This window comes from Spirosoma daeguense (genome assembly GCF_054776875.1).
Genome location: NZ_BAAHBF010000009.1, coordinates 1 through 115,343, shown reverse-complemented (window position 1 = coordinate 115,343; position 115,343 = coordinate 1). Strand labels below are relative to the sequence as shown.

At 46.4% G+C, this 115,343-nt stretch carries 93 protein-coding genes and 1 tRNA gene (1 of these 94 running past the window's edge); 47 read left to right on the top strand and 47 right to left on the bottom strand.

Translation table 11 applies throughout. The annotated features are described in order from the left end of the window. Window positions 1–1,019, top strand: the 3' portion of a protein-coding gene (locus ACYVD4_RS26570) for a glycosyltransferase family protein (RefSeq protein ID WP_460950855.1). 124 nt of this gene lie to the left of the window's left edge; the window shows 1,019 of its 1,143 coding nt (coding positions 125–1,143); its start codon lies off the left edge, out of view; it ends in the stop codon at window positions 1,017–1,019. A 106-nt stretch (window positions 1,020–1,125) separates the two neighbouring features. On the opposite strand, the gene ACYVD4_RS26565 is transcribed toward ACYVD4_RS26570, so the two are convergent. Continuing rightward, window positions 1,126–2,142 carry a GntR family transcriptional regulator gene (locus ACYVD4_RS26565; protein WP_460950853.1) on the bottom strand — a complete coding sequence of 339 codons (1,017 nt, stop codon included), beginning with the start codon at window positions 2,140–2,142 and terminating at the stop codon, window positions 1,126–1,128. Window positions 2,143–2,399: 257 nt separating this feature from the next. Here ACYVD4_RS26565 and ACYVD4_RS26560 point away from each other — a divergent pair, with 257 nt between their 5' ends. The 9 genes from ACYVD4_RS26560 to ACYVD4_RS26520 all read left to right on the top strand — a co-directional run bounded on the left by ACYVD4_RS26560 (window position 2,400) and on the right by ACYVD4_RS26520 (window position 22,327). Continuing rightward, window positions 2,400–5,594: a SusC/RagA family TonB-linked outer membrane protein gene (locus tag ACYVD4_RS26560; protein ID WP_460950852.1), complete on the top strand. Its 3,195-nt coding sequence runs from the start codon at window positions 2,400–2,402 to the stop codon at window positions 5,592–5,594. Between the two features lie 12 nt (window positions 5,595–5,606). Continuing rightward, window positions 5,607–7,103 (top strand): RagB/SusD family nutrient uptake outer membrane protein, encoded by a 1,497-nt coding sequence (locus ACYVD4_RS26555; RefSeq protein WP_460950851.1) that lies wholly within the window; start codon window positions 5,607–5,609, stop codon window positions 7,101–7,103. 122 nt (window positions 7,104–7,225) lie between these two features. Next, the gene (locus ACYVD4_RS26550; protein ID WP_460950850.1) at window positions 7,226–9,583 is read left to right on the top strand and encodes a DUF1549 domain-containing protein; all 2,358 of its coding nucleotides are present in this window, start codon (window positions 7,226–7,228) and stop codon (window positions 9,581–9,583) included. A gap of 110 nt (window positions 9,584–9,693) precedes the next feature. After that, on the top strand, window positions 9,694–11,121 hold the full coding sequence (locus ACYVD4_RS26545; RefSeq protein WP_460950849.1) for a DUF1501 domain-containing protein: 1,428 nt from the start codon (window positions 9,694–9,696) through the stop codon (window positions 11,119–11,121). Window positions 11,122–11,317: 196 nt separating this feature from the next. After that, the gene (locus tag ACYVD4_RS26540; RefSeq protein ID WP_460950848.1) at window positions 11,318–13,663 is read left to right on the top strand and encodes a PSD1 and planctomycete cytochrome C domain-containing protein; all 2,346 of its coding nucleotides are present in this window, start codon (window positions 11,318–11,320) and stop codon (window positions 13,661–13,663) included. Between the two features lie 5 nt (window positions 13,664–13,668). Then, window positions 13,669–15,120, top strand: a complete 1,452-nt coding sequence (locus ACYVD4_RS26535) for a DUF1501 domain-containing protein (RefSeq protein WP_460950847.1) — start codon at window positions 13,669–13,671, stop codon at window positions 15,118–15,120. A gap of 61 nt (window positions 15,121–15,181) precedes the next feature. Beyond that, window positions 15,182–17,359 carry a c-type cytochrome domain-containing protein gene (locus tag ACYVD4_RS26530; protein WP_460950846.1) on the top strand — a complete coding sequence of 726 codons (2,178 nt, stop codon included), beginning with the start codon at window positions 15,182–15,184 and terminating at the stop codon, window positions 17,357–17,359. 190 nt (window positions 17,360–17,549) lie between these two features. Continuing rightward, window positions 17,550–20,765, top strand: coding sequence for a SusC/RagA family TonB-linked outer membrane protein (locus ACYVD4_RS26525; RefSeq protein WP_460950845.1), 3,216 nt, complete (start codon window positions 17,550–17,552; stop codon window positions 20,763–20,765). A gap of 50 nt (window positions 20,766–20,815) precedes the next feature. Next, window positions 20,816–22,327 (top strand): RagB/SusD family nutrient uptake outer membrane protein, encoded by a 1,512-nt coding sequence (locus tag ACYVD4_RS26520; RefSeq protein ID WP_460950844.1) that lies wholly within the window; start codon window positions 20,816–20,818, stop codon window positions 22,325–22,327. A gap of 57 nt (window positions 22,328–22,384) precedes the next feature. Here the strand turns inward: ACYVD4_RS26520 and ACYVD4_RS26515 are convergent, their stop codons facing one another. Continuing rightward, a complete protein-coding gene (locus tag ACYVD4_RS26515; RefSeq protein WP_460950843.1) occupies window positions 22,385–22,528 on the bottom strand; it encodes a hypothetical protein in 144 nt (47 codons plus the stop codon). Between the two features lie 341 nt (window positions 22,529–22,869). Between ACYVD4_RS26515 and ACYVD4_RS26510 the strand changes: the two genes are divergently transcribed. From ACYVD4_RS26510 to ACYVD4_RS26475, 8 genes are all read left to right on the top strand, one after another. Next, window positions 22,870–25,545 carry a c-type cytochrome gene (locus ACYVD4_RS26510; RefSeq protein ID WP_460950842.1) on the top strand — a complete coding sequence of 892 codons (2,676 nt, stop codon included), beginning with the start codon at window positions 22,870–22,872 and terminating at the stop codon, window positions 25,543–25,545. Between the two features lie 90 nt (window positions 25,546–25,635). Continuing rightward, on the top strand, window positions 25,636–26,409 hold the full coding sequence (locus tag ACYVD4_RS26505; RefSeq protein ID WP_460950841.1) for a 3-keto-disaccharide hydrolase: 774 nt from the start codon (window positions 25,636–25,638) through the stop codon (window positions 26,407–26,409). Window positions 26,410–26,513: 104 nt separating this feature from the next. Further along, window positions 26,514–27,569 carry an aldose 1-epimerase family protein gene (locus tag ACYVD4_RS26500; protein ID WP_460950840.1) on the top strand — a complete coding sequence of 352 codons (1,056 nt, stop codon included), beginning with the start codon at window positions 26,514–26,516 and terminating at the stop codon, window positions 27,567–27,569. Between the two features lie 23 nt (window positions 27,570–27,592). Continuing rightward, on the top strand, window positions 27,593–28,819 hold the full coding sequence (locus tag ACYVD4_RS26495) for a hypothetical protein (RefSeq protein WP_460950838.1): 1,227 nt from the start codon (window positions 27,593–27,595) through the stop codon (window positions 28,817–28,819). 138 nt (window positions 28,820–28,957) lie between these two features. Continuing rightward, entirely contained in the window at window positions 28,958–29,995 is a 1,038-nt protein-coding gene (locus ACYVD4_RS26490) for a sugar phosphate isomerase/epimerase family protein (protein WP_460950837.1), read from the top strand. A gap of 62 nt (window positions 29,996–30,057) precedes the next feature. Then, window positions 30,058–31,218, top strand: a complete 1,161-nt coding sequence (locus ACYVD4_RS26485) for a Gfo/Idh/MocA family protein (protein ID WP_460950836.1) — start codon at window positions 30,058–30,060, stop codon at window positions 31,216–31,218. A gap of 282 nt (window positions 31,219–31,500) precedes the next feature. Next, the gene (locus tag ACYVD4_RS26480; protein ID WP_460950834.1) at window positions 31,501–32,967 is read left to right on the top strand and encodes an arabinose isomerase; all 1,467 of its coding nucleotides are present in this window, start codon (window positions 31,501–31,503) and stop codon (window positions 32,965–32,967) included. A 757-nt stretch (window positions 32,968–33,724) separates the two neighbouring features. After that, window positions 33,725–34,288, top strand: a complete 564-nt coding sequence (locus ACYVD4_RS26475) for a dihydrofolate reductase family protein (RefSeq protein WP_460950832.1) — start codon at window positions 33,725–33,727, stop codon at window positions 34,286–34,288. Between the two features lie 120 nt (window positions 34,289–34,408). On the opposite strand, the gene ACYVD4_RS26470 is transcribed toward ACYVD4_RS26475, so the two are convergent. After that, window positions 34,409–35,155 (bottom strand): SDR family NAD(P)-dependent oxidoreductase, encoded by a 747-nt coding sequence (locus ACYVD4_RS26470; protein WP_460950831.1) that lies wholly within the window; start codon window positions 35,153–35,155, stop codon window positions 34,409–34,411. 96 nt (window positions 35,156–35,251) lie between these two features. After that, window positions 35,252–36,181: a helix-turn-helix domain-containing protein gene (locus tag ACYVD4_RS26465; protein WP_460950829.1), complete on the bottom strand. Its 930-nt coding sequence runs from the start codon at window positions 36,179–36,181 to the stop codon at window positions 35,252–35,254. Window positions 36,182–36,307: 126 nt separating this feature from the next. Here ACYVD4_RS26465 and ACYVD4_RS26460 point away from each other — a divergent pair, with 126 nt between their 5' ends. After that, entirely contained in the window at window positions 36,308–36,586 is a 279-nt protein-coding gene (locus ACYVD4_RS26460) for a hypothetical protein (protein WP_460950828.1), read from the top strand. A gap of 130 nt (window positions 36,587–36,716) precedes the next feature. On the opposite strand, the gene ACYVD4_RS26455 is transcribed toward ACYVD4_RS26460, so the two are convergent. From ACYVD4_RS26455 to ACYVD4_RS26425, 7 genes are all read right to left on the bottom strand, one after another. Then, window positions 36,717–37,811 (bottom strand): hypothetical protein, encoded by a 1,095-nt coding sequence (locus ACYVD4_RS26455; RefSeq protein ID WP_460950826.1) that lies wholly within the window; start codon window positions 37,809–37,811, stop codon window positions 36,717–36,719. A gap of 266 nt (window positions 37,812–38,077) precedes the next feature. Further along, window positions 38,078–38,614, bottom strand: coding sequence for a DUF4269 domain-containing protein (locus tag ACYVD4_RS26450; RefSeq protein WP_460950824.1), 537 nt, complete (start codon window positions 38,612–38,614; stop codon window positions 38,078–38,080). An 895-nt stretch (window positions 38,615–39,509) separates the two neighbouring features. Then, complete coding sequence (locus tag ACYVD4_RS26445; RefSeq protein WP_460950822.1) at window positions 39,510–39,863, bottom strand: TerB family tellurite resistance protein; 354 nt, start codon at window positions 39,861–39,863, stop codon at window positions 39,510–39,512. Window positions 39,864–40,055: 192 nt separating this feature from the next. Then, window positions 40,056–40,448, bottom strand: a complete 393-nt coding sequence (locus ACYVD4_RS26440; RefSeq protein WP_460950820.1) for a hypothetical protein — start codon at window positions 40,446–40,448, stop codon at window positions 40,056–40,058. A 218-nt stretch (window positions 40,449–40,666) separates the two neighbouring features. After that, window positions 40,667–42,028 carry a HAMP domain-containing sensor histidine kinase gene (locus tag ACYVD4_RS26435; protein WP_460950819.1) on the bottom strand — a complete coding sequence of 454 codons (1,362 nt, stop codon included), beginning with the start codon at window positions 42,026–42,028 and terminating at the stop codon, window positions 40,667–40,669. Further along, complete coding sequence (locus ACYVD4_RS26430) at window positions 42,025–42,720, bottom strand: response regulator transcription factor (protein WP_460950817.1); 696 nt, start codon at window positions 42,718–42,720, stop codon at window positions 42,025–42,027. The genes ACYVD4_RS26435 and ACYVD4_RS26430 overlap by 4 nt, the downstream gene beginning before the upstream one ends. 201 nt (window positions 42,721–42,921) lie before the next feature. After that, window positions 42,922–43,368: a DUF3592 domain-containing protein gene (locus tag ACYVD4_RS26425; RefSeq protein ID WP_460950816.1), complete on the bottom strand. Its 447-nt coding sequence runs from the start codon at window positions 43,366–43,368 to the stop codon at window positions 42,922–42,924. 198 nt (window positions 43,369–43,566) lie between these two features. Here ACYVD4_RS26425 and ACYVD4_RS26420 point away from each other — a divergent pair, with 198 nt between their 5' ends. The 9 genes from ACYVD4_RS26420 to ACYVD4_RS26380 all read left to right on the top strand — a co-directional run bounded on the left by ACYVD4_RS26420 (window position 43,567) and on the right by ACYVD4_RS26380 (window position 59,089). Beyond that, window positions 43,567–44,787 (top strand): enolase C-terminal domain-like protein, encoded by a 1,221-nt coding sequence (locus ACYVD4_RS26420; protein ID WP_460950814.1) that lies wholly within the window; start codon window positions 43,567–43,569, stop codon window positions 44,785–44,787. A 398-nt stretch (window positions 44,788–45,185) separates the two neighbouring features. Next, window positions 45,186–45,929, top strand: a complete 744-nt coding sequence (locus ACYVD4_RS26415; protein ID WP_460950812.1) for an RNA polymerase sigma-70 factor — start codon at window positions 45,186–45,188, stop codon at window positions 45,927–45,929. A gap of 13 nt (window positions 45,930–45,942) precedes the next feature. Beyond that, window positions 45,943–47,013, top strand: a complete 1,071-nt coding sequence (locus ACYVD4_RS26410) for a FecR family protein (protein ID WP_460950811.1) — start codon at window positions 45,943–45,945, stop codon at window positions 47,011–47,013. Between the two features lie 12 nt (window positions 47,014–47,025). Continuing rightward, a complete protein-coding gene (locus tag ACYVD4_RS26405) occupies window positions 47,026–50,409 on the top strand; it encodes a SusC/RagA family TonB-linked outer membrane protein (protein WP_460950809.1) in 3,384 nt (1,127 codons plus the stop codon). 52 nt (window positions 50,410–50,461) lie between these two features. Next, window positions 50,462–52,075, top strand: a complete 1,614-nt coding sequence (locus ACYVD4_RS26400) for a RagB/SusD family nutrient uptake outer membrane protein (protein ID WP_460950808.1) — start codon at window positions 50,462–50,464, stop codon at window positions 52,073–52,075. 225 nt (window positions 52,076–52,300) lie between these two features. Further along, a complete protein-coding gene (locus tag ACYVD4_RS26395) occupies window positions 52,301–53,371 on the top strand; it encodes a glycoside hydrolase family protein (protein ID WP_460950806.1) in 1,071 nt (356 codons plus the stop codon). A gap of 38 nt (window positions 53,372–53,409) precedes the next feature. Further along, a complete protein-coding gene (locus ACYVD4_RS26390; RefSeq protein ID WP_460950805.1) occupies window positions 53,410–55,011 on the top strand; it encodes an MGH1-like glycoside hydrolase domain-containing protein in 1,602 nt (533 codons plus the stop codon). 37 nt (window positions 55,012–55,048) lie between these two features. After that, entirely contained in the window at window positions 55,049–57,064 is a 2,016-nt protein-coding gene (locus tag ACYVD4_RS26385; RefSeq protein WP_460950803.1) for a beta-L-arabinofuranosidase domain-containing protein, read from the top strand. A gap of 126 nt (window positions 57,065–57,190) precedes the next feature. Beyond that, window positions 57,191–59,089: a glycoside hydrolase family 127 protein gene (locus ACYVD4_RS26380; RefSeq protein WP_460951151.1), complete on the top strand. Its 1,899-nt coding sequence runs from the start codon at window positions 57,191–57,193 to the stop codon at window positions 59,087–59,089. 102 nt (window positions 59,090–59,191) lie between these two features. Here ACYVD4_RS26380 and ACYVD4_RS26375 read toward each other — a convergent pair whose 3' ends face one another. The 3 genes from ACYVD4_RS26375 to ACYVD4_RS26365 all read right to left on the bottom strand — a co-directional run bounded on the left by ACYVD4_RS26375 (window position 59,192) and on the right by ACYVD4_RS26365 (window position 61,311). Beyond that, complete coding sequence (locus tag ACYVD4_RS26375; protein ID WP_460950801.1) at window positions 59,192–59,635, bottom strand: hypothetical protein; 444 nt, start codon at window positions 59,633–59,635, stop codon at window positions 59,192–59,194. Window positions 59,636–59,830: 195 nt separating this feature from the next. Continuing rightward, window positions 59,831–60,940 (bottom strand): alkene reductase, encoded by a 1,110-nt coding sequence (locus ACYVD4_RS26370; RefSeq protein ID WP_460950800.1) that lies wholly within the window; start codon window positions 60,938–60,940, stop codon window positions 59,831–59,833. A 101-nt stretch (window positions 60,941–61,041) separates the two neighbouring features. Next, window positions 61,042–61,311 carry an ArsR/SmtB family transcription factor gene (locus ACYVD4_RS26365; RefSeq protein WP_460950798.1) on the bottom strand — a complete coding sequence of 90 codons (270 nt, stop codon included), beginning with the start codon at window positions 61,309–61,311 and terminating at the stop codon, window positions 61,042–61,044. 386 nt (window positions 61,312–61,697) lie between these two features. On the opposite strand from ACYVD4_RS26365, the gene ACYVD4_RS26360 reads away from it, so the two are divergent. Together ACYVD4_RS26360 and ACYVD4_RS26355 are read left to right on the top strand one after the other, a co-directional pair. Then, window positions 61,698–64,010, top strand: a complete 2,313-nt coding sequence (locus tag ACYVD4_RS26360; RefSeq protein WP_460950796.1) for an ATP-binding protein — start codon at window positions 61,698–61,700, stop codon at window positions 64,008–64,010. 85 nt (window positions 64,011–64,095) lie between these two features. Beyond that, a complete protein-coding gene (locus ACYVD4_RS26355) occupies window positions 64,096–64,521 on the top strand; it encodes a response regulator (RefSeq protein WP_460950794.1) in 426 nt (141 codons plus the stop codon). Between the two features lie 120 nt (window positions 64,522–64,641). Here the strand turns inward: ACYVD4_RS26355 and ACYVD4_RS26350 are convergent, their stop codons facing one another. From ACYVD4_RS26350 to ACYVD4_RS26325, 6 genes are all read right to left on the bottom strand, one after another. After that, on the bottom strand, window positions 64,642–65,958 hold the full coding sequence (locus ACYVD4_RS26350) for a Gfo/Idh/MocA family protein (RefSeq protein ID WP_460950793.1): 1,317 nt from the start codon (window positions 65,956–65,958) through the stop codon (window positions 64,642–64,644). Window positions 65,959–66,003: 45 nt separating this feature from the next. Beyond that, window positions 66,004–67,311: a Gfo/Idh/MocA family protein gene (locus ACYVD4_RS26345; RefSeq protein WP_460950791.1), complete on the bottom strand. Its 1,308-nt coding sequence runs from the start codon at window positions 67,309–67,311 to the stop codon at window positions 66,004–66,006. A gap of 87 nt (window positions 67,312–67,398) precedes the next feature. Beyond that, window positions 67,399–68,175, bottom strand: coding sequence for a hypothetical protein (locus ACYVD4_RS26340; RefSeq protein WP_460950789.1), 777 nt, complete (start codon window positions 68,173–68,175; stop codon window positions 67,399–67,401). Window positions 68,176–68,191: 16 nt separating this feature from the next. Then, the gene (locus tag ACYVD4_RS26335) at window positions 68,192–68,623 is read right to left on the bottom strand and encodes an ABA4-like family protein (RefSeq protein ID WP_460950787.1); all 432 of its coding nucleotides are present in this window, start codon (window positions 68,621–68,623) and stop codon (window positions 68,192–68,194) included. A gap of 133 nt (window positions 68,624–68,756) precedes the next feature. Continuing rightward, window positions 68,757–69,134, bottom strand: a complete 378-nt coding sequence (locus tag ACYVD4_RS26330; protein ID WP_460950785.1) for a hypothetical protein — start codon at window positions 69,132–69,134, stop codon at window positions 68,757–68,759. Between the two features lie 6 nt (window positions 69,135–69,140). After that, on the bottom strand, window positions 69,141–70,349 hold the full coding sequence (locus tag ACYVD4_RS26325; protein WP_460950784.1) for a dipeptidase: 1,209 nt from the start codon (window positions 70,347–70,349) through the stop codon (window positions 69,141–69,143). Between the two features lie 213 nt (window positions 70,350–70,562). Here ACYVD4_RS26325 and ubiE point away from each other — a divergent pair, with 213 nt between their 5' ends. From ubiE to ACYVD4_RS26305, 4 genes are all read left to right on the top strand, one after another. Continuing rightward, on the top strand, window positions 70,563–71,297 hold the full coding sequence (gene ubiE / locus ACYVD4_RS26320) for a bifunctional demethylmenaquinone methyltransferase/2-methoxy-6-polyprenyl-1,4-benzoquinol methylase UbiE (RefSeq protein WP_460950783.1): 735 nt from the start codon (window positions 70,563–70,565) through the stop codon (window positions 71,295–71,297). Continuing rightward, complete coding sequence (gene porT / locus ACYVD4_RS26315; RefSeq protein WP_460950782.1) at window positions 71,294–72,013, top strand: type IX secretion/gliding motility protein PorT/SprT; 720 nt, start codon at window positions 71,294–71,296, stop codon at window positions 72,011–72,013. The genes ubiE and porT overlap by 4 nt, the downstream gene beginning before the upstream one ends. Before the next feature lie 126 nt (window positions 72,014–72,139). After that, window positions 72,140–72,214 (top strand) — tRNA-Val (locus tag ACYVD4_RS26310). 221 nt (window positions 72,215–72,435) lie between these two features. Beyond that, window positions 72,436–73,185, top strand: a complete 750-nt coding sequence (locus ACYVD4_RS26305) for a DNA/RNA non-specific endonuclease (protein WP_460950781.1) — start codon at window positions 72,436–72,438, stop codon at window positions 73,183–73,185. 158 nt (window positions 73,186–73,343) lie between these two features. Here the strand turns inward: ACYVD4_RS26305 and ACYVD4_RS26300 are convergent, their stop codons facing one another. From ACYVD4_RS26300 to ACYVD4_RS26285, 4 genes are all read right to left on the bottom strand, one after another. After that, the gene (locus ACYVD4_RS26300; protein ID WP_460950779.1) at window positions 73,344–73,934 is read right to left on the bottom strand and encodes a hypothetical protein; all 591 of its coding nucleotides are present in this window, start codon (window positions 73,932–73,934) and stop codon (window positions 73,344–73,346) included. Window positions 73,935–74,043: 109 nt separating this feature from the next. After that, a complete protein-coding gene (locus ACYVD4_RS26295) occupies window positions 74,044–74,553 on the bottom strand; it encodes a hypothetical protein (RefSeq protein WP_460950778.1) in 510 nt (169 codons plus the stop codon). Between the two features lies 1 nt (window position 74,554). Continuing rightward, entirely contained in the window at window positions 74,555–75,265 is a 711-nt protein-coding gene (locus tag ACYVD4_RS26290) for a TIGR04255 family protein (RefSeq protein ID WP_460950776.1), read from the bottom strand. A 629-nt stretch (window positions 75,266–75,894) separates the two neighbouring features. Then, complete coding sequence (locus ACYVD4_RS26285; RefSeq protein WP_460950775.1) at window positions 75,895–76,239, bottom strand: DUF4113 domain-containing protein; 345 nt, start codon at window positions 76,237–76,239, stop codon at window positions 75,895–75,897. Between the two features lie 262 nt (window positions 76,240–76,501). Here ACYVD4_RS26285 and ACYVD4_RS26280 point away from each other — a divergent pair, with 262 nt between their 5' ends. From ACYVD4_RS26280 to ACYVD4_RS26270, 3 genes are all read left to right on the top strand, one after another. Next, window positions 76,502–76,852: an SHOCT domain-containing protein gene (locus tag ACYVD4_RS26280; protein WP_460950773.1), complete on the top strand. Its 351-nt coding sequence runs from the start codon at window positions 76,502–76,504 to the stop codon at window positions 76,850–76,852. Window positions 76,853–76,920: 68 nt separating this feature from the next. Further along, the gene (locus ACYVD4_RS26275; RefSeq protein ID WP_460950772.1) at window positions 76,921–77,505 is read left to right on the top strand and encodes a hypothetical protein; all 585 of its coding nucleotides are present in this window, start codon (window positions 76,921–76,923) and stop codon (window positions 77,503–77,505) included. 369 nt (window positions 77,506–77,874) lie between these two features. Beyond that, window positions 77,875–78,276: a hypothetical protein gene (locus tag ACYVD4_RS26270; protein ID WP_460950771.1), complete on the top strand. Its 402-nt coding sequence runs from the start codon at window positions 77,875–77,877 to the stop codon at window positions 78,274–78,276. Window positions 78,277–78,295: 19 nt separating this feature from the next. On the opposite strand, the gene ACYVD4_RS26265 is transcribed toward ACYVD4_RS26270, so the two are convergent. The 10 genes from ACYVD4_RS26265 to ACYVD4_RS26220 form a co-directional block, all read right to left on the bottom strand. Then, on the bottom strand, window positions 78,296–79,933 hold the full coding sequence (locus ACYVD4_RS26265; RefSeq protein ID WP_460950770.1) for a hypothetical protein: 1,638 nt from the start codon (window positions 79,931–79,933) through the stop codon (window positions 78,296–78,298). A gap of 791 nt (window positions 79,934–80,724) precedes the next feature. Next, entirely contained in the window at window positions 80,725–82,197 is a 1,473-nt protein-coding gene (locus tag ACYVD4_RS26260) for a capsule assembly Wzi family protein (RefSeq protein ID WP_460950768.1), read from the bottom strand. A gap of 211 nt (window positions 82,198–82,408) precedes the next feature. Continuing rightward, window positions 82,409–83,584 (bottom strand): alpha/beta fold hydrolase, encoded by a 1,176-nt coding sequence (locus ACYVD4_RS26255; RefSeq protein WP_460950767.1) that lies wholly within the window; start codon window positions 83,582–83,584, stop codon window positions 82,409–82,411. 264 nt (window positions 83,585–83,848) lie between these two features. Beyond that, window positions 83,849–84,616 carry a carboxypeptidase-like regulatory domain-containing protein gene (locus ACYVD4_RS26250; RefSeq protein ID WP_460950766.1) on the bottom strand — a complete coding sequence of 256 codons (768 nt, stop codon included), beginning with the start codon at window positions 84,614–84,616 and terminating at the stop codon, window positions 83,849–83,851. A 350-nt stretch (window positions 84,617–84,966) separates the two neighbouring features. Continuing rightward, a complete protein-coding gene (locus ACYVD4_RS26245) occupies window positions 84,967–86,295 on the bottom strand; it encodes a hypothetical protein (RefSeq protein WP_460950764.1) in 1,329 nt (442 codons plus the stop codon). 14 nt (window positions 86,296–86,309) lie between these two features. Beyond that, window positions 86,310–87,569 (bottom strand): phage integrase SAM-like domain-containing protein, encoded by a 1,260-nt coding sequence (locus ACYVD4_RS26240; RefSeq protein ID WP_460950761.1) that lies wholly within the window; start codon window positions 87,567–87,569, stop codon window positions 86,310–86,312. A 257-nt stretch (window positions 87,570–87,826) separates the two neighbouring features. Continuing rightward, window positions 87,827–88,822 carry a hypothetical protein gene (locus ACYVD4_RS26235; protein WP_460950759.1) on the bottom strand — a complete coding sequence of 332 codons (996 nt, stop codon included), beginning with the start codon at window positions 88,820–88,822 and terminating at the stop codon, window positions 87,827–87,829. A gap of 134 nt (window positions 88,823–88,956) precedes the next feature. Further along, the gene (locus ACYVD4_RS26230; RefSeq protein WP_460950758.1) at window positions 88,957–90,108 is read right to left on the bottom strand and encodes a hypothetical protein; all 1,152 of its coding nucleotides are present in this window, start codon (window positions 90,106–90,108) and stop codon (window positions 88,957–88,959) included. Window positions 90,109–90,395: 287 nt separating this feature from the next. Continuing rightward, the gene (locus ACYVD4_RS26225) at window positions 90,396–90,584 is read right to left on the bottom strand and encodes a hypothetical protein (RefSeq protein ID WP_460950757.1); all 189 of its coding nucleotides are present in this window, start codon (window positions 90,582–90,584) and stop codon (window positions 90,396–90,398) included. Window positions 90,585–90,749: 165 nt separating this feature from the next. Further along, on the bottom strand, window positions 90,750–91,616 hold the full coding sequence (locus ACYVD4_RS26220) for a M23 family metallopeptidase (protein WP_460950755.1): 867 nt from the start codon (window positions 91,614–91,616) through the stop codon (window positions 90,750–90,752). Window positions 91,617–91,762: 146 nt separating this feature from the next. Between ACYVD4_RS26220 and ACYVD4_RS26215 the strand changes: the two genes are divergently transcribed. From ACYVD4_RS26215 to ACYVD4_RS26170, 10 genes are all read left to right on the top strand, one after another. After that, a complete protein-coding gene (locus ACYVD4_RS26215; RefSeq protein ID WP_460950754.1) occupies window positions 91,763–92,746 on the top strand; it encodes an SAM-dependent methyltransferase in 984 nt (327 codons plus the stop codon). Window positions 92,747–93,018: 272 nt separating this feature from the next. After that, on the top strand, window positions 93,019–93,324 hold the full coding sequence (locus ACYVD4_RS26210) for a hypothetical protein (RefSeq protein WP_460950753.1): 306 nt from the start codon (window positions 93,019–93,021) through the stop codon (window positions 93,322–93,324). Between the two features lie 109 nt (window positions 93,325–93,433). After that, the gene (locus ACYVD4_RS26205; RefSeq protein WP_460950751.1) at window positions 93,434–93,772 is read left to right on the top strand and encodes a metalloregulator ArsR/SmtB family transcription factor; all 339 of its coding nucleotides are present in this window, start codon (window positions 93,434–93,436) and stop codon (window positions 93,770–93,772) included. Window positions 93,773–94,250: 478 nt separating this feature from the next. Next, entirely contained in the window at window positions 94,251–94,997 is a 747-nt protein-coding gene (locus tag ACYVD4_RS26200) for an outer membrane beta-barrel protein (RefSeq protein WP_460950749.1), read from the top strand. Between the two features lie 99 nt (window positions 94,998–95,096). Beyond that, on the top strand, window positions 95,097–95,288 hold the full coding sequence (locus tag ACYVD4_RS26195; RefSeq protein WP_460950747.1) for a hypothetical protein: 192 nt from the start codon (window positions 95,097–95,099) through the stop codon (window positions 95,286–95,288). 329 nt (window positions 95,289–95,617) lie between these two features. After that, the gene (locus ACYVD4_RS26190) at window positions 95,618–96,043 is read left to right on the top strand and encodes a LytTR family transcriptional regulator DNA-binding domain-containing protein (protein ID WP_460950745.1); all 426 of its coding nucleotides are present in this window, start codon (window positions 95,618–95,620) and stop codon (window positions 96,041–96,043) included. Between the two features lie 197 nt (window positions 96,044–96,240). Then, a complete protein-coding gene (locus ACYVD4_RS26185; RefSeq protein WP_460950744.1) occupies window positions 96,241–97,041 on the top strand; it encodes a DUF3050 domain-containing protein in 801 nt (266 codons plus the stop codon). Window positions 97,042–97,480: 439 nt separating this feature from the next. Further along, entirely contained in the window at window positions 97,481–97,774 is a 294-nt protein-coding gene (locus ACYVD4_RS26180) for a transposase (protein WP_460950742.1), read from the top strand. Continuing rightward, window positions 97,714–98,667 carry an IS3 family transposase gene (locus tag ACYVD4_RS26175; protein WP_460951150.1) on the top strand — a complete coding sequence of 318 codons (954 nt, stop codon included), beginning with the start codon at window positions 97,714–97,716 and terminating at the stop codon, window positions 98,665–98,667. Before ACYVD4_RS26180 ends, ACYVD4_RS26175 begins: the two co-directional genes overlap by 61 nt. Window positions 98,668–99,210: 543 nt before the next feature. Next, complete coding sequence (locus ACYVD4_RS26170) at window positions 99,211–100,176, top strand: hypothetical protein (RefSeq protein ID WP_460950741.1); 966 nt, start codon at window positions 99,211–99,213, stop codon at window positions 100,174–100,176. Between the two features lie 61 nt (window positions 100,177–100,237). Here ACYVD4_RS26170 and ACYVD4_RS26165 read toward each other — a convergent pair whose 3' ends face one another. From ACYVD4_RS26165 to ACYVD4_RS26105, 13 genes are all read right to left on the bottom strand, one after another. Beyond that, complete coding sequence (locus ACYVD4_RS26165) at window positions 100,238–101,479, bottom strand: FtsB/FtsL family cell division protein (protein WP_460950739.1); 1,242 nt, start codon at window positions 101,477–101,479, stop codon at window positions 100,238–100,240. Between the two features lie 364 nt (window positions 101,480–101,843). After that, window positions 101,844–102,110, bottom strand: coding sequence for a hypothetical protein (locus ACYVD4_RS26160; RefSeq protein WP_460950738.1), 267 nt, complete (start codon window positions 102,108–102,110; stop codon window positions 101,844–101,846). 297 nt (window positions 102,111–102,407) lie between these two features. Next, window positions 102,408–105,839, bottom strand: a complete 3,432-nt coding sequence (locus ACYVD4_RS26155; RefSeq protein ID WP_460950737.1) for a coiled-coil domain-containing protein — start codon at window positions 105,837–105,839, stop codon at window positions 102,408–102,410. A 29-nt stretch (window positions 105,840–105,868) separates the two neighbouring features. Further along, on the bottom strand, window positions 105,869–106,279 hold the full coding sequence (locus ACYVD4_RS26150; RefSeq protein WP_460950736.1) for a hypothetical protein: 411 nt from the start codon (window positions 106,277–106,279) through the stop codon (window positions 105,869–105,871). A gap of 94 nt (window positions 106,280–106,373) precedes the next feature. After that, complete coding sequence (locus ACYVD4_RS26145; RefSeq protein WP_460950734.1) at window positions 106,374–107,741, bottom strand: terminase large subunit domain-containing protein; 1,368 nt, start codon at window positions 107,739–107,741, stop codon at window positions 106,374–106,376. A gap of 3 nt (window positions 107,742–107,744) precedes the next feature. Continuing rightward, window positions 107,745–108,221 (bottom strand): DNA-packaging protein, encoded by a 477-nt coding sequence (locus ACYVD4_RS26140; protein ID WP_460950732.1) that lies wholly within the window; start codon window positions 108,219–108,221, stop codon window positions 107,745–107,747. A 10-nt stretch (window positions 108,222–108,231) separates the two neighbouring features. Further along, window positions 108,232–108,810, bottom strand: a complete 579-nt coding sequence (locus tag ACYVD4_RS26135) for a hypothetical protein (protein ID WP_460950731.1) — start codon at window positions 108,808–108,810, stop codon at window positions 108,232–108,234. 23 nt (window positions 108,811–108,833) lie between these two features. Further along, the gene (locus ACYVD4_RS26130; protein ID WP_460950730.1) at window positions 108,834–109,082 is read right to left on the bottom strand and encodes a hypothetical protein; all 249 of its coding nucleotides are present in this window, start codon (window positions 109,080–109,082) and stop codon (window positions 108,834–108,836) included. Next, complete coding sequence (locus tag ACYVD4_RS26125; protein WP_460950728.1) at window positions 109,079–110,323, bottom strand: BT4734/BF3469 family protein; 1,245 nt, start codon at window positions 110,321–110,323, stop codon at window positions 109,079–109,081. The genes ACYVD4_RS26130 and ACYVD4_RS26125 overlap by 4 nt, the downstream gene beginning before the upstream one ends. Window positions 110,324–110,412: 89 nt before the next feature. Beyond that, window positions 110,413–112,005, bottom strand: coding sequence for a YfjI family protein (locus ACYVD4_RS26120; protein WP_460950726.1), 1,593 nt, complete (start codon window positions 112,003–112,005; stop codon window positions 110,413–110,415). A 253-nt stretch (window positions 112,006–112,258) separates the two neighbouring features. Further along, window positions 112,259–112,606: a helix-turn-helix domain-containing protein gene (locus tag ACYVD4_RS26115; protein ID WP_460950724.1), complete on the bottom strand. Its 348-nt coding sequence runs from the start codon at window positions 112,604–112,606 to the stop codon at window positions 112,259–112,261. Between the two features lie 85 nt (window positions 112,607–112,691). Beyond that, window positions 112,692–113,657, bottom strand: coding sequence for a hypothetical protein (locus ACYVD4_RS26110; protein WP_460950722.1), 966 nt, complete (start codon window positions 113,655–113,657; stop codon window positions 112,692–112,694). Further along, entirely contained in the window at window positions 113,654–114,919 is a 1,266-nt protein-coding gene (locus ACYVD4_RS26105; RefSeq protein WP_460950721.1) for a phage integrase SAM-like domain-containing protein, read from the bottom strand. Before ACYVD4_RS26105 ends, ACYVD4_RS26110 begins: the two co-directional genes overlap by 4 nt. Between the last annotated feature and the right edge of the window lie 424 nt (window positions 114,920–115,343).

Below are 115,343 nucleotides of genomic sequence, written 5' to 3'. Positions count from 1 at the left end.
GGCGACCAGTTGCACCGTTTTTCGTTGAACAGTTTACGGCACCCATCACACCCGTAGAAGGACCTGGATTAGTCTATTGCAAGAAAACAAACGCGCTTGATGCGGTAAAAACCTGCCAACGCGCGTTGAAAAATATACGCCACTACCGTCGGAGCTTACGCTTGCTCCGCGACACCATTGAGGAACAACAGCCTGATTTGGTCGTAAATTTCTTTGAATTGCTTGGCGGTTTGACTTACGCACTTCACCGTCCATCAGTCCCGATGGTTTGTATTGCGCATCAGTGTTTAGGATTGCACCCTGACTTTCCGTTCCCAAAAGGCAAATGGTTCGAACGGTTCACCTTTAAGTGGCTGGTAAAAATGAACGCCTGGGGAGCGCAGGAATTGCTGGGGCTCTCGTTCGATAAACAAACTGACGTACCAGAGCAACGATTACGGGTTGTGCCACCGCTGCTACGTCAGGAAGTTACTACGTTGAAACCGACTACCGAACCCTATATTCTGGCTTATACCACTCAACCGGGTTTACAGACAGAAGTTGTAAAAGCCCATCAGGAGCGCCCTGACATAGCGCTACGTTATTTCCATTCGGGTGTCAACGTAGCAGAACAGCCTGTTGATGATACGTTAACGTATTATCGAATTGACGGCAAACGCTATCTAGATTCTATGCAGCACTGTCGGGCCGTGGTTACTACGGCAGGTTTCGAGTCGGTTTGTGAAGCGTTATACCTTGGAAAACCCGTGCTTATGATTCCTCAGCCCAACCATTATGAGCAAATGGGTAATGCGTTAGACGGCCAACGGGCCGGTGTTGGGGTTGCTTCGGATTCATTCAATTTGAATCAATTGCTCGATTACCTACCAACACATAATACACAGGTCAGCGAACAGTTTCGGCAATGGTATAATCAAGGTCATTTCTTGTTCCTGTCGGCCTTAAATAGGGCTGCCAATTCAAACAAAACAGCTACTACAACTGGCCAATTCGGAACAGGTGCCATGAAGCCGGCCTAAACATAACGCGGACGGACTGGTGCACCAGCATGCTTTTACCACCCCCAACCCCCTGTTTTAGGAGGGGGTTGGGGGCGGTAAGCCGCTAAAATAATCTCTCCCACCCCTAGAGCGACTTTCGGGCGATGAGTCGAAATGGATTTTCAATATGCTCGACACTGCCGTTAAGGATAAGTTGAGCCGCCGTTCGTCCCATTTGCGCAAAATCGGTCGACATTACGGTAATGCCATCCAGCAGAATTTCCTTAATCGACGTATCATTATACGACAGAATTCCGACCTCCTGCCCAACGGTGTAAGGGGTCTTTTTTATTTTCTTGATCAGCTCAACCAGATCCTCTTCCATCAGGTTGATATACGCCTGTTTCGGCTTAATTACCTCATCCTGAATATTTTGAATAACCCTTGTCTGAAAACCGTGTTCGTAGCAGAATTTATAATAGCCGTTCAGAATGGCCTTCGGATGGTAGGAGTAAGAAGGGAACAAAATACTTAATGTGGAATACTTTTTCAGCAACCCTAGTGCCGCTGTCAGTGCCTGATAAAGATCTCGTTCGAAATTCTGAAATACAGCCGCATAGCTTCCGGTTACACCTTCCAGAAACTTATCCAGAATCACCAGTTTATGTTTTGGAAGACTATTGATCAACTCGTCCGCCTTCTCGTCGCCATCGAAAAAATGGCCGATTACTACGTAGTGCGTGTGGTTATGCGCCTGCCGTAGAATCAAATCCCGAAACATCCGGAAATCGTTGTTGTAGATATATAGGTCGATGGCAACATCTGGCCCCAGCGTCTCTACAAACGAATCATAAATAATCTTTTTGTGTGTGCTTAATTTATTGAAGAGCAGGAAAATCTTCAGGTTTTTGCCGGTTGGCGTATAATTAATATAAAACCCCTTTCCTTTAACCGCGCCAATAATTTCCTTTTCTTTCAACAGCTCGTAAGCTCGCTCAACAGTCCCTTTCGATACGTCAAATTCGGCAACAATTTCATGGATGGAAGGAAGCTTATTGCCTGGTAAAATATCCCGACTTTCGATACCTGCCACTACCGAATTGAAAATCTGTTGGTACTTGGGCGTATTCGAAAAATCGTTGATTTTAATATGGGTAAGCATTACAAGTGACCGATTTAATACGTGACTTCTTCATACAACACCATGCCTTTTAACCCTTAAAAAAAGGTCTCCCCTCTGCTTCCTGCTTCTAAAAGCGTCTCGCAAGCCAGATATATTGATAATTCAAATAAAATCGACCAAATAATCATAAATATAGGAAAGTATAGGAAAGTTACGTAGTGCCTTCTGGTAATATTTGGTTATGAAGTTGTCTTTTTTACAGTCTTCATCTATTCCTAAATCTTATCAATACTCCTATGAACAAACTTTATCAGTTAGCCGCACTAGGCGTGTTAGCGAGCTGGATGCCAAGTTTTGCTCAACAACCCAGAGCAAATCTTCGAGCCAACAATAGTCAATTGCTGGCCCGCTACGTTCCCGGAATAGATAAATTCAGCACAACCGTTGCTCCGGCCGATATTACCGTATCAGGTAAGGTAACTGACGATAAAGGCGTTACGTTGCCGGGCGTAAGCGTTGTTATGAAAGGCTCAACGCAGGGAACGAATACCGATAGCAACGGCCAATTCAGAATAACTGTCCCAAATGGCAATACAGTACTGGTTTTCAGCTTTGTAGGCTACACAAGACAGGAAGTAACAGTTGGCAATCAAACTAACCTGACCATCAGCCTTACCCCCGACGATCAGACACTGAACGAAGTGGTTGTGGTAGGTTATGGCTCTCAGCGGAAACAGGATATTACGTCGGCGGTGTCGGTCATTAACATGCGCGACATTGGTGAGCAACCAGCCAACAACCCAAACCAGATTCTACAAGGCCGGGCACCGGGCGTGGTGGTAAAACAGAAAAATGGGGCACCCGGCGGCCAGTTTGAGGTACGGATTCGGGGTATTGGTTCAATAGGTGGGGGGAGTGATCCGCTCTACGTTATCGATGGTTTTCCGGTTGGTACGTCGGTTGGGCAGAACCTGAACCCCAATGATATTGAGAACGTAACGGTGCTGAAAGATGCGGCATCGACGGCTATTTACGGAGCTAGAGGTTCAAATGGCGTAGTGCTTATTACCACCCGAAGCGCCAAGGAAGGCAAAGTGAACGTCAATCTGTCGCTCGATCATGGTGTACAGAGCGTGCCGATGTCTCGTCGGGTGAAAATGCTGAACGGCGTCGAATTTGCGCAGTTCAAGAAAGACGTTTTCATGGATCAGATCCGGATTCTTCAGAATCGTGAACCATTGGAAAGTGAAGTGCCTATTGGCTATCGTTTCCCGGAACAGACGCAGTATTCAACTGATTGGTATGATCTTATCATGCGAAAAGCCGCACCCTATTCTGATCTGAACCTCGCTGTTTCATCAGGGACTGGACCTATCAAATCAGTACTATCTGTAGGGTATTATAAGGAAGATGGAGTAATTAAAGAAACAAATTACGATCGGATTTCGGCAAGAGCCAATCTGGGCGGTCAAGTCAACAAAATCATTAATGTAGGCCTGAACATTAATGGTACATATACGCGGCAAAAACTGGCGAATACCGATGGCAGAAGTGCATTGGTAGGTGGTGCCTTACTGATGGACCCTCGGGCTACACCGTACAATGCAGACGGCTCGCTGATTCCCTATATCAATGGCGTTGATGGCGTATTCGGCTTCCCGAACCCGTTGTTTGTTCTACAGAATGTGCAACGTCGTCGGAACATTTCGGATCTGCTTTCCAATGCATTTGTGGAGGTTTCGTTTCTACGGAATTTTAAATTCAGAACCTCGGCCAACATTAAGCTGAATAACAATACCTACAAAGAATACGTACCATCGACGATTGGTTTGTCGGTGGCTAATGGTACGGCGGGTGCTCCGCCCCGGATTGCTACCGAAACCGATAACACGGAAGAGCTAACCAACTATTCGCTTGATCAGCTTCTTACCTATCAAAAACAGATTAATACCAATCATAATATTGACGTACTAGCGGGCTACACGGCACAGCAGGAACAGGTACGAGGTTTTACAGGATCGGGAAATACGTTCCCCGATGATCTGGTACCCTTCCTGGGTTCGGCGTCAATACGTTCGGCAAACTCATACGAATATGGCTGGAGTATGCTGGCGTTCATTGGCCGGATCAACTATGCCTATAAAGATAAATACCTGCTGTCAGCGTCATATCGTCGGGAGGGTAGTTCCCGATTTGGGGCCAACAATAAATACGGCGACTTTCCTGCTTTTTCGGTTGGTTGGCGCATTACAGAAGAGTCGTTCTTACCTAAATCAGCGGTACTCAGCGATCTGAAACTGCGGGCAAGCTGGGGGGTTACTGGGAATAATAACTTTCTTACGATCGGTAATTACCCCAGTCTGGCCTTCGTGAGTGCGAATAACTACATTCTAGGCAATGCTTTCTCCGCCGGCAAAGTGGTCAGCGCCTTTGCTAACCCGAATCTGAAATGGGAAAAATCAAATCAGTTGGATATTGGTCTGGATGTCGGATTGTTCAACAACAAGCTGACCCTGAATCTGGAGTATTACAATAAGATTACCAATGATATGCTGCTGCCGGTTTCGATACCGTCGGTCTCAGGCTTTACAACGGCCCTGGATAATATCGGGAAAGTAGCGAACCACGGGTTTGAGATCGGGGGTGAATACCGGACTAATTTCGGGCAGCTTAACTTCCGTACCAACGCCAATATCAGCTTCAATCGTAGCAAAATTCTGGCGATCAAAGGTGCGAACGACATGCTCTGGTACGGCAGTTTCTACGGCGGCTACAATGTACAGAAAGTGGGACGCCCAATTGGGATGATCTACGGTTATCAGAAAGTGGGTATTTTCAATACGCAGGCCGAAATTGATGCCTGGGCCAAGCAGGATGGGGTAATTCCTGGGGGTATGAAGTTTGTGGATACCAACGGCGATGGCGTGGTTTCTTACGATACACAGGACATGGTAGAGATTGGGAACCCGAATCCAGCCTTTACCTGGGCCTGGACTGTAGCGGCTGACTATAAGAAATTCGACTTGAACATCATGTTCCTCGGTGTTAATGATTTTGATGTCTACAGAAATATCGAAGCTTCAACCATGAACATGGATGGCGTTTTCAATGTACTTGATAAGGCAAAGGATCGCTGGCGTTCGCCCCAGAATCCCGGATCGAACCCCAACGCGAAAAACTCACAGGGTGGTACGAGTTATTTCAAATGGTCGCGCGAGAGCAGCGAACGGTACATATACGATGGCAGTTATACCTGGCTGAAAACCGTTACTATCGGTTACAATTTGCCCAAGTTCAAATCGATTCTGAGCGGTGCCCGCGTTTTCGTGACGGGCAATAACCTGTTCATCTTTACCAAATACCCAGGCAATAATCCGGATGCGGGCGTAAGAGGTACGAGCACGAGTTCGAACAATGTTGAGCTGAACAATGACGACGAATCTTATCCGGTTCCAAGAACCGTAGCAGCAGGTATTAAGCTTAACTTCTAATTGGCACAGACAATGAAAAAAATAACCCTTTTATCAACCTTTTTTCTTTGCCTGACACAGTTTTCCTGCAAAGAAGATTATCTTGTTGCCACTGACCCTACACGGATTGGCACGGACCTTTTCTATAAAAATGAAACCCAGTTTCAGCAGGCACTTAGTGGCGTGTATGGTCAATTACAAACGATTACCAACTCGGCTTATATTTTTCAGGAGTTTCCTTCGGATAACACGACACTCGACTTCAACCCACTCGACCGTGGGGGAGCTGCTGGTTGGGAAGCCTTCGAGTTTTCGACCGTAAACCAGGGTAACGGCGAAATTTCCAATGTCTGGAACCAGTATTATCAGGCATTGTACAATGCTAATTATACGCTGGAGAAATTATCGGCAAGTACGCTCGATGCCGCGACAAAAGCCCCTATCGAAGGTCAGCTTAAATTCCTGCGTGCTTATTTCTATTTCAACATGGTGCAGTATTTTGGCGATGTTATCCTTGTTACGTCGACGCTGACCAACCCAAATCAGGCGTTTGATCTGGTTCGGTCGCCACAGGCCGATGTCTGGAAACAGATTGAGAAAGATCTGACCGAATCCGTAACGGCCTTACCTGCTACGTACCCGTCTACTCAACTGGGCCGCGTTACCAAAGGTGCTGCGCTAAGCTTATTGGGCAAGGTGTATCTGACACAGAAAAAGTATGCCGAAGCGGTTACTACGTTGAAACAGGTAACGGGCTATTCGCTGAATGCACTTTATGCCGACAATTTCAATCCGGCACGAAAAAACGGACCTGAATCTATTTTTGAGGTGCAGTATCAGGGTGGTAACGATCTGGGCGAGTGGAGCAACTTTGCATATCTATTTGCGCCACGGCTTTCGGCGGGCGCCATAACTGGATTTGCCAATACCGCTCCTTCGGGACGTAACATCCCGACAAACGATATGATTGCGGCTTATGAAGCGGGTGATTTACGCAAAGATGTATCGCTGAAGACCAGTTATACGCTCAATGGTACGGTGGTAAATATTCCTTACATAACTAAATTTACATATCCCCACACCATTACCGGACGTACGGATAATAACTGGCCTGTTTTGCGCTATGCCGATGTGTTACTGATGATGGCCGAAGCGATCAATGAGCAATCTGGCCCGACGGCTGAGGCACTTGGCTATGTAAATCAGGTACGTAAACGCGCTGGCCTGAAAGACTTGGCTATCACGGATAAAGCCGCTTTCAAAACGGCAGTTATTCAGGAAAGACGGGTGGAACTGGCTTTCGAAAACCACCGCTGGTTCGATCTTAAACGTACCATGACGCCAGCGGAGTTAGCAACCTTTATGAATGCCAAAGGAGCCAAGGAAAAAGCAAAACCAACCGTCGACAGAGGAGGAATTGCGTTTAATGCGCAGGACTACGTCTACAGCGATTTTGAGTACTTTTTCCCGATTCCGGCTCCGCAAATTCTGATCAACAATAAGTTAACGCAAAACCCCGGATACCAATAGAGAGAATTAAATATCTCTTAATCAGGCACCTTTCAGCACGAACCAACGTTATATAGACTTGGATTCGTGCTGAAAATTCCTGAGAAAACAATACGTTTATTGGTTAACTAAATCATTTCGTAGTGACAATTATTGCAGATTCTTTTTGGCTTTGGCAGTTTTTAGGCCGTTTACACCCGCTCTTTGTTCACTTCCCGGTTGGCTTACTTTGCATTGCTTTATTGCTGGAAGCTGTCGACTGGTACCGTAAATCAAATCAATTCCGAGCGGGCGTTACGGCTATGCTCTGGATTGGTACCATCAGTGCCGTAGTATCGGTTATTCTTGGCCTTGTTCTTAAAAGTCAGGAAGATTACGAAGGTAGCACGGTTACTATCCACCAATGGTCGGGCATTGCAACAATGGCGCTGGCTATCCTGACCATACTGGCACTACGTTCCGAACGCATCGCTCTCTATCGAAGCCTGCTTATTACTACGGTCTTGGGCGTTACGTTGGCTGGTCATTACGGTGCGCTGCTAACACATGGCGAAGATTATCTAACAAGCGTATTACCCGGCAATAAACCCGCGATTCCGGCTGGTGGCGAAACCAATTTTGCCTTTGCCAGCGTCAATGCGAATCAGCCGCTTACCGATAAGCAGGTTCAGGATTTGAACATCGAAGTACGTACCATTCTGGCGCACAATTGTTACAGTTGCCATAGTGCTACCAAAACCAAAGGCGAGCTTCGGCTCGACAGTAAAGACAACATTTTCAAGGGTGGTGAACATGGTGCAGTTCTGAAACCGGGCCACCCCGAAGATAGTGAGATGATACGCCGTATCATGCTTCCTGCCGATGATAAAGAAGCCATGCCAACTAAAGGCAAACGGCTCACCGAAAAGGAAGTTGCGCTGCTTTCGTTCTGGATAAAAGCGGGTGCTCCGTGGCCAGATGGTCCCGAAAAAAGCCTGTATCGCGTAGCAGAACTGGCCCCACGTTTACCCGTTTTACCAGCCGCTACAGCCGAACTTACCAATCCGGTCGACAGATTGGTGAACGATTATTTTCAGAAGCACAAAATAAACTGGAAAGCGATTATTGACGACCGAACGTACATACGCCGGGTTTATCTCGACGTAGTGGGTCTGATTCCTACGCCCAAACAGATTGATACGTTTGTGGCTGACCAAAGCCCAAACAAACGCGAAACGCTGGTCAAAAGCTTACTTGATAGAAATACCGATTACGCACAACACTGGCTCACGTTCTGGAACGATGCACTACGTAACGATTATTCGGGCACGGGCTACATCACCGGCGGACGATATGATATTACAAAGTGGTTGTATTCATCGCTGAAAAAGAATAAACCGTACAACTGGTTTGTCCGTGAACTGATTAGCCCAACAAAAGAATCGGAAGGATTTATTAAAGGCATTAAATGGCGGGGAACGATCAACTCCAGCCAACGTACTGAAATGCAGGCAGCCCAGAACGTAGCGCAGGTTATGCTGGGTCTGAACCTCAAATGTGCTTCGTGTCATGATAGCTTTGTCAGCGACTGGAAACTGGACGATGCTTATGCCTTTGCCAACGTATTTTCGGACACTACGTTAGAAATTAACCGCTGCGACAAGCCAACGGGCAAAATGGCTGGTCGCCGGATTCTGTATAAAGAACTAGGACAAATCAGCGTTGATGCGCCCACTGAAAAACGACTTCGCGAACTGGCCGATTTTCTGGTTCAGCCAAAAGATGGACGGCTTTATCGGACACTGGTTAACCGAATCTGGGCGCAACTGATGGGACGCGGCATTGTTGAACCCGTGGACGTAATGGACAATGAACCCTGGAGTCAGGATTTGCTGGACTGGCTTGCGTATGATTTCGTACAGAACGGCTACGATATCAAGAAGTTGATTTACACCATCACTACGTCCAAAACGTATCAGCTTCCGTCGGAGGGGATTAAAGACGCGGATTTAATTACGGCTCCAACCTACGTTTTCAAAGGAATGGTACGTCGTCGACTGACGGCCGAGCAGTTTGCCGATGCAGTAAGTCTGGCGTTTAATCCTATTTACCAAGATACGTCGCTGGTGAAAATGCTACCACCGACTATACAGAAAGAAGTGCCTTTTTCACGGGCCTCCCTGGTCAAAAACGATCCATTTTTAACGGCACTTGGTCGCCCAAATCGCGAAACGGTGAGCACCAGCCGAACCTCGCAAGCCAATCTTTTGCAGGCGCTTGAACTTACCAACGGCACTACGTTCAATCAGGCATTGAAATACGGAGCCGAAATCTGGAAAGCAAAATACCCATCGTCAGACGTACTGGTTAAAGAACTCTATCGCAAATCATTAGGACGCGATCCGCAACCGAAAGAGTTGGCAGTAGCCGAGAAAATAGTTGGCAAGACTCCGACTGTAGAAGGAATTCAGGATTTGGTCTGGGCCATGGCGCTCCACCCCGAATTTCAATTGATTTATTGATTTTAATGAACAATGGATAATGGACAGTGAATAATGGGCTGCTAGTCTTACCCTCGCTCTGTATCAGACATTATTAATTTTACATTATTCATTATTAATTTTTCGAGGCTATGAATTACAAATGGAATCGGCGGGAATTTCTTCAGAAAACCAGTGCTGCTACGTTAGCCGCTTTGGCCGCTGGAGCCCCTATGCCAAGTTTACTGTCAGGTTGCACCAGCAAACCGGGTCAACGCGGCACTGCCGATACAGTTATTTTGCTCTGGATGGCCGGTGGCATGGCCCACACCGAAACGTTTGACCCCAAACGATATACGCCCTTCGAGAAAGATATGGAGGGAAACCGGGTACTCAGTACGTTCAAATCAATACCAACGGTGCTCGATGGCATCCATTTTTCGGATGGTCTTCAATCCATCGGCAACGTAATGGATCGCGGTACATTGATACGTTCCTACGTAGCAGCCGATATGGGACATATTCTGCACTCACGGCACCAATATCACTGGCATACCTGCTACGAACCTCCCCAAACCGTAGCGGCTCCGCATATCGGTTCCTGGATTGCGAAGGAGTTAGGACCAAAAAATCCAGTTATTCCGGCCTTTGTCGATATTGGTCAGCGGTTTACCGTTGGTGAAGCTGAAGAGTTGAAAGCCTTTCATACAGCCGGTTTTCTGGGTAATGAGTTTGGTCCGTTTTTCATTCCTGATCCGAGTCAAGGGCTTGAAAGTGTTCGCCCGCCTATCGGTATGGATGCCCGTCGGTTCGAGCGACGGAACCAGCTATATAACGAACTGATTAGCAATAGTCCGGTTGGTGAGTTTGGCAGCGATTATCAGAAAGAATCACTACGTCGGTCGATGGAGCAGGCGTATCGGCTATTGAACTCCCCCGAAGCGAAAGCGTTTGACCTCAGCACCGAGCCAAAGCATATTTACGAACGCTACAACACTGGCCGTTTTGGATTGGGTTGTTTACTGGCGCGTCGACTGACTGAACAGGGGGCACGATTTATCAGCGTAACGACTGAGTACGAACCGTTTAAAGGCTGGGATACGCACGAAAACGGGCATACACGACTGGCCGATATGAAATGCCAGATTGACGGGCCAATTGCGCAACTGATTCTGGATCTGGAAAAGTCAGGCCATCTCGACCGTACATTGATTGTGCTTGCCAGTGAATTCAGTCGCGATATGATGGTTGAAGGTCGCCCCGATGTGAAAGTACAGGAACAGGTCAAGCAACCCGATATTTTGTCTGACATGAAGTTTTACGGTATGCACCGCCATTTTACGGATGGCTGTTCGATGCTGATGTTTGGCGGTGGGATAAAAAAAGGATTCGTTTACGGTAAAACCGCCGACGAACGCCCCTGCAAAACCATCGAGAATCCGGTACGTGTCGACGGTATTCACCAGACTATCTATCACGCGCTTGGCATCGCACCCGACACACAGTATGAAGTGGAGAAACGCCCCTTTTATACAACGCCCGATGGGAAAGGCAAAGCAGTAATGGACTTGCTGGCGTAAGGTAGTTAGCACCCCATTATTAACAATAATAAACCCCACGGCAGCGGCCGACCGTCCTAAATCCCTCCCCCGTAGGGAGGGACTTCAAAAAGTGACAAGTAAAAGTCCGGCAGCGGCCGACCATCTCCCTACGGGGGAGGGATTTAGGACGGTCGGCCGCTGCCGTGGGGTTTACACGTATAACTTAATTAACTCGATGAGACAGCTATCGTATTTTTTATTCGCTCTGGTAGCCGGTGCGGTCTGGTTTATACAGGCCTGTACAAATTCATCAGCGAATCAGGCTGATAACGAAGCGCTTCCCGACAAGATTAGCTATAACTTCGACATTCGTCCTATCTTGTCGGACAAATGTCTGGCCTGTCATGGCCCTGATGCCAACAAACGGGAAGCTGGTCTTCGGCTCGATGATCCTGAGAGTGCGTTCAAAGCGTTGCAGGAACATCCCGGCGCACATGCTATTGTGGCTGGTAAACCTGAATTATCAGAAGTTTTTCTGCGAATTTCTTCGCAGGATACGTCGACGCTGATGCCTCCGGTTAATTCGGGGTTGAAATTATCAGCTCGGGAAATCAAGCTGATTGAGAAATGGATAAAGCAGGGCGCTACGTATGAAAAGCATTGGGCATTCGTCGCTCCTAAAAAACCCGAACTACCTGAAATCGATAACACCGATTGGCCAAAGAACGAGATCGATCATTTTATTCTTGCGAAGCAGGAGCAGAAAGGGCTGTCTCCGAATGAGGAAGCCGATAAGGAGCGGCTTCTGAAACGGGCAAGTCTGGACCTGACCGGTTTGCCGCCCAGTATGGAATTGATGGAACAATTCATGGCCGACAAAAGCGATAAGGCTTACGAAAAAGCTGTCGACCAGTTATTCAAAAATCCGGCTTATGGCGAGAAGATGGCCATTCACTGGCTCGATATTGCTCGCTACGCCGATTCGCATGGGTATCAGGACGATGGCTACCGCACACAATGGCCCTGGCGCGACTGGGTCATTCATGCCTTCAACACAAATATGCATTACAACGATTTCGTGACCTGGCAACTAGCTGGCGATTTTCTGAAAAGCCCCAAAGGCTGGAGCGGACCGGGCACGGCATCTAAAGAGCAACTGCTGGCTACGGGCTTCAACCGAAATCATAAAATCACGGAAGAGGGCGGGGTAATTCCAGAAGAATACCGGATTGGCTACGTAACAGACCGTACCGATTTGTTCGGAAAAGGATTGCTCGGCGTTACGATGGAGTGCGCGCATTGCCACGATCACAAATACGATCCATTTCCGCAGAAAGAATATTATCAGCTCTTCGCCTTTTTCAACAACGTAAAGGAAGTTGGTATTGAGTCGGTAATTGGTGGACCTGATACGTATGCTAAAAAGCCGTTAATGGAAATCTGCGACGAAGACGTAAAGGATTTACTATCCTTCGTTAACAAGCTGGATACCAACAAATTGATCGTTTCAGTAATGTCTGATCTGGATACCACACGGAAAACATTTCTGCTGAAACGTGGCGCTTATGATTCGCCCGGCGACGAAGTTCAACCCGGCACACCGACTGCGATTCTGCCGTTTAACAAAAACTACCCAAAAAACCGGCTCGGACTATCGAAATGGTTATTCGACCCGAAAAATCCGTTGACAGCCCGTGTGTACGTCAATCAGCTTTGGCAGCAGTTTTTTGGCAAGGGACTGGTAAAAACGGCGGGGGATTTTGGGATGCAGGGCGAACTTCCCTCCCACCCCGAATTGCTGGATTGGCTGGCGGTCGATTTCATGACCCACAACTGGGACATCAAGCGTTTGGTGAAGCAAATGGTCACTTCTGCTACGTATCGTCAGTCGGCGGTTATCACCAAAGAGAAATTACAAACCGATCCTGACAACAAATATCTGGCACGTGGCCCACGCTATCGAATTGATGCAGAACTAGTTCGTGATTTGGTTTTGAGCAGTAGTGGCTTGCTGAATCGGCAAATTGGCGGTCCGAGTGTGAAACCCTATCAACCACCCGGATTATGGGAAGGTGCTACGTCGGGACGAGGACTTTTATCGATGTACGTACAGGATCACGGTGCTAAATTGTATCGGAGAGGGATGTATACGCTCATTAAACGTACCGTTCCGCCCCCGTCGATGGCTATTTTCGACGCCAGCAATCGCGATTTGTGCGAAGTACGTCGGTTAAAAACCAATACGCCCCTGCAAGCCTTAATCATGCTCAACGACCCAACCGTACTGGAAGCGTCGCGCGTGTTGGCAGCTAATTTATTGCAGGAAAAAACCGCTATCGACGATAAAATTGGTAAGGCATTTCGGTTGATTGTGAGCCGAAAACCTAACGAAAAAGAGGTTTCTGTACTCACTACGTATTACGAAAACGAACTGAAGAAATTCAATAAATCAAGCGCCGAAAAAGCGCTGGCGGTGGGCGAATACCCTATCCCGAAACAAGTTGACAAAGTGCAACTGGCCGCTTTGATGCGCATTGTCTCAACTATTTATAATCTGGAAGAAACCATCACAAAGTCCTGAACGCTATGGAAAAGGAAATCTTGGAACACGGACTCAATTTTAACCGACGTCGTTTTCTGTCAAAGCTGAGTTTGGGCATGGGGAGCGCAGCGTTAGGCTCGTTACTGATTCCTGACTTATTCAGTGGTAACAGCACCGACGAAAGTCTCGCACCCGGTATACCTCACTTTGCGCCCAAAGCGAAACGGGTTATCTATCTTTTTCAGAACGGCGCACCTTCTCAGCAGGAACTATTTGATTATAAGCCCAAACTGCGCGAAATGTGGGGTCAGGAAATTCCACCATCCGTTCGGGGTATGCAACGATTAACGGGCATGACGGCTTTTCAAAAGGAATTTCCGCTGGTTGGTTCCTTTGTCGATTTCAAGCAGTATGGTCAGTCGCGGGCGTGGGTAAGTGATCTGATGCCGTACACAGCCAAAGTGGTCGATGATCTGTGTTTCGTAAAGTCGATGTATACCGAAGCCATCAATCATGACCCCGCGCTTACGTTTCTGCAAACGGGTTCGCAACAAGGCAACCGCCCAAGCATGGGTTCGTGGCTGAGTTATGGGTTGGGCAACGAGAATAAAAATCTCCCTACGTTCACGGTTCTACTTTCACGGGGAATCGGAAACGGTCAGGGCGTATATTCCAAACTCTGGTCGAACGGGTTTCTGGATTCGATTCATCAGGGCGTTCAATTCAGCAAAGGGGAAGATCCCGTTTTGTACTTACGCGACCCCGAAGGAATGGATAGGCAATCGCGTCGGGATATGCTCGATAATCTGGCGCAACTGAACGAAATGGGTTATCAGGAGTTTGGTGATCCCGAAATCACGGCGAAGGTAAAGCAGTATGAAATGGCTTATCGGATGCAAACGGCGGTGCCCGAAGTGATGGATTTATCGAAAGAACCCGACGATATCATCAAGCTCTACGGCCCCGATTGTCTGGTGCCCGGTACGTTTGCCGCCAACTGTTTGCTGGCGCGTAAACTGTCGGAAAATGGTGTTCGATTCGTGCAATTGTATCATCAAGGCTGGGACCAGCACGGCAATCTCCCATTCGAAATTGCGAAACAGGCAAAGGACGTTGACCAAGCATCAGCGGCACTCATCACCGATCTCAAACAACGTGGATTACTTGATGAAACATTGGTAATCTGGGGTGGCGAATTCGGACGTACCAGTTATACGCAAGGGAAGCTGACAAAAGAAAATTACGGACGCGATCATCATCCTCGATGCTTTACGATCTGGATGGCGGGCGGTGGAATAAAACCGGGAATTGTTTACGGCGAAACCGACGAAATGGGATACAACGTAGCAAGCAATCCCGTACACGTTCATGATTTTCAGGCAACCGTTTTGCATCAGTTAGGACTGAATCACGAAAAGTTGATTTTCAAACACTTAGGCCGTCGTTATCGATTAACCGACGTATCAGGAAAAGTGGTTCATGATATCATTGCCTGAACCGGAAAACAATAGTCAGATACTACGTAGCAAAAACATACAGGTTTTAGTTAGTTGTCAAATGCAAAAAAAGTTAGTCAGTTTAGCAGAGCAAGCCCTGTTTGCCTCATCGGTATTCATTCTGTTTCTGCTGGTGTTTGAGCATAAAATCGCTATACCTGTCTGGTTGCAACCCTTGGGGCGAATGCACCCGTTGTTACTGCATTTCCCGATTGTTCTGCTGCTATTAGCCGTAGTGATGGAAGCCTTTCGGTTTAGTAACAAGCGCGATACCAACGCTGATTTCTACCGCGTTTTTTCGCGAAATCTGTTGCTGGTCGGGGCTTTACTGGCGGCTTTTACGGTGATTATGGGGCTGTTTCTTTCGAAAGAAGATGGCTACACTGGTTCTGTAGTAGAATGGCATAAATGGACGGGCGTTGCTACGTTCTATCTGGCAGTGCTTCTTTACTGGGCGCAACCCAAACTCTGGTATTCTCGGGCTATTGCTCAAACAGGAGCCATAGTAATGGGCGCTACGTTGCTGGGAGCTGGTCATTACGGTGCTACCATTACACACGGTGCTGATTTCGTCCTCTCTCCGCTCACTAAAAACGGACCAGCCGAAACAGTCGATCTTCAGCAAGCGCTAGTTTTTAATGATGTTATCAAACCCATTTTCGAGCATAAATGCACCAGTTGTCACAATCCCGATAAGTTAAAAGGCGAATTAGCCTTAAACGATGTTGCAGCAATTCAGAAAGGTGGTAAAAGTGGTGAGTTATACGTAGCAGGTAAACCGGAGATTAGTTTATTACTAAGACGTATACACCTACCGTTAGAAGAGAAAAAGCACATGCCACCGTCGGGTAAAGCACAACTTACACCCGCCGAAATCAAACTTTTATCGCTTTGGGTGAAAGGGCGTGCTGAATTCAATAAGAAAGTTGTTGAGCTACCAGCCAACGATTCACTACGTATTCTGGCGTCAGCGATGTTTACACCTAAAGGGCCAACTGAGCCCGAATATGCGTTCGATGCGGCCGACGAAGAAACGATTCAAAAACTAACTACCGATTATCGTACTATTGCCCCTCTCGCCAAAGAGTCACCGGCGTTATCGGTCAATATTTATAATAAAGCGACGTATTCAGTTGAAAAAATTCAGGAATTAAGCCCGATCAAGAGTCAGGTTGTTTACCTCAGTCTGAACAAGTTACCAGTAAAAGACGGCGATTTGAAGTCGATTAGTCAGTTCGAAAATCTGGAAAAGCTAGACGTCAATTTTACGGACATCACAGGAAAAGAATTGAGTCCGTTAGCTTCGTTGAAACATCTGAAGAATCTGGCTATTTCGGGAACCGCCGTTAATTATGCCGACTTAAAGAATCAGATTGGATCGTTTAAAAGCCTGAAAAGCATCTCACTCTGGGAAACGGGCCTGACGGAATCCGAAATTCAGCAACTTCAAAAAGCGTATCCACAGATTCAGTTCATTGCCGGGTTCAACGGCGACAAGAGCGAACCGATCCGTCTGAATCCGCCCCAATTGGGCAACTCGGCTATCTTCGCCAAATCGACACTATTACAGATTAAACATCCGGTAAAAGGCGTAACGATACGCTATACACTTGATGGATCGGAACCCGACAGCATCAAATCGCCGATAATTGACGATAAACTGGTTATCAGTACCAGTAAAATGATCAAAGCCAAAGCGTACAAATCAGGCTGGTTTAGTAGTCCAGTTGCTACGTTCGATTATTACAAAAGCATTTATACGCCCGATAGTACGAATTTACTCCTGCCTTTAAGCCCGGTTCATCAGGCCGAAGGTGCAAAATCCTTTTTCGATCACAAACTCGGTACGTTCAATGCCAACAGTCCGGCCTGGGCTAATAACTGGATGGGCGTTCGGAAGAATGATTTAGTACTGGTTTCGGAATTCAAAAAGCCGGTTACTGTTACGTCGGTCGATTTGCGGACGATGATCGAGCCTGAAACCAGCATCTTTCCCCCTGCTGTGATAGAGATTTGGGGTGGCAACAGCCGAACGCAGATGCAACTACTCGGAACAGCACGACCAGCTATGCCCATAAAAGGCAGTAGCCCAGTGCTGAAAGCGATCGGTTGTTCGTTCAAACCACACATAGTTTCCTATCTAAAAATTGTGGCGAAGCCAGTGGCTCAACTTCCTGAATGGCACAATAATAAAGGCAAACAAGCCTTACTACTCGTCGACGAAATATTTATCAACTAAAGTTTAGGAGATATAGACAGAAGCATCGCCCCCAGAAATTAATATTAAAAATTCCAAGAAAATTACCCAAATAATACCAAAAATGGGTAGGTATAGGAAAGTTGAGGGGGCAAAGCTGGTAATATTTGGCTAGTATTTTGGCTTTTCGCAAGCCAATAAGTATTACCATCCTATCTATAAATCCTAAATCATGAAACGACTCTATCAGTTAGCAGCACTGAGTATGATGACGGGTATAGTGCCTGGGTTCGCTCAGGAACTAAAGCCAATTTTGCGTAAGGAAAGTACCAGTGGACAATTAATGGCAAAGCTTGCCGTCAGACCAGAACGAGCAGTGTTCAATGTGGCTCCGGCCGACGTTACTGTATCGGGAAAAGTGGTCGATGAAAAAGGTGGCGGTTTACCAGGAGTAAGTGTCGTTATTAAAGGAAGTACGCAGGGCACAACAACCGACCCTTCAGGTAGTTTCCGACTAAACGTACCAGGCGCTAGTTCAACACTGGTGTTCAGCTTCGTAGGCTACATCAGTAAAGAAGTTGTTGTTGGCAATCAGACAAGTATTACCGTTACGTTGGCTCCCGACGATCAGACCCTGAACGAAGTTGTGGTTGTGGGTTATGGTAGTCAGTTGAAGAAAGAAGTAACAGGTGCCGTTCAAACGGTAAGTGCTGCGGAGATCAAGGATTTACCCGTTTCGCAAATTGGTCAGAAATTACAGGGACGTTTAGCGGGTGTGCAGATCAACCAAACGACGGGTAAGCCGGGGCAGGGTATCAACATTCGTATTCGTGGACAGGTGTCGGTTTCGGCAGGTAGCAACCCGCTCTACGTAGTAGATGGATTCCCGATCACGGGTGATATTGCTCAGCTTAACCCCGACGAAATTGACGATCTTTCTATCCTGAAAGATGCCGCTTCTACGTCGTTGTACGGTTCGCGGGCGGCCAACGGGGTTGTACTGATTACAACCAAAAAAGGAAAGCCGGGCCAGACCAACGTTAGCTTCAGTGCTTATGCAGGTATTCAGCAGGTACCGATGAAAGGCCGGGTAAAAATGCTGGATGCGGTTCAGTTTGCCCAGTTCAAGAAGGAGCACTACGAAGATCAATTACTACCCGTACCGGCTGAGTTCCAGAATCCGTCTCAATACGAAGGCAAAAACAACGACTGGTATGATGCTGTGCTACGTCAGGCTCCGATTCAGAGTTATAACCTGAGCGTTTCTAACAATACGGGCAAAGCCAACACGTCGTTAGTAGCAGGTATTTTTAATCAGGATGGGGTTGTTATCAATAACAAATACAAGCGTTATTCACTACGTCTGAATTCGAATTATAACCTATCTGATCGGGTAACGGTTGGTTTTAACGTAGCACCTTCGTATGTATTCGACAACACACCACGTACCGATGGTGACCGTGGAACGGGTATCCTATTTAACGCCCTGCATACCTGGCCAGTGATGCCGATTCGGGATGCCAATGGCGAACTAACGAAAGTTAATACGTTCCCCGGAAGCACCGGTAACATTTTCCAATATCCAAACTGGGTACGTGCCGCTAATGAGTTGATTAACGAGACCAAGAATACCAACTTGCTAGCAAACGCGTATGTACAGTATCGGCCACTTGCGGGATTATCGCTCCGGTCGACGATGAACATCGAATACCAAAACTCGAAATTCTTCTTCTTTAACCCGTCGACGGCCACCAGCGCCATCAACGTACCGATCCCAACCACCGCTGTTTCGATCCGTCAGGGTCTGGAAAACACATCGTGGCTGAACGAAAACTTAGCAACGTATACCCGTAGCTTCAACGACCACAATTTCGAATTGTTAGCTGGTTTCACCAACCAGTGGTATCGTCAGGAATTCTTCCGTATTCAGGCTGATACGTATGCCGATGACCGGCTACCAACGATTCAGGGCGCTTTGAACATCAACCGGGGCGGTACCCAAAACGGTATCAACCAATGGGCGCTGTCTTCGTACCTGTCTCGTCTGACGTATAACTACAAAGGTAAATACCTGTTCACAGCGGCTGTTCGGGCTGATGGTTCGTCTCGTTTCGGAGCCAACAATCAGTTCGGTACGTTCCCATCGGCTTCGGTTGGCTGGGTAGTTTCGGATGAGGACTTCATGAAAACAGTTACGCCAGTTTCATTCGCTAAGATTCGGGCTAGTTATGGTGTAATCGGTAACAACAACATTGGTAATTATACCCCATACGCGCTGGTAAACAACACAACTAACGCTGTTTTTGGTAGCACTGTAGCAACAGGTGCTGTTGTAACATCGCTCGCAAACCCAAATCTGGGCTGGGAAACAACTCGTCAGTTCGATTTAGGACTTGATTTAGGTTTGTTTAACGACCGTATTCAGTTCATCTACGATTTCTACACGAAACGTACCACGAATCTGCTTTATGCCGTACAGGTTCCACAGGAGTCAGGTTTTGTTAACTTCAATGACAACATTGGCGAAATCAAATTCTGGGGTCATGAGTTCTCGCTGACAACCAAAAACACAACTGGCCCGCTGAAATGGACAACCAACGCCAACATCTCCTTCAACCGGAACCTCGTTGTTGCATTAGCTCCAGGTATCGACCGCGTATACGGTGGCACAGGCTTCCACATTACGCAGGTAGGCAAGCCGTTTGGTCAGTTCTACGGCTTAGTGAAAGAAGGTTATTATACCTCTGCTGAAGAGCTACGTAACTCACCGATCATTCCCGGACGTTCGGCCATTGGCACGATCAAGTTTAAGGATATTAACGGTGATGGTGTAATTACAAACGGTGGAGATGCCGATGACCGCACAATCATTGGTAATCCATTTCCGAAATTCACCTACGGTATCACGAACGATCTGAAATACGGCAACTTCGACTTCTCGATTGCTGGTTCGGGTTCCTATGGCAACCAGTTGTGGGTTCGTCACCTGTATAGCACCGCTAACCTGGACGCTGTGTTCAACATGGTTGAAGGTGTAAAAGACCGTTTCCGCGTTCAGAACTCGATGGTGAATGGTGTTGGTGTGGCTACTACGGTTATCACTCCGGGAGCTGGTAAGTTTGGCGCCAGTAACAACGGCGGAAACTTCACCGGTATCGAACGCGACTGGCACAGCACACAATTCCTGGCCGATGCGTCGTTCTTCACGATCAAAAACATAACGCTGGGCTACACCTTCGGAGCTTTGAATAAATTCTTCAAGTCGGCTCGTGTATATGCATCGGCACAGCAGGTATGGATATTCACAAAATACTGGGGTGGTCCTAACCCAGAAACCAGTGCTCAGGCAGATGGTAACGGCGATGGTGGTAACCTGGCTCAGGGCGTTGATTTCTCGAACTACCCAGTTCCACGTACGTTCACGGCTGGTGTTAATCTGAACTTCTAAGTCAGACGATTTATCAAACTCATTTTGAACATTCTTATTTCGTTTCAAGGATGAAAATAAAATATATAGCAGCTTGTTTCTTGGGAATTCTCCTGAGCGGTTGCGGCAAAAGTTTTCTAACCGTAGTGCCCGAAACAGCGTTGAGTTCGGCCACGTTTTTCAAGACCGAAGCTGATTTTCAGCAAGCCGTAAATGGTGCCTACGTACCGTTCCGGCAGATGTATAACGAACGGGCGTGGGTTCTGGAGGAAATGCACTCCGACAATACGTATTACGCCCGTAACACCTTGTACGGTGCGGTTGACCCGACGGAGAACGTGGCAGACTTTGCCGTTCCAACCGCTGGCGGTATTACTGCCAATGATAACGTACTGGTACAGTATCGGTTAAACTACGTAGTCATCGCTCGTGCCAACCAGATTCTGGCGCTTATCGATGGCATTACGTTTTCTAGTCCCGACCTCAAGAATAACCTGAAAGGTCAGGCACTGTTTCTAAGAGCATTTGCATACTTCGATCTGGTTCGGTTGTTTGGTAAAGTACCCATTCACCTAACGCCGATTACAGGACGTAACGATGCCGCATCTCCCCTAGCCACAACAGAGGAGCTCTACGCACTGGTCGAGAAAGATGCGAAAGAAGCTAGTACGTTGTTGCCTAACAAAGCCAAACAGGAAGCAGGTCGTGCTACGTCGGGAGCGGCAAAAACGCTGTTGGCGAACCTGTATCTGACCCAGAAAAAATGGGCGCAGGTTGAAACGCTGATGAGAGAAGTAGTAACCAACGATGGTTATATGCTCATGCCTGATTACAACAATGCGTTCTCGTTCACCAGCACGAACAAGAACAATCAGGAATCAGTATTTGAGATTCAGTACATGGAGGGCGCGGCTGGCTACAATGGTAACCAGATTTACCGCTTCATTCCTTCGCCAATCTCGGCCACTGAAATTGCGCCTATCGTTGGTACGTCGAACCCGCAGGCTACGTCTCAGGAAAGCAATAATATTCCGACACCGGATCTTATTGCGGCTTATGAAGTTGGTGATAAACGGAAAGATATTTCGATTGGCTACGTTACGTTGAGTGGAAGCCTACGGGCCAACAAAACGTATCCGTATATCAAGAAATACGCTCGTACACACTCGCTGCATAACAATACAGGTCAGAACTGGCCAGTTTATCGCTACGCCGAAGTGTTGTTGTTCATGGCCGAATCGTTGAACGAGCAAGGTAAAACTGCCGATGCCGCTACGTTCCTGAATCAGGTTCGGACCCGTGCCGGTCTGGCTGCCACCACGGCTACGTCGCAGGCTACCATGCGGGAAGCTATTTTCAAAGAGCGTCGGGTTGAGCTGGCTTTCGAAAACAAACGCTGGTTCGATTTGACCAGAACGGGTCGGGTGAAGGAAATCATTGGCGCTTATGGTGCAAAAGTAAAAGCGAATCCTGCTGATTATTATTTCCCAGCCGGAGCCGTTCCACCACCAAACGCCTTTACAGTTCTTGACGATTACTATGGCTTACCAGCCGTTGAAGCGGCTCTAACGCCAAGCTTCTAACAGTTGAATCCGGAGGGGCCGGAGTATTCTACTTTGGCCCCTCTTTCTTTTCTGAATCTAATCGGCATGAATACGTAACGCATTATTCGCTACGTTACCCTCATTAAAAGCCTCAGCATCTTTCATTATGAGTCTATTCACCCGACTTTCGACTTTGGCTGAATTTCCCGGACTTACCGCTACGTCCGTTTCTGAATACAAAAATCTATTAAGCGCTTCATCCCAAAAGCATTACGTTATCTCCAACAAGGTTACTCCCCCCGGCGATAGCACGTTCAATTATCCTCTTTCGAATAGAATAGATTCAACTTCTAACTACGACCATTCGCAACGTAGTCATTCAAAATATATACGATACGCAGCTGCCATTCTTTTTCCTTCCTATAGGAAAGATGTAAAAAGGCGAAGTATTCAGCAGATAAAGCAGTAGAGTATGCCGTATTGATGCCTCTTAACAGTGAATTACAACCTAACAGTTAACATTGGCCAAGATGGGAAACCAACTAGCCGACTTTTTATCAACCCTTTTTCTACGAAATCCTATGTTATTAAAATTCAAGAAGGCAAAGCTCGGATTGGCGGTTTCGGCGCTCGTTCTTCTCGGAGCCTCCTGGGTCAGCCTGCGCTACTCGGAAACAAACCGGCAAGGAGCGGAAAATCCAAAAGTTGACAAGCTAAAATTACAACCCGGTTTTAAAGCAGAGCACATCTACAGCCCCTCCGAAAACAAACAGGGTTCCTGGGTATCGATGGCCTTCGATGATAAGGGCCGAATGATTGCATCAGATCAGTATGGCGGGCTTTTCCGAATAAAAATTCCGGCTATCGGTTCGGGATCGACTAAGCCAACGATCGAAAAACTGGTGATTGCCAAAGATACAAGCATCGGTATGGGCTACGCGCAAGGTTTGCTGTATGCCTTCAATAGCTTGTATGTGATGGTGAACAACCGTGCCAGCAAGCAATTTCCGAAGCCAAGCGGTTTATATCGTTTGCAGGATACCGACGGCGACGATCAGTTCGACAAGGTGACGATGATGAAAGAGTTTAAGGGCGAAGGCGAACATGGCCCGCACAGCGTCGTGTTGTCGCCTGATAAAAAATCGCTCTACGTCATCTGCGGTAACCATACCGACGTACCACAAATGGACTCGTATCGGCTTCCATCGAACTGGAAAGAAGATAACTTATTCCCGCTTATCAAAGACCCGCGCGGCCACGCCAACGACCGGATGGCTCCGGGCGGATGGGTAGCTAATCTGGACCCAGATGGTAAAAAATGGGAACTCGTTGGCGCTGGTTTCCGGAATGCTTTCGACGTAGCATTCAACGAAGCGGGTGACATGTTTACTTACGATTCGGACATGGAGTGGGATTTTGGTCTGCCCTGGTACCGGCCAACCCGCATTTGCCACGTTACGAGCGGAGCTGAATTCGGCTGGCGCACGGGTAACAGCAAATGGCTGCCGGGGAACCCAGACAATCTACCCGCACTGGTTAACATTGGTCAGGGTTCACCAACCAACGTATTGTCGGGGATGACAGCTAAGTTTCCTCAAAAATATCGCCAGTCAATTTTTGCCTTCGACTGGAGTTTTGGTATCATCTACGCTATCAATCTGAAACCTAAAGGTGCTACGTATGAAGGCGTTCGTGAAGAATTTATTTCGGGTTCTCCTCTCCCACTGACCGACGGTACAATTGGTCCCGATGGTGCACTTTACTTCCTGACGGGTGGCCGCCGTTTGGAGTCTGATTTATACCGGGTTTATTACTCGGGTAACGACAATACCGCTGCACCCGCCCCTGCACCAACTGCCGAACACAAACTACGGAAGAGTCTTGAAGCTTTCCACGGCGAAGCAAATTCGTCGGCGCTTGCAGCGGCCTGGCCAAATCTGAATCACCCCGACCGTTTTGTTCGTTATGCCGCACGTATCGCCGTTGAACATCAGCCAGTGGCCCAGTGGCAGGAAAAAGCGTTAGCCGAAACCGATCCTATCCGGGCTACACAAGCTATTGTTGCACTGGCTCGTCAGGGCGGTGCCGATGTGAAAAGTAAAGCCATCAGTACGTTGCTGAAAATCAACTATGCTGGTTTGTCTGAATCGCAACAGTTTGACGTACTACGTGCTTTTGAGCTGATCTTCTTACGGATGGGCGCACCCGAAGCCGCCGATAAAGAGAAAATCATTGCTTATCTGAACCCAAAATTCCCGGCTAAATCAGCACTGCTGAACCGTGGACTGAGCAAAGACCTGATCTATCTGGAAGCGCCCGGCGTGGTAAATAAAACGCTGGCGCTGATGGATCTGAAATCAGAGCCGGGCATGAAAGATCTGGACCTGGACCCAACTACGGCTTCGTCGGATTTGATTCTGCGTAACCCACAATATGGTATGGACATTGCCAAAATGCTGGCGAAAGTTCCACCGCTTCAGCAGACGTATTATGCCGTTATGTTAAGCCGCGCCGATGGTGGCTGGACTCCTGAAACACGGACGAAATACTTCACTTGGTTTGGCAATGCCTTTAAATTTGAAGGTGGCCGTAGCTACGTTGGTTTCATCGACCGGGCTCGTAAACTGGCTCTGGCACACGTACCGAAAGATCAGTTCGACAAGTTCAACAAACTATCAGGCGCCGACATTCTGACCAGCTCAGGTAATGACATCGTAAAAAGCGATTATACCCCTAAAGGCCCCGGTCGTCGCTGGACGCTGGAAAATGCGGTGGCATCCCTCGATAACGAAAAAGGTGCTGCAAACTTCGAAACAGGAAAGAAAATCTATTCGGCCGTTCTGTGTAGCAGTTGTCACAGTATGCAGGGTTCGGGTGGAGATATTGGCCCAGACCTGACGCAGCTTGGCACGCGCTTCTCGAATAAAGATATTCTGGAAGCGATCATCGATCCAAGCAAAGCGGTTTCTGATCAGTACGCATCTACAATTTTCATTCTGAAAAATGGCCAATCCGTTGTGGGCCGTCTGGTGAATGAAGACAAGGTAAATTACTCGATCTCACAAAATCCGTTTGCGGCTAATGAGCTTCGGAAAATTCCGAAGAAGGACGTAGCATCGAAACGGTATTCATACGAATCGATCATGTTCCCCGGCCTCATCAATAGCCTGAACGCCGAAGAACTCAGAGATTTAATGGCTTATCTGAAAGCAGGTGGCAATCAAAATAACGAGGTTTACAAAGCCGGAGGGAAATAGATGTTAGGTCGAAAACGTTAGGTAGTCATTTACGCACACGCCTGAATGACTACCTAGCAACCAAACTTTAACTTGAAGATGCTGACACACATGAAAAGTCAATTTCTGCCCAAAGCCCTCGTTATAGCAGCCGTATTAACGGGCCTTGCTGGAACGACCAGCCTGGGACAGTCGAAAAAAGCAGATAAAGAAGGGTATGTTTCCATTTTCGATGGAAAAACCCTGAACGGCTGGGATGGTGATTCCAACTACTGGCGCGTTGAGGATGGTTGCCTAACGGGCGAAATCACCCCCGATAAACTCTTAAAAACAAACTCGTTCATCATCTGGAAAGGTGGCGAACCTGCCGATTTTGAATTGAAAGGCGAATTCAAAATTGCCGAAGCGGGTAACTCAGGCATCAACTATCGGAGTGACCGCCTGACCGACGTACCATTTGCGCTACGTGGTTATCAGGCCGATATCGACGGCAAAAACCGCTACACCGGCCAGAACTACGAAGAGCGCAAACGTACTACGTTAGCCTATCGTGGACAAAAGACAACCATCAGCCCATATAGTGGCGAAAATACCCCCGAAGCCATCCGTCTGAACGTAAAAAGCAACGCCTGGACCGGCCTAAACGTAACGGGTTCGCTGGGTAGCTCCGACTCGCTGAAGACTTTTATTAAAAGCGAAGGCTGGAATACGTTCCATCTGGTTATCAAAGGAAACCGTCTACAGCATTACATCAACGACGTATTGATGAGTGATGTTACTGACAATGACACCGTTAACGGTAAATCAAAAGGTCTTCTAGGCGTACAGGTACACGTAGGCCCACCGATGAAAGTTCAGTATCGGAATTTGAGAATCAAACAGTAAGTAAGGTCCCGACAGGCTCCGGCTGTCGGAGTCGCGCCAGCGACTAACCCTGTAATTACAATCGACAGCCGGAGCCTGTCGAAGCCTTAATTATTCGTTAGCATTTGACTCCCTGGCATAATAAAGTATCGAATACAGCCCAGATTGGCGGCATCGAAACCTCCGTTCTGGATAATGGTAGCGGACGTGGCACCCGGATTGCCTGGATCAACACCGGCACCGGATTACGGTACAAACTGGTTCTTGACCGGGCAATGGATATTGCCGACGCTTTTTATAACCAGCACAGTCTGGCCTGGTTAAGTCACACTGGCATCACTCCTCCTGAACCTTTTTCGGACAAAAGCGCGGACTGGCTACGCACCTTTGGCGGTGGTTTGCTCACAACCTGCGGCCTTTCGCACGTTGGCGGCCCCGAACAGGATGAATATGGCACCCGTGGATTGCACGGAAAAATCAGCAACAGTCCCGCCGAAATTGAATCGATTATCCAACCCGATCCGGTTATAGGTCAGCTCGACATGAGCATTACGGGACGGATTAAAGAAACAACCATTTTCGGGCCACGACTTGAGCTGAAACGTACCATTTCGGGCACGCTGGGGCAACCTGTCATTCGCATTCGCGACGAAGTTGTCAACCGGGGAAATACACCAGTTCCACACATGTTGCTGTATCACTTCAATTGTGGCTGGCCGCTGGTCGATGAAGGCACTGATATTGTCTGGAAAGGCAGTTGGGAAGCACGTCCGGGGGGAATCAGCGAACAAATTTTTCACGAAGGCGGCAATTTCAAAAAATGTCCGGCTCCACTGGACGAACACAACGGAACGGGCGAAGCGGCAGCTAACATCGACGTAACACCCGACGATTCGGGCCTTTGCACAGTTGGGTTACACAATGCCAAGTTGGGAATTGCACTGGCGCTACGTTTCCAGAAGTCGCAATTGCCCTGGTTCATCAACTGGCAGCACTGGGGTCAGGGCGAATACGTAACCGGGATTGAACCGGCTACGAATCCGCTAATTGGGCAGGCCAAAGCCCGTGAGCAAAACGAATTGCTGTTTCTGGAGCCGGGTCAGTCGCGGACGTATGAGCTGGAACTCGAAATCCTGCATACGGAACCAGCTATCAATGAGTTTTTGAAAAACAATGTTTGAGCAGAAGTAATAAAATAGAGTTTATGGAAACAACCTCATCAGTAAGTCTGGCCGCCAAGGCATTAGAACAGGGAAAAGGAATTGTACGGCTTACTCCGACCTGGGTTCCACGGTCGTTTTGCGTACCGGGCCGACGTATCAAACTTCACCCCGACGATTACTACGTATTGGGTGGCGAACGTGGTGGTATCGACGAACGTTGGTTTTCATCGACTACACCCGCTAAAAATGGTCCGTTAACGGGCGAGAATGAAGGGTTGAGCCATATTGTTTTTACCGATGAAGATGGCACAGAATCCCTCTTTTTGCTGAAAGACGCTATTGATGAACTGAAAGGCGAAATCATTGGAGACCGTCTGTGGGACGAATACCAAAGCTGGCCGATGTATTCGAAGTTTTTTGATAACATGGGCCCACTACCCCACCACCTGCACCATAACGACGAACAGGCTGCGCTGATCGGTCAGTTGGGCAAACCCGAAGCGTATTATTTCCCGCCACAGGTGAACAACCACGGTGGGGATTTCCCGTATACATTCATCGGTATTGCACCGGGCACTACGAAAGAAGAGATTAAAGAGTGCCTGAAAAACTTTACCAAGGGCGATAACAAAATCACGAATTACTCGTCGGCTTACCGGCTTGAGCCCGGCACAGGCTGGGACGTACCGCCGGGATTGCTTCACGCGCCGGGTAGCATGTGTACGTATGAGCCACAAAAAGCGTCGGACGTATTCGCGATGTACCAGTCGCTGGTGAACGAAGCGATCATTCCAGAAGAATTGCTGTGGAATGGTACGCCTAAAGATCGCGTCGGAGATTACGACCAATTGATGGAAGCTATTGACTGGGATCTGAACACCGACCCGCAAATGATGGCGAATCGGTTCATGCGTCCGAAACCTGTTCGCGACGAAGAAGAAATGAAAGCCGCTGGCTATAGCGAAGTTTGGGTTTGTTACAAATCGGATGCGTTCAGTGCCAAAGAATTAACCGTTTTACCCGGCCAAACCGTTACCATCGTCGATAATGCCGCTTATGGCCTGATTATGATGCAGGGACATGGTAAAATGGGTGAATGGAATATCGAAACCCCAACCATGATTCGGTACGGTCAATTGACTAACGACGAATTCTTCGTTAGCGAAAAAGCGGCTAAAGAAGGCGTGGTGATCACCAATCATTCGACCACCGACCCAATTGTGATGCTGAAACACTTCGGCCCATCAAATCCGGATTTGACATTGTAAAAGTTATAAGGTTGTGGAGTTTAAAAGTTGTAGAGTTCTTCAGTATTCAGATCAACAATCCAATAACCCTACAACTTTAAAACTCTACAACCTTATAACTTTATAACCTCCCTTTAGACCTTAAAACCATAAACCGTGATGAACGAAAATAATTATCCTAAGCTCCACAATGCAATGTGGCCGGGCGTTGTCGGCAAAGGTCCTGACTCAGAACCTGTTGTTGGCTTTGATACCATGTTGGAATTGACGGCAAATGCCGAAGTCGATGGTGTAAAATTCGACGGGGTCGACCTCGCTCTTTTCGAACACATCGATGTTAACCTGTCGGATGACGATATCAAACGACTAGCCGATAAATTAAATGGACATAACCTAAAAGTTGGTTCGCTGGTAGCTCCAATCTGGGGCGGTCCGGCTATGGGCAGCAAAGAAGACCGCGCCAACTTTGTGGAGATGGTACGTAAATCGGCCCATATCGGCCAGAAACTAACCGAATTAGGCGTTCGTCCAAGCGGTGTGGTACGTATCGATTCGGCAAGTTCGCCCCACGATTGGGCTGTTGATCCGGTTGGTAACAGCAAACTGATTGTTTCTACGTTTCAGGAAGCTTGCGACGTAGCGGCTGAATACGGTGAGAAACTGGCTGCCGAAGGTGAAATCTGCTGGGGTGCCATGCATAGCTGGAAAGTGATGCTTGAAACGCTTGAAGCGGTTAACCGGCCAAATATGGGCTTTCAGGCGGATATGGCGCACACGCTGCTCTATACGCTCGGCTACAACCGCGAAGAAGATCGGATTCTACCTCCGGATTTCGACTGGACCGACCGTGCTACGTTATCGGAAGCCCTCAAAAAAGTAACCAACGCGCTACGTCCCTGGACGATTGATTTCCACGTAGCACAGAACGACGGTACTGTATTCGGCTCTGGTTCGCACGATAAAACCGGTCGTCACTGCCCACCACTTGATCCGAACGGAAAACTCGATATCGTTCACGATGCGGGTTACTGGCTACGTAATGAAAACGGTGAACTGACGAAAGCGTTCAAGCACATTTGCTGGGACGGCTGTATGTTCCCCAACGCTGTAATGACCAATCAGCAGACCTGGAACGACATTCTGGCAACGATGATTAAAGTTCGTCAGGCCCACGGCTGGTACGAAGCAGAAAAATAATATACGTGGTATAACGTAGAGACAAGGCATGCCTTGTCTCTACCTAAAAACCTTTATAAAAAATGGCAAAAAAAGAATTAAGAATTGGCTTGGTTGGTACCGGATTCATGGGTCGTACACACTCGAACGGCTACAGACGTGTACCTAATTTTTTCCCCGATTTAGAATATACCCCGGTTTTAAAGGCTGTTTGTTCACGTAATGCCGAAAAAGTAAAAGCGTTTGCCGAACAATGGGGTTATGAATCTGTAGAAACCGATTGGAGAGCACTTATCGCCCGCGATGATATCGACGCCGTTGATATTTGCACGCCAAACGATTCACACGCCGAGATTGCTATTGCTGCCGCTAAAGCTGGCAAAATGATTCTTTGCGAAAAGCCGCTGGCCCGTACTGTTGCCGAAGCACAGGAAATGGTTGATGCCGCTAACGAAGCTGGTGTAAATACAACCGTTTGGTACAACTACCGTCGGATTCCAGCCGTTTCGCTGGCCAAGCAGATCGTTGATTCGGGTAAGCTGGGCAAAATTTTCCATTACCGGGCTAACTTCCTGCAAGACTGGACGATCAGCGCCGACGTACCACAGGGTGGTACAGGAACCTGGCGAATGGATGCAGAAGCTGCGGGTTCGGGCGTAACCGGCGATTTGCTTGCGCACTGCATCGACACCGCTATGTGGATTAACGGTGCTATTACCGACGTATCGGCCGTTACCGAAACCTTCGTGAAAGAGCGGATGCACGCCGTAACCGGAAAAGTGCAGCCTGTTGGTATCGACGATGCCTGTATTTTCCATTGCCATTTTGCCAACGGATCGCTCGGTTTGTTCGAATCGACACGTTACGCTCGCGGTCACAAGGCGTTATATACCTTCGAAATCAATGGCGAAAATGCGTCGATCCGTTGGGATTTGCACGATCTGAACCGTCTCGAATATTTCGATCACGGCGACGAAAGTATTGTTCGTGGATGGCGGTCGATTCACGTAACCGATGGCGATCAGCCTTATATGGACAAGTGGTGGGTACCCGGCCTCGGCATTGGCTACGAACACAGCTTCGTTCATCAGGTGGCCGATTTCCTGAAAAGTCTGGAAAGTGGTGAGCCCTGTTCGCCTAACTTCCAGGATTCGCTGGAAACTCAGAAAGTTTGCGAAGCGGTTCTGGATTCGGCCGCGTCGAGAAGCTGGAAAGATACAGGAGTTGAGTCGTTTACGGTTTAAACAGTAACCACTCTATCTAACGTAACGAAGGGGCAACTGATTCAGTTGCCCCTTCGTTACGTTGGGGCATGTACCTAGTACTTTATCAATTTAATTGTTAGAAGCGAACTGAACAGAATTTTGTCTGGGCCAAGCTCCAGCTTGGTCTTGGTAACTAATTTAACGGCCCAAGCTGGAGCTTGGCCCAGACGCCTAATCTCTATTTTGGCAAAGCACTAGTAGAGTTAATTATCAGCGAAGCTTTATGTAGTAATTCATTTCTCATCCAGTCAACGTATCAAAATGGAAGTCGAAACTAACCCATCCGCTGAACGTAACGCCAGTTTATATCCACTTAAAGTTGGCTTATTCGGTATTGGACTCGAAGCGTATTGGGCGCAGTTCGACGGGTTACAGGCTCGGTTAGAAGGTTATCTGAACGAATTGGCGGAGAAAATGCTACGTCCGAACGTAACGGTGGTCAACATCGGTATGATCGATACGCCTGAGAAAGCAATGAAGGCAGGGCATCAGTTTCGGCAGGCCGACGTCGATTTGATTTTTCTCTACGTTACTACGTATGCCCTTTCCTCCACCGTATTGCCTGTGGTTCGTCGGGCCAAAGTTCCGGTTATTGTGCTGAATCTCGCGCCCGAACCAGCTATTAATTACGAGTGGTTCAACAAACTGAATGACCGTACGCGCATGACCGGCGAATGGCTGGCCTATTGTTCAGCCTGTCCTGTTCCGGAGATTGCGAGCGTGTTCAAACGATCAAACATTCCGTTTTATCAGGTGACGGGTTTGCTGAACAATGATCCAATTGCCTGGACCGAAATCGATGAATGGGTCGAAGCCGCTCGTGTCGCTAACGTAATGGTTCACAATCGAATGGGCGTTATGGGGAATTATTATGGCGGTATGCTCGACATTTATTCGAATCTCACTCTGCATTGCGCTACGTTCGGTGGGCATATCGAAATGGTTGAGGTTGATCAGCTTTCGGCTCTTCGCGAACACGTATCGGATACCGAAATCCAGAATCGCGTTGCCCAATTTCAACAACTTTTCGACGTACAACCCGATTGTACACAGGCCGAACTCGAACGAGCCGCCCGTACTTCCGTTGCCCTCGACCGTCTAGTTGACGAGTTACAACTTGGTTCACTGGCGTATTACTATAAAGGAACCGGAAATCCGTTAAATGAAGACACGATGAGTTCTGTCATTCTCGGCAATTCGTTGTTAACAGCCAATGGCATTCCTGTTGCTGGCGAATACGAAGTAAAGAACGTACAGGCCATGAAAATCATGGATTCGTTTGGCGTGGGTGGCTCATTTACCGAATACTATGCGATGGATTTTCAGGACGACGTAGTACTCATGGGCCACGATGGGCCGGGCCACATTGCCATTGCCGAAGGAAAAACCAAAGTTCGTCCGCTCTACGTCTATCACGGCAAAGTGGGCAATGGCTTGTCAGTTGAAATGTCAGTGAAGCATGGCCCCGTTACGTTGTTGTCGGTAGTTGAAACTGTCGATGGTAAGATTCAACTGCTGGTAGCCGAAGCGGATTCGGTTTCTGGCCCCATCCTCGAAATCGGCAATACTAACAGCCGATATCGCTTCTCAATTGGTGCCCGCGCATTCGTAGAAAACTGGAACAGCCACGGGCCAGCCCATCATTGTGCCATCGGCGTGGGACATATTGCTTCCAAAATCAAGAAATTGGGTGCTCTACTGAACGTAGCGGTTATTCAGGTATGCTAGTACTACGTATGCTTTTGTGATGTACTTGACAGCTAGAAATCACGGTGGACATTCTGTCCGCGCATTATTCGCTACATAGGCTTTTGACCAGAGCTGCACGGATGCTCTGAAAACTGATCGTAATAAATGCGACAGCAACGGAAAGAACAGCTACTACAAACAGCCACTGGTGGTTTTCCAGCTTCCCGGTACCGCTCTATTCATGTACGTAGTCAATTTTATTTTCTTATCATTTGCTAAACAAATCAAATATCATATAAATAACAATCAGTATATCAAACACTTACAACAACATATCGACTGATTGACTGTCCAATAGCATATAGATTCTACCCCAATAGAACAGGGCTTATATGTTCAGCAGGAAATTGAAGGACGTGTGAGGAGGGTATTAATGATCGCCGTTGCCGTTCGGTAAACTTACGAGCAGAGTCGTATAAAAACACAAACGCCGATTTAATTAAAATCGGCGTTTAGGTATTCCCATAAGTGTTGGCTGCACCGCAAATATACGTATTATTCTCGGCCTAACGTAGCAAAAATCACATTTCGGAGCACCTAATAATTACAGTATTTACAATAAAGAAACATTACTAACGTATCATTAGCCCAATATAAGCTAGACTTACTACGTATCGATCAGCTTTGCATTTACTGAAAACCATATGTCGTTGAATAAAAATATACAAATCGGTACGGCATTTCGCGATGTTCTGCTTTATTTCCTGCATCATACAAAACACACATTTCAGTTATTATGAGAAAACTAAAGTTGCAGGTACAGATTTCGACCGATGGATTTATTGCTGGCCCTAACCATGAAATGGATTGGCTGAATATGAACTGGGGTGACGATATAATGGCCTGTGTGGGCAGTATAACCGAGCCTGTCGATACTATCTTACTAGGCAGAAAATTAGCTCAGGGATTTATTCCTGCCTGGCAGTCGCGAGCCGAAGAACCCGGTGCCGTCGAATCGGGGGCAAAAAAAATGAACGATACGCCTAAAGTCGTTTTTTCGAAAACGCTGGAAAGTATTGACGGTAAAAATGCTACCGTAAACAACGGCGATCTGGTTAACGAAGTTAATGCGCTGAAAAACGAAGATGGTGGCGATATAATCGCTTATGGTGGTGCCGAGTTTGTCTCAGCTTTAATAAAAAACAACCTGATCGATGATTACCATCTCTTTGTTAATCCAGTAGTTTTAGGGCAGGGATTACCCATTTTTAATAGTATCGATAGTAAGCTGAACCTTAAATTGGTTGATGCTAAACCTTTCGATTGTGGCATTGTTCTGATGCATTATCAGCCCGCTTAACGAAGGGCTGTATTTTTCTTTACCAATTCGAATTCGGAGCAACAACTTCTGAAGTTTTACTACGTTCAGGAAGTTATTGCTCCGAACAATTAATCATTTATTTTACTGATTGACAACAACTTACAGATTCATCCCACCAGTCAGTTCAATACGTTGGCCGTTGATCCATTTGGCTTCATCGGTGCATAAAAAAGCCACTACTCCGCCAATATCGTCTGGTAAGCCAACGCGCCCTAAAGCTGTACCTTGTGCCACGTATGCTCGCATTTCGGGCGTGTCGGGCATCGCTCCACCCCCAAAAACGGCACCGGGAGCCACTACGTTGGCAGCAATACCACGCGAACCTAATTCCAGAGCCAAATAACGTGTAAACACTTCTACCGCCCCTTTTACCATAGCATAAGCCGAAACACCCTGAAATGACTGCCGCGTTACGGCCGATGAGATGTTAATGATACGTCCACCATTATTCAGAAAATTTAGTGCCTTTTGTGTCAGGAAGTAAACGCCTTTCAGATGAATGTTCAGCATCTCGTCAATCTGCGCTTCGGTGGCTTCTGCAAATGGTACATTCAGGCTCGTTCCGGCATTGTTAATCAGAAAATCGAAGTGGCTCGTTCCAAACGTTTGCGAAAGCGTTTTTGCTACGTTTTCAAAAAAAGCGTCGAAGCTTGGGATTTCGGCAACGTTTAGTTGTAGTGCTACAGCTTTCTGCCCTAATGCTTGTATTTCTGCAACAGTAGCTTGTGCTTCATCGTGCTGGCTATGATAGGTCAGCAAAACATCGATGCCTTTTTGTGCCAGACTCAACGCTATATTCTTACCTATACCCCGGCTCCCACCGGTTACTAAAGCTATTTTAGCCATTTTTTTTCTGGTTTAATTGACTGAATAAATACCTCACAAAGGTCTGTCAACTAAACAGTTTGGCTTTTGTAGAAGTCAATCCGTTTTTTGTATCAATCAAACAAAAGCCTGTGTCCGATATGCCCCGGGTGCCAGTGCCATCTGTTGTTTGAAAAATCTGGAGAAATGCGCTACGTCGGTAAAGCCGAGACTATAAGCAATGTCGGCCAGCGTCCAGTTGGGTTGTTTAAGTAACAGTTTAGCCTCCTGCATGATACGAGCGCTGATCAATTCGGTGGTAGTACGTCCGGTGGTTTCTTTCAGCACTTTGTTCAGATGATTAACGTGTACAGCCAGTTGATCGGCATACTCTTTGGCCGTGCGCAACCGTAGCTGTTGTTGCGGAGTTCTGATCGGAAACTGACGTTCCAGCAGTTCGGTGAATAAAGATGAAACCCGCACTGCGGCACCATAAACAGGCTGTATCGATGCTGTAGGCTGAAGCTTTTGCCCAAGGTGAATCAGTTCCAGCACATAGGTACGTAGCAGATCATATTTGTAGGCATAGCTGGAGTTAATTTCTTCCTGCATTTTTCGAAAAATAGCCTGCACGCGTTCGGCTTCATCGGCCGATAGTTGAAATACGGGATGGCCTCCTGCCTTGAAAATCGGTAGTTCATCGAGAACGACACCACTTTTGGCAGGAAGGAGAAAATTTGCTGTAAACACGCAAAATGAACCGGCATGATTCAGGCCCTTTGTTAACCAGTGATAAGGAACTTTAGGGGTAGAAAACAGCAGGCTGTTCGGCGTAATATCAATAACCTTGTCGGCATATTCGGCCCGACTATACCCATTCATCAGGCTTATTTTATAGTTCACTCGGCACGGATAAGCGGCTATGGGCTGTCCTTCGCTGGGCGAAGTTTGGTCATCGGTATAAAAAACCTTGAAATGGGCCGATTCGGAGGGGGTACTTCCTAACGACAGTAGTGGCGTTTTTGACGAATCCTGAAGCAGGCAATCGTCCAGCAACGTATCTCTCATAAAGTCTCCAGAGTCAATTGTAAGGAACTGGATAAATTTTGATCCAACAACAGAACAGACCTGCATTTAGTGTCCTATCGGGAAATTACTCTGGTAACAACAGCACATAAAACCTGTTATGAAACTATGCAGGACCAACAGGCCAATCGACGGTGGCGAACTATTGAGATACCAGCCAACGATTTCAATAACCGATTCAACCAGTTTAGTAAAGCTCAGGCATCAACAGCCGCACTATTTTCCCGATTAGCGCTTATACATCAGGTAGCCAAGGCTTATGCTACAGAAGCAGTTGGCGAATTAGAGAATACCTCTATAGACATCGAGATTGACGAAATTACAGACCCGCCTTTGCATGGATATACAATCGATGATAACCCGGTTATTATCCGGTTTAGTTATTAGGTACTCTGAGTTAGTCAAGCTGGGCTAAGCCGACCGCCGTTACCTAATTCATACATCAGTTCTGCTACGTAGTAACATACCTGTTTTGTTGATGGCTGATAAAACGATACGTTACTGGTACGTTGTTATTTTATTGCCAGACCAATGTGCATTTACCGATGGCGTAAAAATTCGTGTTGTTTACTTTGGTCATAGCCGTGTAAATCACAGTAAACGAGCCATCCGCTTCTTCAAGCGCGCAAAGTGGTGTACGCGTGTAGTGATCGCCCGCTTCGGCCCACCGGTTAGAACCTGTTTGAATTTTGACCCGAACTTCCCGGCCCCAGTTTACGCCATCATTCGATAAGCTGTAGCCAATTTCATGATCGCCAAACGAATCGAAAATCATTAAATAACGGCCATCTTTCAATTGGTACACAATTTCATTTTCCATGAATTCATCTACCACCGGAATGGGGTTAAACCCTTCAGGCATCCGGGTCCAGGGACCATTTAATTTTTTAGCAAAGGCAATGCCCGTTGGCCAAGGACCTTTTGGCTTATAATTATGGCCGTCGTACATCGAATACCACGTATTACCCACTTTATACGGATTGAAACAAGCCACGGCCTGCTGACCTTCCCAAGGCTGTGAGGTGCTGTCTGGCTCCATTACTATATCCATATCGGCATACGGGCCAGCAATACCATCGCGACCTTTTTTCACGGATTTCGCCCGCCATATTCTACCAGCATAATCACTACCCGCTACTTCACCTTTCGCTTCGTCGCCCGCCCGGTACGCTACGTAAAAGATATTCCAGGCATCTTCGTCGTCGTTAAACACCACCCCCGTTACCCAAACTTCGGAGCGAGGATTGGTATGGGTTCTTCCGGGAATACTCTCCACAATGGTCGATTGACGTTTCCAGTTCACGGCGTCATTACTTGTCCAGTAGGAAATGCGAAGATCCCGATGCGGCCGTTCGAACATCTCATTGACGAACATGTGGTAAACCTGATTGATTTTAACTACCTGACCCGTTTCAAAACCAGATTTGTTTTTACTCCCCAACACATCCGGATGCGTAGCACCTATCACAGGCCCTTTGTGTTCTGCCACCAGTTTCAACACGTTCGTATTCTGCTCTTTCACACTGCTCTTTGTAGGCTGTCCCCAGGCCTGTATGTGCACAACCGCTACGATCAGGCAAACAACACTATACCTGAACTTACTAGTCAGCACTGTTTTTATGAATTCCCGCAAAGTTTTAGAAAGGCGATTGTGATAACGTAGCATCGGGGCTTTGTTGGATTAGATAGGCTCGATCCGGTGGCGAAAGCGAGTCAATAAATGCTCAAATTTGCTACAATAGGCTTGCAAACTAAGGGAGGTTTTTTGCCCGTAGCCGCTTTTAAGCTTCGTTTAGCAAACCGGCGATCTTTATTTCGAAGCTGATTTATGGCTCGTTTTACTCACCCTTTTGTTCAAGGAACAATTAACGAGGTTGTTCAAACTGTATTTATGGCAGAATTTTCAAAAATCAGCAATTCATCATACGGATTTCCCTGAAGACCCAGTAGTTTGCCAAAAGCAGGTTCGGTTTTCAGTCCCTGTTGTTTGAGGGCGATAATAGCCTGTCGAAAATCTTCTCCTCGTTCAAGCAGCAAACGATGCTCAATCAGCATATGCCGGTAAGCATTCTGCTGTTGGGTCGGAATATTCTGACCAAAAATCTCGACGTCAAAATCGCCCAGCCTAAAATTTGCTACAACCACTTCCCGTTCGGATATTACTGATTCTCTGATTGTAAATTCACGTTCCTGATCAAAATTCGTTTGTACAACGGTATAGAACTCCTCCCTGTCGGTCCAGTAGCAGATTATATCAAGATCGCTGGTCTCAATATCGATGTTGATGGGAATGGTGCCGACCAGTATGGGCGTAAATGGGCTCAGTTTATCCATTACCCCGTGTTGAGTGAGCACTAGATACGCAGCGCGTTGCCTGGGTGTACCTTCCTGCAAATACAACAATGACTTAAACATTGTAGCTGTTTTTAAATCAGCTACAATATATACCAGATAGCCATTTATTGCACGTCAACCATTGTATTAGTCGAACGTTACTATAGCTTGAGTGCCTTAAAGTTATATGCAATATAAACTTAACAGGGAGGTAAAGTGGCAAGCTGAAGTAACTGCCTTGCCTGCGTATTAAGCTTCTCTAATCGTAACGTATGATCTATTAACGTCCGATAGTTTTCATCAGCGTTTAACAATTCAGGATAAGCTGACTCGTTCATATCCATATCGGATATCAGGCTTTTTAGCTCCTCCTGAATTTTAGTTAACAGACGTACTGCCTGACTAACGGAGCACTGTCCTATTCTTGTTAGTACGTCTCCAGGACGTCTTGATTGCAAGTGAGATCTTACCCAGTTGTTTAACTCAGTGTAACTAATATATAATGTCTCTATGGCCAATGACCATCTTTTTAAGATAACGCTAGGATTGCCTTTATGACCTGGCCTAGCAATTTTCTCGGGCTGGGTCTTCATAACGGATTTGTTTAACAATTTGACGGCTTTTATCGACAAATATTAAACAAAGATAACACCAACACCACACTAAAGATTCTATTTTTATTTAATGGTAACTATTTTTTCATGCCGTATCATCGTGCATAAACAGGCAATAAGGTAAGAAAAGAAAGCTATTTTCTGTTTTTTCGAAATAAAACGCTTACATCTCACAAGTAAACCACATATATTATCTATATAGTAACATATAATCTCTTTGCAGAATACTGTAAATAATTTCTAAAAAAATAAACTAGTAGTAACTTATTTAGCTTAAAAGAAAATATATTATTGATATTACCATATAAGTTACACCGATTTCGTAGCGAAATTCACTCAGATTGCGAGCTCAATAACTGTGTTTAAATCTGCTTTATGTCACGCCAAAATCGACGAATAAACACCCATTCTTTTGGAGAAATTCCTTTGTGTGCCCGCGCCACACGTAGCAACATTGTTACGAAACGCTTTTTTGTAGACTCAGTTAGTTCAGACCGTTTGCTAATCATTCGGCGCATACCGAAAGCGTAGGCCTCCTCTACAGATTCTTTCACATCTTCTCGCAGAAAGAACCCATTTATCGCCAGCGAACCGTGCGGCTCTCTAACCAGCAACGCTTTAGCCGTTTGTATTTCTTCTGTATGAGGTCGTCCATCCAGGTTCGATAAGGCATAAACAAGACTGCCTAAGCCTAAAGCTATATCAGGTGAATACATAGTGGAGTGAGGTAAAGGTAAAAGGCTAACGTAGCAGAAGTAGTAAATAGCTTTGCTCGATTGAGAAAAGCTATTCTTTCTGAAATCCCTTACTAATGAAAAACGGCGCACACGTCAGGTTATTTACCCGATGCATGCACCGTTTTGTCAGCATGGGCAACCGTTAAGCAAAACCGAAACTAGGATATAAGCTTAGTTGCCTCCAGCATTTATCTGGCTTTGTTGTACTTTCGATGCTACGTCCGAATCAGACGATGCGCTGGAGCGTGGCTCACTTACGCGCTGAATTTTGTAATTACGAGCGGCTACGTCTGTTTCAGGCGTATGCGGTGTTACAACCCCACCCACAGGCGTAGTACCCGGAGCCTGGTGTTTATAGCTGATCGCTGGACCTTGGTTAAGTGTAGGCGCATTTACCGCCACACCTTTTTGATCGGCCCAGTTACGAGCCGTAGCTGCTTTATTGGGCTGTTTATAGTTATGCGTTGAGTATGTTACGTCGCGACGCAGTTTCGTGTCATCCTGTGCCGTAGCAGTAAGGATCGAAAGAGTAAATAAGGCGGCTATTCCAAAATATTTTTTCATGGCATTTGTCTGTTTAGAATTGTCAATCTGGCTCAGAACGGCTTTTCTTTCAGCCACTGCCTGATCGACAATACAAAGGTCATATGCCAGTGTTAGGCTCGTGTTAGAGCGACATTAGAACGGCATTAGAAATGCAAAATCATTGTCCATTTGCTCCAAAAGCCCATAATTCATACCCAGGGCGCGTTTTTACGCCTTAAAAAAAGTTGTATTTACTGTTAAAGTGGAAGAGTTACTGTAAACGTAGTCCCCGCTTCGGCCGACGAGTCAACGTCAATCGTTCCCTTATGTAATTGAATGATACGTTCGGTAAGGGGAAGACCGATGCCATAGCCCGGTTGCCCACCGGCGTTACGTCCGCGTTGAAACGGAATAAAAATCGCGGAGAGTTGGTCAGACGGAATCACCGAACCCATATTGTGAATTCGAACCTTTACCGACGAATTCTGAGCCGTCAGATTAACCGATACAACATGGTCGGTCGAAAACTTACCCCCATTGTCGAGGAGATTAAAAAAAGCCGTTCGTAACAAACTCTCGTTTCCCAGCAGTTGCCAGTTTGTCGCCGACGTAGTGGGTGTATCAATACTTAGCTCGATTGTATAGCTCGGATGAAGCCGTCGAAATTCCTGTTGTATCTGTTCCAGAAGATTATCCAACTTTACCGTTCCCATGGGCACAGTCGACGAGTCCATGCTGGCGTTGGTCAAAGCCAGTAAGCCATTTGTCATCCGGTTCAAACCTCGTACATCGTCCAGCACCGAACGTAGCGTGTTCCGAAGTTCTTCTGGCTCATCATCGGCCAATAGCGAAACTTCCAGTTGTCCGGTTATGGCGGTTAATGGCGTCCGCAATTCATGAGACGCGTGCGATACAAATAATCGTTGCATCCGGAACGTCTCTTCCAGTCGATTCAGCATCCGATTGAAGCGGTGTGCCAACTGTGCCAATTCATCGGCCGGATCACCTTCGGGCAAACGTAACGACAGATTAAAGGCTGTAATGGCATCAATCTGCCGATTGATCTGACTAATCGGACGTAGCGTTCGTCCGGCAAACAAACGCCCGGCCACCAGCATCAGCCCCGTCATCAGAAACCAGCCAACAGCCAGTAGTTTAGCAAAATTCTGAATGGTGCGTACATTATACGTATCAACGGCCGACGCAATGATCACAAACGGAATTTTATCGTCGGTAAACAACACGCCTACAATCACTCGATCCTCTTGTTTCCAGTAAACCTGCCGATTCTTTCGAATACGGTTTAACGTAGCATCCGATACGGTAAGGTAATCCATACCACTTTCGTAAACCAGTTGATTCTGCGCATTGTAAATAATAATTTCTTCGTCGGGCAACACCGTCAACTGATTCTTATCCATCAACTTATACAACGATGGACCAATACGTTCAGGGCCAACCAGCAGGTGTCCGGCCGTTAAGGCTTCGGAACGTAGGCGAGTCTGAAATTCGTTCTCCCGATACCGCTCGGCAGCCAGATAAAGAAACAGACAAAATAGAGCCAGCGACACGGAAACGATGGCCGTAAAAAACAAGGTCAGTCGATTGCGAAGACTCATTTTTCTTTCAGAACGTAGCCCATTCCAATCAGCGTGTGAATGAGCTTGTTAGGGGAATCCTTATCAATTTTTGCCCGCAAATAACTGACATATACATCAATAACGTTGGTTCCGGTATCAAAGCCAATATCCCAGACTCGCTCGGCAATATCGACGCGCGAAACCACCCGGCCCGCATTTCGCATCAGATATTCCAGCAAGGCATATTCGCGCGCCGTCAGTTCAATAGTTTGGCCATTACGTCGGGCAACCCGTTCATGCAAATCAAGTTCGAGATCCGACACACGTAGCATCCGGCCCGGCTCTTCGGCCACGGGCGCTCTACGTAGCAGTACCTTCACTCTAGCTAGCAACTCCATAAAATCGAACGGTTTTGCCAGATAATCATCGGCTCCAGCATCGAAACCCAACAGCTTATCGGCAATTGTATCCAGTGCCGTCAACATCAGAATAGGCACCTGACTCGGTTGATTGCGGATATATTCGGCCAGTTCTAACCCGGTTATGTCAGGTAGATTGACATCCAGAATTATTAGATCATAGCGATTCTTGCTGAGCAACGTTTTTGCTTCTTCGCCAGTAGGCGCAATATCGACCGAATAGGACTGCGTTTGAAGTCCTTTTTTTATGAATGTCGCTACTTTAGGTTCATCTTCAACCAACAACAGTTGCGTAGTAGAGCCGGTATTCATACAATTGGTGGGTAAGTGAATGCAGACAATTGTCCTGACCAGAGATCAAAACCGCCTGTCAGTACAATAAGCCTGTAAGATAAGGATAGCTCGCTTATGGTAGTCGATAGAACTAAAATGCGGAAAACTATTCCTAACGTATCAACCTTAAAAAAAGTAAACGTAGCGTTTCTGCCTCTCTATTCAGCAGTAATCTAATCCCTAAAACGGGTTAAAGGCAACACCAATTCTATAAAGACAAAGCACCCCAAGAAAAGCACAAAAAATACCTACCAGCAGCATAAAAACACTAGATGTCAAGGTTTTTCGCCAGGTGCATTCAGCCGGATTCTCGGGCAGAAAGCGTAGCGGCATTTCCTGCCCTATTGTAAAGCTCTCAAAAAACATAGAGTGCGTTTCTATTTCATAATCCTGCCCATTTACCTGATAAGAAAAAACAGGATAGTAAGAATTAGAGGAATCCGAGCCACTATATTCCGTTCTTATTCTGACGATTTTTCCAATGACCGTTTGTCCGCGCCGATTCAACTCCTGATAAAACAGCATTTGCTTATACGATCCTGCAACGATAAACACGCCAAGAACGCTCATAGCACCCGCCAAAAGAAAAGCGATCAATGGCCAGATCATTTCTATATTGAATTCCATACCGATTTATGTTTGTTATTTCCAGACAAAATTCGGCAAAGCGGAAATCGGCCAAAATTGGGGAATGCCTGTATTTAGCCTACAGGAATCCCTATATTTTCACCTTCTCAGGCCAATCAATTCTGTACTTCAGGATAAAGTTGATCATGAGTTTTTTGAATTTCCTCCTTTATTCCTTTATCAAACATTTTTTGGCTCATGAAACGAAGAAGATTTCTTACTCAACTATCGCAGGGAACTGCATCGGCCATAGCGCTAAGTTCGCCACTGGCTACGCAGGCAACTGACTGGGCTACGTACTACGCCGACGCGAACGAGCTTGCTGCGCATAAAATTGCCGATATCAGTTATACGAAAGTGCAGTTAAAATGGCCCCGTTTTGTCGGTAAAAATGGTCGGCGCGATATTCACGGGTATGGGCCGAATGTAAGCGTTTGTGTACTCACCACCGATCAGGGCGCTGTTGGCTGGGGTATGCACGGAAAACGGGATGATGAATCCATTACTTACCTGAAAGGCAAACGCATATCGGACGTTTTCAAGCCATCGGAAGGAGTCACTGACGCGAAAGTGCTCGGTTTCGACGTACCGCTTCATGATCTGGCCGGGGTGATTCTCAAAAAGCCGGTCTACGAAATGCTTGGGCAGAAAAAACCGATTCTGACCAAATGTTATACCGGTATGATTTACTTCGATGAGCTGGAACCGAAAGAAGGCCCCGTAAAAACGATTCCGAACGGACTTGACAAGCTTATCGAAAACTGCCGACACGATTACGGTCTTGGCTATCGTCAGTTTAAGCTAAAAATTGGGCGCGGAAATATCTGGATGCCGAAAGACGAAGGACTGAAGCGTGACATCGAAGTGACTAAACTGGTTGCCAAGACATTCCCGGATTGCGAAATTCTAGTCGACGCCAACGACGGTTATACTATTGATACGGCCATCGCTTATCTGGAAGGGGTTCGCGATATTCCTCTGTTCTGGATTGAAGAGCCATTTGCAGAAACCGTGGCCGATTATCAGAAATTACGTGCCTGGGCGAAAGTGAACATGCCGAAGATGCTGCTGGCCGACGGCGAAGCCAATCCCGACCAGAAATTGCTGCGTGAACTGGAAGAGAAAAAACTCCTCGACGTACACCTCACCGACATCATTGGCTACGGTTTTACCCCCTGGCGGAAACTCATGCCCGAACTCAAAAAGATGGGTATTTCTTCGTCACCCCACGCATTTGGCGAATTACTAAAATCCTACTACTGCGCGCACCTGACCGGCGGATTGGGGAATACCGCTACCATTGAAGGCGTACCTGCTACGTGTGAAGAAGTGGATTTTGGAGCGCATAAAATCGTAGGTGGAAAGTTCGTTCCTTCGCCAGCACCCGGTTTCGGTATGAAACTGCTCAAAAAAGCGTAGCGGCTGCTACGTAGTATTTTCCGGAACGTAGTGAATTCCAATCAGTAGTGGTCGGTATTCACTACGTTCTTTTTGTTCGTGTATAGTTTATGGCCCAAACAGGCTCCGGCTGTTTGATTGGAAATGATTAAGCTTAGCTATAACTGCATGGATTCTTATCTGCTTTCGACTCAAACAGCCAGAGCCTGTTTGGGCCATAACTTGCGATACGTTCATCCAATACATAACCATGTGCTTATCTACGATGCAATCGCGGACTAGTTTTTTCAACTAAAAATCGGCCGCACAATCACAGATTAGCACAATTCATAGAAATTTTAAAAAATAATTGCATTCACACCAAGGGTTACCCCACCTAAAAATACTCTTATAGATGAACCCCTCTGACTGACTCTTGCATGAATCGCCAGTCTACTAGTGACCAAAACAATTCTCCTAATCAGCCCCGATGGGCATCATCTGATCTGTCGGAGTCTGATGCGGCTTCACCGGTTTATGTTGACTCGGAGCTGTTTATCCGACAGACGTTTGAAAAAGACCCCCGGAAAGGTTACGAGCTGTTATTCAAACGGTATTATGAACCCCTATGCAATCACGCCGTTCGGTTTGTGTACTCCCGCGATCTGGCAGAAGATTTGGTGATCGAGATGTTCAGTCAGTTCTGGCAGAAGCAATTGCACAAGGTAGTCACTACGTCGTACCGGGCTTATTTGTTTACCTCGGTTCGGCATGCCGCATTTGCGCAATTGCGTAAAGAGTTTGGTCGCGAGGTGCCGGTAGAGGATTTATCAGAAATCGTAACGGAATCGACGCCAACAACGCCCCAGCAGGAATTGCAATTCAATGAACTTTATCTCCGGATTGAGAAAATTATTCGGGCTTTACCTCCTCAAAGTCAGAAAGTTTTCATGATGAGCTGGTTTGAAGGGAAGCGTAACGCGGCCATTGCCGATGAATTACAGATGTCGGTAAAAACGGTGGAAGGCCACATCACCAAAGTCTTCGCCATATTACGAAAGTCACTTCAGGATTACGGCCTTATAACACTTCTGGTAGGATTTGGCGGCTGGTTACTTGAGCAGGGAATAAAACAGATAGGCGGCAGTCTGCTGAGCGGCAATCCGCTTTTAAACCTCTTTTAACCCTGATCAACGTATGAAACCGACACTATCCAAACAAATTATCTGGAATTTTTTCGAAGGCAAGACCACGCCCATGCAGAATACGCTGATTCAGGAGTGGTTAGCTGAACCGGGCTATCAGGAACTTTACTTCCAATGGCTCGAAGAATGGGAACGTGAAAATCCACAGTTTACCCCCAACGTAGAACTTGCCTACGCGCGTTCGCTGCAATTTGCTCAGGGAATCGACATTCCGCATGAAGGCGATACGCAGCCTGTTACAGAGCCTTTTATCCGCTCATTTAGCAATCGATTTCGGGTTTTCCAGTGGGTCGCTGCCGCCTGTGTTGTACTGTTGGCGGGTGCTTATCTGCTACGTAATGAGTGGTATTACAAACGGTACGAAACGGGCTACGGCGAAGTCAGAACGATACGTCTGTCCGACAACAGCCGCGTGAGTTTGAATGCACACTCGGTGCTGACGGTTCCACGTTTCGGATTCGGCAGTGGGCAACGTGAGGTTCAACTAACGGGTGAAGCCGAATTTGCGATTCAGCACATGCCTGATCATCAGCGATTTATTGTCCGTACGCCCGATCAGCTCGAAGTACAGGTGCTTGGTACTGAATTCATTGTCTACAGCCGGGAGCGTGGTTCGAAAGTGGTATTGAGCCAGGGAAAAGTACAGCTTCGACAGCTAAACAATCTGACTGTCAAACCCGTAATCATGTTGCCTGGCGATATTGCTACGTTGAGTCACGAAGGTCATTTTTCGCTACGTCATCAGCAGCGATTGCCTACGCATCAGGCCTGGAAACACCGCCGATTTATGTTCGAAAACACATCAGTAGCCGAAATAGCCTATCAGATCAGCGAGCATTTTGGGGTCAACGTAGTGGTTTCAGACTCGGCACTCTCCCGGCGAACACTCGGCGGTACGTTCCAGACCGATTCAGCGATGAGCGTGCTTCAGGTGCTTGCCGACATTCTGAATGTTCAGATTACACAAACGAAACAGTCCAATCAAACCGTAGAGCGGGATGCCCGCTCCGGCGTACCGACCCAAACGTACGTACTAACGCCTTTACCCAAGTCAATTCCTTAACCCCCCTTTTATATGAATCAATTCATACGAATTCTCGTAACCGTAGCGGGAATAACGGGATACCTATTCAATATTCCTCCCCTAAAGGCCCAGCTACTGGCGCAAAACCGCATTAAAAGTTCGGAAAAATCCAGTACGTATTCACCATCAGGAACACTCACGCTACGTGACGCGCTGATGCAGGTGAAGAAGCAGTTCAACATCGATATTCTGTTTGAGGAAAAACTGCTGGAAGGCATTTCGGTAACAAACAGTCAGATTCAGTCAGGCAAATCGATTGAACGTAATCTATCTAACCTCCTGCAACCCGTTGGGCTACGTTTTAAGAAAGTCAATAAAGCTACTTACGTAATCCTGACCGTTCGTGCTGAATCGAAACTGACCGACAAAGAACTAGTAGAATCGCTGACTTTAACCGCCCCCGCTCAACAGTCAACGATTACGTTATTACAGTCTTTACCGGCTCAAACCGCCAGTGTGACAGAGGTGGCAGATCGGGCTATAAGTGGCGTTGTTACCAGCGAATCAGGCGAGGTGTTACCAGGCGTTAGTGTGGTGATAAAAAGCACAACGCGAGGTACCACCACCGATGCCGACGGTCGCTACCAACTCAGCGTACCCGCTCAAAACACTACGTTGGTATTCTCATTTGTTGGTTACCAGAATAAGGAAGTCGTGGTTGGTAATCGTTCAACGCTTGATGTTCAGCTACTTCCTGACCAGAAAACGCTCAACGAAGTGGTGGTTGTGGGTTACGGTACGCAAAAGCGGGAGCAGATTACGAGTGCTATTGCCAGCGTAAAAGCCGAAGATTTCGTGAAAGGCCCTGTTCAGGATGCGGCTCAACTGATACGTGGTAAAGTTGCGGGTTTGAGCGTAATTACACCCGATGGTAACCCAACCTCAACGGCTCAGATTTCGCTACGTGGTAATGCTACGATCAACGCCAGTTCGGCCCCGCTGATTCTGATTGATGGCGTTCCGGGTACGTTGAACACCGTAGCGCCGGAAGATATTGAGTCCATCGACGTACTGAAAGACGGGTCGGCGGCTGCTATTTACGGAACGCGCGGCACCAACGGCGTTATTCTGATTACGACCCGGAAAGTGAAAGGCGAAACACCCCCGACCATCGAAATTAATTCGTACGTAACAACCCAGCGCATGACCCGCCAGCTCAGTTTCATGAACGCGGATCAATATCGGCAACTGGTGGCGCAGAAAAAACCGGGAGCTATCGACTACGGCAATAACACTAACTGGCTTGATCAGGTCACCCAAAATCCGCTCTCGCAGGTGCATAACATCAGTTTGCGGGGTGGCTCACGTACTACCAATTATATCATGAGTCTGGAGTATCGGGGGCTGAACGGGATCATGAAAAAGTCGGATAACATTACGTTGTTTCCCCGGATTGAGGTTAACCACACGATGTTCAACGGAATTCTGAAAATCAACGCCAACCTCAGTGGTTACCAACAAAAGCACTTTGCCGTAGATGGCAAAGAGTACTCAGGACTTGTTTATCGGAATGCGCTGACGTTTAACCCAACGGAATCTATAAAAGATGCAAACGGTAACTGGATAGAGCGTACTGATAAAACCGATTACATAAACCCATTAGGGTACATCGAAGAGACACAGGGTGAAAATCGGAATAACAACCTTCGTACCTACGGCACCATCTCGCTGGCTCCTATCGAAGGGCTGGAAGTGAAGGCGCTGTTTGCCCGCGATATGTATAACAGCACACGCGGTTATTACGAAACCAAGCGCCATTATTCAACCGCCCGAAGTGGACGTAACGGTTTTGCCTCGCGTGGCACAACACGCACCCAGGACGACCTGTTTGAGCTGACAGCCAACTACAACAAGGTCATAAAAGACCACAATTTCACGTTGCTGGCTGGTCATACGTGGCGTCGGTATAACTCGGAAGATTACTGGATGCAGAACTGGGATTTTCCGACCGATAATTTTTCGTACAACAATATCGGAGCTGGCTTAGCACTCAAACGGGGACAGGCACCCGAAACATCCTCGCAGGAAGAAAATAAACTCATCAGTTACTTCTTTCGGGCCAACTACAGTTACATGAACAAGTACCTGTTAATGGCCAGTATCCGACATGAAGGCTCATCGCGGTTTGGTGCCAACCACAAGTGGGGCAGTTTTCCGGCGGTTTCTGTTGGCTGGAATTTGCAGCGGGAATCGTTTCTGCAAAACGTCAGAGCTATATCAAACCTTAAACTTCGGGCGGGTTATGGCGTAACCGGAACCGAACCCGGCAGTTCATATCTGTCTCTGAACAAAATCAATTTCAATACGTATGCGCTCGTAAACGGGCAATGGGTTCAGGCCATCAACCCATCGAACAATGCCAACCCCGATCTGCGCTGGGAACGTAAGGAAGAAATCAACTTTGGTCTGGATTATGGCTTCCTGAACGACCGGATTTCGGGTTCGATCGACCTCTACCAACGTACCACCCGCGATCTGATCGCCAATTTTCCTGTACCAACTCCCCCTTATCTCTACAATACCATCACAGCGAATGCCGCTTCGATGCAGAACAAAGGGGTAGAAATTCAGGTGAACGTAGTGCCGATTCAGAAGCAGTCGTTTCAGTGGTCAACGTCGATCAATTTCTCGACCAACGCCAATAAAATCCTCTCCTTATCGAACGACCGATTTGCGCTAGCCAGCGGCTATTTCGATACGGGCAATACAGGCGAGCCCATTCAGCAAACCACGCACCGGGTGCAGGTTGGTCAGCCAATTGGTAATTTCTGGGGCTTTAAAACAGTCGATATCGACGAAGCTGGTCGCTGGATTATCGAAGGCAAAGACGGCAAACCGAAACCGATTGCGCAGCAACAGGCCGACGATAAACAGATCATTGGCAACGGTTTACCGAAGCGGTATCTGAACTGGAACAACACCATTACGTATAAAAACTTCGATTTGAACGTAACGATGCGGGGCGCGTTCGGCTTCCAGATTCTGAATATGACCGAGATGTTCTGGAGTGCGCCTGTTATGCTGACACGCGGCAACCTACGTAGCAACGCTTACGATCCAATCTACGGCAAACGCCCACTAGCCGACGATCAGTCGCTGAACTACGTTAGCTACTACCTCGAAAACGGCAACTACTGGAAAATCGACAACGTAACGCTGGGCTATAATCTGAACTTGAAAAGCAAGTACGTAAAACGCGGTCGGGTTTATCTGTCGACGGCTAATCTGTACACCATCACCGGCTATAAAGGCATGGACCCTGAAGTGAGCATTGGCAGCGCGGCACCGGGCGCTGGTCTATCACCTGGTATTGATGATAAAAACCGCTATCCGGCCACAACCAGTTACACCGTTGGTGCTATGCTAACGTTCTGATAAACACTTAAGAGTACGAACTATTTCGACGTATTTCCTAACATCCGATATCATGAAATCCATAAAATCATACCTCTTTACGATCTCGCTTTTAGGGCTCACGCTGAGTGCCTGTAACAATGATCTTACTGAGAAAATTTATTCCGAAGTAACAGAAGAATCCTACGCGTATACCGACGCTTACAAAGCCATTAGCATCGTTTACGCCAACATGCGTGGCCTGATGTCGCATACCAATTACTACATGGCGCAGGAGTCGACCGCCGACGGGATTGTGATGCCCGCCAACGCATCGGGCTGGGACGATGGCGGTATTTATAAACGCATGCACCTGCACACCTGGAACTCCGAAAATCCGCAGATGAACAGTATGTGGAACAGTTTTTATTCGGGGGTAATTAACTCAAATCGCATTATCGATCAGCTCAATAGCGGAAAAATCACACCGCCAACTGGCGTTACAAAAGATGCGCTTGTAGGCGAAATGAGGTCGGCACGCGCATTCTTCTACTGGCTTCTGTGCGACAATTTTGGCGACGTACCACTCGTTGCCGACCGCTCCGACGAACTGAAAGGCAAAACGACCCGCAAGGAAATTTATCAGTTTATCGTAAAAGAACTGATCGAGTCAATTCCGGCGCTGAGCGAAGAACGTACTACGTTGACCTACGGCCGATTCAACAAATGGGCGGCCAAAACCCTGCTGGCAAATGTATATTTGAACGCCGAGGTATATGCCGGAGAAGCCAAATGGCAGGAATGTCTGACCCAATGTCAGGAAGTTATAGCTTCTGGCAAATACCAGCTCGAAACCTCACTCAAAGCACCATTTGTGACCAACAATCAGAATTCGCCGGAAATCGTTTTCGCCATTCCGTTCGATGAAAACTTAGCGGGCGGTTTCAACGTAGAAATGTTCTCGTGGCACGCGTCATTGAAGCTGAAATTCGGTATGTTGGATACGCCCTGGGGTGCCGGTTCGGCCAAAGGAATTCCGCAATTTATCAATACTTATGATCCCGCCGATGGTCGACTGGCCGCTACGTGGATGATGGGTCCACAGTTTGCTGCCGATGGCGTTACGTCGCTGAAAGGTTCTTACGATCAGGCGGGTAAAGATATCGTTCTGACCAAAGAAATTCCCGATGGCTTGTATACGGGTGAAGCCGAAGGGTACCGAATGAATAAATTTGAGGTAAAAAATGGGGCGTTGGCGAGTCTGAGTACCGATTTCCCGTTCTTCCGATATTCGCAGGTGATGCTGATGCAGGCCGAGTGTCTGCTACGTACCGGAAAAGCTGCCGACGCTGCCGCGCTCGTGACACAGGTACGTAATCGGGCATTCACAACGGCTCCGGCCAAAGCAACTGTATCGGGTGCCGATCTGGAGAAAAACAGCAGCTATCAATACGGATACGTCGAGAACTATAAAGTGGTTGACGCGGGCAATAACGCAGCCGTTAAATACGGGCGCATGCTTGATGAACTGGGCTGGGAGTTTGCGTGGGAAGGTTTCCGTCGTCGGGATATGATTCGCTACGGCATTTACACCACCAAAAGCTGGCTGTCGCATAAACCGAGCGGTACGCATCGGGCCGTTTTTCCGCTCCCGCAAATAGCCATCAACTCAAATCCAAAACTGGAACAGAATCCAGCTTATAAGTAGGTTTGAGGGTATTATTGTAGGTGGTTTTGTATCTGCCTCTGGCTATTTACCACCCCTAGCCCCTCCTAAAACAGGAGTGAAACTTACAGAAGCAACCCTGTTCACAAACCCCCTCCTGTTTTAGGAGGGGGCAGGGGGAGGTAAGTTCAAACTACCTACACACGGCGTATGGATTTAGAACAGCCGGCCGCTCCAGTGGAATTTCTCTCATATATTTAGGCTATTATGATACGTCTGATTACCAGTGTATTTCTTTTATTGATTGGCTTTGCTACGTTCGGGCAGTCAGCAAAAACGGTTTCGAAAGAAGCGATGCAGAAAGTCTTTGAGGAGGTAAAAACACCGTACAAATACGGCATTGTTTTGCCTCAGCCAGACAAAGGCCGTATGGTCGATAGCCCAACCATTTTTCGGAAAGCAAACAACTGGTACATGACCTATATCATTTTCGACGGCAAAGGTTACGAAACATGGCTCGCCAAAAGTGATAATCTCCTGCAATGGACTACGTTAGGCAAGCTCATGTCCTTTACCGATACTACGTGGGATGCGACACAGAAAGCTGGTTACGTAGCATTGGTCAATACCGATTGGGGCGGTACGTATGACGTTGAGAAATATCAGAATAAGTACTGGCTGTCGTATTTGGGTGGTTCTGAAAAGGGCTACGAAGCGGGGCAGTTGGGAATCGGAATTGCTACGTCGGATGATTTTACCAAGCCCAAAGAAGTGCAACGATTACCCAAGCCAGTTTTATCGGCAATCGATAAAGATGCGCGCTGGTACGATGACAAAACCATCTACAAAAGTCTGGTTATCCGCGATGAAGCAAAGAAAACGGGGTATCCGTTTGTGATGTATTACAATGCGAAAGGCAATAAGCCGGATGAAAAAGGCAACGGTTTTGAAAATATCGCAATGGCTGTTTCTAACGACATGACCCATTGGAAACGCTTCGGACAAGAACCTCTGATCACCCGCAAAACCGGCATTTGTGGCGATGCCCAGATTACGAAAATTGGCGACCTCTACGTTATGTTTTATTTCGGCGCGTTCTGGAAACCCGGTGCCTTCGAGCGGTTCGCCTGTTCGTATGACCTTGTGAACTGGAGTGATTGGGAAGGAGCCGATTTGGTTGCGCCATCGGAACCATACGACAAAACCTATGCCCACAAACCCTGGGTCATTAAATGGAACGGTGTAGTGTATCACTTCTACAACGCCGTTGGCGATAAAGGTCGCGTGATTGCCGTTGCTACGTCCAAAGATTTGGGAAAGAGTCCACTGGGCAATTAACCTGTAGCCTGAACGTCCAGGCTACTAACAACTCATCGATGAAAAAACGAATAGTTTTCTGGTGCTTGTGTCTGTGTTTTCTGAGTGGAAAGCAGTCCGCTATTGCGCAGAATTTTGCGTTGAAAGCTGATACGTTCAAACCTTACGTAGCGGCTTTTAATAAGGACGATGATGAACTTTATAAACAACTGATTCCGAACGATAGAGCCTGGGATTTTCTAGCACAGAATATTCCGCTGTTCGAATGCCCCGATAAACAACTGGAACAAACGTATTACTTCCGCTGGTGGACGTATCGGAAACACCTCAAACAAACGCCAGCAGGCTATATCATCACCGAATTTTTACCCGATGTGAATTGGGCGGGAAAATACAACTCGATCAACTGTCCGGCGGGGCATCATTTTTACGAAGGGCGCTGGCTCCGCGACACTACGTATCTGAAACAATACGCCCGATTCTGGTTTCGGGGTGGGGCGAGTCCGCGTTCGTATAGTTCGTGGGCGGCCGATGCGATCAGTTCGTTCGCCAAAGTTCACCCCGACACTACGTTTCTTACCAATCTGCTTCCTGATTTACTCAACGATTTCAAAGAATGGGAAAAAATGCGGCTCGACTCAACTGGATTATTCTGGCAAACCGACAACCGCGACGGGATGGAAATCTCGATTGCGGGCCTGATCGGACAGAAAAATCAGGGCTATCGGGCGACCATTAACAGCTACATGTTCGGCAATGCGAAGGCGCTGGCGAATATTGCGCAAATGGCCGGGAATCAGGCTGTTGTTGATGAATACACCAAACGGGCCGCCACGATACGTCGGCAGATTTTGACCAAGCTTTGGGACGATAAAGCCAAATTTTTCAAAGTGATTCCGCGCGGAACTGGTACGTTAACCCGCGCTGATGTTCGTGAACTGCATGGTTTTACGCCCTGGTATTTTTCGATTCCCGACGAAAAACACGCCATTGCCTGGGCACAGATTACCGACGAGCAAGGGTTCTGGGCACCTTACGGCCCAACCACTGCCGAACAGCGGCATCCCGGATTTCGTCTGGCGTATGAAGGGCACGAATGCCAGTGGAATGGTCCAAGCTGGCCTTTTTCGACGGCCATTACGTTAACGTCATTGGCGAATCTGCTCAACGATTACAACCAGAACGTAGTAAGCAAGCGCGATTTCTGGCGTCTGTTAACAATCTACAGCCGATCTCAGCAACGAATCCGGGAAGACGGCAAATTAGTGCCGTGGATCGACGAAAATCTGAATGCCTATACCGGCGACTGGATTTCCCGCACGCGCTTATCGACCATGGAAAACGGAAGTTGGGCAACCAAGAAAGGCGGTCAGGAACGCGGCAAGGATTATAACCACTCGTCGTTTTGCGATCATGTGATTTCAGGACTGGTCGGCATTCGTCCGCAGCACGGCAATCAACTGGTTATCAACCCGCTCCTGCCCGACAATACGTGGGATTATTTCTGTCTGGATAACGTAGCGTATCATGGCAAAATCATCACCGTTCTGTACGACAAAACCGGGCAGAAATACGGAAAAGGCAACGGTTTTCGCGTATTCGTGAATGGAGTAGAAAAGGCTTTCGCGCCCACTTTACAACGTATCACGGTTGCTATTTAAACAATCAGCTAACAACCAATCAAGTCAGTACGTCTGCATGAAACGTAGCATTACTCTTCACCTGCTTCTCGCCAGTTTGTCGTTCGCGGCAGTTGGGCAGGTAAAAACGCAGCCTGCCGCTGTCATGAGCAGCCGGGCACCACTTCATCAAAATCCATACATCGAATTACCGCTGGGTACTATCAAGCCGCAGGGCTGGCTCAAAGAAATGCTGGTACGCCAGAAAAACGGCGCTACGGGCAAACTCGACGAGCTGTATCCGCTGGTGATGAACCAACGGAATGGCTGGCTCGGTGGCGATGGCGATCAATGGGAACGTGGCCCTTACTGGATTGACGGACTGTTGCCGCTGGCTTACATTCTGGACGATCAGGCGTTGATTGCCAAAACCAAACCGTGGGTCGAGTGGGCGCTGAACAGCCAACAGCCCGATGGGTATTTTGGTCCCTCGAAAGATTACGGTCCCGAACCCGGCGTTCAGCGCGACAACAGCCGTGATTGGTGGCCTAAAATGGTGATGCTGAAGATTTTGAAGCAGTATTATTCAGCAACGGGCGATAAACGGGTCATTACGTTAATGACCAATTATTTCAAGTATCAACTGAAAGAACTACCGAAAAAGCCGCTCGATCACTGGACGTTCTGGGCGCGTTACCGGGGTGGCGATAATCTGGCGGTGATTTATTGGCTCTACAACATAACCGGCGACAAATTCCTGCTTGACCTCGGCGATCTGGTTCATAAACAGACGTTCGATTACACAGACGGATTTCTGAATACGGATTTCCTGTCCAGAGCCGGTAGTATTCACTGCGTAAATCTGGCGCAGGGAATCAAAGAACCGATCATTTATTATCAGCATCACCCTGACAAAAAATACCTCGACGCGACTAAAAAAGGCTTTGCCGACATTCGGAAATACAACGGCATGGCGCACGGGCTTTACGGTGGCGATGAAGCCTTGCACGGCAACAATCCAACGCAGGGTTCGGAGCTTTGTTCGGCGGTTGAAATGATGTTTTCGCTGGAAAGTATTCTCGAAATCACCGGCGACGTAGCGTATGCCGATCAACTCGAAAAAGTGGCGTTTAACGCGTTGCCCACGCAGGCGTCTGACGATTACATGACCCGCCAGTATTTCCAGCAGGCCAATCAGGTAATGGCGACCCGGCACACGCGCAATTTCGACGTAAATCACCACGGCACCGACCTTTGTTTTGGCCTATTATCGGGCTATCCGTGCTGTACATCGAACATGCATCAGGGCTGGCCAAAGTTCGTGCAAAACTTATGGTACGCTACGTCCGACAAAGGCATTGCGGCACTGGCTTACTCGCCAAGTGAAGCGAGAATTGCTTTAGGCAACGGCCTCGACGTAGCGGTGAAAGAAGAAACGGGTTATCCGTTCGAGGAAACGATTCGCTTTACGATCAATCCATCGAAAAACGCTACGTTCCCGTTCCACCTGCGCATTCCGGCCTGGTGCAAGAAAGGCACGGTGAAAATCAACGGAAAAGTCTGGAAGGAAGAAGCTGGAAATCAGGTAGTAAAAATTGCTCGTGAATGGAAAGCGGGCGACGTAGTGGAGCTGGAATTACCGATGCACATTTTCAAAAATACGTGGTACGAAAACTCGATGTCGGTAGAGCGAGGGCCGATTACGTATGCGCTGAAAGTTGGCGACGAAGTTACGTCCGTTAAAAACGACAAAGACCCCATTGAATACGGTGCTACGTATAATGAACTTCGCCCCACGACGCCCTGGAATTACGCGCTGATTCAGGTGCCGGAAAACAAGCTGACCGATCAATACAAAATCGAGAAAGTAAAGCCTGTTTCAGATTATCCGTGGAATCCGGAGAGTGCGCCGTTGCAGATCAAAACGAAAGGTCGGCGGATACCGTCGTGGGGAATTTATAACGAAATGGCTGGCCCGATTCCGTATAGTCTGACGTATCAGCTGGAAACAGCTAAAGAACTGGAAGACATTACGTTAATTCCGTACGGTTGTACCAATCTGCGTATTTCGCAATTTCCGGTGGTGCGAAAGTGATTATGTGCTACGGTCACCCAAAATCTATGTTAAAACAGTATGCTCTTTAATCAGAAAATTATAAACACAGCGACCTTCACGATAGCAACAATTGGTTTTGCTACGTTGTCGGTAAAGGCGCAATTGATGGTTCGGCGGTTTGAGCCGGTTGGCTTCTCGCAGGTTACGATTACCGACAATTTCTGGAAACCAAAGCTCGATAAAGTGGCCACTGCTACGTTGCAGGCTTGTATTACGCAGACGGAACAGAAAACCGGACGTATCCGCAACTTCGAAAAAGTCGCCCGCAAACAGGGCGAGAAACACGAAGGGATTTACTACGACGACAGCGACGTTTACAAAGCCATTGAAGCGATGGCGTATTCGCTCAAAAACCATCCCGATGCCGCTACGCAACAAAAAGCCGATGAATGGATCGACAAGATTGCGGCTGCTCAATTGCCTGATGGTTACCTCAATACGTATTACACGCTGACCGGTCTCGACAAACGCTGGACCGATATGGAACGGCACGAAGATTACTGTGCGGGTCACCTCATCGAAGCCGCTGTTGCGTATTATAACACGACCGGCAAGCGTAAACTGTTGGACGTAGCAATTCGCTTCGCCGATCACATCGACGATACGTTCCGGGTTAAAAACCGTCCGTGGGTGAGCGGCCATCAGGAAATTGAACTAGCCCTGATGCGGTTGTATCACCTGACCAAACAGGACCGTTATCTGAAATTGGCCGACTGGTTTCTGGATCAGCGCGGACGTGGTTATGGCAAAGGGAAAATCTGGGACGAGTGGAAAAATCCGAAATATTGCCAGGACGACGTACCGGTAAAACAACAGAAAGAAATTACCGGCCACGCTGTTCGCGCGATGTATCAATATACGGGTGCCGCCGACGTAGCATCGGTCACCAACGACCCCGGTTACATGAACGCCATGACCACCGTTTGGGAGGACGTAGTACACCGGAATATGTACCTGACGGGCGGCATTGGTTCATCGGGTCATAACGAAGGGTTTACGGATGATTTTGATCTACCCAATAGTTCGGCCTATTGCGAAACCTGCGCATCGGTCGGTATGGTGTTCTGGAATCAGCGCATGAACCTGCTTACAGGCGAAAGCAAATACATCGACGTACTGGAACGTAGCTTATACAACGGTGCATTGGACGGTCTGAGCCTAAGCGGAGATCGGTTCTTTTACGGAAACCCACTGTCGTCGGCGGGTAATTACGGACGTAGCGAATGGTTTGGTACGGCCTGCTGCCCCTCAAACATTGCCCGACTCGTAGCGTCGCTGGGCGATTATGTTTACGGACGTTCGGAGAATGGAGTTTGGGTAAATCTGTTCGTGGCTAGTAACACTACGTTCAAGTTCGGCAAAACTGACGTACCGCTTCAACTCGATACCAATTATCCGTGGGATGGAAACGTAAAAATTTCGGTCAATCCAGCAAAAAAGGTGGCTTATGCATTACACGTTCGCCTTCCGGGTTGGGCCGATAATATACCGGTTCCGGGAAAACTGTACGAATTCACGAATAGCAGCAATGCGAAAATCGAGGTTTTGCTGAACGGCAAACCCGCTACGTATCAAGTTGAAAAAGGGTACGCTGTGATTGACCGCACGTGGCAGAAAGGCGACGTAGTAGAGGTAAAGTTACCGATGGACGTTCGGCAGGTAGCGGCTCGGAAAGAAGTCAAAGCTGATCAGGACCGGATTGCCCTGCAACGTGGCCCGCTGGTATATTGTGTTGAAGGAGTCGACAATGCAGATAAAGTATGGAATCTGCTGGTTCCGGCTCAGCCATCGTTCGAAACCAAGCAGCATCAGGTGCTCGACGAACCAGTGGTTGCTATTCAGGCTAATTTATCGGTTGTCGAAGCCGCTGCCGATGGATTGAGTATTCAGACCAAACCACAAACCATCACGGCCATTCCGTATTATACATGGGCCAATCGTGGAAAAAGCACCATGCAGGTCTGGTTGCCGAGTCGTATAAAAGCGATAAAGATTTCGGAGTAAAAGTATAGCTAAGGTGTAGTGTAATACAATTAGTTATTGTATCTAACTTCCCGAATCAGAACGGCGTTGGCGGTTCGGGTTCGGGAAGTTTATTTTGATACGTTATCCTTGTTTCTGACGGCCATTTCCAGCGCGTTTAGGTTTTTGTAACGGTTTCCAGAAACGTATCGAACCATCATAAATCTCCTGTCGTAATCCATAGCCATTTTTCACCCAAAAGGTTTTGAGCGATTGCTTATCGCTGGCTGCTGGCAACTGCTTGGTAGTTTTCGTTTCCATTTGGCCACGAATCCAGGCTACACCGTTGTCGCAGGCTACTGCTTCCAGCGTTTTGAGTAGTTGACTTCCCAATTCCTGCCATCGCGGAACAGAATCTGATACAACCAGCGATGTCAGAAAAAAGTACGGATGTCCATCATACCACATCGCTTGTTGCCTGAATTCGCCCATTGCCTGACCAATAGGCTGTTGCTGTTCATTATACAGGACTACCTGGTATGCCTTGTTCGTAGCAGATGGCGGAGTTAATTCAGTTGTATAAGACATAATTCCATTGCATTTATAATGCAAATAAAACATAAATCGCGAATTTTATAATATATTTACATCATAAAAATAAGCCTACAACTTTAATTCTCTGCCAACAGTAAACAACCTTGAACTGAATTAAGACCCTTTATTGCCTCAAAACCAGCAAAGCCCTCCACTAATGGAAGGCTTTGCTGGTTTTGAATAACTATCTTATTGTTGTAGAGTATCGGCCAGTGCTGGATAATCGCTATACCCCTGTTCAAATCCATTAGGGCCGGGCGCATAAAGTGTTGCGGGGTCCAGTTGTGCTAGTTCGCTACCCGATTCCAGCCGTTCAACCAAATCAGGATTCGCAATAAATGGGCGACCAAATCCAATTAAATCAGCTTTGCCACTTTCCAGATCGGCTTCAGCCTGTGCTACGTTATAGTTGCCGGTTAAAATTAGGGTTCCTTTAAATTCGTCCCGAATTGCTTCTGTCGTCGCGGCTGGTACTGGTGGCGCTCCCAAACCCGAGTGATCGACCAGATGCAGGTATACAATACCCAATTTATTTAACTCACGCGCCAGATATAGGTATAAATCATGGGTATCTTCAGCGTGCGGAAGTAAATCTCCGGCAGCGCCAAACGGTGATAAACGTACACCAACTTTATCAGCTCCAATTGCGTCAATAGAACCCGCAATAATATCGAGCAGGAATCGGGCGCGATTTTCGACACTTCCGCCGTACTCATCAGTCCGCTGGTTGCTACGTGCGCTTAAGAACTGCTCGATCAAATAACCATTCGCTCCGTGTAATTCAATCCCGTCAAAACCGGCTTCAACGGCATTCGAGGCAGCTTGTACAAACTCCTTAATAGCATGCTGTACATCAGCAGTCGTCATTTCGCGGGGGGTAGCGTGTGCCTGCATACCAATAGAATCGGTCCAGATTTCGCCAGCCGCTGCCACAGAAGATGGGGCTACAATTTCAGCACCTTCAGGCGTATTGGCACTGTGTGCGATACGTCCGGTATGCATGAGTTGCACAAAAATTTTCCCGTTACGTTGATGAACGGCTTCCGTGACCAGTTTCCAGCCTTCGATCTGTTGGGCACTATAAATACCCGGAATACGTGCGTAACCCAGTCCATTAGGCGAAGGCGACGTACCTTCAGAAATGATAAGACCCGCCGTAGCGCGTTGGGCGTAGTATTCGGCCATTAATGCGTTTGGAATGTTTCCGATTGCCCGGCTGCGGGTCATGGGAGCCATAATAATGTGGTTGGCCAATTTTAATGAGCCCAGTTGGGCTTCTGAGAAGAGTTTTTTTGCCATGAGAGAAGGCGATTTATCAGGCCATAAAGCCGTTTGTTATAATCTGATTCTCTCGCCTAACGCATCGATACATTTAAAAGTTTGGATGCATTCGAGAAAATTTAGATCAGATCGTCAAAAAATGAAGAGAGCTGCCCAATCGCTTCTTTATTCAGTTGAAGCTGTACATGCCGACCATCCTTCGACGAATTAACCAATCCGCTATCGATCAGAAGTTTAATGTGGTGCGAAACACAAGGCTGTGATAGCCCTACCAATTCCATCACTTCGGTATTGGTAAGTGTTTGTTTCTGCTTTAGTTCGAGCAGAATTGCCAGACGCGATTTATCGGCAACAGCCGCCGTTGCTTTTTCAACAAATTTGCAGTCCATAGTCCGTTGTTATCAGGAACCCATTTTCGTCAACAGGTCCGAATTAATTTCTTATACACTTCCTGTAAAGCTAATAAAATTCACTCAGAGATAGCCAGAACACTCTCTCTCCTATACTATAAACGACTCTTACTAGAGTACTACATAATCTTGATTTTTGTTCCAAGCATTACTCTTCTGGTAACACAAAAGCAAGTCAGACTATTAGTTACCATTTTAACATTATAAAGACCCTCGAATCATCTAAAAAGTATCTATCATAAATAAATAATATACTAATAACGAACTATTTGAACGAATTTTATTATGCACATATTTAGTAATTATTTTTTTTCTAATTTACTTCCCAACCCATAAGTATACCTAATACTAACTTAAAAGTAACTGTGATCTCCACTTTAGAATCTGAGTATGATGTCCAGTTAATGGCGTGTTTACGCGATGCTACCCAAACGGCAATTTTTTATTGTGAACCCGTTGAACATGATAACAAAACAATCGATTTTCAGTACGTCTGGGGAAACAAAGCAGCCTACGATCTCTACGGATTAACGCCCGAAACACTCCCTAAAACCACTATGCTCCAACTATTTCCAAAATTTGTTGAGCAGGGATATTTCGATAGATACCTACATTGCTGGTTAACCGGAGAACAACAGCGATTTAAACGACCTCACCCAATAGCTGGACTCGACAAATGGGTAGAAGTTGTTTTAGAGCAACGCTTCAACGGCGTTGTTGTAACTGCTTATGACATTACGGAGCAGGAACGTCTATTCCGCAAGAATACACAACAAGCCGCTCTGCTTCAAAATATTGTCGATCATTCACCAAATGGTATCGTACTTTTTCAGCCAATACGTAATACGGCCGGAAATATTATTGATTTTAGATACGTATTAACTAATCCAGTTAACGCACAAACAGTTGGACGATCTGTTGCCGAAATTACCGGCAAGAACTTACTGAATCTTTTCCCGACCGTTGCCCAAAGCGATTTTTTCAATCGGCTGGTTGAAGTTGAACAGACAGGCCAGACGCAACACCATCGGAATAAGTACGAAGACCATGACATGAGCATTTGGGTTGATGCTACGTTGGCCAAACTGGATGATGGTATTCTGCTAACCTATCAGAACATCAGCTCGCAGGTTCAAAAGCAGAATGAACTCGAAAAAGCGCGCGAAGTTGCCGAAAATGCGGTACGTACTCACGACGAATTTCTGGCCAATATCAGTCATGAGATACGTAACCCGCTCAATGCCATTTTAGGATTTGCGGAACTACTGGAAGAAGAATTGACCGATACGGAACAAGTTAGCAGGGCCGTTTTGATTCGGTTAGCAGGACATACCGTACTAAAAATCATTAATAATTTGCTGGATGTTGCTCAGTTCGATTCCAATCAATTTGTTCTCGAAGCCGTTCCCTTATCACTGGTTGAGCTTACAAAGTCGATTGCGAGTCTGCTAAAAACGCGCGCTCAGCAAAAAAATCTGGCATTTCAGATTACAGTTGACCCCGCACTTCCACCCCGTATTATCGGCGATTCGCTACGTCTGACCCAAATTCTGCTTAACCTGTGCGATAATGCCATCAAGTTTACCTCACAAGGCCACGTTCGCCTGAACGTAGCATTAACGTCTGGTACTGAGGATCATGTTTGTATACTCTTTCAGGTTGTCGATACGGGGGTAGGCATTCCGCACGACCGCCTGCCGCATATTTTTAATCGCTATCAGCAAGCGTCTGCCGATGTGAGTCGACGTTTTGGCGGAACTGGTCTGGGCTTAAACATTGTCCAGAACCTTGTTAAACGAATGAATGGCCATATTGAGGTTGAAAGCACGGTTGGCATCGGAACTACATTCAGCGTTACGTTACCTTTTGTAACTATCAACGAGAGTCCACAAACTGAGCTACCTAGTTTACCAAAACTAGCTGTTACAGAGCTTATTGCCCCTATGAGTACGATTTTACTGGTTGAAGACAATACGTATAATCAGCGTCTTGTTCAGGGATTGTTAAAGCATGCACAGGTCAATTTATTGATTGCTTCCAACGGTATGGAAGCTTTGTCCATACTACGTCGTCAGCCGGTAGATTTAGTGTTTCTGGACATTCAAATGCCACTTATGAATGGCTATTCAACCGCCAAACATATTCGTACTACGTTACATCTCGACGTACCCATTGTTGCGTTAACGGGCAATGCGTTTCCCGAAGAACGTAATCACTGCCTAAAAGCTGGCATGACCGATTATTTATCGAAACCATTTCAACGTCAGGCACTTTTCGACAAAATCACGCAATACGGTTCAACTTCTCCCAAAGCAGGAAAGCCAATTACTATACAAAGCGACTGGATTAATGAAGAGGTTCTGCATGATTTATATCTCGACGAGCTGGATTTGCTCAAAAGTCAGGTTGATCAATTCGATAAGGAATGGCCTGAACAATGTGCCTTAATCAACGAGCTGTTAGAGCGCGGTCAGCAGCCTTCATTCAGCACAGAAGCGCATCGGTTTGGTGGTACGTTAAATGCTTTAGGCCTAACGAAAGCCTCTCAAACACTCCAACAACTAGCTTCCCAGTTTTCAACGTTAACGTTCAACGAAAGAAGTGAGCTATTTCACGTGTTGATCGAACAGGTGGAGCAGGGACTGGCGTGTTTATTTCTGAAAGTGAGCTCTGTCTGACGAAATTATCGAGCAATAGCCTTTCTAACCGATTATTACGTATACCTGATTACAATTCCCTACTTAATAAACTAACCCCAATTTTATGAAATCTGATTTTCATCATCGAACTGTGCTTGTAGCCGACGATGACCCTTATTTTCGAAAAATACTGGTGCATCATTTAACAAAGGCAGGCTACAAAGTATTGCTGGCTCACGATGGTCAGGAAACCTTAGACTGGCTCAACGATCCAAAACAACCCCTCGATATTCTGTTGCTCGATCTGATGATGCCCCAACTGAGTGGCCTTGCTGTGGTAACCAAATATCGGGAACGGAAGCAACTCCTTCCAATCGTGCTGTTATCGCAAGCTGAACCTGAGATCGCACTTCAGGCGGCTTTTATGGGAAAAGTAGATGCTTATTTCTGTAAGCCATTTTCTATAGAACAACTGCTGGGCGAAATGGATCGGCTAATTCAACTCAAGCAAAGACCAGCCAATTCAAGCAAACTTGCAGCCTATTATTAGATAACCCCATCCTAAATTCCTCCCCTAAAAACTAGGGGAGGCACTTGCCTTCGGTCGTTTTAAAGTCCGGCAACGGCCGACCGTCTCCTTACGGGGGAGGGACTTAGAGTGGGGTAAATATCATTCTAATTTAGGCAACACCCACGGAGTTCGATAATGGGCTTTAGCCAATGTCTGCGCCGACGTATCGTTAACGACTCCACCCTTTGCTACGTCCCAGTTCAATTTGTTGCCGATGCGATACGCAATATTTCCAAGATGAGAATGTAATGCTACGTTCCGCCCTGCTTCGGCCGGACAATTGGTTGGTTTTCGCGAGCGAATGCAGTCAAGAAAATTGCGGGTATGGCTATCTAAATCGTTATTAGTCGATTTTTGTACGGGTATAGCCGGACTCAGATAACGACCTTGCTCTACCTCAGGAAAAACTTCCCATTTGCTTCGGTCGATCACAACTGTACCCAGATTTCCGATGAATGCTACGCCATGATCGCGGTTATAAGGCCCACGCATGGTACCTAACGATTGCTCCCAGAGTATTGAGAATTTGCTGTAATCGTAAATCACCTGCATGGTGTCGGGTGTATCGCCGTCGTGATTGGGGAAGCCGAATTTACCACCCATAGCCACCACCGACTGAGGGTCTGTTACGTTCATTCCCCACAAGGCAATATCAATCATATGAGCACCCCAGTCGGTCATAAGGCCACCGGCATAATCCCAGTAATACCGAAAACTTCCGTGAAAACGATTGGGATTGAATGGTCGGTTGGGAGCGGGACCCAACCACATATCGTAATCAACTCCAGCCGGTACGGGCGCATTGGGTTTCGGCGGAAATTCTTTGCCATATCCCATGAACGCCCAGGTTTTCACTGTCCGAACAGTACCAATTTTACCCGACTGAACATAATCTACCGCAGCTTTCCAATGGGGCCCACTACGTTGCCACTGCCCAACCTGCACAATTCGATTGTATTTTTTAGCAGCCGCCACCATCAAATCACATTCTTCTATAGAATTCGCCAGCGGTTTTTCGACGTAAACATCTTTACCCGCCTGACACGCCTGAACGGCGGGCAAACAGTGCCAGTGATCGGGCGTGCCGACGATGACCGCATCAATGGTTTTGTCGTCGAGAAGTTTGCGAAAATCGCTGTATAGGCTGACCTTTTTCCCCGTCTTCTTTTCCAGTTCAGCCGACCGTCTGTTCAATACGTTGCTATCGACATCGCACAGAGCCACACAGGTCGCATCCTGATTTTTGAGCATCGACGTCAAATCGGACCAGCCCATGTTATTCGCACCAATCAGCCCTACCCGAATGGTATCGGAAGGTGCTGCCTGCTTCTGCGCTAACGTAGGCAACGTAGTAAGACTCAACCCAGCCGCTAATTGGGTTGACTGATAGAGAAAATCTCGTCGGGAGGAGGGCATAGAAGTAACGTTCAGAATGTCGGTTAAAGAGCTAGAAATTCTGACCTAGGTTGGATATTGCCACTCACCCCGATACGCCCGACTCAATAGCTTGTTGGCTTCAGAATCGTTCGAAATCTGCTTGCCATCCCATTCGACACTACGTCCGAGTTTCAACGACAACATGCCTAACAAAGCCATGTTAGTAGAACGTTGCCCTATTTCGATATCACAAACTGGCAGTTTATTGCTTTTGATACTATCCAGAAAATTACGCCACAGCAAGGCAATATTCTGATCATCAGGCTTATCCAGTTGGGCATCCTGATGAATAATCGGCTTTTTTGAGTCGGCTGGATAAAATGTCCAACCATCGAGCCAACCCATGTGGAACGTTCCTTCGGTTCCGTAGAAATAAACGCCTACAGCCTGTTGCGGGTGGGTTTTTTCGGCGGTATTACCAGCAAATGTCCGGTGTTCCCAAACGGCGGTAAATTTTTCAAATTCGAACGTAGCAACCTGATGATCAGGCGCATCGCTATTATCCTGTTTAATTGCCCGGCCACCAGTCGAGTACACTTTACGGGGATGATTTTCTTCAGTTACCCATAAAATCTGATCCATCCAGTGAATACCCCAGTCGCCTAGTGTACCGTTTGCATAATCCAGAAAATTACGCCAGCTTCTGGGGTGCATTGCTTTGTTATAAGCATGTAAGGGAGCGGGGCCGCACCACATGTTCCAGTCAATCTCTGCGGGTGCTTCGCTATCGGGTGTGGGCTGACCTGCGCCACCTGCGTAATGAACAAAGGCCCGTGCCATACCAATTTTCCCAACTTTCCCCGACTGTATAAACTCTCTTCCTGATACGTTGTGGGGCGACACACGCCGGTGCATACCAACCTGACAGATTTTGCCAGTATCCCGAGCGGCTTTCACCATCGCCTTTCCTTCATTAATTGTGTGGCTGATGGGTTTCTCTACGTATACGTGTGCGCCAACTTTCATAGCTGCAATAGCAATAAGCGGATGCCAATGGTCAGGCGTAGCTACGATGACAATTTCGGGTTTTTCGGTGTTCAACATTTCCCGGTAATCGCGATACTGTTTCGGCTTATCTGACGTCAGTTTAGCGATTTCCTCGCCCGTTTTCTGGAGTTGCCGCGTATCGACATCACAAATAGCCACCACTTTCGATTCGCCAGCCTGCAAAGCAGCGCGCAGAATGTTGTTGCCCCACCAGCCAGCTCCGACCAAAGCAGTACGGTATTTTTTGGCGGGTTGACGTGTAATGAAAGCCCGAACCTGAACAGGATCGGTGATGAGCGTAGCGCTGGCAAGAGCGGACGTTTTCAGGAAATCGGAACGATTCATGGAGTAACGAACTTGTTGCGGTTGAGATGGTAGGAACCTCTGACAGGCTCCGTATTCAGCAAAGCCAAACTCCCCTCTTTTTTACCGTCAACGTAGCAGATTGCCCAATAATGGTGTTCCAGACAAAGCCTGTATCAGCAGGAACGTAACGAAAAGCAGGTAAAAAGCCGTTAGCAACACAATCTGACTAACACGCCGGGCAACGTAGTAGCCAAACAACGGAATCAGTTGCAAAGCGTGCATTCCGAAAAAGTGAGCTACCCGTAGGTCGCCGTTACGTGTACTCCAGTTCAGAACGGGCAATCCCGGTCCACCATCCGGCGCGTCAATAGTATGCCGAAGCTGGGCAGCCATGGCGAATCCTTCGAAGGCAAAAATGACAAACAAGATAATACCAAGCCGAATGCCCCACAGATACGTAGCATTTATGGTTTCGGGTTTTTGCCTGAAAAATAGGTAGCCAATATAGCCCGTCCAGATGGTCAGAATTGTAATAGCTACGCCCATCACATTGAAAAGCCGGGCATCTAGAGAGGATGAAATATTAAAGTGCGATAGTTTTCCTAACGCAGCCTGTGCTGTAATGATTATCAACTCAATGAGCATCGTAATAATCACTACCCAGCTATATATCCGAACTTTTTTGCGTTGGGGAAGTAGTCCTGTAAACCAGCCCATTGTCCAGCTAAAAATGGCAATCGATATAAAAAATTTAGCGGGCTTTATGAAGGCGTTTATACCTAATATCTGGGTATGGGTTGTAAAAGCCAATATTGCGCAGCCAAAGGTGCCCCACAGGCAAACCCAGCCCAGATAATAGAGGAGAGAATTCCGACTTTTGAGCGTTGACAAGAACGTGTGCATGGGCGTTCAACGGTTATCAGGCTGATACTGTTCGTGTACGTATCAAGCGAATGAGCCAATATAGCAGCAACCCCACTGGCCCTAGCATAAAGCAGAAAAATAATGGAATAATGGTAAACCAGTGCGGAATGGCTTTTTCCTGCGCATCGCGAACGATAACTGAACCGGCAACTAAATCGAAAGCAAGGTAATGTACCCAACCTGCCAGCATAACGCCGTTACTACCTGTAGAAAACAGATTTTTCACACCGGGCAATGAGCCAAACGCATTAAAATCAATCGGTCCATCGCCAAAAAGATAGATGATATACACAACGCCCAGACAAACCGGAATCAGATACGTATTCATCAGCCATTTTGTTACGAACCAACGCGGAGCAAAAGCCATGAGCAACCATTGCGGCAGCACTAACGTACTAGCCAGCTGGAAAACAACTTCAGGAGACATAAGGTATCGTTTAGGTATGAGTAAAAGCGACAAAATTGTTCAACGTAGCACGACGATCTTGGCCTGTGCTACGTTGGAGTACTAGGTGTCAAATAGCCCTCACTGATACGTAGCGTCCCAAAAACGTACAGAATTACACTAAAATCGGCAACGCAAATAGCAAGGCACCCAACCCAAACAGAACAGTTAATACGTGAATAAAGGGTTGGCTATAGGGTAGAAAAATAAATTGCTCAATTGTTCTACCCAGCCAAAATAACGACATACCAACCAGAAATACCTGTCCAACCTTCGTCTTGATTAGCTCATCAGGAAGCCAGAGACAGAGTACGGCAGCTAGTAGAAAAATATGAATCAGCCGTAGATTGGCAATCTGAATGATAGCTCGAGTCGGAACGCTGCTGTTTTTCAAATCATGCTTCCAGTCAAAAATTTTCCAGAAGAACGCATGAAAGACAGCGAATCCAAGACTGTGTAGACCACACAAGTAAACCATCCCGACTGCTGTCATCGCTCGTTAGTTTGGCACCTTTGCTTTGCCTAGCACACGTAGCAGATTACCGCCCCAGATTTTGGCAATATCAGCCTCCGAGTATTTCCGACGTACAAGTTCAACGGTCAGATTTTCGATCTGGCTTACATCTTCCAGACCATTTACTCCTCCCCCACCATCGAAGTCAGAACCAATTCCTACATGATCGATACCCACCAGTTTCACAATATGATCAATATGGTCGACAATGTCCGACAAGCTGGCCCGCTCCGACGCATACGCTTTCGATACCGAATCACTCATTGCCGCAATACGTGCTTCCATATCAGCCGAAGGCACTTTACCCACGCGCGACATCCGAATTTTGGTTTTAGCCGCCCGGTGTTCATCTGATGGTTTTTTGAGATAATCACTCACAAAATTCACCTGCACCACGCCACCTTTACTCGCAATAGCCTTAATCATATCGTCAGTCATATTCCGGGGAAAATCACAAAGTGCACGACAGTTGGAGTGTGATGCAATTAACGGTGCTTTCGATAGCGCCAAAGCATCATAGAACGTACTATCTGCTACGTGCGATACGTCGATCAGAATACCCAGCCGATTCATTTCCGGAACTACTTTCTTGCCAAAATCGCTCAGGCCGCCATACATCGGCCCATCGGGGTCGGTCGATGAGTCACCGATGAGGTTGTTAGCAAAGTGCGTCAGCGTCATGTACCGACAACCCAGATCGTAATACGTTTTGAGCATCCCTAAATCACTGCCGACCGGATAACCATTTTCCATACCGATAAACACGGCCCGTTTGCCCAACTTCTGAATCCGGTACGCATCCGCTGGCGACGTAGCGAGTTCGGCTTTATCGGCATGTTTTTTTAGTCCTTCGTGAATGAGCGAAAACTGATTCAGCGCGTTACGTTTCGCTTCAGCATGTCCCGAATCCGTACGTGGCCCTTGCGATGTATAAACGGCAAAGAACATAGCATCCATCCCCCCCTGTTTCATCCTTGGAAAATCAATCTGCGATCCGTCGCGTTTGGTGTCATGTGCAACACCCACATCAAAACCGGGTTTCTGCATCATAATGGGCGCATCGGCATGGGTATCGAGAGTCAACACGCGCTGATGAATTTTGCGAGCTTTTTGCAGAATGGGATCTTCACCGCTGGGCACCGACGACGTAACGAAATGAAAACCAAGTAACAGGTAAAGAATGGAAGGAAGCATATTCAGTCAGGTTGTAGAACAAAAACAGCACTACGTCGAAACTACGAATTGAATGCTGAAATGACAAACTTTCGATAAACCCCTGCCGTTCTGATACTATCTTTGTAGAATTAAAGAGTGAAAGAGCGAAATCAGACCGCCGAAACGGAATGAAAGAGCAAAAAAGACGCTACAGGTTCGCTCTTTCATTCTTCACTCTTTCGCTCTTTACTTATGGCCGTTGTTCCTTATAAAGATAAAGACACATCGAAGCGCGAGCAGGTTGCGGAGATGTTCGACAGTATATCACCCAAATACGATTTACTCAACCACGTATTAAGTGGTGGAATTGATATTCTCTGGCGTAAACGAGCTATTCGCGAGTTAAAAAAATACGCACCCAAAACGATTCTTGATATTGCAACCGGAACCGGCGATTTTGCTCTGGAAGCACTTTCCGTAAACCCGGAAAAAATCGTTGGCGTCGATATTTCGGAGGGCATGCTGGCTGTTGGGCGCGAGAAAATGAAGAAGCGTGGAGTAGACTCGATTATCGATATGCGCTTGGGCGATTCAGAAGGTTTGTTGTTCTCGGACAATGAATTTGATGCTGTCATCGTTTCGTTTGGTGTACGCAACTTCGAGAATCTACAAAAAGGATTAACCGACATGCATCGTGTGCTACGTCCCAACGGAGTATGCATTGTGCTGGAGTTTTCGAATCCGCGACAATTTCCGTTCAAACAATTATACGGGTTTTATTCCCGGACCATTCTGCCGCTTATTGGGCGCTTAGTAAGTAAAGACGCATCGGCCTATACCTACCTTCCAGAATCGGTACAGGCTTTTCCCGATGGGCCAGACTTTCTACGCATCTACGAAGCCGCCGGATTTACCAACACGAAATGGATACCGCTCACCTTCGGCATCGCGTCGATTTATGTAGGTCGCAAGCTGGCTCAGCCATGACCAGTTCATCAACGTCATTGCCGCTAAAACAGGGCCTGACAGTTCTGTTTTTTTTACTGGTTCAGCTAACAACTCAGGCTCAGAACTACAAATACGTAGTGAAGCATTTGGAGCGTTATGATGATAAAACGATTCATTACGGTTTCTTTTTTGCGGCCCCCGTTACGCGCTTCAGTGTAAAATACAGTCCAGCGTTTATTACTGCTGATTCCGCTTACAGGATATATTCGCCTAACAAAGCGAGCTTTCGGGTCGGTTTCGTAGTCAACGCCTTTCTAAACGACCGTTTTGATTTACGGCTAACGCCCTCTGTATCGCTATTCAGCCGTGAAGTTCAATACGATTATCCAAGCGGCATATCGAAAACTGAAGTACGCGAATCAACCTGGGTCGATTTGCCTTTGTTATTAAAATACAAATCGGAACGACGTAACAATTCGCGAATGTATTTATTAGCAGGTGGAGCCTTTAGTATCGAAACCAATGTACGTCGAAAGGAAAATCAGGGTGCTAGCCGACTTAGTACACGTACCATGGATTTGGCAGTAGAATATGGCATCGGTTTCGAGCAATTTTTCGAATTCTTCAAATTTGCGCCGGAAATTCGCTTCTCTCATGGTTTATTGAACCTTTATAATCCAACCAGCAATGCAGCCGGCATTGGCATTAGCCGACTCTCGACGCACACCGTAACGTTATATTTAAATTTCGAATAGCTCTTGCAGATTGGTTACCAGACACTTAAAAAAAACTTCACTTTTTTTTAAGTTAATGCTTGGAAAAAGGCCCATCACCCCTCTATATTTGCAGTCCCAAGCGCAGCCAACGGCTGGACAATAAAAGGGAGTTTAGCTCAGCTGGTTCAGAGCATCTGCCTTACAAGCAGAGGGTCGGCGGTTCGAACCCGTCAACTCCCACCTAGTAATCAGGCACTTACGATGTAAAATTGTAAGTGCCTTTTCTTTTGATACACAATTTGATACACAGCAAGGCTCTTAATAGTAAAATGATAAATAGCCGCTGGATATATCGCACTCATCTCAGTTTATGGCTTTTAATAATTACGCTCACGCTTAATGCGTGTAAACAGCCATCAGTTGATGTCCCACAGAATACCACGCCTAACCGAGACAACAACATGGCTATGGGTAATCCTGACGGCGCTAAGCCAACAGAATCCAGCCCTAACGCTTACCTGATTAATCGGCCGACTTATTCTATTTCCTACAATAACGCTACTGGTATAGCGAACTGGGTAAGCTGGCATCTATCCACTGCCTGGAAAGGATCAGCAACTCGTTACGCTGGTAACTTCATTCCTGATCAATCTCTGCCATCCTCATGGTATCAGGCTAGACATGCTGACTACACGAATACCGGCTTCGACCGTGGTCATCTTTGCCCTTCCGATGATCGGGACAGTACAGCAGAAGAAAATAGAACTACATTTATCCTAACTAACATTGTACCCCAAGCCCCTCAGTTTAATCGGCAGTCCTGGCTACGACTGGAGGACTATTGTCGGGACTTAGTTAGCAAGGGAAACGAGTTGTACATCATTGCCGGAACGGCGGGTAAGGGAGGAGAAGGAGACAACGGCAAAGCAACTACACTAGCTAGTGGTAAACTAAGCGTTCCTGCTACGCTCTGGAAGGTGATTGTAGTACTGCCTGTGGGTTCGGACGATGTAAATAGAATAAACGCTCAAACACGTGTTATTGCGGTCTGGATACCGAACACAAATGCAGTGGGTCCACAGCTATGGAGTAATTATCGGGTTAGTGTTGACGAGATAGAGAAGCAGACAGGTTATGATCTGCTATCTAATGTGTCTCAGAGTGTTCAGCAGACTATTGAATCTCGTATAGACAAGAATACGATTCAGTAAGATCGTTTAGTATTAAATAGACACTTGGGTTCGGTTGCCAATATGCTGCAAATGTGACTCCGGATTAAGCATAATCGAGATTATCTTTCGACGAAGCAATAAAATCAGAAGTGTGGGATTCAGGATACAACCTGAAAAAAGCCCAGAATATAAGGATATTAATTAAAATAGTCAGATTGGTTTATTAGATAGTTTTGCCCAGCTTCGTTAATATCTTTAAAGGCTGTTTTGGTGATAACATCCAAAATCACCTGGAAGGCTGCTTCTCTCCACACTGAATCAGCGTTTCTACGCAATAATGGTTTCTTGTCAACTATTTGAACTATGCCCATTTCTACATGCCAATAATTAGAGATTGTAGGAGAGTGAACGATTTGAGTTTCACCTACCGAAGGAAATAAGTCACCCTTTTTATAATCGTTTAAATTATACCCTAACTTAAAAAGCAACTGTCTATCAAAATGCTCTAAAGGGCGACCATAATCAAAGTTTTGCCCATTTAAATCACGATATCGCCAAAATATAGGGACAGAGTCTGGCTCTTCTTTAATGCACTCTAATATATCTTCAGTCAGTTCAACATTATCTCCTTTCCAAGATTGCGATGCTTTTTTTTGTTGGATATAATCAATGTGCCTAACCTGAAAACCACCTCCCAGTAAATTAAGAGATAGGTTTGGCATATCAATTGGCTTTAAAGCCTGTTCCCTCAATTCGTCAAAATCATCAAATGTTTCATCGACAGACATACTTGATCGCCTAACTAGTAATAGATCTGCTTGTATTGATGCTAGATCCATTTTCGGTTTATGCTTAGGGGTTGGCACTAAAGGTTTAGGGTAGTTATTATTTGTCAAACTAATCTTTCTCTTTATAAGAAGAAATAATTCCCTGAACCAATACATAAATGTTTTTGACATCACTTATTAAGAGGGTCTTGCCATTAAAGATACTAAATACAACGTCCTCTTTATTCAATTCTGAGCTAGCAAGAGGTTTGGTGATGTTAATTTGTCTACGTTCGTCCAGTTTTATTTTAAATTTTATTGCTGATGATGGAGTTACCTCCACAATAATTTTATTATAGTTTAATGTTGCAATTATTGTGGATAATTCATCCGTCATTTCTTTAATAGCCTCCTCATCTATTGCTAGATAATGGGCATATCGCTTAACTTCCACATTAATCTTTTCTCTTAGAGAAACAACCTTAGCATCTTCCAAAATTGGAAGAAGCCTCATAGCATGAGTTTCTTCTTCATGGTGAGGCCTAACGGCAATATTGCCGTAGGAGGATTTAGTATGGCCTAAAACAAACTTACTAATGCTATCATATTCGAATCGACTCTCAACCGCACACGTTTCCATATTAATATATTACGTTTAAAGAGCCTAAAAAATCATCATTCAAAACTAGCAGAAAAAGTTTTTTTTCCTCAGTATGCAGTTCGTCAATTACAGTAAATATGGCGTCACTGTCAACATTAGGTAAATCATCTTCGACTGATAAATCTAAATCTATAACGCATCCCTTTTTAATCGTTTTTTCACCAGGCAATTTAAGCCCACTACCAAACTGAATATAACAATTGAACTTACCTTTTGAAAAAGCATAGCTTCCATAAAAACCTGCGTCTTTTATTTCCCCTAATTCTTTCTCAATCATTAAAAATGGCTTTTTAAGCATCATTTTTTGATTGTCCGATTTTGCAAAGAAACTAACATATCGAATCCCGATTCGCTCCAAAGGTGACTGAATATTAGGAGTAATAGCATTTGTAGCTGCTTTAATAAATGGAAAGTAACGGTCCCATAATTGGTAGTGTTTAGCATTCTCAAATATGACTGACTTTTTATCTACTATGATCATAAAAGCCTCATTTTTGAAGACTACGCTATCATTTGGATCTAAAACCCTACTCTGCGGAGAATTATTATCCCTCTCCATATCAAAGTTTTGCTTTAGACTTTTTGGTAAAATTTCGTTAATAAACTCTGCTGAAAACTCATTTACAAATCTGAGTTCTACTGATGAGTTTAATAACGGATTGGGCGTAATTTCTTTAGGTAACAAGTTCAAAACACATTAAGTATTGATTGACCTACTTTATAGTTCACATATATGAAACTGCATTTATATATTAAACCAGTTATCATAGTGACTTTGGAGTATCCTCTTTAAATAAACGTAATCATAAAGACAAAAGTTGGAAAAATACAAAATTTAGGAAATTTTAAATGCACTTTTACCATCACTTCGCATTCCTGCAGGAATGCGAAGTTAGCAGACGAGCAAATCAATTTTCTAAAATAAATGCAAAATGGCCTATTTTTTATTTAAAGGCCTTATAGCAATAATTATACCGTACTGAGATGTGTATCAGATCTTGATGCTTACTCAGAATATTCTTCCGCTAAGTGATCAATGGCCTGAACTTGACTGAAGCTGGTCTTTTTCTTTGTTCAAATGACTCGGGTAATCCGTGACATATCACCCTCCCGATAGTCAATCAACCACATCAGAAAAAGCATCTCATGTTGTGTGATGTTGAAAGCTACAGAACCGTCAAAATGTAACATGCCTGCATCTGCATCTGCATCTGCATCTGCATTGAGCCAATCTGTAAGACTTTTATAGAAGTAGACTTGTGGCAGGTTGTGTATAGGCCAAAGTCTGTTTCAAGAAGAAGGGCATGATGTCAGATTATATTATTTAACTACCAATACATCCTCCCACCGGGTAGTGTAGCAAGGAGATAAATACTTCTGATGATAGGGCCACTCGGGATTATATAGCTGCGAAGCCAGTCTCAGCTTATCCTTACCATAGCGGTAGTTTACCTTGTCCACCACCTTGGCCAGCTTCAGTAACCGCTCATCGGGGCCACTGGTAAACAGCGTAGTTTTTCGGTAATCTTCCGCCACCAGATCAGTGAGCATAATGCCTACCCGCATATAATGATAACCGAAGCTGAAGATTTGTCTCAAGGCAGCTATAGCGTATTTGAGTAGTTCGGGTGTTGCATTAGTGGTATTCGAAACATATGAAGGCATGTAACAAAGACAAAAAACTGCAAGGTTAAGACGTTTTTTGTGTCGAATGAATATGAGGATTCCCCCGTTACCAGTACGTGTTTTATCCCGTTGCTGCTATATAATACATTCCGTTTCTTTGTAGATTAAGTAACAAATGTTCATGTAGCATCCGGGCTTTTTACTACGTCGGATGCTACTTTTTTATATTATTAAGTAACAGGAGTTGGAGTAATATTTGCTAATAGTATACTTTGTATTTCACTCCCTAAACCTTCATATAATGGCAATATTTTTCTCTTGGATTGTTTTATCATTTGTAGCCGGCGCAGTAGGCTCTGATCGTAAAATTGGCTTTTTTGGCGCATTTATTATTTCGCTTATTCTCAGCCCATTAATTGGATTTATAGCTGTATTTGCGTCTCAATCAAAATCCAGCGCCAAGTTTCAACAGCAAATGCTAGAGGCACAACAGCGGAATTCAGATGTTGCCGGAGCACGAGTACTAAATGAACGCCTGCAAACCACACCTGTTTCGCTGGATGAGGAACTTAGGAAATTAAAAGCCCTTAAGGACGATGGATTATTAACCGAAGAGGAGTTCGACGTGCAAAAGAGAAGACTACTCTCATAATATTTTTTCGCCCGCCCCGACGTCGGGCTCTTTTTTGCCAATTAGTAACCCGCAGCATAGTTGATAACATGAAGTTTCTTTCCTTCTTATTAATCTCTTTTTCTCTATTCAGTTGCTCATCCCTTATCCCTGTTGAGGTTGAAGATGGTAAAGCATTAGGCATTATGCCTATGCGGTACGGACATATCTACTATCAGGGTACTCATAAAATCAATGCTAGTCGAGAGGACATTTTTCGGCAGGTTCGACGGTGGGCCGCATTTCGGAGTACGCGCTCAATTTTTAGCAGCCCTTACACTATAATCAAAGTGCCAGCGCCAACAGCGGCCTTTTCGGTCAGCGACAATTTACTGGGTGATGTTATTGCTACAGGAATTATTGAAAGAATACCGCGAAATTCAGGAAGCCTATTTTGGCCCTCAGCTATGTATTCTGTCAGTATAGAAGCCTATGAGGGGTCATATAGGCTTACGTTGACCAACTTTTATTCGTTTGGCATGCCATCCGCGCATTATATGGATTTTCGGGATAAAGCAACATCATTAAAAATAACCCGCGAATATTACTCAGAGGTTGACCGGGAAGCCATGAAGGTTATTAATGAGCTAAATACATTTGTTGAAGGTGAGATTAAAAGCTTACCAGCGCATTAAACCGAAGGCTTCGGCTTAATTTTTAAACGGAACGGTGATGCATCACCGTTTGATGTTCAATTCCTTCTGATTTAGGCCAGTCACCTGACATGATCGTCATGTCAGACTAGAAAGGTAATCTGCATTTATGGAAGTAAGTACGGTCTGTTTTTCTAAAAATGTGCACTCGACTACACTACAAAACCTACAAAAGGTCATTAGAGCGCAGAAAATAAATAGTTTTTCTGGCCCTCACTTTCGTCACTTTCACCACTCCTGAATAGCAATCATAAGGGCATCTTAAATAAATAAGCTATTAAGTCCGATCATTCTATTCGATAGGGCTTTACTTTGCAGGTCAACCGGTCCAATCTGACCAACCCAGTATCCATGATGAGTTCTTTCTACACAGTAATTACCGTACTTGCCACCATCCTGATTTTATATGCTATACTCTGCTTTTTGGCCCATTATCTGGATTTTGGCTGGAAAATCATTGGTGGTGAGTGGCTGCATAAAGACCTGCGCCTGATTAAATGGCTACGGTCGGGTATCTTCCACCAATTGCTCATCGGCTTTGTACTAACGATCATTATGTACGGGGGGCTAAGTCAGATTCTGGCCTTTATCCCTTCTGATTGGGGGCGTGTCGATGAGGCCGGTAAACTTCATCCCTATCGGCTCCCCATTACCAGCGTGCTGGCCGTTTTGTTAGGCGTAATCACCACCTATGGCTTCCATCTGGCCGATAAGTTTCTTAGTCAACAGGATGCGAGCCGTACGGGTAAATAACAACCTTGGGAAATCATGGCTATTTCTTCTCGAGTAAAGCCCTGACCAGTTTCTTCAATTCGTCAATCTCGCTTACTTTAGCTTCCAGCACTTTTATCTTGCTATCCTGTTGAATCCCGTATAAGGTCAACTCCTCCACCTTCTCCAGCAACATTGCATTCATCTTCACTAAATCAACCCCTTCTTTTACTACCTCTTCGACTGAGGGCACTCCCGGCAAATGACCGTGTTGGGCTATATACCTAGCAACAGCAGGCAGTGAACGTAAGGGGTAGGTAGGTTCAAAGACTTTATCACTCCAATCACTGGCGTTGTTTATACGAAGTAGGTAGCGGGCTAGCACCGTTTCACCCTCCTCGTTGACCGTCAGGAATTGGTCGGTTGCACCGTTGCGTAGCGGATTGCTAAGGTGAGCAAACTTGATTTTGCCATTATTGCGTAAGTTGATCGTGCCCCGTACATCGAGGGGAAATTGCGGAGAATCGGTGCCAATGCCCACTGCAATACTGGTGTTGGTGGGGTCACCTAACACAATGGCATTCTTCAGGGCAACCCGGGCGTTGGTGCCAATGGCAACCGCATTGACCAAATCACTACTCGCAGCCTGGCTGTTATAGCCTAGCAGGATGTTATCGCTCCCAGTCGTAATGCCCGTACCCGATGTTGAACCGATGATAATGTTTTTACTTCCTGTCGTGTTATTCGCCCCTGCCTGAAGACCCAAAAACGTGTTATTGGTACCAGAACTAGTGCTGTAACCCGTACTGCTTCCCACGAAGGTGTTCCCAGTTCCATTATTATTGGTATAACCGGCTTGGTCACCCAAGAATGTATTATTTGATCCTATTGTATTGTTGATACCAGCGATTGAGCCCATAAAGGTGTTTGACTGACCCGTGGTGTTTAAATAACCGGCCTGATATCCCAAAAATGAATTACTCCCTCCACTCGTATTGTAGTAGCCAGACTGAAAACCTACAAAGGAATTCGTGCCGCCACTCGTATTCGAATAACCCGCCTTGGAGCCAATAAATACACTCCCGCTGGTGGTGTTTTTAAAACCGGCAGAATCCCCCACCATCACATTAAAACTGCCCGTGACGTTCGCGAATAACGAGTGGCTACCCATCGCAAGGTTTCCATAACCGTATCGATTCCCGTAGCCCGCAGCAATGCCCATAAATGTGTTATCATTTGCTTTGTAATTACTGTAGCCTGCATCATCCCCCATAAATGTGTTGTTGTTTCCCGTAAGGTTTTGGTAGCCAGCCCAACGCCCCACAAACGTATTATCACGACCCGTTGAATTGACCTCCCCAGCTTCGTCACCCAGGAAAGTGTTACTAATACCGGTTGTATTCTGATGGCCTGCCCTATACCCTAGAAATACATTTAAACTACCCGTCGTATTATACTCCCCTGCACTGGCCCCCAGGAATGTATTAGCAAACCCAGTTGAGTTGCCATGGCCAGCTAGATAGCCCAGGAAAGTGTTATAGTTAACAGATGACATAGCTGCATTGCCAGCCTGCACACCGATAATGGTATTATATTGTCCTAGGGAGCTGTTATTAGCTGTAGTAGCTACATAGTTAGTTTGCGCCTGAAGGGAAGCAGTTAGTAAGCAACTGATCAGCAGCCCAAAGAGTTGTTTCATAGGTATGAAATCTAGAAAAGAAACAGAAGCCAAATCTCCTTCATATTCAAGGGGTACACAATCGGATAAACGTATGATAAGCCCCTTTCGACTAAACCGCCAGCCCTCTAGAGCTGGCGGTTCTGTTTATCATTTAGTAGCAGATCTTACACGGCACATAACCCATGCTTCTTGCCTCAGTTACACTAACCCGACTTATGCCCGCCCGGCATCGATTGAGTCCGTGGCATTCATAACTATGATACGCATAAGCTCTTCGGCTACCACAAACCAAGACGGTAGTGGCAACTGGTCGTTTGCTTACCTGGCGATGGGTTCGAGGATTGGTTCCCTGGCAAAACGCCCCTGGTGTAGACAAAACCAAAGCGCAGTATGAAAAGAGCAGGAATTTAGATAGCATGGCCCGACTTATTGGGGCAAAAGTTTCAAACCAACCTATTTTACTAATGCCATTATTGGAAAAACACCGTCCTCTCCCTGATAAGAGGAAAACAGGGCAAGTAATTTAGCTCCTGCGACTAACAGCCACATCCTTTACCAACAGTCCAATAGCATCTGGAATGACTTCCGCATTCCGATTTTGTGTATTTAGAGCATCCGCATTGTGAGCTTGTTTTTGACGATGAGGTTGGTTCAATGACTCCACCTCCACAACTAAGCATACCCAGTAAACCAAATAAGATAAAAGCCTTTTTCATGAGATTACAGTTTGATAGTTCCTCTGTATCAAACTGACCCAGAAAAGGTGAGTAGGCTATGAAAAATTAGTCAGAATTTACATTTTATCAAACTCAGTTGCGGCTAATTGTCTTTCGCAATCCCACATACCCACCCACTGAATGATGATATAGCTGCCCTAAATCAGCAGCAAGTGAAACGGTCAAACTACTTCCGCCTAGCCAGGATATCGGCATACCCATTTGCATTAGTAATGACCATTGAGTAGGAGGTATAGCAAAAGGGGCATCATAAAGTCCATAATTTCGACTATATGATATTTTCGTTAGTAGATTAATCTTACCAGCTAGTGCTTCAAGACCTAAATGATACATCTGAAGCCGGTTGTTGTTAATAGGTAGTTTCGACGTGTTTTGGTAGGTCGGGTGAAGATCCTGTTTGCGTGTAATAAAAGGGGTTCCGATAATACGGTCTTGATGCGCCCATCCCTCTAGGTATTGTCCATTGTTGAAGTAATTATCATTACCTGTTAGTCCATTCCATGGGGCAAAAATGGGCCCACCTTGGTCCATTGTCAATAAACATTCAAGTAATACATTGATAACCCGAAAACGTTCAGACCCCCAGTTTAAAGGCCGAATTCTAAGTCCGTTTAGCCCGTCGGGTAGGTTACGAAAGAGAACGCCCGTTGCATCATCGAAACCATTTTGATGATAAAAAAGTACGTTCGCTTTGGGTAAACGAAGTTCCAGGCCAATATCCACACTACCAATATGATTTCCGTAGAGGTTTGTATAGTCAAATGAGGTAATGCGGGGGTTATTAAGACCACCTGAGCGAACGGCAAAAAGAATATTGGGAAAATCCCGCAATTGGCTTGGCATATCCCCATTGACGGCATACCGGTAGTCTAGTGAGTCAGAGTGGCCACCCCACTGCACATGGTGATTAAGGCCCATATATAACCGAAGTTTGGCAGTGGGCTTGCCAATACGGAAAAAGACGGATTTCTGATGCAGAAAAGAGCGCTGAATATATGCCGTATTGGCAAACCAGCCATGCGCAATAAACGCATTGATCGCTAACCATTGACGGCGACCTAAGGGAGCAAACCCTTTGGTTCCAAATCGAATTTTTGGTATGGGTAGAGCATTCCCCGACCAAGCATAAGAGCCTGATGTCAGCGTGGTATCCACTAAACCAATAATTTCCCGCTTGCGTCCAATCTCAAGTTGAAGCTGCCGATGAGCTAGTTGAAAATAATACTCAGGAGCCAACAGCTCATTCACCTTCCCCGCATTACCAACGACTTCGGCACCATATCGGAATATCCAGGCACTAGCTGGTGCTTTACGGGTTGTGTCAGAGAGAAATGAACTGCCTTTGATGCCCACTCGTAGCGTCGCGTTAGGTAACGAATTAGGCACAATGCCAAACTGATTCGCCCGTAGCCAGAAAGGCGTTTGTTGGGCCGAAGCGGCTAGCCCTCCTAGTTCGACATATGCTTGGTGATTGTTGTTTATTTGAGCAAAAGAGGATTGAGGCAGGCTACCAATAAGGAGCGCTACCAAGTAAACCTGTTTCATGAAGGCTGTAGTATTTATTAAGAATTCGCTTCAGCTATGTCTGTGTTATGTAAAAGCTCAGATAGTTAGTTGTCTTCAAGCCAACTATAAGCGAGCATTACCGCTTGGCTATTTAATTATGATTGGAGATAAAATAATAGTTACGCATGCAAATATGAATAAAAACTCAATAATGCACTATCTCACCTGCATATCCAGTCAAACAGAAATATTAGTGTTCATATATAATCTTCACAACCTGAACACCCTGCGAATTTTTTAATCGAATCAGGTATAACCCAGTGGGGACGCTACCTAAGTCAACGCTTTCATTTTGCTCTTCACCAGTACCAATTATGTCCTGCTGATAAATTTGTAAGCCTTTTAGGTTTATTACTGATAATATGGCTTTTTCCTGTTTAGCTAATTGAAAGTGGACCTGCGTTGCACCTTTAGTAGGATTAGGTTTGACAATTAACTGATGTGGACCTTTAACAACTGCAGGACTTAGCTGAAAATTTTTCACAAAATTCCACAAAATTTGCGCTGTGTTAAATTGAGAGCTCCAGCTATGGGTAGCATCTTTAGTAATTAATAAGATAACCTTTTTCCCGGTGCCATAAAAGGTTAGTGAATCCACATAGTCATTGAGTACATTGGTACTATAAGTGCCCGTACTGTTGCCATTTAGTCGCGCAAATGTCGATAGTGGCCAGACGTCAGTTGCTGGCTTCGGGTAAGAAGGTATAGGTGATGGAGGAGATACATCTCCGGCGCTGTGAATATGTAAAATAGGAGTCTTGATGTACTTACTAGCAGTGAAATAATCATTTAAGTATTTTTTATTGCCCCATAAACTAGCGGCCACTGGCACAAAAGCTGCAATTTTATGAGCGAGAGCCACGCTAGCAGCGTAGCACATGACCCCGCCACTTGAATGTCCTGTTGCATACACCCGGCTACGATCTATATGGTATGTTTTTATAAAATAGTCAATTAAATCCGCTGTAAATAGTATATCATCAGGAGCATTAGGGTCAATTGGAGTTGGCCCGTCGGGATCAGTAAGTGTTCCGTATCCGGGTGCAGCATCAGCGTAATAATTGAAGCGAATTATGTGGTCTACACTATCAGCATCTGGATAAACAACAATAAAATTTTGCCGATCGGCAACCGCATCCAACCCAGTGTACATCTGAAAAATAGCACCAGAAGCGCCACTTCCATGATAGCCGATAAGAAGGGGTAGACTATCTATAGGCTGACTGGTTGGCAAATGATAAGCAAATGTCCGTAGACGCCCCCCTGATATTATTTGCCCAGTTCCATTGATCGTATTTTGTGACCAAGCCCCATAGGAAACAATCAAGTTTAATAGTAGTATAGTTGTTTTAACAACCCTGGACATAAGCTTATTTATATAAATTAAATTAGTTTGCAAATTGGCAAGCAATCAGGGTAAAAACCAAACTTATAATTAGGCCTAGCAATAGTTCTAGTCAACACCAAAACAGACTCAATAGTAAATAAAATTGTTTAGCCTCAAGAAATCGAGCTATATCGAGTAGTATAACGATAATTAAACACTCGCAATAGCATACTCGGCAACTATTTAATCGCTTTTACTTCAAAGTTATACATCTCACCGGCGTGTTGTATAGCGTATTGGATTTTAGATTTTTAGTGAGTTAACCAATAGAATAATCTCCCAGAAAGTGTCCCCCACAAAGTCTTTTTCCTTGAAGAGGGTGGTAACCGAACTAGCATAATCCGTAAATGTATCTTTTATAGTCACGCCCAGCTTCTGACCCGTCACCCGGTCGCGAGCACTGATTTTATACTGGCCAACGGGAATATCGTTGAGCACATAGTTATTCCTGGGCATTATCAGGACTAATTTTTTACCTGTATTGCCATCCACTAGTGGGCCAACGGGTTCAAGCGTAATTTCTAGATTCTCCCAGACCACATTGTCTACCTGATGATGCACTTCAATGCGTCCACCCAGTGGACTGCTGTTACTATCATCATCGACCCTTCGTTTGCCTGTCAAACGGAACTGAAAGTTTCGAACAGCTCCCTCATAAGGCGAAAACACTCGCGTATCCTCTTCGTAGAGCGCCATCTTAAAGTTCTGTCCGTGGTACTTCAGCGTAACTGTGCCGCTAACGGTATACGAACCCTCGGCAATATAGGTAGGTAGCTTCAGGCGGTAATTACCCGAAGCGTCCGTATACCCAATGGTCGTCTTGTTATGGTGATCGGTATTGCTGGCTATGATTTCGGCTCCTGAGACACCTTTGCCCTGGCTATCCACCACACGGCCACTAACAATGCCCTCCTGGGTATTGTCCTCCTTCGGGGGGACCGTATCACATTTATGCTTGCAGGCGGTTATTCCGATTGCAAAAGCCAGTAGTAAAGAGAATATAATTTTCATCGTATAAACGGGTTTGAGATTCGTTCTTTATTGGCCCAAAATTGGGGGTTCAGTAAAGCGCTCAAAACGTGATTGTAGATGAGTTGTCGATTCGTATACTTTAACTGGGCTTCAGACTGAACGATTTGTATGTAAGCTCACACTGTAGTTTTGCCCAGACTCGGTTTTATATACGAAAAAATAGCCAACGTTTTCCGGAAAACGTTGGCTATCAACTTAGCTACTTATGGTATCAGTTCAACCGCCTGACATGATTACAATGCTCGGACGAAAAGGCAATCTCATAATGAGCTAAGCGCTTTTGCATCAACTCAACCTTCTCCTCTAGTGCTGCGGTTTTTTGTCTATTTTTATCGGCTTAGCAGTGAGATTGTGGACAGAATTGAGCGGGAAGAATAGGGCATCTCCAGATCAACCGTTACGCCTGTGACTTTAACGTAATGGCGTTCGGTTGTCGCCGTTGTAGCATGCCCTAAAATATTGCTTGTCCCTTTAATACTGTGTCCATTGATGATGAAGATTGTACCAGCCGTTTTACGGCAGATTTTTGGCGTAAGCGGCAAGGTAAACCCAATGTATTCCCGAAACTTTTCCATATCGTAACACAGCTTCCCTATACGGGGAGCTTTAGGAATACTCTGCTCAAACAACTGGGCGAGTTCATCCAGATAAGGAATATTACACTCCCTATAGGGTGGCTTGCTTCGGTTAATCACAATCTTTTTACCGCCCGGACCAGTTTGCTCATAAACCCTTCGATTAAACACATATCGCTGGGCATCAGGATAGTCTAAACCCGTCAAACAAAGCAACTTGGTCCACCACAAGCTCGCTTCCTCCAGATCCGCCACTCGTAGTTGCCAAAGCCTCAGCACATGAACTGGCTCAAGAAAATAAACTGGTTTAGTGGTGACGTATTTTAGCTTGAGTGAATCCAACGGATTACGGTCAATGACCCCTGCATCAAACAGGTGATCCAATGCATGCACTAACTGACGGCAAATCAACGTACATTGGCCTGCTCCTAACGTCTTATCCTTCCGGCGCAATCCCTTCCGTTTTAACAGGTAGTGCCAGTATTGTTTGACCCAGAACGGGGTGACATTCTTCACATTCGGCTCTGGTAGACCAGTTTCCGACAGATAATCAACCATAAAACGCAGATTACGCTCGTAGGCATCAATGGTTTTATCCGCTTTGCCTTCGCCCGTTGATTGAATTCCACGCAGGTAAGCCACATACTTCCTGACAGCATCCTGCAGGCTCATGTGCAACGTTTGGGCTACATAAGGCTGGTTGTTGACATACCGACAGATGTATTCGGCTTTAATGGATTGACGAGTGGGGATTAGGCCATCACCCGCCAAATAACTGCTCCGCTGGCGTTGCTCAATCTGGTGTAAGGCCAGCTTAATTTTATTGAGTTCAGCAGCCGTTTCTCTGGCCACCTGAGTTTTCCCTTTGGTGGTTTGGCTCATCTGATCCCAAAGGAGAGGATCAACTTTTAGGCGGGCTGAGAAACCGGAATCTTCATCGCCATCGACAGTGATTCGGATTTGTAACGGACATGGGTTTCTATGCACTTTGCCAGGTTCGGCAGGGCGAAGTCTGAACCAGACCGAGAAGCTGGATTTGACTAATCTAGCCGCCAGTTTTGGGGAGTCTATGTCGATAACCATTGTTTTTTGTCGAGTTAGGAAACTTTTTGAATCTGGATAAAGGGTTGTGATGGATTTGGCGTAGGATCATTGTTCCTTTTTGAAGACTTGACAAACTCCTCGACAATCGCCACCGGATTACCGATGTAGCGCTCCGCATAGAGAGGTTTCGACCAACCGGCGATCTTTGACAGTTGAATGCCATTTGCTCCATTAATAGCTCTGGCAGTTAGTCCAGAATCGCGCCCCTGTCCAAATTCAAGGCTAATTATTTCGCCTTTCTCATCTTTTAGTTCAGCCAGCCGGGCAATGGTTTTAAGTGCATTATTGAACGCTGTATTGCTTTTATAATAGAGCCCACGTATTCCCCATTTGTCAAGCAATCTTTCAGCACGAGGGGTAATATTCACCGTCTGCCAGAGCTTACTACCATTTTGCTTATTGCGGTCATGCTGAATAAAACGCAGTCCATGCGGACGCTCAATGATTTGCATGCTGGGCAGTTCTTTATAATCGGAGTAGTGCAAACACAACTCTCCAGCTATCAGCCAGCTATCGCATATCCACCTGTGAAGCGGAGAGAGTGTAACCGTTTCGAGCGTCTGAAGTTGAGCTTCGGTTAAAGGTTTAGGGTTGGCGGTGGAATTGCCCCGACATGCAAAGCTCTCCAATGCGTTTATTTTTACATACCCTTTAGTAAGAGCGTAGGTAAGCAGGGTTTTGAGAAACCCTATTGATCGGTTTATAGTCGCAATATGATACCGTCCACCATCCATTTTGGGTTGCTTTTGCAGCCACTCCTTTAAGCGGATAGCCATAGGGTAGTCAACGGCGGAGACGGGCAGTTTTTGCTTTTTCTCACTGTGTAGGAAGTTGGCAATGAGTACCCAACGCCGAGGATATGTATTGTAGGTATTGTCCGATATTTGCTCCAGAGAACGTTTGCGCCGGTCTTTTTCAACTACATTACCCCGGGCCTCCATAAACTCCTTGTACACGCGCTGAAGAGTGACAATCTCGAAGGGGCTATCCTCTCCAATTGCATCGGGTTGTTGTTGCCGATGCATTAACCAGGCGAAAGCATCCATGACTTTAGACCCATCAAGAGCGATACCTCTACTCTTTAGCTCTTCGTATGCCTGAGTGAGTAGGGTTTGATATTTTCCCAGTTCAGCAATCAGTGCATGGCTTTCGGCACTCACCCTGGCCGCCCGCCCGCCATCCCAGATTGCGCGGTACGTGAAGATGCCCGTTGTGTAGGGACCATATTCAATTCCGTTAATAGTCAGACACACTTGTATGCTGCCGTTAAAGGGCAGTTGGGCGTCTGGTGTGCCGGAACGATGTGTGGTTTTAGCTCGGGTCTTTCTAAACTGAAAACGCGCTTGAAACGACTGCCGACTATAGGTAGAAAAGTTGTGAACTGAACTCATGGACAGAGTGGTTTTTATAGATATTGGTTTATAGATTTCTGGCAGAGAGAGTTGGTTACAAGAGAATCCGGCCCATTACTTGAACACAAGCAACAGAGCCGGATTCTACGTACAAGCAACTATTTCAACTCTGGCAATACAAACAGCTTTTTGGCGAGATGGAAGAGATTGTCAATCTGTCCGTGCTTCTCAATAATGCTAAGGTAACTCTGTTCACTCTTCCCTGACGTTTTAGCGTATACGTCGAAGTCATACCGCAACGCAAACTGACCGTACAGGTACTTCCATGTATCGTGTTCAGTTCGACGTTCGGCGGCTGCGTAACTATTGACCAATCGAATCAGTAAGCCGCGTGTAGTAGGCGCAATAGGCTCCTCTGTAGTTTCAGCAGGTCCAAGGTCAGATAGTGCCTGAGCCGTTTGATTAAATAGCCCCAGTAACACGTTAACCCGTTGTTCGGCCAGATTTAACCGCGACTCGAATAGATCCAATGTGCCAGCATTTTGAACGGTCGCAGGTGCTACCTGTTCAGCCTGTTTCTGTTTTTCCTCAGCTTCCTGTTTAAGGCGGTTTTCTTCATCAATAAGTGCCTGCGCTTCTCTGAGTGCCCGTTGTCCCGGTGTGAGGTTTTCAGGCTCTTCTGTAGGCGATTTTGTGGTTTCTGTTGCCTTTTCGTTGAAAAGGGAAGGGTTTACCCCCTCTCCCCCCTCTGTGGGGGCTTTGTCACGATAGGCACTTACAAAGCGGTAGCCGTTCTGATTTGGTTGAGGTGCTGGTGCAGACTGTGCTTGTTGTTCGGCCAGTATATTCTGTTTCCGTTTGCGGTCATACTCGCCCTGATAATCGGTAATCCACTGGTGCAGTATTTCTGCGGTAACATCAGTGAGGGGCTTAACTAAGGTATGAGTGTCGATACCTGCGCGGAAACGGACGTGTTTGATATAGCCTTTATTGACCAGCACTAAGACCGCCTTATTGACGTAGCCGACACTAATGCCTGATTCCTCGACAATATCATTTCGATTAATGTAATTTTCTTTGCCAACAGGGAAGTTAGCCGTAAGCCATTCGAGAAGGGTTTGCAGGTGGGCAACGCGCCCCGGATTTGCTGCCATTGTATTGTGTGTTTAGTTGTGAGAGTTGATTGTGAAGAGTGCCCTTTGTCAGCGTCACTATTTGTGACGCTGTTAGAAATCAGGCAGATACGTTTAGGTAACGTTAGGGCGGCCGAGGGTAGCAGGTGAACGGGCTATGCTTCATCGCTTTCGCTGGTTTTCTCCTCAGATGCTGAACCCATCGAATACTTCTCCACAAATTCCGCTTCTTCTTTTTCGTTTTTCTCAAACGCTTGCGTGTACCAATTGGCGTAGAACTTTGGGTTTCTCTGTAGCAAGTCAGCTTGATAGTTGAAATCGCTTAGCTCTGCCGCTTGAGACGAAATGTAATCCAGCGCCTTTTTTAACACCTTGTAATCCTCAAATTCACACGCAGCCTCCCAAGGCTCGTCATTGCTGAGCTTAGTAAGGGTATCCTTTAGTTTTTCGTCGCGGGCAGACTCTAGGGCGTCTTTTACTACATCAAACTCCGAACGGGTACGTATAGCCGTGGTGCTAAGGTAAAAGGTGATAGACGAGTCAGCTTTATGCTTAGGCACTATACGCTCTGACCCGGTGCTTGAGGGAATATTGATCTTGCCAGAACTATCCTCATACACTTTAATCAGTCTGGCTTGCACATCATTTAGTGCACTCTTCTTTTCGAGGGAATCCTTCAGCTCGTCGATTAATTTTGTTTGTACCTTTTCCTGACGCTGATAGGATTTGATAACCACACCCATTACCCGGCCCCGTTCCTGAAGGTTGGCAACCCACTTTTGCAGCATCGTTAGATCCGTGTAGTTATACGGATTATGGGTGTACTCTTCGTAAGCGTCTGGTTGAAACGCATTCTCCTCAATATCGCCCGGCACCTCTGGCGGGAAGTCGGGCAACGTACCGAGTACCTTTTGGGCGCCCCACTGAAGAACTTTCGATAAACTCAGCTCAAGCACATGATAAGCCATGTTATGATTGAACTGCTCATCAAAATCTACATTGCCCGTGAGTCTAGTTGAATCGTAATAAACCCGGAACACCTTTTTTAGTGCCTGTTGCAGTTTTGCGTACTGCTGAGGATCGTAAAAATGGCGGGTGAGAAATACCGGTAGATTGGTATTGATAATTTGTCCGTCTGGCCCCGGCGCAATGTCCATACTAAGGTTAGGCCCTGCGTCCGTTTGTGCTGGTTGATCAGCTGATGTTGCCGTTTGTGGCGTAGAAACGCCATTGGGCTCAGTGTTTGAGCCGTTTGTTTGATTTGGGGTTGCATAGTCTGCCCCTTCCCCGTAACTTTGTCCGGTCATCGTTTTACTAAAAGTTAAAATGTTTGATAAGAGGCCCTATACCGACTCGCTCCCCAGCATCCTCGGTATAGGGTTCATTGTTTAAATTCTTTGTCACTAACAATTCCGTACAGTCCAGCAGGCAACCTCCTCGGTACTATATCGCCTTTTCTGAATATCATTAGTAACTATCTACTACAAAGATAGTAAATACATGCATTAAAAACAAGTGCATGTATTACGTATACATATTGGTTATATACATATGCACTTGTATGACCAAGCCAGGTTTATTACCCTATTGAAATCTAGTTTTCAGCATCCTTAGATAAGCGCTCGGCTAAATCCTGATCTAGTACAGCTTTTCTAGTACTATACAATATTTTAATAGCTCTCTCAATTACGTCAGTTTCACTTTCTTTAAGGTAATCCTTTAGCTTTCCGATAAGCTCAACGGTTTCATCAGATAAGCGATATGTTTTTGATTTCTTTGCCATGCTACATAGTTACACGTAATGCTACGAAAATGCAAGTAATAACGTGCATTACTAACCGTAATTCCTCTAAACTATTAGCTTTACATAGAATAAAAGCCATACCCATCACGATATGGCTTTTATTCTACTAGTGACATCCTTAACTAGCTCCTGCAACGAAAGAAATCAATTCACTTGAGCCATTTCGGAGGGGTCAATCAGAATAAAACCAGGATTAATGCAGGCACCGTGCCAACGTACGCCAAAATGAAGATGAGGCCCTGTCACCCGACCTGTTTCCCCAACCGTACCAATTTTTTGTCCTTTTTTTACCGTTTGATTAGGCTTGACTACAAAATTTTTTAAATGAAAGTATTCACTGACCAGACCATTGCCGTGGTCGATGTATACTGAATTTCCGCTGTAAAAGTGATTTGCCGCCAATACGACACGACCATTGCCTACACTAAATACGGCTTTGCCGGATTCAATCGGATAGTCCTGACCCGTATGCCGGTCGCGCGACTGCCCATTGAAGGTTCGACAAGCCCCAAAATTACCCTCACCTTTGGGGAACGGATTCGCGGGCTTGCCAACCGGTAGATCGAATACGGCTGGACGTGGATTGGCCTGATAACTGATCAATGGATTGATCACAGCCAGCTCTTTAGCCGCACGAGCTTGATTTTGGGGTGACACATTGATATACTCCTCCTTAGGAAAATTAGTAATATCCTCTTGGATGCAGGCTTTTTCGGTAACAGTGAGTTTTGCACTTTCCAGTTTGCCTCCCGTAGTTCGCCGGGAGATGGTGTACTCGCCTGGTTTCATGTCCATATCGACGGGATAATAACAGGTCCCATTGACGGCTGACCACGCCCGCTTCTCAAAGCTACAGCGCAGACAGTTCCCCGCCCAGCGAGCCACCTCCCCCTGGGCGATCTGAACGGATTTTACCTTAGTCTCAACTGACGCATTTTTCGATTGCGCCAAGGTCATCTGCTGACAAAACAATAGACTGATCAAGATAAATAAGGACGAATAAGGTTTCATAGTGTTGACGAGCTGAAACTGATTTTACTCACAACTCAGTCCACTTAACTTGTGTTATCATTTAGTTGTTAGTTAACTAGTTTTGCTCAAAATCTTAACTCCTTGCCCTGACTCATTTACAACACATCCAGCAGATTACCAATAAATTGCTCGACGCGCCAGTTGATGCCTATGGAGAACTACATACGCTGACCCGTGAGCTTTATGAGCTGCTGTTTGACATCACAAACACCGACCCCGATCTTCAAAGTGCTCAGCGGAACGGCAGTTTTCTTTCTACCGGCCATGCCATTGGCTTAACCTGGGCAGCGATGTGTATTCACGATATCATGCGCACCAAGAAATTTATGGACGGTCTTTATCAAGCTGTGGTGGATTGTCATAGAGCCAAACCGGGCACACCGGTTCACATCCTGTACGCTGGAACCGGTCCCTTTGCCACCTTGGTTTTACCTCTGATGGCCCACTTCACCAGCCAACAGGTTCAGTTTACCTTTCTGGAGGTCAATTCCGATAGCTTCGCCTGTTTAGCTACCCTGCTAACCGCCCTGGATTTACACTCCTACGTTCGAGGCCTTCATTTGGCTGATGCGACCAGTTGGCAGTCAAGCGATCATGAGCCCGTCACTATCTTACTGACGGAAACCATGCAGCGGACCTTGAAATGTGAACCACAGGTAGCTATCTGCCTTAACCTGCTACCTCAGTTAGCCGCCGATACGCTTATTATTCCAGAAGAGGTAACGGTAAAACTGAGCTTTTTGCGTCACTGCCCGACCGGAGCGGATAACGTCTATCACCCTCCTTTCATAACCGCTTTAGCACCCGTCTTTTCACTGAATAGGGTCACGATTATGGAAAATGCGGGCGCTTATCAACAAACACCCTGGGCCTATAATTTTTCACCGGTGGAGGTTAGTATCCCACCTCAGCCAGGGCAGGCCTCGTCTGTGCTAGCCCTGTTGACGGATATTGTGGTGTATAAACGTATTGTGATTACATACAACGAAAGTGGGTTAACAATGCCTCACCTCTTGAGTCAGTATAGCACTGGGGTAGTTGATCGTCTACGGTTCCACTATCGAGTGAGTAACAATCCGGGGTTGATTGTGGCAGCTATTGAAGCTTAATAAAAAGCTGCTTTTAGGCTGTAGATTATGATGTGTGCTGTAAAATTGACCCGATTTAAGCAGGTCTATTCTTTCTTTTATTAGCGTATTAGTATATACTAATTGTTGGCTTTCTATTGACAGCTGACAAATTCATAGTGATACTAGTCTGGCATTCCAAGTGAGTCGATACTTTCTTTTGTCTGAAGTACGACATGTCACCACTTTTATATTTATGCACTATTCTAAACAATTCTGGCAACACACCGCTCTTAGTAGAAACAGCAGCTACAATGAACCGCAAACTACTCAGCCAGCTCTCGACCCAGCTATGGGTCTTCGATAATCTCGAGATTACTGATCCGACCCAAACAATCACCGATGCTTATTACAATATATTGGGCACCGTCCAGGCTATTCTGCTAGAAGATAATAATTCTGACGCCCATGCCAGAGCCTGGACGTTGCTCAATGACGATGCTTATAAAGATGTCTCCGCTATTGAAGAAGGTCGTAAGAAGCTATTAGCGGGTTTGAAGCTCAAAATAGCTCAAGTCGGTAAACTACTACTGAATTCTGATCGGCATGGGCTAGCTTAAAATCAGCCCTCTGATCCTAGTCCAATTTGTCAGTCTACAAACCATAACCGTACTGCTAATGGCTAAAGTAGATTGGTTATATAGGATCATTTAGTCATACTACCAGCTTTTGCTCAATCAACGCCCGGACACCGACAAAACCTATCAGCAAGCCGCTGAGCAATTAAAACTTATCGCCCATCCCTTACGGCTTCGCATTCTGTTGGCCTTACTGAAACACCCGCCAATGCCGGTTGTGGCTCTGCAAAAGTTACTGAATGCAGAAAAACCCTCTTTCTCTAACCAGCTCATCAAGCTCAAAGACCATGGTTTACTGCTCAGCAAGCGGCAGGGCCTCACGACACATTACGCGCTAGCAAACCCTGCCTTGATTGAGCAACTTAGAGAAGTTATGAGCCGCCTAAATAAGAATATTGGTGGTGGAGGCCTCGAAAAGACGGATGTTTGATGAAGTAATACTATATAAGTATTTAGCCTGACATTTCGTACTTTACTAATCTATAACAGCTAATTCATAGTTTTTTCTAGTACTCGCACAGGGCAAAACATTACACCATCCATTCAGTCCCAACCATGCATCGATTAAATCGCCAACAGTTACTCTACTACAAGAAACGCTTAGAGGCAGATACCAAAGCGTATGGATGTATTCTACAAACTTATCCGGGAATACCAAAAAGCCTTTCGTCAACAACTAACGTAAAGCAGGAGTCAGCTCGCTATTTAAACCGGGTAATCCTTCGGCAAATAGCCCGCGTTTGTGAATACGAGACTATTGTTAACCGGTTAGAGGAGCTAAAGTAGCTCGTTGGCCCGAAATACCCAAGTAGCAGAGCCAGTACTAATGGGAATCTAACATTCTTCTCTCTTCCGAGTTTAGCTGTGTGATTGTATACGGATTCACTAACAAAAGAACGTTACACGCTATGAGAACTCATCTAACATTGCTATTCATCTGCCTGCTGGGCAGCAACCTGATTAAAGCCCAGAGCTCTACAGCTAGCAACGAGAATACGTCCCAGCTAATAGCTTATCGCTATAACTCGGAGACGACAACCACTAGTGCTGACGAGATGCCACTGGAATCAAAAAGTCCAAAAGACTATAAGAACTTCGTATTCGGTATTTATGCCGGTGCCAACTCCACCAAATTTAAAGGAGAGTCCACCAACACCAGTGGCGATTTGTCGGGCCGGTTAGGCTATCAGGCGGGGTTTTTTGTGCGGGGAGGTGGTCGGTTGTTTGGCCAGCTGGGCGGGGAGTATTTTGCCTCCAGTTCCAATTACTTTACCAAAGGGGATGGCCAATCGGTCAAGAGCATTCAGGATCAGATTAATATCCAGTATGTTCAGATACCGGTTTATATTGGCTACAAGCTGCTGGAATCAGATCGGGGCATCTCCGCCATTCGCTTACAGGTGGGGCTGGAGTACGCCAATCGGATTAGCTCAAGCAGCGGTCAGTTTAATCTAACCAACAGCGAAATTAAGAGTGGTACCTTTAACGGATTAGGTCAGCTAGGGTTTGACATTGGTCCGCTGCTGATCGATCTGACGTATCATCATGGGTTAAGCGATTCAATCAAAAATCCTGCCAGTGGGGGAGTTTCTTCGACCGGCTTTACAGGATCACAACGGCGGGTGTTGAGTGCAAGCGTCGGGTTTAAGTTCTAATTGCTGCTGTTTTCAGAGTAAGCTGCTTCATCGGGAAGCAGCTTTTTATATAACCACCTAACTGCTGTTAATAAGAATAACAGTACTCCCTGACAAGCTATGAGCGAATCAACACATACCGCTATTCCGGATACTTCAGATACCACCTACTGGATTGCAACCCAGAATGAACAGGATCGGAGTGTCAGCTTTGTGCCCAGAGACAAAGAACTCCATCGTGAACTCAAGCAGAAAGCCAGAAAGTCCAGCCAGTCTGCTCCTACCTACAAAAGTCGCAACAAGAAAGACTAACACCCTCGATCAATCCACTGTAAAAGTTTTGCGCTACGCTGTTGGCCTTACTCAGGCCATATGTAAGTACGTAGCTCCAGTAAATCTTTACTTTCTGCTATATTTAGCCCGTCTTCACTTGCCTCTCCCAAACCTCTCAGTCAAAAAACGCCTGACTATGCCTAGTTAGGCGTTTTGCTGTTTCTACCAAAATGAACCTTATGCCAGCTACTGATATTCTTAGCAAGCTACTTGTTGGGGGAAAAGAATGGTTCAAGTGTTTATAACTCAAAAAAATCTAAACAGGGTGATTGACTCGTATACATTCGTATAACGTACTCAACAAACTGATGACTTTCTTCTTTGAGCAGCTAGCCTCCCTACCCGATGATTTACGCCACTACGCGCCCATTAGTCTTCATCTGCCAGACACGGGCCGCCGTTCTTTTCCCGTTGCCGACTTAGTTTACCTTGAAGCGCAGGGCAGCTATACACAATACAACTGGCTCGAACAACCCGCTTTCCAACTCACGCGTCCGTTGAAATATCACCATAGTAAACTGCCCTCAAATTGGTTTCTGAGGCTCCACCGCGATTACGTAGTCAATCGCCGATTTATTGCCCAGTTAGACAGTAGCCAAACTGGTTTTTGGGCACATCTATCAACTGGACTTTCCTTGCCTATTGCCCGGCGTCGCTGGCGGGAGGTGTGCCAAATTATGATGGGCGAGAGGTCGGGCAGTCGGTCTATACAGGCTAATTTTTATACCCCTTAAATTTCTTCAGTTAATAAGAATAACTCGCTTAGGCATCTGTATAAGATAACACCTTAAATCGCACGTATGAGTGTTAAAACAATGAACCATACCTATGCTGTCCTGCCCTGCCCATAAAGTGGGTCATGCTCTTAATCTTTTAATGGCACGTTTCGTTTTACCATCACTGCAAATTACCTCTCTTTTATAAAAATGTCATGAATAAGTCGATTGAGACAATCCATAAGGCTATCGAACCCCTTCGACAGCAAATCATCAACCATAAAGTTTACTCGATTATGGACGATGTGGAGGATCTGAAAATCTTTATGCAACACCACATCTATGCCGTCTGGGACTTTATGTCGTTGTTAAAATCATTGCAGACCAGGTTGACCTGTACCTCGGTGCCTTGGTTTCCTAAAGGTTCAGGAGATATCGGCTACCTGATTAATGAGATTGTTTTGGGGGAAGAAACAGACGTGGACGCAACTGGGATTCGCAAAAGCCATTTTGAGCTATACCTGGATGCTATGGCCCAATGTGGCGCCGATTCCGAATCTATTAACACATTTCTAAAAATCCTCCAACAAACCAACGATTTTGAAGAGGCTTACAGAATGGCTAACACCCCCCAGGCAGCCAGGGCATTCGTTGATTTCACTTTCGAGATTATTACCAGCAACAAAGACTATTTACAGGCGGCTATTTTTACCTTTGGCCGTGAGGACCTGATCCCAGGCATGTTCCTGTCGATCATCAAAGATATGGCTCAACAGACACCCGATCAGGTATCTATTTTTACGTATTACATGGAGCGTCATATTGAGGTTGATGGTGATCACCATAGCCATTTAGCCTTAGAAATGACGGCTAGTTTATGTGGCGATAATGAGGGTTACTGGCGGGAAGTTGAAGCGGTTGTCATCCGATCCTTGCAACAACGTATCAACCTTTGGGATGGCGTATACCAGCAGTTGATTCAACGCAAAGAGAACCGAAAACTCAGCCTGACTTAAAGCGCATTAGCGCTATCTATGGTCAATAATAGCCGATGGCACGAGCACAAAGGCAACCGGCCTCGTATCTTTTATATAGCTAGTAACCAACTGATCCAAGTAAATTAAGTAGAAAAGGGGTATCCACTCGTAAATAGCTTTTACGACGCCTAAAACACAGGTGATAGACAAGACGTTACAGCTTTCAATTAGTAAATGGGTTAAGTGACGGGAAAAGACTACTCGCTTGGGTAGTCTTTTTTAACAATTGCCCACACAGCTAGTTATAGAGTTAGTTAGTGGAGTAGGATAATTTGCCTTTTTAGCGGCTATCTATGTGTGCAACATATAGCCGCTTTTTTATTGATCAGATGTAGAGCTCATCACCTTAGTATAAATCGACGGCTAATGAGGTGGTCTAATTTATCGGCACACTGGACTTGCTTAACTTCGCAAGACCATGCAGCAATCCAGCAAACCCAAAACTCGGCGAAAATATGATGCCGACTTCAAAAACGAAGTCGTTAAAATGTTGGTTAGCGGCCAGACAGCCGCCTATATTTCCAAAGCCTTAGGCGTTTCAGAGAATCTGATCTACCGCTGGAAAAACCAGAACCAAGGAGTAAAAAAAGCAAATGGTGAGCAAAATGAGCTAGCTCTGGAAAATCAGCAACTCAAGGATCGAGTACGACAATTGGAAACCGAGCGCGAGATCTTAAAAAAAGCCTTGAGCATTTTCAGCCGACAGACCTGAGGTTATACTATGAACTCATTCAGGCACTGGCCAATACATTTATGGTCGAAACACTTTGCTCTGTATTGGAAGTGAGCCGGACAGCTTACTATCGTTACCAGCGGGGAGAGAGCTACAAACCAACGGTTGAAAAGGGAAAGAAACAGCAATTGATAGAACAGGTTTTCGCCGATCATAAACGACGTTATGGGAGCCGACGGATTGTGGCTGAATTGAAAGAGCAAGGCCATGAAGTGGGACGGCATCAAGTGCGCACGCTTATGAAACAAGCTGGTTTACAGTCTATTCAACCTAAATCGTTTGTGCCTCGCACGACGGATAGCACTCATGGAAAAGGCTACTGGCCTAACCTATTGTTAGATCAACCCTTACCACAAGGCCCTAATTTGATTTGGGTGAGTGATATCACGTATCTGCCGTTGACAAATGGAGAATGGGCCTATTTAGGCTCTTGGATGGATCTGTTTTCCCGGCGAATTGTAGGGTGGTGTGTCGATGACAATATGGAGGATGACTTGGTTATCATACCCCTGCGTAACGCCTTGCAATCTCGCCAGCCTTTACCCGGCTTGGTTACCCACTCGGATCGGGGTGGTCAATATGTATCGAATGATCTGCACGAACTGATCAGTTTATGGAAGATCAGGCCCAGTATGAGTCGAGCCGACGATCCCTATGACAATGCTTTTGCGGAGTCATTCTGGAGCCGCCTGAAAGCGGAATTATTGGAAGGAGGTACATTCCTGAATGTGGCCGATGCTCGAACCGAAATCTTCGAGTATATTGAAATGTACTACAATCGGGTGCGCAAGCATTCGTCGCTGGGCTACAAAAGCCCTGACCAGTTTGAACAGCAGTATTACACTAAACTTGCAAGTTCAGTGTGCCGCTAAACCGGACCACCTCATAAACCCTTACCCATTGAGAGATGAACATATCATAGGTTAGAAAAAGTAAACACCAGCTCTTGTAGGGCTGGCGTTTTTGTATAAAAAAAGCAACCCCAAACATCAGGGTTGTTTTCCGCTTCTATCCACACCATAATGGTATGAATACAATGTAGGATAAAATGATTATACCTTTCGATGACTTTATTTTCCGGCACTAAACCAGCCAAAGCATATCAGATTTAAGTTGATGCTTGTTTTCTCAACTTCAAAAACTCCTTCGCACCATTCATATACGTAGGAGTTTTTTTTGTGGCAGGATTTACAGAGCGTTTGTCCCTTCTTTCGCTACATGCATGAACTTTTCTGAATTGACAGGCGAACTCACTCAATAAAAAATCAGTCCGGACATTTTCATCCCACATACAAAATTTAGCCTTCTGCCTACCAAATAAGAACGTTCACCTACAATTCGAAGCACTACGATTTAACGTAATATATATTTAGGGAAATTGGCGGTATCGCCTTACTCCTCTAAATCGGCTCTTTATGAAATTACTTTGTACCCTTCTCCTGCTCTTTACATGCCCGCTTTTGTTTGCCCAGATGCGCATTAGCGATAAACCTGCCAGCACGACCGTGGCCAGCACGACCGTTAATGCCAATTCCCTGTTGGAGTTAGAAAGCACCAGCCGCGCCCTGCTTTTGCCCCGGCTCACCCAAACTCAAATTGATGCTATGCAGGGGGTACCCGCAGGGATGCTGGTCTACAATAGCACCACCAATTTGCTCAATATTCGCTCAAACACTAGCTGGGTTACTCTAGCACAAGCAGCAAACGCGGCCTCATCTACAAATCCCTGGTCAACCAGTGGCTCCACTACTTATACGACTTTAAGTAAGGTGGGCATTGGCACCAGCAATCCTTATTCACAACTAGCCAATAATTCGGTTAATACAACAGGATCAGATGGCTTCGGGGGTAATCCAGGTTCGCTTTCTTGGTCAGCCGATCAGTTAGGGTATGTCGGCCAGATTTATAATGGGCGCACAGGCTCAAATAGCAATGGCCTAGTCGTTAAAGTCAATTCCACAGACGCCACAGCACTAGATGTTGGTCGGGGTTTGCAAAATGGAGGTTCAACCCCCCTGCTCACCGTTAAATCAACCGGACGGGTGGGAATAAACAAAAACGACCCTACGGAAGCCTTGGAGGTGACTGGTAATATTAAGTATTCAGGTAATTTACTAATGGGTGTACAATACATATATACGCAAGGTGAAGTACCAAACAGCAGTTACGTTTCCTATCTTGGGGCCGCTTGCCCAGTCGGCACGAAGCTCATTGGTGGGGGTGGGGGGCAATATGTTGCCAATTCTACTCAATACAATTGCTGGGTGAACTATAGTGGTCCAAATAAAGATGACAGTAATATCTGGGCAATTAATTTCACCAATTTAAGTGGCATGGCGGTGCCAATTCGGGTTTACGCCATTTGTGCAAAAGTGCAGTAGGTAAATTCTAAAGTAAACAAAACAGGACCGAACCTACACAGATTCGGTCCTGTTTTGTTTACTACTTCTTCTCAAGCAATTGCTTCACTAAAGCTTTCAGCTCGTCAATTTCCTTTTGTTGTTTCTGATTGACAGCCTTCTGTTCCTGATTTTCTTTCTCCTGCTCAATGCTGTATAAGGTCAACTCTTCAATCTTCTCCAAAAGTTTAGCGTTCATCTTTACTAAATCAACCCCTTCTTTCACTACATCTTCCGCCGAAGGCACACCCGGCAAATGACCATGTTGCCCAATGTAAGTAGCTACACTAGACAGAGGCCGAAGGTTGTAGGTAGGCGAAAACACTTTATCACTCCACTGATTGACGTTATCAATCTTGAGTCTGTGCCTAGCCAGTACGGTTTCGCCCTGCTCGTTGACGGTTAGAAACTGATCGGTGGTACCGTCATAGATAGGGTTGCTCAGATGAGCGAATTTGATCTTGCCATTGTTACGCAGGTTAATTGTACCCCGGACATCAAGCGGGAATTGGGGCGAATCGGTGCCGATACCTACGGCGATACTGGTGTTGGCAGGATCACCTAATACGATAGCGTTATCTAAGGCTACTTTGGCATTGTAGCCAATAGCAACAGCATCGTGAATGGTGCCGCTAAGGGGGCCGCTCCCATTACCCAGCATCACATTATTAGAGCCGGTGGTAATATCCTCGCCCGCGGAAGTGCCAATCAGCACATTACGATTCCCTTGCGTGTTTTTTTCGCCCGCATAAGAGCCAATGAAAACGTTAGAAAAACCAACCGAGTTCTGCCGACCCGCATAATAACCCAGGGTTGTATTGTAAGTCCCGGTTGTATTTAGCGCACCGCTGACGGACCCCACAAACGTATTGTAATCACCTGTGGTATTGGCATTGCCCGTATAATACCCCAGATACGTATTGCCCGCACCCGTCGTGTTCTGCTCACCGGCAAAACCACCTATATAGGTGTTGGCATTGGCCGTTGTGCTCCTTCGCCCCGCGAAATAGCCTAGCATGGTATTGCCTTGCCCGGTAGTATTGGCAACTCCGGCGTATGCACCCACAAACACATTAGTGGAGCCGGAGGTCGTTGATTCACCGGCCGCGTACCCAACGAATACATTTTCGCCAGCGGTGGAGATAACTCTACCAGCACTATAGCCGACTACGGTGTTCGCTATGCCCGGAGTCGTCGAGGCAGGTGTGGTTAAAACAATATTATTGGGTGTCTGCGCATGGAGTACGACCGGCAAAAAACAGAGAAATGGTAAGAGGTATTTCATAAAGTGGTTTTTACGAACAAGCGTGATTTGTGATCCGAAGTGGGTAGTATGTCGAATCAATTAGTTGAGCGGTGTCAAAACTAACAGGCAGTTAAGGAAAAGGGAGACGTGGGCTTATTATGCGGACAAAATCTTTCTGGTTCACTGCTGAGGTAGTTGCTCGTTCAAAAATGAACCGGCAAAAAGAAAGGTTACGTTTAAAATCTGATCATCCATAAATCGCTTTTTTGCAGGCTAAACTTGATAGACATATTCAGGCAGGGTAACGGTTTCTCTGCAATCTAAATCGTACCGTCCTTTCGTATGTAAGATGGGATACTTAAAAAGGGACTAGAAAGGCTGTTTCGTAGGGGACAGTCTTTTTTTATGGTAGCACCATCATAGCCACTAACACCTTATCCTGTAATCGTTGTAAAGCTGTTTGGTCGCCCCACATAAAACTTTCCAGATCGATACGGGCGTAATAATTAACTAGTTTCCATGAATGGCGATAGGCGTACTCACCGTCCGATGCATTCATTACCTGAAACAGCGCTTCCCGTAGTGTATCATAGCCTGCCTGAACATCCGAATCAGGTGTCAGCAGGGCAATGGTATCAGCAGCATTGAGTATCATTTGGCGAGAGGGCATATATACCAAACGTATCAAAAAGCATATTCGCATAAGCAGTGAGATAACGGACCTGTGGTAACAACATAGTCAATTATAGGTGTAGATATTGCCGTACATCTGGCTGTCCAATCACCAAAACATGTCACTCCTGAAGTTGCCATTGCGGATAATTGGTTCCTGGCTGAGTGGGGTTCACATGTAAATACAACGTATAAGGGAAATCGTACATCTGTAAAGCCATATGAGCTGTCAACAAAAAAGGGCCACATCTGAAACGCGACCCTTTACCACCAATGAACCCACTCAGGTTAATAACTAATGCTTCGTCCGTGGCAATGTTCTTCGCGAATTCATCCACCGAGTGTGTTCATCTCGCTTCTTTAAATAGTACTTCATTTCGCCATCATCCATTATGGTTTGATTTATTGGCTGATTCTCGAACGCTTCATTCATAATCTGGCGCATACCCATCTCAGTTAGTCCTCCTGTAACTATTGGCTGAACATACAAACCTCCGCCCGGAGCCGTTCTAACTTCCTGCGCAATTTCACGGTTTGTCTGTAACATATGTTTCGACTCTTCATGCGTATACACTCGGTCATGTGCATTCAGGTACGCCACCTGCTTTTCTGCGGCTAAGCGGTAATGTGGCTTACCTCCTTTCTTCGACTCAATCAATTCATAGCCACGCTCACCCACCCACGCTGGCCCTTCTGGTGCATCGGATGTGCCTTTGAAAAATTCAGGTATCGGTTTGGCAGCCACAACGCCAGCCTGTATAGCGCCCAATGCAACAATGTAAGGTATTAGATAAGGTGTCGAAAAAGCCTTACTCACACCCATAGCGGTATTCAGCACAATGTTAAACAACGCCTGCGCTTTGTCCGCTACAGCTTGTTGTCTACGTATTGCCCGTTGTTTATCAGCGTACTTCTTCTCGATCTCTTCTTTTTTGGCGGAATTGTCGCCTGCCATAGACAATTCGTTCTGTTTCTGCTTCTCCAGATTCTCTATATCGCGCTCACGAAACGAACTGGCTATATCGAATGAGGCATTCACAGCAGCATTGGTCAACTCAAACGCTTTTTCCTCTAATGCCGCCTTTTTCTCTGCCGTTCGTTGGTCACTTTGCTGCTTATTCTGGTTCTTGGTTTCGTTGATATTGACCTCCTGATCGGCATTCTTTTTAATGGCGTCCAGTCGTTCTTTCTCGATGTCCTGACGTTCTTTTTCGAGTGCTTTTAATATCTCAAGTTCAGTAGCCCCCTCAGCGCGTAGCTTATTGGCCAGATTATCCAGCCGCGTTTTAGCCATTGTTACAATCAGGTCATTGTTGGCTTTAGTGGCGTCAGCTATATCCTGCAAGAGTTTTAGCTTCAGGTTAGCCAAACGTTCTTCGCCTTGTTCTTCAGTGATTTGGCGTTTTGCCATTTGCCCCTTAATGACTGTTTCCTCGTCACTATAGGCTTTTTGCAGATCCGCTAATCTGGTAGCTAGCTGACCTTCAAGACCACTCTTATCTTTATCGATTTCAGCACTCACCGCATCGACAGCGCGCTTAAAGCTTTCTTCCTGAATTTTCTTTCTGCGTTTCAGGTAATCTGTAGCAATCTTCTCCAGTTCCTCCTCCGTTTTTTTGTATTCGTCGGTTTTCTCCTTTCCGGCTTTACGAAGTAGTTCCTGTTCACGCAATATACCGTCCTGTTGAATTTTCAGCCGTTTATTGATGTAATCCGCTTCGGCTTCTAACGTTTGCGGCCCCGCTTCATAACCGGCATCCAATGCAGATAATTGCTTATCCGTACTAACCTTGTTGTTGCCGATATTCATTTTCAGCAACTCGCGTTTGTATTCCCGTTCTGCATCGATACGATCACGATTTAGTTTAATGCGTTGGGTGTGCTGTTCACGACTGGAGCCTGTTAATAGTTTTGCTTCCTTATCGATACCCTCCTTCGTTAATGCCAGCTTTTTAGCCAAAAATTGACGTTGATCGATTAAGCCGTCTTCGTACTGAGCAGCCAGTACCGCCTGACGTTCCGCAAATTGCGCACGCTCCAATTCCTGCTGCTCTTTTTGTGCCTTCTCCGCTTCCTGTTTCGCTTTTTCTGCATCCTGTTTGGCCTTCGCTTTGGCTTCCTCTGCTTTACGCTTTGCTTCGTTAGCCTTGGCCTGTGCTGCCATTTCTCGCCGAGCCTTATCAAGTTCAGGCGTTCCGGCATTAGCCTGCTGCTGCTGTTGCGCACTTCCTGCCTGATACGCTTCCGTAGCCGCCTGAAAGGGACTGGCCATAAATTTGCCAATGGTTACCAATATACCCTGCTCCTGTGCCATTTGGCGCATCCCGCTTACTACCGTACCTATTAAACCGATCAGACTACCCAATACCCCCGCCACAGCGTTAAGGGCAGGCAGGAACATTTGGTAAATGTCGTTGGCGATACCTTTGACGTTGTCCCACATGGTCGATAAACGCCCTGATAGCTGTGCCGCCAACTTCTCAGTAGTTCCCATGACACCGGGCACTTTCCCTAAACCAAGCAGGTAATTATTGATAGCAGTGGCATTGTTATCAACTTCAGTGCGTACCCCCTTGAAGGTGAAGATTATCTTATCACCTGATTTGCTGGCATCAATAGAAAACTCTTTTAACCGCTCGAATTCTCCCATCTGGGCGTCGGCTATCGCTTCGACGTAATCCATCATGGTTTTATTCTTGGTAGCGGCAATGTCCGATATTTCGGTAAGTTGTTCTTTGGTCGGGATAATGCCTACATCAACCATTCGGTTGAACGCCATTGTTACCTCTTCAATCTCGCGTGGAGAGCTATCCGCAAAGTTTTTGATGAGTGCCGACGCTTCTACAGCTGCTTTTTTATTGTTGTTTAAAGCTGACTCGGTAAGAGCATTTAGCTTTTCATACTCCATCCCTACGTCGGCAATTCCTTTAGCGGCCGCACCTAATACCGCCACGGCTCCGCCAATACTGGTCGCAATGCCAAACTCTCCGAGCATGCCCAATACGCCAGCACTACCACTCCCGCCTTTGGGATAATTGCCTGCGTTGCGTCCGAAGTTGCCTAGGCTCTTATCGATTTCTTTTAAAGCCAGGTCATTGCGTTGGATAGTTTGGGTTAACTCAACAGCGCGCTTATTGAGAGTATTGATTTTACCTGTACTGCTATCAAAGGCACCGTCTAGTGATTTTAATTCTTTCTTCGCGTCGGACAGATCTTTCTCCAGCCGGTTATAGGTTCCAGTTAACTCTTTAGTAGAGGTACTATTAATCTTGATAACTTTATCCAGTCGACCGTATTCGCCCTGCAGTTTAGCCAGTTCGCCAGCTAACTGTTTGCGTTGCTGGATCTCTTTGGCGGAATTACCCTGAATTTGGCTGTACTGATTCAGGAGTTGCTCCTGACGCTGGATTAGCGACTGCACCGCCTGCGTGTGTTGTTGCTCGGTTTTGGTTAGCCCTTCCTGCGCGGCTTTCAGATCTTTCAGCCGTTCACCCAACGCGGTAGCCCGTTGGGCGTATTCCTGCATCTGAGCCAGTGAAGCGCCTGAATTATTCATCTGAAGCAGCTTACTCAAATCAGCCTGTAAGTTCTGGGCCGAGCGCTGCATAGTTGCGTTGAGTTTAGCCACCTCACTCGCAAAGCTAGTGTAGTCTGACTTTACCTCGGCAATACTTTGCCGCAGGCCGTCGATATCAATCAGTTCCTGTCTCTCAACTCGTTTAGCCATGTTGATGGGTTAGTTTTGAACATGAATGCTTACTCGCCTAACCAGATCAGCTCACCGTCCAGCCCCCGAACAAACTGGGCTGAAGCCGAACCGTCGGGAACAGGTGGTACACTAGCGCGGTTGAACTCATCCAGCGCTGTATCGATCTGCTGCTGGCAGGTATCAGCATCAAGTCTACCCTGTTGAAGCGCTCCCTGAGCACGTTCTATATCCGAGAGGGCGAAACCCTGTAGCGTTGTGCCAATCGCGGTACTGAGTGCCTGTTGACGTTGGGCGATTTGTTCGGGTGTGGCATCATCCGGCAGAGGCTCCTGACATTTTGCTAGTAGGTTCTCTCCCTGGTTGAGGTATTGATCACTCAAGGGCACTGATACAGCCGAGGGCTGAGCCAATGGGCGGGGCCGGTGTAGGCGATTGCGCTTATTTCGTTTGGTAGCCATAATCGAGCTATTTGTTTTTAATTTACTAATTTATTGCCAGTTTTTATAGGGAAATATCAATCAATTGACACTATCATTAACACTTGAGCAATGTCTAACGGGGGCGGTTAGTGCGTCGAATCGGTTCGCGGTAGCTGAGTTCAAAAAACTCCCGCATCATCAGCACATCCGAGTTATCAGGGGAGCGGCCAATGTGCTCTTTTACTTCTTCTTTAGGCACCACAGCTTTACGCTTGTCGACATCCATGTCCTTCTGCTTGACCTGTTCGAGTTCTTCTATTGTTTCTTCCTGCTCCTGAGCGGTCATTGCGCCCGGCTCAATGTAGATCCCCGCTTTGTTGACCCGGTCAGCAAACCGGTAATAGCACTGGGACTTAAGGTTAAAGTAGTTGGGCTGCTGCCAGCCTACACCGGGACTCAGCTCATCCAATGGTCTACTGTTGTTGACAAAGCCTTTGCAGGCCAGCAGGTCGGTGACTCCACCGCCCACACCATCGTCATCACCCACCACCTGCGAGGCTGGTATCCGGTAGTGGTTCATCAGCTCCCGGACCTTGGTAGCTACCTGCGGTACCGATAAGCCCCGGTGGGTAGCGTAGGCAATTACCCGCCAGCCATTCCACACACATATTTTGGTACTGTCGCGTCCGTAGCGGGCTACATCGAAGGTGATCCACAGTTTACCGCTTCGGGGTATGTGCTGATTCTTCCAGATATCAAGAATCTTCTCGTACTCAATGAGAGCCGCGGGATCGTCGTCATATTCCCAATTGCCGTACAATAGGCGCTGTTTCTCGTTTGGCGAAAGGGTGCGGTGGAGGTTCTCCAGATACCCAGCAGGCAAGCGCTTATTATCCTGCGGTAATGCCTGTACGAAACGTTTCCAGGGTTCCAGATTGCCTTCTTTATGCTTGCGGTAATACTGCTTGTAGAGGTAATTCTTCGCTGGATTACAGGTCTGAAGTAGTTTTGGAGGTAAGCCGTACACATCGTTTTTCCACCGACCGATGCTAGCCGCGAGGTTATTCTTTGCAGCTTCTACGAATTCCCCGGCTTCTTCGATCCAACCCCTTGTCATCTGCATGGAGCCAAAACGAGCGTACAACGGATCGGAGGGCAATGGCTTAGCATCAAGCAGATACACCCGGCTTTTGTTATGCAGCAGGTAGTAGTTATCCTGACCGTTGTAGGTGTAGTAGCGCTCATCGACCTGCCAGTGGCCAAACACTTCGTGAATCGATGGAATTGTGTGCTTTCTCAGGTTGGTCAGCGAATCCCGCGCAATGAAGTAGTGCGTGCCGGGATAGGTAAACGCATTACCAAAGATGAGACTACAGCCCAGATAGGATTTACCTGATCCTTTAGAACCGCCGTACACAATATCCGTAATGGTTCTGTCCTGCCAATGGTGACAGACTTCCAGTTGTTTTAGGTTACCGTAGATATCAAAGGTTAACTCCATTGGTTACGAATTAGAGTCGGTCGGGGTACTCGACAGAATACGCATGCCGGTGATAGGCTCGATTTTTAGCTCACCTGCCACTTCCTTTTTGTCGACCAGTCCCAGATCCCGGCTGATGATGTTGGCGTTGAAGAGGCCCACCACGGCCCCTTCGAACTTCTGGGTGTAAATGATAGTCTCAATACGCGAAATGACCTCGGTAAAGGTTTTTCTGGAGTCATTTCGCTTGAATTCATTCCACCAGTTCTCACTCACATCACAGTACAGACACAGCCCCGACAGAGTGAAGGGACGAGGCAGAGGGATTTGCACCTCCTCTACCTCCTTACCCCGATAATCCGTTTTATACAGTGGATTTTGTTGACACCAACTGAAGTATTCGTAAGCGGCCTCTTCCAGCAGTTGAGGTGTTTCAAAGAGTTTATCACGGCCATGTTTGGCCCGTAGTTTCCAGAATTCGTTGTCTTTAGGAGCTGCCATAATTATTGGGTTAGTGAGTAAAGGCTTCGATCAATAGGCACTGTTGCCAGGAACGAAAGGTGGTGATGGTGTAACGCTCAGGCAGGGTTCTGTCCCAGTGGTAGGGGTTCAGAGCACTGTCCAGCACACAAGAGTAGGCAAGCGCATCAGCCAGTATGCAGTAAGCAGCGTAAGGCGCTATCTCGTGTTCGGATTCCACCACCAGCTGAAAGTACCCCATGCCTACTGCGTGCTGATGGGTCAGGTAATATGCATACTCCTGATGAAGAGCGCCCAGCGCCTGTTCACAAGCTTGTTGTTGCCAATGGACACCCGTAGCCTGTACGTCCAGTAGTTCCTGTTGAAAGACCATCGCTATGGACTCAAAAGTCGAAAGCGGATGCTCGGCAGCGGTTTCGATGAGTTGAATCCGCATATCAGTCGACTGCTGACTGGCATGGGCATCGACTACCCGTTTTTCTTGATAGGAGAAAGCACGTCGACGGGCTTCGAGTAAGTTGGGGTCGGTAAAGAAAGCAACGGCCTGGGGCTGCTGGGTGTCGGTAACTAAGTATCCGGCAATGTTCCGGGTTTCGTTCTGTGTTTGCATGCTTTTATTGTTTTTATGGGTTACTAAGAGATTTCGTGGTGTAGTCGACGGATTGGGCAGGCTTGCCCTTGGGTGATCTGCTGGTTAAGACTAGCCAGTACAGTATCATGGGCTAGCAGTTCCTCGGCTGAGGCAAAGCCTAGAATAGGCGCTACACTGTCGGCGTCGAAGAGGATTTCGCCGGTTTTACGATGCTGCTTAATCTTAATCGCGTGACCTTGAAAGTGATCAAGAAAGTATTCGAAGTTGAGGTCAATGTGAATGCGTCTCATGATTGGGTTTGTTTTTGAAGGGAAGCAAGTCCCAGTTTGGAAAAAGGAGATTCAGCGCTGCGCTGCCACTCGAAGAATGATTGCTGTCTGATCGTTGGCACGGCTCCGGGCGGGTTGGGTTCGTCCCATTCAGGCGGATAATCTTCGGTATGGTGGGGCAAAGCATCCAGTACCTCAAGCTGAGCGGGATCAGGTCGAATGGTGACACCCGTCGGCACAGTCAATAATTTCTCTACGTTCGATACGATGACAACTTCACGAACGGTGGTATCTATACGTTTTGATAAAACTACCTTACTTTCGTAGGTTTTGTAGGTAGGTCGACTACACGTTTTTGATTTTATTTCTAGCGGGGTTGTCCGTTCCTGTGGATAAATCGGAGAAACCTGCCCGTAACGAATACCATCCCGAATCGTCTTTTGCGACTTAGAAAACATCGGCCATTCACTCGCAATTGTCTCCAACGCACACACCACGGTTTGCTCATCCATCCGGTTAGCGGCTATATAGCCACCAGCTAAGCGAGCTGCTTTTAATAACATGGCATGCCGATTGCCTTCGCCTGCTTCCTGTACAAGTCGTGCGATCCTAGTGAGCAGGCCTGAATCATCAACAGTATCAAACTGGCTATAATCGAAACTACGGGCTGGCTTCTGCTGCGGCTCATCATAGAGTTCAAACAGCATCACGCTATCAGCAAAATAGCCGGTTGGATCATAGGAGTAGCCCCGTAGACTAGCCACATTTCGGGGTTTATCATCCAGCACAATCTTATAGTGCACAAACACTCGTTTCATGGCGTCGAAGTGCTGGCCGTGCCGGTCAGGGTGTGCAATAGGGATAAGTCCCCAGTAACCCGTTCCCGAAACTGATAACCCACAGTAAGCCACAAAGGGCAGCTTGGCTAACTGAGTTTTCAGGTCAGTATAGTTGCGGATATGCGGATTGTCTTTTAGGTCGATATCAAATTGTAGCAGACGACTGTGCCCATCCGGTTTTAACTTACTGGCCGAGCGGTAGTCAAAATCACCGCTGGGGGTAATAGCTGGTAAAGTAGCTTTCAGGGCATCCCGTTTGGCTTTATCCGGTTCAGCCCGAATTTGCTCGACGGTATTGGAATACTTGGTACTGGTTAGCCAGGAGATCACCTTAACAGGTTTTGGATTACTGGGCGTATTGTAGTTGGCAAAGCAGGATACCGTTACGTTTAGCACATCCTGCGCGAGTAGGTAGGTAGCCATAATATTTTTGTATTTTGAGCACTCGACTACCCAACAAAACCAACAAAAGACGCTATAACTGGATTTCGTAGGTTTTGTAGGTAGGTCGACTACACGTTTTGAGAATTTAATTGAGGATGAATCAGGTAATGCGGTGCTTCGGGTCTACCTGTCGGAGGTGGTGGTGATACTACCTCTTTGAGCCAGTTGTGAGCAATCAATTCCGCCAGGGCTGAATCAACTCCTTCGGCGGTTGTTAGGCCAGTCCAACCTTTCTGGCGAATCTCGCGGGCTTTGAAGCCATCTTTTAAATCACCAGCTCGTAGGTGTCGCAGTAAGTCTTTGGCTGCAACGGTATTGACCGTATCCAGCAGGCCATAGATACGCCGGGCGTGGGACTGTAGGTACTCGCACCACTTCACCGCCATCAGGGCCGCTCCCACCGATACTAGTCGTTTCGTATCACTAGCCTCTTCAGAATCAACGGCACAATTGATGACATGAAAAATCAGGGCCAGTGAAGGCATAAGCGAACGATACTTAGTGAAGTGCTCCAATAGCAGCCCGCTTTCCTGGGCCAGCACTTCTGTTTGCCAATCGGTCAACCAATCTTTAAATACCTGCTGCGCCTGTGGTTCAAAGCGCGTGTTCGCAAACCGGTTATACTCATCTGCCTGATAAGCAATATCCATGAAGTCGGAATCCGTAATCTGTTGAATCAGAGCAAACGCCTTGTCTCTTGCGTATTTATCCGGATACTCATCAATATAATCCCAGGGTACTCTATCCGGATAGACAGCTACCTGTAGTCGTTGCACGAACCCATCATTATCATAACCAGTAGCAGCTTTCAGGTAACCCAGCAATTTGGAGGGCTGAATACCCCCGAACAGTGAAATACAAACGTTCTTCACGTGCGTTGTGCCGCGGGCCATCCGATCGATAATAATGGAGCCGTTGCCATTCCAGCCTTCCAGATAAAAAGCCCGATCCTGTTCGCGTCCGGCTTTATCCCACCCGGCCAGTAAGCCCGTTACCTCATCGCGTTGCACCAGCATGCCGGTTGGATTGTCATTGAGCAGATCGGCCAGCTTTTCTGTTGTTGGATCGTTGGCCATATAGCGTCGTTCCTTTGGTTTTCTGGGCGCTTCGGGGTAGGCAACCGGATTACCAATCGTTTTTCCTTTGTGGCGGTCCTGTGCCTGAGCTGCGTGGGCTTTCTTCTGGGCTTCGTACTCGACCAATTCCATTTCATACACCTGTATTTCCTCCTCGAATCGTTCTCTGGCTGCCAGTACTAGCCGGACTAATGGTTTATGAACTTCATTGACCGACGGTGTTTTCATACTGGAAGGGTCACCAATCACCGCTCCCCACAAGTTGGGTACAATTGTCCAGTCGTCGCGTGTCTTTGGCTGAATGGTTAGCCGGGTACCAATCAGAGACGACAGCATAACGACACTGGCTGATGCGACAAAGTCCAATGGGCATTTCATGCGGTAGGCGATATCCAGTAGCCAGGGCCGAAGAGGCTGAGGGATCATATCCGGTTGCATGGGCAAAACATCTAGTAGCTGGGTGGTGATGGGCAGCGGTTGCAGCCATTCGTCAGCTGTATTTGACTGCTGAAATTGATCCGGGTTAAACTGGCCGTCGACCGTGACGTCAATATAATCCGTATATTTGTCTGGGGTTCTAGACATAGTATTAGTGCATTAGCCGCCTTCGGTTCACTCCCGATGGCGGTTTTGTTTTGGGGTTATCCGAGAGAGGTTAGAAGGACAGAGCGAAAGCAAGAGATGGTCGACTCGAACAGAAGACCGAGCAGAGCGGGGAACGTTGCCTTTACTTCGTCAGGCAGGTAATGAAGTATTACAGCCCATTGGCAGACTTCAGTCCATGAAGTAGTCTGTTCACCAACAAAGTTCTGGAATTGGCGGCAGGCAGGTAAGGGGTTCATACGGCTCGAGTTTTTAAATCGTTACGTACTTCCTTAGCGCACTCATCTACTGTCTTTTGTCGCCCCTCACGAATCCAGTCTTCGAGTTCTTTCCGGGAGAAATAAAGCTTTTTGCCCCGCTTCATAAACGGGATTTCATTGCGGCTAACCATTCCATATATTGTAGGAACAGCAAGGTTTACAACCTCGGACGCCTGTTTAATGACAAGAAGATCTGGTGCCTCCGTCTGACCAGTAGAAAGCGCATGAAGCGGAAGATCAGTTAGCAAGGCCGTTAGATAATCGACCTTTCGACTTAGCTCAAATACCGCACTTGGCAGTTGTTCAAAAGTGATTGTTTGCATTGTCGCTTGTGATTAATGACAATGCAAAGAGAAGAGGTGATTTAATGGTGAGAAAGGGGTGATTTGGTGTCACCAATATCACCTATCAAGAAATATTAAAATCGGCAAGATAAGATTTAGGCCTAGTTGCAAATTTCTTAATGGTTGTTTCTATTTTTTGGTTTTCAAAATCCTTAAAAACCCGATGTAAAAACATATAGAAAGCAGGCTTTATCTCTCTAGTTGTAAATAAGCGCTTATGAAGTCGATGAAAAGTAAAGCGGATATGGCCAATTGAAATATTTGTTGGCTCTATAACATTTATGTTTTCAGGTAATGAATCATTCTGTACAAGCCAAATCGTGTAGTCAACAAGTCTCGAAAAATCTTCCTTGGACATTATTAGCTTGTGTTGGGGATTATACCCACCTAGCGGGGTCAATATTTCATTTATAATTCCAAGCGTCTGGATTCCTAATAGTTCATTTGTCTCCTTTTTGGTTATCTTATGAGAGCACTCTTCTAAGGTATTTAGTTGATTTTGAAGCCATTGACGATACAAAACATATTTTGCATAAACTCTACACTCTATTGAGTTAACAGCACTACTGCACATATTTTTGGTGTAATAGCCTCTGATTATACGTATATACTCTAATTGCTCATCATTTTTAATATCTAACCAACCACCAACATATCGAATTCTATGGGGCGCTACTGAAAAAGCCTTATCTGCAACACCAACCTCCTTTGCTTTATTTTTAGCTTTTTCAATAAAATCATCCAGAATTTGTAATTGCGATTTAATATTCTCTTCTGTTATTGGAAAAGTATATACAAAATCACGTTGCAAGGCCTCACTCCACTCCTGAGCATAAAGTTTGATCAACCGCTCAAAAGCTTGTTTTGGAGTAGCAGGCTGTGGAATAAACCAATACTTATCACCCACCGGATACCCTGAAGCTCGAGCCTGCTCCTCTGATTCTATAATCCCCTCAACAAGTAGTGACTGTCTATATTCACCAGCGAGATTTTCGGTAATCTCAAAAACCTGTCTAAGTTCTTCGTTCATGCTTTCTTAAATTCCATTAATACGTTTGCATATTGTCGTTTAACATCATCCTCAAAGCTATCCAAATAGTTCTCTGTCGTGCGCAGATCGTGGTGCCCCAGACTTTCACTAATAAACTCGATCGGTGCTCCCGAACGCTTCAGCACAGTACTAAAGGAGTGACGGGCGGAGTACGTGGTGGTAGGCTTATCTATACCCAGCTCAAGGGCGATCCGCCCTACATATTTATTGATCGAACGAGTTAGGTATTGAACCAACTCCCGTTCGCGCTGGGGCGTGACATCAACTGGCAGTATTGGAAACACGTAATTTTCTGCATACCGGTTAGGACTTGCCCATTTATCAATAATAGCTTTGGCAGGTTCAGACAAGATAACGACAATGGCCTTCTGATTTCGGCGCTTGGTGCGGGCTGTTTTGGCCCGAATGAACGTTACCCGGTCTCCGTCGATATCTTTCCAGCGTAGGCGACAAATGTCTTTTACATTGATACCATTGCAGAGGTAGGAGAAGAACCAGAAGTCTTTTGCCCGATCCGCCATGCTACCCAGCTCAGTAGGGTACTGGTATAACTTTTCAATCTCGGATAACGTCAGTGCTTTCTTGACATTACGGGCTGCGGGAACTTCATAGCGATTCTTACCGAAGGGATATTCGTCGGCCGCAATCAGTCCTTTCGATTTTGCCTGGTTGATAATAGTACGCAGGTTGCGTTGGTAAATGCTGATGGTCGTTACCGATTTACCCCGCGAGGTCAGGTGGTCATCATATTTCTCCAGAAAGGAAACTGTAACATCTTCAAAGCGTAGACGAGACTTAAAGGCTTTTAGTGAATTGAGTGTTGTTTGATAAATGGAAGCTGTTGAGGGGCTCCCCTGCTTCTCCAGTCGCTTTATCTGTTCAGAAAACGCATGATATACATCCTGCGCCTTTTCTCTGGCATCCGAAGTATGGTCGTCAAAATAAAGCTTTTCAAAACGGGCAAACGTAAAGCGATCCATATCTTTTATGACTGAATCGGCATCGCTCTCGTAGGTCTTGATTTTATCGCGGATTTCTCGGAGCTTATCATCACGGAGTCGTTCTCCGTTGAGCTTCTCCCATTCTGACTGAGTCAAATCAACCAGTTTGATGCTATAATACTTGCGCTCCCGCTGAAACGTCACCCGCAACCTAAGCGGGTAAGTGCCATCCTGTTTTTGCCGCCGGGTATCGAGAACTACAGCAGCAGTGGGCTTGGACTCTTTAGGTGTTTTAGCCATACGCTTTAAAGTGCTTTATTAAGTAGGCAGACGGTCAGGTATATTTCTTATTTGATACACAATTTGATACACAAATCTAATTAATAAAACACAATAACGATAAGTTTAGATAACTAAAATTGGCTTATAATACGCCTATAGGCTATATTTACGCACTAAAGAAGAATAAAAGTAATTATCGATTATAGACATACATCTGCCTTACAAGCAGAGGGTCGGCGGTTCGAACCCGTCAACTCCCACTAGTGAAAATCAAGCACTTAGCAGAAATGTTAAGTGCTTTTTTGTTTTCTACTAACACGTTTCCTAACACAACTTCGCAACTATAATTATCATAGAATTTATAGGGATCAATTCATAAAGTTGTGGAGGGCGTTGTATTTTTCTAGGTTTGTGGGATTAATCAACCTCAGTGGTTTTGGAG

Coding starts and splice junctions, on each gene's coding strand:
- ACYVD4_RS26220 (WP_460950755.1), bottom strand. CDS start 91,616: ATGAAACCTTATTCGTCCTTATTTATCTTGATCAGTCTATTGTTTTGT.
- ACYVD4_RS26465 (WP_460950829.1), bottom strand. CDS start 36,181: ATGAGAGATACGTTGCTGGACGATTGCCTGCTTCAGGATTCGTCAAAA.
- ACYVD4_RS26385 (WP_460950803.1), top strand. CDS start 55,049: ATGAAACGTAGCATTACTCTTCACCTGCTTCTCGCCAGTTTGTCGTTC.
- ACYVD4_RS26445 (WP_460950822.1), bottom strand. CDS start 39,863: ATGTATTCACCTGATATAGCTTTAGGCTTAGGCAGTCTTGTTTATGCC.
- ACYVD4_RS26250 (WP_460950766.1), bottom strand. CDS start 84,616: ATGAAAATTATATTCTCTTTACTACTGGCTTTTGCAATCGGAATAACC.
- ACYVD4_RS26255 (WP_460950767.1), bottom strand. CDS start 83,584: ATGTCCAGGGTTGTTAAAACAACTATACTACTATTAAACTTGATTGTT.
- ACYVD4_RS26270 (WP_460950771.1), top strand. CDS start 77,875: ATGATGAGTTCTTTCTACACAGTAATTACCGTACTTGCCACCATCCTG.
- ACYVD4_RS26195 (WP_460950747.1), top strand. CDS start 95,097: ATGAGCGAATCAACACATACCGCTATTCCGGATACTTCAGATACCACC.
- ACYVD4_RS26420 (WP_460950814.1), top strand. CDS start 43,567: ATGAAACGAAGAAGATTTCTTACTCAACTATCGCAGGGAACTGCATCG.
- ACYVD4_RS26330 (WP_460950785.1), bottom strand. CDS start 69,134: ATGACAGCAGTCGGGATGGTTTACTTGTGTGGTCTACACAGTCTTGGA.
- ACYVD4_RS26165 (WP_460950739.1), bottom strand. CDS start 101,479: ATGAAATACCTCTTACCATTTCTCTGTTTTTTGCCGGTCGTACTCCAT.
- ACYVD4_RS26275 (WP_460950772.1), top strand. CDS start 76,921: ATGAAGTTTCTTTCCTTCTTATTAATCTCTTTTTCTCTATTCAGTTGC.
- ACYVD4_RS26375 (WP_460950801.1), bottom strand. CDS start 59,635: ATGTCTTATACAACTGAATTAACTCCGCCATCTGCTACGAACAAGGCA.
- ACYVD4_RS26400 (WP_460950808.1), top strand. CDS start 50,462: ATGAAATCCATAAAATCATACCTCTTTACGATCTCGCTTTTAGGGCTC.
- ACYVD4_RS26540 (WP_460950848.1), top strand. CDS start 11,318: ATGAGACAGCTATCGTATTTTTTATTCGCTCTGGTAGCCGGTGCGGTC.
- ACYVD4_RS26150 (WP_460950736.1), bottom strand. CDS start 106,279: ATGGCTACCAAACGAAATAAGCGCAATCGCCTACACCGGCCCCGCCCA.
- ACYVD4_RS26520 (WP_460950844.1), top strand. CDS start 20,816: ATGAAAATAAAATATATAGCAGCTTGTTTCTTGGGAATTCTCCTGAGC.
- ACYVD4_RS26140 (WP_460950732.1), bottom strand. CDS start 108,221: ATGGCAGCTCCTAAAGACAACGAATTCTGGAAACTACGGGCCAAACAT.
- ACYVD4_RS26535 (WP_460950847.1), top strand. CDS start 13,669: ATGGAAAAGGAAATCTTGGAACACGGACTCAATTTTAACCGACGTCGT.
- ACYVD4_RS26430 (WP_460950817.1), bottom strand. CDS start 42,720: ATGAATACCGGCTCTACTACGCAACTGTTGTTGGTTGAAGATGAACCT.
- ACYVD4_RS26355 (WP_460950794.1), top strand. CDS start 64,096: ATGAAATCTGATTTTCATCATCGAACTGTGCTTGTAGCCGACGATGAC.
- ACYVD4_RS26450 (WP_460950824.1), bottom strand. CDS start 38,614: ATGTTTAAGTCATTGTTGTATTTGCAGGAAGGTACACCCAGGCAACGC.
- ACYVD4_RS26210 (WP_460950753.1), top strand. CDS start 93,019: ATGAACCGCAAACTACTCAGCCAGCTCTCGACCCAGCTATGGGTCTTC.
- ACYVD4_RS26425 (WP_460950816.1), bottom strand. CDS start 43,368: ATGGAATTCAATATAGAAATGATCTGGCCATTGATCGCTTTTCTTTTG.
- ACYVD4_RS26410 (WP_460950811.1), top strand. CDS start 45,943: ATGAAACCGACACTATCCAAACAAATTATCTGGAATTTTTTCGAAGGC.
- ACYVD4_RS26145 (WP_460950734.1), bottom strand. CDS start 107,741: ATGGAGTTAACCTTTGATATCTACGGTAACCTAAAACAACTGGAAGTC.
- ACYVD4_RS26185 (WP_460950744.1), top strand. CDS start 96,241: ATGAATAAGTCGATTGAGACAATCCATAAGGCTATCGAACCCCTTCGA.
- ACYVD4_RS26170 (WP_460950741.1), top strand. CDS start 99,211: ATGAAATTACTTTGTACCCTTCTCCTGCTCTTTACATGCCCGCTTTTG.
- ACYVD4_RS26260 (WP_460950768.1), bottom strand. CDS start 82,197: ATGAAACAGGTTTACTTGGTAGCGCTCCTTATTGGTAGCCTGCCTCAA.
- ACYVD4_RS26325 (WP_460950784.1), bottom strand. CDS start 70,349: ATGCTTCCTTCCATTCTTTACCTGTTACTTGGTTTTCATTTCGTTACG.
- ACYVD4_RS26480 (WP_460950834.1), top strand. CDS start 31,501: ATGGAAGTCGAAACTAACCCATCCGCTGAACGTAACGCCAGTTTATAT.
- ACYVD4_RS26395 (WP_460950806.1), top strand. CDS start 52,301: ATGATACGTCTGATTACCAGTGTATTTCTTTTATTGATTGGCTTTGCT.
- ACYVD4_RS26225 (WP_460950757.1), bottom strand. CDS start 90,584: ATGGCAAAGAAATCAAAAACATATCGCTTATCTGATGAAACCGTTGAG.
- ACYVD4_RS26340 (WP_460950789.1), bottom strand. CDS start 68,175: ATGCACACGTTCTTGTCAACGCTCAAAAGTCGGAATTCTCTCCTCTAT.
- ACYVD4_RS26180 (WP_460950742.1), top strand. CDS start 97,481: ATGCAGCAATCCAGCAAACCCAAAACTCGGCGAAAATATGATGCCGAC.
- ACYVD4_RS26435 (WP_460950819.1), bottom strand. CDS start 42,028: ATGAGTCTTCGCAATCGACTGACCTTGTTTTTTACGGCCATCGTTTCC.
- ACYVD4_RS26295 (WP_460950778.1), bottom strand. CDS start 74,553: ATGGAAACGTGTGCGGTTGAGAGTCGATTCGAATATGATAGCATTAGT.
- ACYVD4_RS26285 (WP_460950775.1), bottom strand. CDS start 76,239: ATGCCTTCATATGTTTCGAATACCACTAATGCAACACCCGAACTACTC.
- ACYVD4_RS26105 (WP_460950721.1), bottom strand. CDS start 114,919: ATGGCTAAAACACCTAAAGAGTCCAAGCCCACTGCTGCTGTAGTTCTC.
- ACYVD4_RS26560 (WP_460950852.1), top strand. CDS start 2,400: ATGAACAAACTTTATCAGTTAGCCGCACTAGGCGTGTTAGCGAGCTGG.
- ACYVD4_RS26380 (WP_460951151.1), top strand. CDS start 57,191: ATGGTTCGGCGGTTTGAGCCGGTTGGCTTCTCGCAGGTTACGATTACC.
- ACYVD4_RS26490 (WP_460950837.1), top strand. CDS start 28,958: ATGAACGAAAATAATTATCCTAAGCTCCACAATGCAATGTGGCCGGGC.
- ACYVD4_RS26235 (WP_460950759.1), bottom strand. CDS start 88,822: ATGGCAGCAAATCCGGGGCGCGTTGCCCACCTGCAAACCCTTCTCGAA.
- ACYVD4_RS26125 (WP_460950728.1), bottom strand. CDS start 110,323: ATGGCTACCTACCTACTCGCGCAGGATGTGCTAAACGTAACGGTATCC.
- ACYVD4_RS26470 (WP_460950831.1), bottom strand. CDS start 35,155: ATGGCTAAAATAGCTTTAGTAACCGGTGGGAGCCGGGGTATAGGTAAG.
- ACYVD4_RS26495 (WP_460950838.1), top strand. CDS start 27,593: ATGGAAACAACCTCATCAGTAAGTCTGGCCGCCAAGGCATTAGAACAG.
- ACYVD4_RS26405 (WP_460950809.1), top strand. CDS start 47,026: ATGAATCAATTCATACGAATTCTCGTAACCGTAGCGGGAATAACGGGA.
- ACYVD4_RS26510 (WP_460950842.1), top strand. CDS start 22,870: ATGTTATTAAAATTCAAGAAGGCAAAGCTCGGATTGGCGGTTTCGGCG.
- ACYVD4_RS26300 (WP_460950779.1), bottom strand. CDS start 73,934: ATGTCTGTCGATGAAACATTTGATGATTTTGACGAATTGAGGGAACAG.
- ubiE (WP_460950783.1), top strand. CDS start 70,563: ATGGCCGTTGTTCCTTATAAAGATAAAGACACATCGAAGCGCGAGCAG.
- porT (WP_460950782.1), top strand. CDS start 71,294: ATGACCAGTTCATCAACGTCATTGCCGCTAAAACAGGGCCTGACAGTT.
- ACYVD4_RS26190 (WP_460950745.1), top strand. CDS start 95,618: ATGACTTTCTTCTTTGAGCAGCTAGCCTCCCTACCCGATGATTTACGC.
- ACYVD4_RS26120 (WP_460950726.1), bottom strand. CDS start 112,005: ATGTCTAGAACCCCAGACAAATATACGGATTATATTGACGTCACGGTC.
- ACYVD4_RS26530 (WP_460950846.1), top strand. CDS start 15,182: ATGCAAAAAAAGTTAGTCAGTTTAGCAGAGCAAGCCCTGTTTGCCTCA.
- ACYVD4_RS26135 (WP_460950731.1), bottom strand. CDS start 108,810: ATGCAAACACAGAACGAAACCCGGAACATTGCCGGATACTTAGTTACC.
- ACYVD4_RS26565 (WP_460950853.1), bottom strand. CDS start 2,142: ATGCTTACCCATATTAAAATCAACGATTTTTCGAATACGCCCAAGTAC.
- ACYVD4_RS26485 (WP_460950836.1), top strand. CDS start 30,058: ATGGCAAAAAAAGAATTAAGAATTGGCTTGGTTGGTACCGGATTCATG.
- ACYVD4_RS26350 (WP_460950793.1), bottom strand. CDS start 65,958: ATGCCCTCCTCCCGACGAGATTTTCTCTATCAGTCAACCCAATTAGCG.
- ACYVD4_RS26110 (WP_460950722.1), bottom strand. CDS start 113,657: ATGAACGAAGAACTTAGACAGGTTTTTGAGATTACCGAAAATCTCGCT.
- ACYVD4_RS26345 (WP_460950791.1), bottom strand. CDS start 67,311: ATGAATCGTTCCGATTTCCTGAAAACGTCCGCTCTTGCCAGCGCTACG.
- ACYVD4_RS26160 (WP_460950738.1), bottom strand. CDS start 102,110: ATGCCCTCTCGCCAAATGATACTCAATGCTGCTGATACCATTGCCCTG.
- ACYVD4_RS26115 (WP_460950724.1), bottom strand. CDS start 112,606: ATGCAAACAATCACTTTTGAACAACTGCCAAGTGCGGTATTTGAGCTA.
- ACYVD4_RS26365 (WP_460950798.1), bottom strand. CDS start 61,311: ATGGACTGCAAATTTGTTGAAAAAGCAACGGCGGCTGTTGCCGATAAA.
- ACYVD4_RS26415 (WP_460950812.1), top strand. CDS start 45,186: ATGAATCGCCAGTCTACTAGTGACCAAAACAATTCTCCTAATCAGCCC.
- ACYVD4_RS26440 (WP_460950820.1), bottom strand. CDS start 40,448: ATGAAAAAATATTTTGGAATAGCCGCCTTATTTACTCTTTCGATCCTT.
- ACYVD4_RS26370 (WP_460950800.1), bottom strand. CDS start 60,940: ATGGCAAAAAAACTCTTCTCAGAAGCCCAACTGGGCTCATTAAAATTG.
- ACYVD4_RS26505 (WP_460950841.1), top strand. CDS start 25,636: ATGAAAAGTCAATTTCTGCCCAAAGCCCTCGTTATAGCAGCCGTATTA.
- ACYVD4_RS26200 (WP_460950749.1), top strand. CDS start 94,251: ATGAGAACTCATCTAACATTGCTATTCATCTGCCTGCTGGGCAGCAAC.
- ACYVD4_RS26230 (WP_460950758.1), bottom strand. CDS start 90,108: ATGACCGGACAAAGTTACGGGGAAGGGGCAGACTATGCAACCCCAAAT.
- ACYVD4_RS26280 (WP_460950773.1), top strand. CDS start 76,502: ATGGCAATATTTTTCTCTTGGATTGTTTTATCATTTGTAGCCGGCGCA.
- ACYVD4_RS26545 (WP_460950849.1), top strand. CDS start 9,694: ATGAATTACAAATGGAATCGGCGGGAATTTCTTCAGAAAACCAGTGCT.
- ACYVD4_RS26130 (WP_460950730.1), bottom strand. CDS start 109,082: ATGAGACGCATTCACATTGACCTCAACTTCGAATACTTTCTTGATCAC.
- ACYVD4_RS26555 (WP_460950851.1), top strand. CDS start 5,607: ATGAAAAAAATAACCCTTTTATCAACCTTTTTTCTTTGCCTGACACAG.
- ACYVD4_RS26460 (WP_460950828.1), top strand. CDS start 36,308: ATGCAGGACCAACAGGCCAATCGACGGTGGCGAACTATTGAGATACCA.
- ACYVD4_RS26155 (WP_460950737.1), bottom strand. CDS start 105,839: ATGGCTAAACGAGTTGAGAGACAGGAACTGATTGATATCGACGGCCTG.
- ACYVD4_RS26390 (WP_460950805.1), top strand. CDS start 53,410: ATGAAAAAACGAATAGTTTTCTGGTGCTTGTGTCTGTGTTTTCTGAGT.
- ACYVD4_RS26245 (WP_460950764.1), bottom strand. CDS start 86,295: ATGGTTATCGACATAGACTCCCCAAAACTGGCGGCTAGATTAGTCAAA.
- ACYVD4_RS26265 (WP_460950770.1), bottom strand. CDS start 79,933: ATGAAACAACTCTTTGGGCTGCTGATCAGTTGCTTACTAACTGCTTCC.
- ACYVD4_RS26475 (WP_460950832.1), top strand. CDS start 33,725: ATGAGAAAACTAAAGTTGCAGGTACAGATTTCGACCGATGGATTTATT.
- ACYVD4_RS26525 (WP_460950845.1), top strand. CDS start 17,550: ATGAAACGACTCTATCAGTTAGCAGCACTGAGTATGATGACGGGTATA.
- ACYVD4_RS26305 (WP_460950781.1), top strand. CDS start 72,436: ATGGCTATGGGTAATCCTGACGGCGCTAAGCCAACAGAATCCAGCCCT.
- ACYVD4_RS26335 (WP_460950787.1), bottom strand. CDS start 68,623: ATGTCTCCTGAAGTTGTTTTCCAGCTGGCTAGTACGTTAGTGCTGCCG.